The organism is Streptomyces sp. NPDC034099 (assembly GCF_055575415.1).
Map to the genome: position 1 here is coordinate 197696 of NZ_JBVISR010000010.1, position 111122 is coordinate 308817.

The following is a 111122-nucleotide window of genomic DNA, read 5'->3' on the forward strand; positions in this document are numbered from 1 at the left end:
TCCGGGTCCCCGGAGTAGCGGGCGATGCGCAGGCCGTCGGCGGAGAGCACCACGATCATCTCGATGCCCGGGACGCCGTCGTAGAGGTCCCGGAGCATCCAGTCGAACTTGCCTTGCTGCTCGATCACTTGAGGTTCCCCTCGTCGTCTGCCGGGGCGTGGGCCGGCTCACTGCTGCTGGACTGCTGGTGGGCCTGGGTGGTGCCCGGGTGCTGCTTGAGCCCCTCCCAGAAGGCGCCGATGAAGTGGCCCGGCGGCAGGCCGCCCTGGTCCTTGTCCTGCGCGGGTTCCGGCTCGGAGGGCGCCGGGAGGCCGTTGCGGGCGCGCTCGGCGGCCTGGCGGGCCTCGCGTTCGGCGTCCTCGCGCTCCCACGCCGCCTGCTCGGCCAGGCGCTGGCTGAGCGGCATCTTGACCCGGCTGCGGCGCTGCGGGAGTCCGCCCGCCGTCCACTCGGTCACCTCGGGGACGTCGTCCTCCAGGGACACGTTGGCGGGGATCCGGGGGCTGGTGGGACGGCGCTTCTTGGGCTTGCGCTCCGGTCCGGGCAGGGCGTCGGGCCCGGGCGTGGGGATCGAGGTGGCGCCGATGCCGTGGGCGAGGCCGACACCGGGCTCCGTGGTCATCATCTTGCTGGGCACGATGAGGATGGCGCGGACGCCGCCGTACGCGGAGGCGCGCAGCGAGACGTCCATGCCGAACTGGGTGCACAGCCGGCCGACCACGGACAGGCCCAGGCGCGGGTGGTGGGCGAGGTCCTGCACGTCGGTGCCGCGCTTGGCCTGTTCGAGCAGGCCCTCGATGCGGGCGCGGGACTCCTCGCTGAGGCTGACGCCGGCGTCCTCGATCTCGATGCACACACCGCTCTGCACCTCGGTCGCGGTGACGTGCACCTTGGCCGCGGGCGGCGAGTAGCGGGTGGCGTTGTCGAGGAGTTCGGCCGCCGCGTGGATGACCGGTTCGACGGCGGTGCCCTTGATGTTGACCTTGGCGATGGAGGCCAGGTTGATCCGGCGGTACTCCAGGATCCGGGACATGGCGCCGCGCAGCACGCTGTACAGGGCGACCGGCTCGGGCCACTGGCGACCGGGCCGGCCGCCGCCGATCACGGAGATGGAGTCGGCGAGGCGGCCGATCAGCGAGGTGCCGTGGTCGATGCGCAGGAGGTCGTCGAAGACCTCAGGGTTGCGCCCGTGGTCCTCCTCCATCTCGCGCAGTTCCTTCTGCTGCTGGTGGACGATCGCCTGGACACGGCGGGCGATGTCGACGAAGGAGCGCTCGGCGGACTCGCGCATGGCGTCCTCGTGGTCGACGATCTCGCAGACCATGCGGACCAGCTTGCGCTGGGGCTCGCCGAGTTCGGCGTAGGTGGGGTCCACCTCACCCAGGCGGTTCATCATCTCGCGGGGCGTGGCGCCCCGGCGCATGTGGCGCAGGACGGTCGGGATGACCTCGGCGCCGAGGCGGACCATCTCCTCGTGGTGGCCGGCGGCCCGGTGTTCCAGATACGCGGTGTGACGGGCGTGCTCGGCGCGCAGGGTCCGCAGCGCGCGGCCGCGGCGCACCGCTTCGGCGCCCGCGGCGATCACCAGGACGGTGGCGACGGCACCGCACAGGCCGACGGCGAGCCGGGCCGGTTCCGTCACGAGGGCGACGGCGGCCCCGGTGGCCGCGGCCATCAGTATGGCCGGCAGCAACAGTGTTCGCGCGTAGGGAAGTTCACGGCGACCTGGAGGGGAATCAACACTCACCATGTAGGCCCTCTGAAAACGAATCGGCGGGGATGGGGGAGCTTGCGGCGGGGTATGTCTGGGAGTTGTCAGGATCTTCGGCGCATTGGGAACAAGCGCGCGAATACACCTCAACTCGGTGCGCTGCGGGCGAGCTTAGTCCGGGGGGATCATCGCCGTGTCATATTCGGCAAGCACCTGAAACGGCCGCGGGGACTGGAGTATGGTCGGGCCCATTTGCACGCCGAGGAGTCATTCGAACACATGGAGTAATGACTCATGGGCGCTCGAAAATCACTCACCGTGATGAGGGAAAGAGGCGTCGGGGCCTCCGGAACGCGCGACGGCCCGGCGGGACTTCCCGCCGGGCCGTGCTGGGGCGGGGGTCAGCCCACGGACGAGTAGGCGACCACCCCGCGCAGCAGTTCCTCGACCGCCTTGCGCGCGTTCTTCGGGACGGTGGAGCCGTCGCCGGGCGCGGCGGCCGAGATCTGGCCGAGGACGTCGATGACCTGCTTGCACCAGCGCACGAAGTCGCCGGCCGGCATCTCCACCTCGCGCAGCACCTCGTCGAGGCCCTTGCCGGAGGCCCACATGTACGCCGCCCAGGCGAAGCCGAGGTCGGGCTCGCGCTGGCCGACCCCCTCGGTCTGGCTGATCCGGAAGTCCTCCTCCAGGGCGTCCAGGCGCCCCCAGATGCGGACCGTCTCGCCGAGCGCGGCCTTCGCCCTGCCCGAGGGCACCTTCGGCGCCATCGCGTCGTCGGCGACCCGGGACTCGAAGACCAGCGCCGAGACGCAGGCGGCCAGCTCGGCCGGGGACAGTCCCTCCCACACGCCCTCGCGCAGGCACTCGCTGGCGAGCAGGTCCAGCTCGCCGTAGAGCCGGGCCAGGCGCTTGCCGTGCTCGGTGACCTCGTCGCCGCGCAGGTAGTCCAGCTCTGTCAGCAGGGCGACGATCCGGTCGAAGGTGCGGGCGATGGTGTTCGTCCGGCCCTCGATGCGGCGCTCCAGCTGCGAGGTGTCGCGCAGCAGCCGGTGGTAGCGCTCGGCCCAGCGGGCGTGGTCCTCCCGGTCGTCGCAGCCGTGGCAGGGGTGGGCGCGGATCGCCTTGCGCAGCCGGGCGATCTCCCGGTCGTCGGCGGCCTGGGAACGCTTCTTGCGGGCCCGCTCGGGCGGGATGTGGCCGGCCTTGGTGCGCAGCGCGGAGGCCAGGTCGCGGCGGGACTGCGGTGAGCGCGGGTTGAAGGACTTGGGGATCCGCATCCGGTCCAGCGCCTCGACGGGCACCGGGAAGTCGATCGACGCCAGCCGCTTGACCTGCCGCTCGGCCGTCAGCACCAGCGGGCGGGGCCCGTCGTGGTGGTCGAAGCCGCGGTGGCCGTTGGACCGCCCGGCGGGCAGCCCCGGGTCGAGGACCAGGGCGAGGCCCGCGTACTTGCCGGTGGGCACGTGGATGACGTCGCCCGGCTTCAGCTTCTCCAGCGCCACGGCGGCCTCGGCGCGACGCTGGTTGGCGCCCTGCCGGGCCAGCTCCTGCTCGCGGTCCTTCAGCTCGCGGCGCAGCCGGGCGTACTCGTCGAAGTCGCCGAGGTGGCAGGTCATGGAGGCCTTGTAGCCCTCCAGGCCCTCCTCGTTGCGCTGCACCTGACGGGAGATGCCGACGACCGACTTGTCCGCCTGGAACTGCGCGAACGACGTCTCCAGCAGCTCCCGCGAGCGGTGCCGGCCGAACTGCTCGACCAGGTTGACCGCCATGTTGTAGGACGGCTTGAAGCTGGAGCGCAGCGGATACGTGCGGGTGCCGGCCAGTCCCGCGAGGTGCTCGGGGTTCATGCCGCGCTGCCACAGCACCACGGCGTGACCCTCGACATCGATGCCGCGCCGGCCGGCCCGGCCGGTGAGCTGGGTGAACTCGCCGGGGGTGATGTCGGCGTGCTGCTCGCCGTTCCACTTGACGAGCTTCTCGAGGACGACCGAGCGGGCGGGCATGTTGATGCCGAGGGCGAGGGTCTCGGTGGCGAAGACGGCCTTCACGAGGCCGCGCACGAACAGCTCCTCGACGACCTCCTTGAAGGTGGGCAGCATGCCCGCGTGGTGGGCGGCGATGCCCCGCTCCAGTCCCTCCAGCCACTCGTAGTAGCCCAGGACGTGCAGGTCCTCGCGGGGGATGGAGGCGGTGCGCTCCTCGACGAGGGCCCGCACCCGCTCCCGGGCGCCCTCGTCGTTGAGCCTGAGGCCCGCGTACAGGCACTGCTGCACGGCGGCCTCGCAGCCGGCCCGGCTGAAGATGAAGGTGATCGCGGGCAGCAGCCCCTCGGAGTCCAGCCGCTCGATGACCTCGGGCCGGCTGGGCGTCCACACCCGCGAGCGCTGTCTGCGCTCCCGCTCCCGGTCGGCCTCCTTCATGGCGCGGCCGCGCCTGCGGTCCTGGTAGGACGGACGGCTGGCCTCCAGGCGCGCCATGCGCGTGAGGTCGGGGTTGACGGCCTTCCTGTGGCCCTCCGCCTCCTCGAACAGGTCGTACATCCGGCGCCCGGCCAGCACGTGCTGGAACAGCGGCACGGGCCGGTGCTCGGAGACGATCACCTGGGTGTCGCCGCGCACGGTGTCGAGCCAGTCCCCGAACTCCTCCGCGTTCGACACGGTTGCCGAGAGTGACACCAGGGTCACCGACTCGGGGAGGTGGATGATCACCTCCTCCCAGACGGCGCCGCGGAACCGGTCGGAGAGGTAGTGCACCTCGTCCATGACCACGTGACCGAGGCCGAGGAGGGTCTGCGAGCCCGCGTACAGCATGTTCCGCAGGACCTCGGTGGTCATCACGACCACCGGGGCGTCGGAGTTCACGCTGTTGTCGCCGGTGAGCAGGCCCACCCTGTCGCTGCCGTAGCGGCGGCACAGGTCGGCGTACTTCTGGTTCGACAGGGCCTTGATGGGCGTCGTGTAGAAGCACTTCCTGCCCTGCTGGAGGGCGAGGTGGACGGCGAACTCGCCGACGATGGTCTTGCCGGAGCCGGTGGGCGCGGCCACCAGCACGCCCTTGCCCGCCTCGAGCGCCTGACAGGCCTCGATCTGGAAGGGGTCGAGGCCGAAGTCGTACATCTCGCGGAAGGAGGCGAGCGCGGTGGCCTGCTCGGCAGCGCGCTGACGGGCTGCCGCGTACCGCTCGGCCGGTGAGAGATCCTCTGTCATCGTGCTTTCGAGCGTACCGGCCCGCACTGACAACCGGACGATCATTATCGGGATCGGCCGTGTGGGGGTTCCGTGGGGGCGGCGACGCCCGGCCTCGCCGCCCCGGCGGCCCTCAGGTCACGTCGTCGTAGCCGTTGACCCGGTCCTTCGTGGCCTGCTCGGGCAGGGCACGGGCGGTGGTCACGGGCTCGACCTCGCCGATGTCCTCGGGGGTGAGGTCCAGGTCGGAGGCCTCGTCGTCGTCGGGCTCCAGGGCCTCGCGGCGGGCCCTGCGGCGGTCGTTCAGCAGGGAGACGGTGACCGCGGCGAAGTACAGGACCCAGATCGGCCCGGCCAGCATGAGCATGGTCAGGGGGTCCGTGCTCGGCGTGGCGATGGCCGCGAACAGGGTGATTCCCATGATCATCGCGCGCCACCAGCCGAGCATCCGCCTGCCGGTCAGCACGCCGGTGAAGTTGAGCATCACCAGCAGCAGCGGCAGCTCGAAGGAGAGACCGAAGACCAGCACCATGCGCGTGACGAGATCGAGCAGCTCGTCCAGCGGCAGCAGGTTGTCGACGTCGCTCGGGGTGAACTCGATCAGCACCTTCGCGGAGGTGGGCAGCACCGCGTAGGCGAAGTAGGCGCCGATGAGGAACAGCGGGGCGCCGGTGGCGACGAACGCGTAGGCGTACTTCTTCTCGTTCCTGTGCAGGCCCGGGGCGACGAACGCCCACAGCTGGTAGAGCCAGACCGGCGAGGCCAGCACGACACCGGCGGTCAGGGACACCTTCAGCGCCAGGGTGAAGGGGCCGAGCAGACCGTTGATGGTGATCTGCGCGCACGGCTCCGAGCCGGCCTGCGACTGGGCCAGCTCCGCGAACGACTTCTCACAGCCGATGGACTCGAGGATCGGCTCGGTGAGGAGGTTGATGATCTCCTGATAGAAGAAGGCGGCGGCCACCGTGACGACGACGATGGCCAGCAGCGCCTTCGCGAGCCGGTTGCGGAGCTCACGAAGGTGCTCCGCGAGCGGCATCCGCCCCTCGGGATCCTTCTCCTTGTTGCGGGCAGACTTCAGCAACCCACGTTCCCATCTCGTGCGGCGGGCCGGAGGTCACCGGCCCTGCGTCAGCGCTTGGTCGTGTCCGTCGGCTCGGTGACCGGCCGGGAGCTGGTCACGTCGCCGGGGGCGGCCTGGATGGTGCGCTGCGCCGCGGACTGCTCGGGGCTGGGCGGGTCGGCGGGGGCGGCCTCGTCGGACTTGGCCTCGCTCTTCATGGCCTTGGCCTCGCTCTTGAGGATGCGCGCCGACTTGCCGAGCGACCGCGCCATGTCCGGAAGCTTCTTCGCGCCGAACAGCAGGATGATGACGACGAGGATGAGAATGATCTCGGGGGCGCCGAGCCTTCCGAACATAAGTCTTTACCTTCTCACCGAGGCGGCTGGGTGGGGGTGCTGTCCGACCGGCCGGACATACGTCCGATCGATCGTCTTGTGCAGCGATCGTAACGCTCAGGGGTGAACGTGAGGCAATCCCCGTGCGTACTCCCGTCCGCGACCGGGCCTCGTTTTCCTGGCCGCGACCAGCAGCGTACCGCCCGGGGCCGGTGAGGTGACAGGGCGAAGTGTCCCAAAACGTAACTCACACCGGCCCGTCGGGTCACCGGCGCCACTTCCCGTCGGAATCCAGGGTGTTCACAAGGCGTCCACGGCACGGGCGGCGCTCTCGGTCGCGCGCTCCAGGTCCTCCGCGGCCCGGCTGATCCGTCGGGTGGAGTCCGTCACCTGCCGGCCGAGGCGCTGCGCCTCCACGAACACCTTCACGGCGAACACCGCGAGGACGGCAAGACCCAGGAAACCCACGGCAACCGCGAACATCGGCCAGAACATGACGTCGAGACTAGACCGTCGAGTGCAGCCGCAGGGTCCTGACCCCGCCTCCGGTGAGCAGCTCCACGACCCGCTCCCCCGCCGGCTTGCGCACGGCCGACCCGCACTCGGGGCAGGTGAACGAGTAGAAGGTGGTACGGCTCGTGGCACCGATGGCCAGGCGCAGGGCGCTCGCGGCGAGTTCGAAACGGCCCCGGCAGTCCGGGCAGCCCGCCTTGAACACGACCGGTGACACGCGTCTCATGCCGGCGAACGCGGCCGCCGCCGTCATACCCGGGCCGGACGACGGCCCGGACGGTCCCAGGGGGTCGCTCACAGTGCTCGCTCCTGCCTGTCGTGCTGCCCGTCGACCGCCCCGGCGCCCCGGCGCGCCCCGGCCCCGGTGACCGTCTCGGCCCCGCCCGGCGCCCCGGCCGCCTCGATCCCGTCGTACGCGGCCAGCGCCTCGCGGGCGGCCTGCCGGGCGCTGTCGGCGAGCGCGGACGGGGAGACGATCCGGCCGTCGCGGCCGAGCCGCAGCGCCAGCCGCCGCAGGGAGGCGGGGTCGGGGGTGCGCAGGGTGATACGCAGACCGCCGTCGGGAAGTTCATCCGCGCTGTCGTGCGGGTAGTACTCGGCGACCCAGCGGCCGCCCGGGCCGACCTCCACGACGACCTCGGGGTCCTCCGCGGCGGGCTGCACCAGCCCTTCCGACAGGTCCCGCAGCTCCACCTCCGGCGGTGCGGAGGGCTCGTCCAGGATGCGGATCTCGGCGACCCGGTCGAGCCGGAAGGTGCGCCGGGCCTCGGAGCGGCGGCACCACGCCTCCACGTACGTGTGCCCGACGCTGACCAGGCGGATGGGGTCGATCTCGCGCTCGGTGACCTCGTCACGGGCCGGCGAGTAGTAGCGGATCCACAGGCGGCGGCGCTCCGAGATCGCCCGGTCGACGTCGGCGAAGACACCGCCCTCGGACTCGAAGGTGACGGACAGCCGCGAGCTGGCACCGGCGGCATCGCCGGCCGACGTCTCCACCTTCGCGGTCGCCCGCAGCAGCGCCTGCCGGTCGCTCTCCCGCAGCCCCGGCAGGGTCGCCACGGCCCGGGCGGCGACGAGCAGCGCGGTGGCCTCGTCGGCGGCCAGCCGCAGCGGCTCCGCGGCGTCCGCGCCGAGCGCGGCCGGGTTGTGCCACCAGATGCGCTCGCCGTCGGTGTCGATGTCCAGCAGATCGCCGCCCCGGAAGCTGGTCCCGCACATCGGGAGCACGTCGAGGTCGGAGACCAGCTCGTCCTCGGTGATGCCGAAGGCACGCGCCACGTCCTCGACCCGGGCCCCGGGGCGCTCACGCAGATACGTCACCAGGGACAGCATCCGTCGGGTCTGGTCGATGGCGTTCACGGGCCTGACCGGTTTGCCTGCCACTGTGTTGTCCGCTCCCCCTCAGCCCTTGGCCACGGCACGCAGCCGGTCCACCACGTCCGCACGCAGCTCGGCGGGCTCCAGCACCACCACGTCCGGCCCGAACTCCACCAGCCAGGCGTCCAGACCGTGCCCGTACGGAATCTCCAACTCGTCCCAGCCGTCACCGAGTTCCCGCACCCCGGTGGCCTTCGCCCGAAGGGGGTACCCGGCGCCCGCGCGCAGCCGGATCAGCGCGGAACGGTCGGCGCTCTCCCCCGCCCAGCTCGCGACCGTCTCCCGGACGGTGACGACGTCGGGCACCGGTGCGGTGAAGCGCGATCCGCGCGAGCGCACCTTCCCCGTGATCCGCGACAGCCGGAACACCCGCTCGGCACCCCGGTCGCGGTCGAAGCCCGCCAGGTACCAGTGGCCGCGCCAGCACTCCAGCGCCCACGGCTCCACGTGCCGGGGCTCGGGCTGGGCGGCATTCGCCTTGCGGTAGTCGAAGACGACCGGCCGGCGGTCGCGGCAGGCCAGCATCAGCGGCTCGAAGGCCGCCTCGTGCACCGGGATACGGGGCTCCAGCGCGCTGTGCGCCTCGTACGGGTCGACGTCCTCGGGCAGGCCGGCCGCCCGCAGCTTCTGCAGCGCGCCGCTCGCGGCACCGGCGAGCCGGGCCTGCTGCCACACCTTCGCGGCCAGCCCGAGGGCGGCGGCCTCCTCGGCGTCCAGGGTGATGGGCGGCAGCCGGTTGCTGTCCCGTCGGGCCAGGTAGCCGATCTCGCCGTCCAGGCTCTCCACGGTCTCGATGACCAGTCCGAGTTCGCGCAGGTCGTCCTTGTCGCGCTCGAACATGCGGTTGAAGGAGTCGTCGGACCCCGCCTCGAGGTAGGCCTCGACGGACTCGCGCAGCTCACGCTTGCTGAGTGGCCGCCGCGTCCCGAGCAGACACAGCGCCAGGTTCATCAGCCGCTCGGCCTTGGCAATGGCCATCGACGCCCTTCTCCCTATGGTGCTTACGACGGATGACCGTACCGCCCCGCGGTGGCGCGGCAAAAGCCGAGGGCCCACGCCCGGACAGGCATGGACCCCAGGTGACCGGCTCCGATCGCCGGCCGCTCGTACGTCGATCAGACTCCGAGCAGATCGACCACGAAGATCAGCGTCGAGCCGGGCGGGATCGCCGGGGTCGGGCTCTGGTCGCCGTACGCGAGGTGCGCCGGGATGGTCAGCTGGCGGCGGCCGCCGACCTTCATGCCCTGCACACCCTGGTCCCAGCCCGCGATGACGCGGCCGCCACCGAGCGGGAAGCGGAACGGCGTACCGCGGTTCCAGCTGGCGTCGAACTCCTCGCCCGTGCTGAAGGTCACGCCCACATAGTGGACGGTCACGGTCTGACCGGCCTCGGCAACCGGGCCGTCGCCCTCCCAGATGTCCTTGATCTCGAGGTCCGCCGGGGGCTCGCCGCCCGGGAAGTCGACCTCGGGCTTGTCGATGCTCACGTGTTCAGCTCCTGCTTGTCTGCGGAAAGGCAACGGCCCAAGTCTTACATCTCCGGGGCGTCACATCTTCGCGAGGATGTCCACGGAGAAGACCAGCGTGGAGTCCTTCTGGATGCCGCTGCCCTCCGGCGGGCTGTCGCCGTAACCCAGGTCCGGCGGGATGACGATGAGGACGCGGCTGCCGACCTTCTTGCCCGTCAGGCCCTGCGCCCAGCCCTTGACGACCTGCTGCAACGAGAACGACGTCAGCTGCTTCCTGGCGTACGTGGAGTCGAACTCCTTGCCGCCGTCCCACAGCACACCCTCGTACTGCACCAGCACACTGTCCTGCGCCCCGACCTCGGCGCCGTCGCCCTCCAGGACGTACTCGGCGGCGAGCTTCTTCGGCGGGTCGGTCTTCGGCACCTCGATGGAGGGCGCCTTGCCGTCGGTGTTGGTGCCGACCTTCGGCAGGGCGGCGTCGTCCTGCGCGGCCTTCTTGCCGTCGGCGCTGCTCCGGGCGTTGAAGGTGTCCTGGATGTCCACCACGAACACCAGCGTGTCGTCGCCCTTGATACCCGCCTGCTCGTTGCCCTGCTTCCCGTACCCCCAGGTCGGCGGCACCGAGAACTGGACGCGGCTGCCGGTCTTCTTGCCGGTGAGCGCGTACCGCCAGCCGTCGATGATGCTGCCCTGGGCGAGCTGGATGACCAGCGGGGTCTTGCGGTCGTAGGAGTTGTCGAAGACCTTCGCGCTCTGCCAGACCTGACCGAGGTAGTTCGCCGAGATGAAGTCGTTCTCCGCGACGGCCTTGCCGCCGCCCGCGATGACCGTCTTGACCGCGAGGTCCTTGGAGGGCTCGCCACTGCCCTTCGCGACGGTCGGCTTCTCGTCGAACTTCGTCCCCGCCGTGATCGCCGGCAGCGGACCGTCGACGATCTTCGGCGGCGGTGCGGCCGACGAGGCCGACGCGTCGGGCGACGGGCTGTCGCTCGCGTTGCTCGATGAGCCGGAGTCGTCACCGTCACCGCAGGCGGCGAGCGTGACCAGTCCCGCGGGGACGGCGATGAGGAGTGAACGTCGGCGCACGGTGGGGGCCTCGTATCGATATCGGGTCGGTCCTGTTGGCTGGCGTGCGCGCAACTCTACGGCGTGAGAAGGGCACCGCACGGCTAACGTACGGTGCCCGTGTGGCGTTCCGCGCTTTCGCGCGAAGACGCTCCTCTCACCCGTCCGGCCTCATGCCGCCCGGATCACATCCCGGCGATCAGCTTCTCCACCCGGTCGTCCACCGACCGGAACGGGTCCTTGCACAACACGGTGCGCTGCGCCTGGTCGTTCAGCTTGAGGTGGACCCAGTCGACGGTGAAGTCCCGGCGCTGCTCCTGGGCCCGCCGGATGAAGTCGCCGCGCAGCCGGGCCCGAGTGGTCTGCGGCGGAACGGACTTGCCCTCGAAGATCTTCAAGTCGTTGGCGACCCGGGCGGCCTGGCCCTTCTTCTCGAGCAGGTAGTACAGACCACGACGCCGGTGGATGTCGTGGTAGGCGAGGTCTATCTGCGCGACCCGCGGGTGCGACATGGTCATGTTGTGCTTGGCCCGGTACCGCTCCAGCAGCTTGTACTTCATGACCCAGTCGATCTCGGTGCCGATGCGGTCGAGGTCCTCGGCCTCGATCGCGTCCAGCGTGCGGCCCCACAGCTCCAGCACCCGCTCCACGGTGCCCGTGCGGATGCCGCGGCGCTCGCAGAAGTCCACGGCCTTCTCGTAGTACTCCCGCTGCACCTCCAGCGCCGACGCCTCCCGGCCGCTGGCCAGGCGCACCTTGCGGCGCCCGGTGATGTCGTGGCTGACCTCGCGGATCGCCCGGATCGGGTTCTCCAGGGTCAGGTCCCGCATCACCGTGCCCGCCTCGATCATGCGCAGCACCAGGTCGGTGGCGCCGACCTTGAGCAGCATGGTCGTCTCGGACATGTTCGAGTCGCCCACGATGACATGCAGCCGCCGGTAGCGCTCGGCGTCTGCGTGCGGCTCGTCGCGCGTGTTGATGATGGGCCGGGACCGGGTCGTCGCCGAGGAGACGCCCTCCCAGATGTGCTCGGCCCGCTGACTGACGCAGTACACGGCACCGCGCGGCGTCTGCAGCACCTTGCCCGCACCGCACAGCAACTGCCGCGTCACCAGGAACGGAATCAGGATGTCCGCGAGCCGCGAGAACTCCCCGTGCCGGGCCACGAGGTAATTCTCGTGGCAGCCGTAGGAGTTGCCGGCGGAGTCGGTGTTGTTCTTGAAGAGGTAGACGTCGCCCGCGATTCCCTCCTCGTGCAGGCGTCGTTCGGCGTCCACCAGGAGTCCCTCGAGAATGCGCTCGCCCGCCTTGTCGTGGGTGACGAGCTCGATCACGTTGTCACATTCGGGTGTCGCGTATTCCGGATGTGATCCCACGTCGAGATAGAGGCGGGCCCCGTTGCGCAGAAAGACATTGCTGCTGCGGCCCCATGACACGACACGGCGGAAGAGGTACCGCGCCACCTCGTCAGGCGACAGGCGGCGCTGTCCCCTGAACGTGCACGTGACGCCGTACTCGTTCTCCAGCCCGAAAATGCGGCGGTCCATGACTGAACATTACGCCTGATGACCCGAACTGAAACGGGGTTCGACGGCACGGTTTGGATCATTTTCCGATGAAGCCGCAACCACCGCTCCCCGCGCGGGAGCTGCGAGGACCCGCCCGGTGCACGCCAGCACCAGCAGCGAGACGCACCCCGCCGCCCCCGGCACCGCGAAGCCCCACAGCGCCCCACCGTGCTCCACGACGGGCCCCGCCAGGCCGGTACCCACCGAGGCGCCCACGGTGAACGTCGTCACCAGCCACGAGAACGCCTCCGTCACCGTCCCACGCGGCGCGTGCACGTCGACGAGCACGAACGCGCAGGCGATGCACGGCGCGAGGAAGACACCCGCGAGCACCGTGAGCAGCACCATGGCCACCGCGCCCGGCATCAACAGCAACGGCAGGTAGCAGACCGCCAGCAGGGCCACCAGCACCCGCAGCCGCCGCGCCGGCTCACCGGTCCACCGCCGGGCCCCGTAGACCGCTCCCCCGACCAGCGCACCCAGCCCCAGGGCGGCCATCAGCCACCCGTACACGGCGTCACCCCCGTGATCGTCGGCGTACGGCACCGAGGCGACCGTGATGGACCCGAGCGCCATCCCGATGAACAGGAACGCCCCCAGCAGCGCCAACAGCCCGCCCGACCGCAGCGCGCCCAGCCAGTGCGCCTCCCGCGGCGCCGACCGCCACGCCCGCGAGGGCGGCGACACGGCCACGGACAGCGCGCCCAGCACACCGATCCCGTTCAGCACCAGCAGCGCCGCCTGCGGCGACCACAGGGACACGCACACCGTCACCAGCAGCGGCCCGACGGTGAACATGACCTCCTGCGCCACGGCGTCCATCGCGTACGCCGTGTGCACCTGGTCCTCCTCGCCCAGCACACTCGGCCACAGCGCCCGCAGCCCGCCCTCCAGCGGCGGCGTGAACAGCCCGGCCGCCCCCACGGCCCCGTAGGCGAGCACGGCCGTCCCGGTGCCCGCGAAGGCGAACACCGCCATCGCCAGCGCCGACAGCACCGCGGCCGGCAACTGCACCCGCGGCTGCCCGTGCAGGTCCACCAGCCGCCCCAGCACCGGCTGCCCCACGGCGTTGGCGACGCCGTACACCGCGGCCAGCGCCCCCGCGAGGCTGTACGAACCGCCCTCGGCCCGCACGAACAGCACGATCGCGATCGCCGCGGTGGCGTTCGGCAACCGCCCGACCAGCGTGCCGACGAGCAGCCGCACGGCATGCCGCGCCCGGAGGATGTCCAGATACCCGGCAACCACGACCCACCTCCTTGTCCTCACTCCAGCAAGTGTTACGTATAACTCCTGCCGCCATACGTACCATGTCGCCAGTTCAGCAGTCCAGACGAAAGCGCAGGCGAACGGTGGCACGAGGCAGCACCCGCCCCACGAGCCGGGACGTCGCCCAGGCCGCCGGCGTCTCCCAGGCAGCCGTCTCCCTGGTCCTCGGCGACAAATGGCGCGGCCGCGTCTCCGAACCCACCGCCCAGCGCGTCCGCGACGCCGCCCTGGAACTCGGCTACCGCCCCAACCTGGCCGCACGCAACCTGCGCCTCGGCCGCACCCGCACCGTGCTCCTGGTCGTCCCCGCCCTCACCACCGAGTTCTTCGCCGAGGTCTACACCGGCGCCGCACGCGTCGCCGCCGAACACGGCTTCGGCGTGGTCCTCTACCCCTCACCCGAAGGCGTCGGCCCCGCCCGGGACCCCTTCGCCTCCGCACAGGCCGCCCTCGACGGCGTCATCGCCTCCTCCATGGCCGCCGACGCCCTCACCGCCATCCGCGGCGACCAACTCCCCCTCGTCATGCTCGACAGCGACCCCGACGGCAGCCTGGGCGCCGCCACCGTCAACCTCGACATCGCCGACGGCATCCGCCAGGTCACCGAACACCTGCTGTCCCTGGGCCACCGCAGCTTCCTCCACCTCGCGGCCGACATCCCGTCCTGGACCTTCGAGGTACGCGCCCGCGAACTGGCCTCACGGCTCGCCGAAGCCCCCGGCACCGAGCTGCGCACGATCCGGGCACCCATCTCGATCGAGGGCGCCCAGCGGGCCACGGAGGCCGCCCTCGCCGCGCCCGGGCCCCGGCCCACGGCGCTGGTCTGCGACGACGACAAACTCGCGGCCGGCGCCTACAAGGCCGTCCGGCGCGCCGGACTCCGCGTCCCCGACGACCTGTCCGTCACCGGCCTGGACGACCTCGGCCTCGCCACCGCCATCGACCCCGAACTCACCACCGTCCGCCTCGACGCGGAGGCCTTCGGCGAACGGGGCATGCGCGCCCTGCTGGCGGTACTGGAAGGCAGGCCCCCCGAGAAGGGGGACCTGCCGGTCAGCCTGGTGGTACGGGGGTCCACGGCCCCGCCGCGATGAGGTGGTGTGCGGTGAGGTGAGCGCCTACTCCTCGTCCGACCCGGAGTCGGCCTCGTCCGCCGCCTCAGGCGTCTTGCCGACGTCGTCACCCGCACCCGCACCGGTCTCCAGCAGCCGCGACAGCTGGCCGCCCACGATGCGCTTGAACTTGCGCTGCTGCGGACGCGTCCGGTCCAGCACCGCGACCTCCAGCCGCTCCGCCGGAATCTCCCGCTCGGTCCCGTTGGTGTCGCGGGACAGCGCCTGCACCGCCAGCTTCAGCGCCTCGGCCAGCGTCATCCCGTCCCGGTGCCGCTGGTCCAGATACCCGCTGATCTGCTCCGCGTTGCCCCCGACCGCCACCGAACCGTGCTCGTCCACGATCGAACCGTCGTGCGGCAGCCGGTAGATCTGGTCGTTCTCCGGACTGTCACCGACCTCCGCGACGACCAGCTCCACCTCGTACGGCTTCTCGGCCTGACTGGAGAAGATCGTGCCCAGCGTCTGGGCGTACACGTTCGCCAGACCGCGCGCCGTGACGTCGTCCCGGTCATAGGTGTAACCCCGCAGGTCGGCGTAGCGCACCCCGCCGATCCGCAGGTTCTCGTACTCGTTGTACTTGCCGGCGGCCGCGAAGCCGATCCGGTCGTAGATCTCGCTGAACTTGTGCAGCGCACGGGACGGATTCTCACCGACGAACACGATGCCGTCGGCGTACTGCAGCACGACCAGGCTGCGACCGCGCGCGATGCCCTTGCGGGCGTACTCCGCCCGGTCGGCCATCGCCTGCTGAGGAGATACATAGAACGGCGTCGACACCGGTTATCCGTCCCTTCCTGTCGAAATCACTGGACCACCTGACAACGAAGACCCACGCCCGCTACAGCAGCGCGGCCCGCGGACCGTCGGGCTGCTCGAGCCGGGCCCGCAGCACCGAGCCCGCCAGCTCCGCGGCCTCGTCCTCACCGAGCCGACGGAAACCGTCCTCGGTGATCACAGTGATGATCGGATAGATCCGGCGGGCGACATCGGGACCACCGGTCGCCGAGTCGTCGTCAGCCGCGTCGTACAGCGCCTGCACCACGAGCGTCGTGGCCTGCTCCTCGGTCAGGTCGTCACGGAACAGCTTCTTCATCGCACCCCGCGCGAAGACCGAGCCCGAACCCGTGGTCGCGAAGTTCCGCTCCTCGGACCGGCCGCCCGTCACGTCGTACGAGAAGATGCGGCCCCGGCCCCGGTCCACGTCGTACCCGGCGAACAGCGGCACCACGGCCAGCCCCTGCATCGCCATGCCCAGGTTGGACCGGATCATCGTCGACAGACGGTTCGCCTTGCCCTCCAGGGACAGCTGCGCACCCTCGACCTTCTCGAAGTGCTCCAGCTCCAGCTGGAACAGCTTCACCATCTCCACGGCCAGACCGGCCGTACCGGCGATGCCCACCGCCGAGTACTCGTCGGCCGGGAAGACCTTCTCGATGTCCCGCTGGGCGATCATGTTGCCCATGGTGGCCCGCCGGTCACCGGCGAGGACGACGCCCCCGGGGAACGTGACCGCCACGATCGTGGTGCCGTGCGGTGCCTCGATGACGCCCTGCACCGGCGGGAGCTGCCGGTTGCCCGGGAGCATCTCCGGCTGGTGCTCACCGAGGAAGTCCATGAAGGAAGACGATCCAGGCGTCAGGAAGGCAGCTGGTAGACGCCCGGTGCTACGAGTGTTGGCTTCCACGCGATTCCTTCCACGTAAGCGGCAGCCCGCCTTATGGCATCGGGCCGGTCCTTGAACTGCCCCAGCGCAGCGTTGCAGCTGAAGCACAGTACGCCACGGACCCTACCCGTCTCGTGGCAGTGATCCACATGTGCGGCGGGAGCGGCAAGACATATGCAGCAGACGCCGCCTTGGTCGGCGATCAACTTGTCCCGCTCGGCCTCGGTGAGGCCGTAGTGGCGCTTCAGGTGCCCTTCCCGCCCCTGGATGGCCCGGCATGCCTTGCAGCGGGTCGACAGGCCGTCGGAAGCGCTCCCATTACGGTGCCACTCACTGTGCGGCTTGACTTCACCACAGGTCCGGCAGAGCTTGTGCCCCGCTGGAACGTCGACCTTCTCCCGGACAGTCAGCCCCATGGCCTCGCGGCGGCGCCGGTAATGCGCGGCACTGTATTCCGCCACACACTCCCGACACCGCACTTGGAGGCCGTCACCGCGGTTTTTGTCCCGGGCGAACCCGGACACGGGCAGAACGCGCATGCATCCCGTGCACCGCTTCTCGCCCGATTGCCCAACCACCCCAACATCCCCCGTTACCTTCAGTTCGAAGGGAAAGTCGCCACTAGGCCTTTACTGCCCACCCTTTTGCACGAAACTCCGCACGAAATCCTCGGCATTTTCCTCGAGTACGTCGTCGATCTCGTCCAGGACGGAGTCCACGTCGTCGCTCAGCTTTTCCTGGCGTTCCTTGAGGTCCTCCGATGCCTGCGCGTCCTGCGCCTGCTCCTCGACCTCCTCGGTGGAACGCGTGGCCTTCTGCTGCCCGCCGCCGGTGTCCTTGGTCGCCATAACCCTCACCCCGCTCGGTTCGCCCGACACAGTTGCTCGGTCAAGATCAGACCCTACAAGCCCGGTCTGACATCGGCCCCGCGTTTCTCCAACGAACGGGGGCCATCTCGATGGTTCCCGGACCGGGTGGGTTTCCACCCTGTCCGGCGGTCTCCTCCGTGTACCCGCTCGGCCCGCTCACCCGCCGGACAGGACCCTGACCAGGTCGTCCGCGGTGCGGCAGCGGTCCAGGAGCTCCTTGACGTGATTACGCGTTCCGCGAAGCGGTTCCAGGGTTGGGACCCGCTGGAGCGAGTCCCGGCCCGGCAGATCGAAGATCACCGAGTCCCAGGAGGCCGCCGCGACGTCGTCCGCGTACTGCTCCAGGCAGCGCCCCCGGAAGTAGGCCCTGGTGTCCTCCGGCGGCTTCGTACGGGCCCGCTCGACCTCGTTCTCGTCCAGCAGGCGCTTGATGCGGCCGCGGTCCACCAGGCGGTTGTAGAGGCCCTTGTCGGGCCGTACGTCGGCGTACTGGAGGTCGACGAGGTGCAGCCGGGCGGCGTCCCAGTCGACGTTGTCGCGGCGGCGGTAGCCCTCCATGAGCTCCCGCTTGGCGACCCAGTCCAGCTCGCCGGCGAGGCTCATCGGGTCGTTCTCGAGCCGGTTGAGGGTGTCCTCCCAGCGGCCGAGGACGTCCTTGGTCTGGTCGTCGGCGTCGGCGCCGTACCGCTCCTCGACGTATTTGCGGGCCAGCTCGTAGTACTCCATCTGGAGCTGCACGGCGGTCAGTGTGCGGCCGCTGCGCAGCGTGACGAGGTGCTTGAGCGTGGGGTCGTGCGAGACCTGGTGAAGGGTGCGTACGGGCTGGTCCACGGCGAGGTCGACGGCGATGAAGCCGTCCTCGATCATGGACAGGACCAGGGCCGTCGTGCCCAGCTTGAGGTACGTCGAGATCTCGGACAGGTTCGCGTCGCCGATGATGACGTGCAGCCGGCGCCACTTCTCGGCGTCCGCGTGCGGTTCGTCGCGGGTGTTGATGATGGGGCGCTTGAGTGTCGTCTCCAGGCCGACCTCGACCTCGAAGTAGTCGGCGCGCTGGCTGAGCTGGAAGCCGTGTTCGTGGCCGTCCTGGCCGATGCCGACGCGGCCGGCGCCGGTGAAGACCTGGCGGGAGACGAAGAAGGGCGTCAGGTGGCGCACGATGTCCGAGAAAGCGGTTTCCCGCTTCATCAGGTAGTTCTCGTGCGTGCCGTAGGAGGCGCCCTTGTTGTCGGTGTTGTTCTTGTAGAGGTGGATGGGCTGGGCGCCGGGCAGCTGGGCTGCGCGTTCGGCGGCCTCGGCCATGATGCGCTCGCCGGCCTTGTCCCACAGGACGGCGTCGCGGGGGTTGGTGACTTCCGGAGCGCTGTATTCGGGGTGGGCGTGGTCGACGTAGAGCCGTGCTCCGTTGGTGAGGATGACGTTGGCGAGGCCGATGTCCTCGTCGGTGAGCTGGCTGGAGTCGGCGGCCTCGCGGGCGAGGTCGAAGCCTCGCGCGTCCCGGAGCGGGTTCTCCTCCTCGAAGTCCCAGCGGGCCCGGCGGGCCCGGTGCATCGCCGCCGCGTAGGCGTTGACGATCTGGGACGAGGTGAGCATGGCATTGGCGTTGGGGTGGCCGGGGACGGAGATTCCGTACTCCGTCTCGATGCCCATTACTCGCCGTACGGTCATGCGGCCCTCCTTGCCCGGCGGCGCCCGTAGTGGGCGCCGCTCAAGTACCGCTGGCGCTCCGATGCGTGTGCGGTGCCCGTCCCCGCACTGCGCGACTCGGCGGTATGGAAGAGCCTAGAACGCCTTTGCGCTGGCGGGGAGATCATTTGCGTCATTGCCTTGCTCCAGCCGGGGCTCCGGAAAACAGTCGGCTGCGGGTACCCGGTGAGGGCACCCGCAGCCGCCCCGCTTTTACAGGTACTGACCGGTGTTCGCCACCGTGTCGATGGAGCGTCCGGTGTCCGCGCCCTGCTTTCCGGTGACGAGCGTACGGATGTACACGATCCGTTCGCCCTTCTTTCCGGAGATGCGGGCCCAGTCGTCGGGGTTGGTGGTGTTGGGCAGGTCCTCGTTCTCCTTGAACTCGTCCACGCAGGCCTGGAGGAGGTGGGAGACGCGGAGGCCCTTCTGGTTCTTGTCGAGGAAGTCCTTGATCGCCATCTTCTTGGCGCGGCCCACGATGTTCTCGATCATGGCGCCGGAATTGAAGTCCTTGAAATAGAGGACTTCCTTGTCGCCGTTGGCGTAGGTGACTTCCAGGAAGCGGTTCTCCTCGGATTCGGCGTACATCTGTTCCACCGCCGTCTGGATCATGCTCTGGACGGTGGCCGCCTTGTCCTTCTCGTGCTCCGCGAGGTCGTCGGAGTGGAGGGGGAGGCGTTCGGTGAGGTACTTGCCGAAGATGTCCTTGGCCGCTTCGGCGTCCGGACGTTCGATCTTGATCTTCACGTCGAGCCGGCCGGGCCGCAGGATGGCGGGGTCGATCATGTCCTCGCGGTTGGAGGCGCCGATGACGACCACGTTCTGCAGGCCTTCCACGCCGTCGATCTCGGCGAGCAGCTGCGGGACGATGGTGTTCTCCACGTCCGAGCTGACGCCGGAGCCGCGGGTGCGGAAGAGGGATTCCATCTCGTCGAAGAAGACGATGACGGGGGTGCCCTCGCTGGCCTTCTCACGGGCCCGCTGGAAGACCAGGCGGATCTGCCGCTCGGTCTCGCCCACGTATTTGTTGAGGAGCTCGGGGCCCTTGATGTTGAGGAAGAAGCTCTTGCCGGCGGCCTGTCCGGTGACCTCGGCGACCTTCTTGGCCAGCGAGTTGGCGACGGCCTTGGCGATGAGCGTCTTGCCGCATCCGGGGGGCCCGTAGAGCAGGACGCCCTTGGGCGGGCGCAGCTCGTGCTCCCGGAACAGGTCGGGGTAGAGATAGGGGAGCTCGACCGCGTCGCGGATGGCTTCGATCTGTCCGCCGAGGCCACCGATCTGCTCGTAGCCGATGTCGGGGACCTCTTCGAGGACGAGTTCTTCGACCTCGCTCTTGGGGACGACCTCGTAGACATAGCCGGAGCGGGGTTCGAGCAGGAGGGCGTCGCCGGGGCGGATGGTGAGGCCGCGCAGGGGTTCGGCGAGTCGTACCACTCTTTCCTCGTCGGTGTGGCCGAGTACCAGGGCACGCTCGCCGTCCTCAAGGATCTCCTTGAGGGTGACGATGTCGCCGACGCTCTCGTACTCCATGGCCTCGACCACGTTGAGTGCTTCGTTGAGCATCACTTCCTGGCCGCGCCGGAGCTCGTCGAGCTCGACGCTCGGGCTGACGTTCACCCTGAGTTTGCGGCCGCCGGTGAAGATGTCGGCGGTGCCGTCCTCGTTGGCCTGCAGGAAGACACCGAAGCCGGCGGGTGGCTGGGCCAGCCGGTCGACTTCTTCCTTGAGGGCCACGATCTGGTCGCGGGCCTCGCGGAGTGTGCCGGCGAGTCGCTCGTTCTGGGCGGACACGCCGGCCAGGTTGGTCTGCAGTTCGACGATCCGCTCTTCGAGAATTCTCGTGTGTCGCGGAGATTCGGCGAGCTTGCGTCGCAGGACGGCGATCTCCTGCTCAAGGTAGGCCACCTGCCCGGCCGGGTCCTCGGACCCGCGTCCCGGGCGGATGCCGCGGTTCATGTCGTCGTCGTGGGCTGCCACGGTCCTCACCTCCTCCATGGGGAGCTGGACGCTTCCAGACCCTACCTGGGTGGGTGTCGATTGAAACCCCTAGATCACAAAGACGGTCGGGGTGTGTCCGATCTTCACCCTTGCGCTCTCCCTCACGCCAGGGGAATACCCACGGAACGTGGAGGGAACCCCGGCGAGGGTAGGCTCGAAGTGTTCAACACCCGTCAGAGCTGGCCGGATTCCCGAGCGGCTCGGCGCAGGAAACGGCAGGAGAGATGAGCGTGCAGCAGGAGGCCGGAGTCGACGGCGAGGCTCTGGAGGTCTGGATCGACCAGGACCTGTGTACCGGCGACGGCATCTGCGCCCAGTACGCGCCCGAGGTGTTCGAGCTGGACATCGACGGTCTGGCCTATGTGAAGGGCGCGGACGACGAGCTGCTGCAGGCGCCTGGGGCGACAACGCCCGTGCCGCTGACGCTTCTCACGGATGTGGTGGACTCCGCGAAGGAGTGTCCGGGCGAGTGCATCCACGTACGTCGGGTTTCGGACAGGGCAGAGGTGTACGGTCCGGACTCAGAGTGACCAAACTGTGACGTGGCGCGTACGTTCCGTGACCGATGTCTGGTGTGTCACACAGTCGGTCCGGGGGCGCGGGTCACACGGTGCGTGCCTGTGAGGGCGTGTCGCTGACGAACGCGCCGTTCTTCCACTGCCACTTCACGTCATCCGTGACGTCGGGGCAGCAACTGGGCACGTCGGCCGTCGAGTAGCCGAGCAGGGTGGCGCGGACGACGCCGTCGCGCACCGCGAGGTCGGTAGCGGTACGGCGGTCCTTGGGGTCCACGAGGGTGGCGACGACGCGGGGCTTGCCGCTGTGGGTGTCCCGTGTGATGACGTACACGCCGTCGGGGGGTGTGCCCATGGGTGCGTCGCAGTGGACGACGGCCACTGTTTCGGGCCGACCGTCGCCGTCGAGGTCGCCGGAGGCCTTCTTCTGTACGAGGGCCTTGACCGGGCCGCATTCCAGGGGGAAGGCCACGGTGGCCGGATCGGGCGGCGCGATGTGGGCCGGTGCGCTCTTGGGAGCGGGGGCCGCGGGCTTGTCGCCGCTCTGGGCCGCCGTCGCGGCGTCGGGCTGGAGGACCGGGGAGAGGGCGACCACCGCGGCGATGGCCGTGGCGGTGGCGACCCAGTGGATCGGCCGGGTGTGGGTGTGCGAGAGGTCCGGAACGGCGGGGTGCTGCACGAGGAGTGTCTCCTGTGAGGGCTGTGCCGGTGGGGGTGGCCAGCATCGTGCCACACGTCACAGTGCGGGGGAACGGCGGGGTGGGTACTCGTTCCGATTCTCGTGCGGGCGGGTGTCCCGTCGGGTGGTCGCCGTCAACGCGTCGACGCCGTGGTGGAGTTCCGGCGGTGTCCCGGAACTCCACCACGGCGTCGGTACGTTGTACGCGGCACGGGCCGCCTCAGCGGCCGGAGCCGCCGCCGGCGTTGGGGCCGTCGTAGTCCTCGCCGTAGGCGCCCTTGGCGGGGCGGCGGCGGCGCATGGGGGGCTCGACGCCGTCGGCGAGGCGGCGGGCGGTGAGCAGGAAGCCGGTGTGGCCGATCATCCGGTGGTCGGGGCGGACGGCGAGGCCCTCCACGTGCCAGTTGCGGATCATCGTCTCCCAGGAGGTGGGCTCGTTGAAGCAGCCGATCTCGCGGATGGACTCGACGGTCCGGGCGAGCTGGGTGGTGGTCGCGACGTAGCAGCACAGGATGCCGCCGGGCACGAGTGCCTTGGAGACGGCCTCCAGGCATTCCCACGGGGCGAGCATGTCGAGGATGACGCGGTCGACGTCGGCGTCGGACAGGTTGTCCTGGAGGTCGCCGACGGTGAGCTGCCAGGCGGGGTGCGGGCCGCCGAAGTAGCGCTGCACGTTCTGCTGGGCGATCTCGGCGAAGTCCTCGCGGCGCTCGTAGGAGTGCAGCATGCCCTGGTCGCCGATGGCGCGCAGCAGGAAGCTGCTGAGGGAGCCGGAGCCCACGCCGGCCTCCACGACGCGTGCGCCGGGGAAGATGTCGGCGAAGGCGAGGATCTGCCCCGCGTCCTTCGGGTAGACGACGGCTGCGCCGCGGGGCATGGACAGGACGTAGTCGGGGAGCAGGGGGCGCAGCGCGAGGTAGGCGACGTTCCCGGTGGTGCGGACGACGCTGCCCTCGGGAGCACCGATCAGTTCGTCGTGGGGGAAGGAACCCTTGTGGGTGTGGAAGTTCTTCCCGGCCTCGAGCGTGAACGTGTAGTGGCGGCCCTTGGGGTCGGTCAGCTGAACCTGGTCCCCGACCTTGAAGGGCCCGCGCCTGCGGGCGGCACCGGTCGGTTCGGACATGTGACCAGCCTACCGGTCCCGGGCGGGGCCGCCGACCACCGCTTGAGGAGAGCGGTACTCAGGAGGGGCGGGCCATGGCCTTGACGAAGGCGCGTTCCACGTCGGCCGCGGACAGGACGCCGTAGATCTCACCGGTCTCCTCGACGACGAGGTACTCGGTGGCCGGGTTGGCGCGCAGGGCGTCCAGGAGTTCCTCGCCGGACAGCTCGGCGGAGACGCGCATGCCGTCGGTGAGGTCCTGGGCGAGGGTGCTGACGGCCACCCAGGGGCGGCGGTGCTCGGGTACGCCGACGATGGCGGCCTCGCGGACCAGGGAGGCGGGGGTGCCGTCGGCGTCGACGACGACCAGGGCGCGGGCTCCGGAGGCGTTGGCGCGGCGCAGGGCCTCGGAGAGGGGGGTGTCGGCCTGGACGGGGACGGCGCGCCGGGTGAGGGCGCGGGCGCGCAGCTCGGGGAGGTGTTCGCGCAGGCGGGCCATGCGGAGGCTGTTTCCGGCGCCGGTCCAGATGATGGCGGCGAGGATGGCGGCGAGCAGGGCGTCCATGACGGTGTCCATGCCGACGTCGTCCGCGGCGTCGCTGCCGAGTGACTGGGTGAGCAGGGGCAGGCCGATCAGTACGGCGATGGCGAGGGCGCGGCCGACCCAGGCGGCGGCGATCGTGCCGCTCATCGGTTTGCCGGTGATCTTCCAGACGACGGCGCGGAGCATGCGTCCGCCGTCGAGGGGGAGGCCGGGCAGCAGGTTGAAGGCGGCGACGATGAGGTTGGAGACCATCAGGCCGGCCAGCAGCACGCCGGCGACGCTGTCGGGCTCCACGGGGAGCAGGGCGGCGTAGAAGACGCCGGAGAGGACGAGGGAGAGCAGGGGGCCGACGAAGGCCAGCACGAATTCGCGGCCGGGGGTCTCGGCCTCCTTCTCGATCTCGGAGACGCCGCCGAAGAACTGGAGCTGGATGCGGCGGACGGGGAGCTTGAAGCGGAGGGCGGCGACGGTGTGGGCGAGCTCGTGGACGAGGACGGAGGCGTAGAAGGCGACGGCGAAGAAGAGGGAGACCAGGTAGCGGGCGGCGCCCAGCTCGGGCAGTACGCGGTCGAGCTGGCCGCCGAACACCCAGGTGATCAGGGCGGCGACGAGGAACCAGCTGGGGGCGACGTACACGGGCACGCCGAAGGGCCGGCCCATCAGCAGCCCGCCCCCGGGCTCAGGTCGGCGCCGCGGGGGTCGTCCCGGGCCGCCCGTGTGGTCGGTGTGGGCCTCGGTGCGGTGGCGTGGGGGGCCGGTGTGGTGAGCGGCGTGCCGGGGGCCCGCGGCCGGGGCGGGGGGCTCGGGGGGTCCCGGCTCGCGCGCGCCGTCCGACGGCGGCTGCAACCGGGCGTTCGTGTCGTCCTCGCCGCGGGTGTCCGCGTCCGGTTTCCCGGTCGCCGTGTCCGGGGCGGACCGGCCGGGCTCGTCGCGTGCGGCGGGGCTCTCGCCGGGGGTCTCCCCCGGTGTGGCGGGCACGGGCGTCTGCGGTCCCGGCGTCTCGCGTCCCTGTGTCTCGGGTCCCTGTGTCTCGGGCTCCGGCGTCTCGGCGCCTCGCGTCTCGGGTCCCGTGGCCGTCGGGCCGGCGGGTTCGCGTGGTGCGGGGTCGGTGGGGTCGGCGGCCGGGGCCGTGGGATGTGCCTGGGGCTCGGCCGACTCGTCGTTGCCGGACCGCGGCTGCCCGCTCCCGCCGCTCACGTCCACGGTGTCCCCTCGTTCGAAGCGTCTCCCGCCTGCCGGTCGGGAGGGTCTCGTGTCGATGGTATGCGTCCCTTGCCGCCCGTTCCGCTCCGGCACCCCTCTGCTTCCCCTCCGTCACACGGGTCACGCCTGCGGGCTGGGTCGCTGTCGGTGGCCGGCCGTAAGGTCGGTGGCTATGGAGACGAGTACCGAGGATGTCGCGGAGGACGCCGGCGGCCCATCCCGACCGGCGGCGGCAGTGGTGGACCAGGCGGACGCGGTGGTGGAGCCGGCGGTGGAGCCGGCGGCCCCGGCGGCGGGCCCGACGGCCGCGGCCGCCTCGCCCGCGCCGGTGTCGATACCTCCCACCTCGCTCTCGCCCTCCCGGGCCGGCGACTTCATGCAGTGCCCGCTGCTGTACCGGTTCCGGGTCATCGACCGGCTGCCGGAGAAGCCCAGCGAGGCGGCGACCAGGGGCACCCTGGTGCACGCGGTGCTGGAGCGGCTCTTCGACGCCCCGGCGGCCGAGCGCACGGCGCCGAGGGCGAAGGCGCTGGTCCCCGGCCAGTGGAACCGGCTGCGGGAGAGCAGGCCGGAGGTCGGTGAGCTGTTCGCGGACGATCCGCGGGGCGAGCGGCTGGCGCAGTGGCTGACCGAGGCGGAGCGGCTCGTCGAGCGCTGGTTCACCCTGGAGGACCCGAGCCGGCTGGAGCCCGCCGAGCGGGAGCTGTTCGTCGAGGCCGAGCTGGACTCCGGGCTGCGGTTGCGCGGCATCATCGACCGGGTCGACGTGGCCCCCACCGGCGAGGTGCGGATCGTCGACTACAAGACGGGCAAGGCGCCCCGGCCGCAGTACGCCGAGGGCGCGCTGTTCCAGATGAAGTTCTACGCGCTGGTGGTGTGGCGGCTGAAGAAGGTCGTCCCGCGGCGGCTGCAGCTGGTCTATCTCGGCAGCGGCGACGTGCTCACCTACGACCCGGTCCTGGCCGACCTGGAGCGGGTCGAGCGCAAGCTGCTGGCGCTGTGGGAGGCGATCCGGCTGGCGACCGAGACGGGTGACTGGCGGCCGCGTCCCACGAAGCTGTGCGGCTGGTGCGACCACCAGGCGCACTGTCCGGAGTTCGGCGGCACTCCCCCGCCCTACCCGCTGCCGGTGAGGGCGGCCGATCCCGGCGTCGTCGAGCAGGGCAGAATGGGGCCGGACTAGCGAGAAGGAGACTTACGTGGCCATCCGCGTCCTACTGGTCGACGACCAGCCGCTGCTGCGCACGGGCTTCCGGATGATTCTGGAGGCGGAGCAGGACCTCGCGGTCGTCGGCGAGGCCGGAGACGGCCTCCAGGCGCTCGATCAGGTGCGGGCGCTGCAGCCCGATGTGGTGCTGATGGACATCCGCATGCCGCGGATGGACGGAGTGGAGGCGACCCGGCAGATCACCGGGCCCGAGCGGGACGGCCCGGCGAAGGTGCTGGTGCTGACCACGTTCGACCTCGACGAGTACGTGGTCGAGGCGCTGAAGGCGGGCGCCAGCGGTTTCCTGCTCAAGGACGCCCCGGCCAACGAGCTGGTGCAGGCGATCCGTGTGGTGGCGGGCGGCGAGGCGATGCTCGCACCGAGCATCACCCGGCGGCTGCTCGACAAGTACGCCACGCATCTGCCCTCCGGGGACGAGCCGGTGCCGGACACCCTGCACACGCTGACGGACCGTGAGGTCGAGGTGCTGAAGCTGGTGGCCCGCGGGCTGTCCAACGCGGAGATCGCCGCGGACCTGTTCGTCAGCGAGACCACCGTCAAGACCCACGTGGGGCATGTGCTGACCAAGCTGGGCCTGCGGGACCGGGTGCAGGCCGCGGTGTACGCGTACGAGAGCGGTCTGGTGCGTCCCGGCGCGCAGTAGCCGCTCCCGGCGGCATGCGCATGTGCACAACCAGGCGTGCGCACAACCCGAAGGGCGCCTTCCTCCGACCGGAGGAAGGCGCCCTTCGGGCTTGTCCGGTGCCGGCGTCAGCCGCTCACGCCCCGGCCCAGCTCCCACAGCTGGAGCGAGGAGGAGGAGTTGAGGAGGTAGGCCGTGCCGGTGACGTCGTCGCGGGTGGCGACGTACTGCTTGCCCTGCCAGAGCGGGATCAGCGGGACGTCCTTGGCGGTGATGTCCTGGATCTCGGTGAGGCTGTCCACCGCGGAGAGCCGGTCGGCCTCGCCGCGGGAGGCGGGGATCAGGTCGTTGATGATCTGCGAGTTGGCGTACGGGATGTTGAGGGTGTTGCCCTTGTCGAGGAACGGCGCGACGAAGCTGTCGGCGTCCGGGAAGTCGGGGAACCAGCCCATGCCGAAGACGTCGTACTCCCGGTTGCGCTCCGCCTTGTGGAACTTCTCCCAGGGCGTGCCCTTGATGTCGACGTCGAACAGACCGCTGTCGTTCAGCTGCTTCTGGAGGTGCTCGAACTCCGGCTTGGTCGCGGCACCGTAGTGGTCCGTCGTGTAGTGCAGCGTCAGCTTGACCGGCGTGGTGATGTCCGCGTCCTCCAGCATCGCCTTCGCCTTGGCGACGCTGGGGTCGCCGTACTTGTTGAAGAACGAGTTGGAGTGGCCGGTGATGCCGGCCGGAACCATCGAGTACAGCGGTTCGGCCTGGGATCCGTAGACCGCGGAGACGAGTTCGCTGCGGTTGATGAGCTGGGCCATGGCGGTGCGGACGGCCTTGTCCTTGACCGTGGCGGCGTCCGTGTTGAAGGCGAGGTAGCGGATCTCGAGGCCGGCCACCTCGACCAGGCCGACGTCGCCGTCCGTGGCCTTGGACAGGTTCTGAACCTGTTCCGGCGTCATCGCGCGGGTCATCACGTCGATGTCGCCCTTGTCGATGGCGTCGCCCATGGTTTCGGCGTCGGCGAAGGACACGAGTTCGACCTTGTCGTTGTTCACCTTGAGACTCCCCTTGTAAGTGGGGTTCTTGGTGAACACGGCCTTGGTCATCTGGTCGCCCTCGACCTCGGCCTTCATCGTGTACGGTCCCGAGCCGGTCAGCTCGAAGCCGTCGCGCAGCTTGTCCTTCTCGTAGTCCTTCGGGTTGACGATGCCGGCGACCGGCGTCGACAGCTTGAACGGGAAGGTGGCGTCGGCGGTGTTGAGGTGGAAGATGACCTCGCGGTCGCCCTTCGTCTCGACGGTGTCGACCGTGGAGAGGATGGAGGCCACCTCGGTGTCGGCGTTGATCTTCCGGACGCGCTCGATGGAGTACTTCACGTCCTCGGCGGTGACCGGGTCTCCGTTGGCGAATTCCAGGCCGTCCCGCAGGGTGCACGCGTAGCGCTCGTTGCCGGTGTCGGTGAATCCGCACTGCTGGGCGGCCTCGGGCACGGGTTCGCCGTCACCGCGGGGCAGCACCATCAGCGTCTGCGAGGTCTGGCGCATGATGTTCCAGGCGCCGACGTCGTAGGCGTACGCCGGGTCGAAGGGCGCGGTGATCTCTTTCGAGACGCTGAACCCGTCCGTGGTGCCGACGGCGATCGCGTCCCCGTCGCCGCTGCCGCTGTCCGATCCGCCGCAGGCGGCGAGCACCGGCGCGAGCAGGCCGACGACGGCCGGCAGCACCAAAGTCTTGCGGTTCATGCTCGAGTTTCTCCAGAGCTGTCGGTCCGTGTATCCGGCATGCAGGGGTGTCGCGGCGGATCACGGGGGTAGTGGCCGATGTTCTCGCGACGAGATTAGTCCGCGCCCGCACGGGCGCTCGCAGCCACCGGAGTTGAGGGCTCATCACGGAGCGAAACCGGGTGTGGACACACCGAAAACCCGACAGGGGAAGGATTCGTGCAGGCTTTCACCAATCAGGACACAAGGGCTCCTCGACAACGTTCGCCAGGCCGGAAGCAGCACACGTCCGCACCCCTGTCGACCCTTGATGGCGTGGCGAACATCACAGTCTGACTTCAGTCGCTCCTGCCGGAATTCGGCCATCCGAAGCGGCGGAAATGGACTGTGAACATCGCTTGCGTCGCGCCGGGCGGCCCTTCCCGGAATTGCCGCGCCGACGCCGTCCCACGCTTGGTGAACGCCTAGCGCATTTGTGTCATCAGACCGCGCAGAAATGCCAGGTCGACCTCTTCCAGGGAGGCGACCACCGTGCGCCGGACGGCCGGGGTGATGGGCGCGACCGAGGGCACCGCCACGACGTGGCAGCCGGCGGCCTCCGCGGCGGCGACCCCGGTCGCGGTGTCCTCGACGACGGCGCACCGGGCCGGGTCCACGCCGAGTCCGGCCGCGGCCGCCAGGTACGGGTCGGGGTGCGGCTTGGTGCGCGGCACCTCGTCGCCCGCGACGGTGAGGGCGAAGTGCTGGGGGCCGAGCGACTTCAGGACGCGGTCGATGATGCGCCGGTGCGAGGCGGAGACCAGGGCCGTGGGGATCTCGTGCGCGGACAGCTCCGCGAGCAGCCGGGCGGCGCCGGGCATGAGCGGCAGGTCACGGCCGATGCGCTGCTCGAAGCCGTCGTTGAGCAGGACGCTGAGTTCGGCGAGCGTGATGTCGGCGCCGGTGGCCTCGATCAGGAAGCCCGCGCTGCGGGTCATGGGGCCGCCGACCACGACGTGGCGCCAGGAGTCGTCGAGGGTGTGGCCGAGGGAGGCGAAGACCTCCGTCTCGACGTCCCACCAGAAGCCCTCGGTGTCCACCAGGGTGCCGTCCATGTCGAGGAGCACGGCCTGGAGGGCGGAGCCTTCGGCCGTACGGGTTCCGAGCGCGGGGACCGTACTGGTCATCCACGTACCTCCTTGAGGGACGATCAGGCCGGCTCCCACGAAGAGAGCCGGCCTGCGGTGGACCGACCAGTGTACGTCGTGCGGGACGCGAACGCCTGGTGTGGCCGACGGGGCGGGGTACGGAGCGCCTAGCGGGCGTTGAAGTACTTCGCCTCGGGGTGGTGGATGACGATGGCGTCGGTGGACTGCTCGGGGTGGAGCTGGAACTCCTCGGACAGGTGGACGCCGATCCGCTCCGGTTCGAGGAGCGCGGCGATCTTCGCGCGGTCCTCCAGGTCGGGGCAGGCGCCGTAGCCGAGGGAGAAGCGGGCGCCCCGGTACTTCAGCGCGAACATGTCCTCCATCTCGGCCGGGTCCTCCCCGGCGAAGCCGAGTTCGGAGCGCACGCGCGCGTGCCAGTACTCGGCGAGGGCCTCGGCGAGCTGTACGGACAGGCCGTGCAGTTCGAGGTAGTCGCGGTAGGCGTTGGCCTCGAACATCCGGGCCGTCTCCTCGCCGATGCGGGAGCCGACGGTGACGACCTGGAAGCCGACCACGTCGGTCTCGCCGGACTCCTCCGGGCGGAAGAAGTCGGCCAGGCAGAGCCGCCGGCCGCGGCGCTGGCGGGGGAAGGTGAAGCGGGTGCGTTCGTTGCCGTCGTCGTCCAGGACGATCAGGTCGTCGTCCTTGGAGACGCAGGGGAAGTAGCCGTAGACGACGGCCGCCTCCAGCAGGTTCTCCGTCTGGAGCCGGTCGAGCAGGCCGCGCAGCCGCGGCCGGCCCTCGGACTCGACCAGTTCCTCGTACGAGGGCCCCTCGCCGGTGCGGGCCTGCTTGAGGCCCCACTGGCCCTTGAAGAGGGCGCCCTCGTCGAGCCAGGAGGCGTACTCCTTGAGCTGGATGCCCTTGACGACGCGGGTGCCGCGGAAGGGGGGCTCGGGGACCGGGTTGTCGGTGGCGACGTCGGAGCGGACGTGCCCCTCCTCGGGGCGCTCGTCGATCTCCACGGTGGCGGCCCGTACCCGGCGCTGCTTCAGCTCGGGCAGCTTGGCGCCGGGCACGCCGCGCTTGATGCCGATCAGCGCGTCCATCAGGCGCAGGCCCTCGAAGGCGTCGCGGGCGTAGCGGACCTCGCCGTCGTAGACCTCGTGGAGGTCCTGTTCGACGTAGGCCCTGGTGAGGGCCGCGCCGCCGAGGATGACCGGGTAGTCGGCGGCCAGCCCGCGCTGGTTGAGCTCCTCCAGGTTCTCCTTCATGATCACGGTGGACTTGACCAGGAGGCCGGACATGCCGATGACGTCGGCCCGGTGCTCGTCGGCGGCCTCCAGGATCGCGGAGACGGGCTGCTTGATGCCGAGGTTGACGACGGTGTAGCCGTTGTTGGACAGGATGATGTCGACGAGGTTCTTGCCGATGTCGTGGACGTCGCCGCGGACGGTGGCCAACACGATGGTGCCCTTGCCGTCGTCGTCGGTCTTCTCCATGTGCGGCTCCAGGTGGGCCACCGCGGTCTTCATGACCTCGGCGGACTGGAGCACGAACGGCAGCTGCATCTGGCCGGAGCCGAACAGTTCGCCGACGACCTTCATGCCGTCGAGCAGGGTCTCGTTGACGATGTCGAGCGCCGGACGCTCCTGGAGGGCCTCGTCGAGGTCCCGTTCCAGGCCGTTCTTCTCGCCGTCGATGATGCGGCGCTTGAGGCGCTCCTCCAGCGGGAGCGCGGCCAGTTCCTCGGCCTTGGAGGCCTTGAGCGACTTGGCGGTGGCGCCCTCGAAGAGCTGCATCAGCTTCTGCAGGGGGTCGTAGCCCTCGCGGCGGCGGTCGTAGATCAGGTCGAGGGCGGTGGTGACCTGTTCCTCGTCGAAGCGGGCGATCGGCAGGATCTTGCTCGCGTGCACGATGGCCGAGTCCAGGCCCGCCTTGACGCACTCGTCGAGGAAGACGGAGTTGAGCAGGATGCGGGCGGCCGGGTTGAGGCCGAAGGAGATGTTCGACAGGCCGAGGGTGGTCTGCACGTCCGGGTGGCGCCGCTTCAGCTCGCGGATGCCCTCGATGGTGGCCAGGCCGTCCTTGCGGGACTCCTCCTGACCGGTGCAGATGGTGAAGGTCAGGCAGTCGACGAGGATGTCGGACTCGTGGATGCCCCAGTTGCCGGTGAGGTCGTCGATCAGCCGTTCGGCGATCTCGACCTTCTTCTCGGCGGTGCGGGCCTGTCCCTCCTCGTCGATGGTGAGCGCGATCAGCGCGGCGCCGTGCTCCCGGGCCAGCTCGGTGACGCGCGCGAAACGGGACTCGGGTCCCGCGCCGTCCTCGTAGTTGACCGAGTTGATCACCGCGCGGCCGCCGAGCTTCTCCAGGCCGGCCCGGATGACCTCGACCTCGGTGGAGTCCAGCACGATCGGCAGCGTGGAGGCGGTGGCGAACCGTCCGGCCAGCTCCTCCATGTCGGCGACGCCGTCCCGGCCGACGTAGTCGACGCACAGGTCGAGCATGTGCGCGCCTTCGCGGATCTGGTCGCGGGCCATCTCGACGCAGTCGTCCCAGCGGCCGTCCAGCATGGCCTCGCGGAACTTCTTCGAGCCGTTGGCGTTGGTGCGCTCGCCGATGGCCAGGTAGGAGGTGTCCTGGCGGAAGGGCACGGTCTGGTAGAGCGAGGCGGCGCCGGGCTCGGGGCGCGGCCGCCGCTCGGTGGGGGCGGTGCCCCGGACCCGCTCGACGACCTGGCGCAGGTGTTCGGGGGTGGTGCCGCAGCAGCCGCCGATCAGGGACAGGCCGTACTCGCGGACGAAGGTCTCCTGCGCGTCGGCCAGCTCGGGCGCGGTCAGCGGGTAGTGGGCGCCGTCCTTGCCGAGGACGGGCAGACCGGCGTTGGGCATGCAGGACAGCGGGATGCGCGAGTGGCGGGCGAGATAGCGCAGGTGCTCGCTCATCTCGGCCGGGCCGGTGGCGCAGTTCAGGCCGATCATGTCGATGCCGAGGGGTTCCAGCGCGGTGAGCGCGGCGCCGATCTCGGAGCCCAGGAGCATGGTGCCGGTGGTTTCGACGGTCACGGACACGATGACCGGGACGTCCAGACCGAGGGCGTCCAGGGCACGCCGGGCGCCGAGCACGGAGGCCTTGGTCTGGAGCAGGTCCTGTGTGGTCTCCACGAGCAGGGCGTCGGCGCCCCCGGCGACCAGGCCCTCGGCGTTGCGCTGGTAGGCGTCGCGCAGGACGGTGTACGGGGCGTGGCCGAGGGTGGGGAGCTTGGTGCCGGGGCCCATGGAGCCCAGCACCCAGCGCTGCCGGCCGTCCCGGGCGGCGAAGTCGTCGGCGACCTCGCGGGCGACGCGTGCGCCGGCCTCGGACAGCTCGTGGACGCGTTCGGGGATGTCGTACTCGCCGAGGGCGGAGTGGTTGGCGCCGAAGGTGTTGGTCTCGACGCAGTCGACGCCGGCCGCGAAGTACTCCTCGTGCACCGAGCGGACGATGTCGGGCCGGGTGAGGTTCAGGACCTCGTTGCACCCCTCCAGCTGCTGGAAGTCGTCCAGCGTGGGGTTCTGTGCCTGGAGCATGGTGCCCATGGCGCCGTCGGCGACCACCACGCGGGTGGCGAGGGCCTCTCGGAGGGCGGACACGCGGGTGCGGGTGTCGGCGGGCGGGGTGGATGGCGACGAGGCCATGAAGGGGCTCCCTAGGGTGCGACGGCTGTCGGCTTTGCGTCTGCCCGGTGCCGTCCGCGGTGGACGCCTCCGGGAGAACGCACGCCGCCAGGGTAGCCGGGACCGGGGGCCGATGGTCGGGGCGTCCACGAGACGGACGAGGATGGCGGCACGAAGAGCCGCCGAACGGATGAGCGTGCCCGCCCGGAACGCCACCGCGACGGCGGCGGCCCGCGCGGCGCACCCGTCGTACGCGTGTCCGGTGCACGGGTCCGGTCGCGGGCCCGGTGCGGACGTCCGTGGTCACCGTGAGGTGGCCGAAGTGCAACAGTTGCCCGCCGACCATTAGCGGGAGGTCGGCATCGACCGGTAGTGTTCGGCATTGCCGAACGACGTCAGCGACGCCGAGGTCGGCAGTCGAAGGGGACGGAGGCAGTACGTCGATGGCACGGAACATCCAGTCGCTCGAGCGGGCGGCCGCGATGCTGCGCCTGCTCGCGGGCGGCGAGCGGCGGCTCGGTCTGTCGGACATCGCCTCGTCGCTGGGTCTGGCCAAAGGCACCGCGCACGGCATCCTGCGCACCCTCCAGCAGGAGGGCTTCGTCGAGCAGGACGACGCCTCGGGCCGCTACCAGCTGGGCGCCGAGCTGCTGCGCCTGGGCACGACCTACCTGGACGTGCACGAGCTGCGGGCCCGCGCCCTGGTGTGGACGGACGACCTGGCCCGCTCCAGCGGCGAGAGCGTCCACCTCGGGGTCCTGCACCAGCGGGGCGTCCTGATCGTGCACCACGTCTTCCGGCCCGACGACAGCCGGCAGGTCCTGGAGATCGGGGCCATGCAGCCGCTGCACTCCACGGCGCTGGGCAAGGTGCTGTCGGCGTACGACCCGGTCGCGCACAGCGAGGCGCTGGAGGCCGACCGCAAGGCGTTCACGGACCGCACCGTCTGCGAGCCGGACGGCTTCGAGCACGTCCTGGACATCACCCGCGCGCGCGGGTACGCCGCCGACGTCGAGGAGACCTGGGAGGGCATCGCCTCCGTCGCCGCCCCCATCCACGACCGCAGGCGCATGCCGGTCGGCGCGGTCGGCATCACGGGGGCCGTGGAACGGCTGTGCCGGGAGGGCGAGCTGCGGCCCGAGCTGGTCGCGGCGGTCCGGGACTGCGCCCGCGCGGTGTCGCGCGATCTGGGCGCCGGGCGGTTCTAGGGGCGCGCGCGAGCAGGCGCGGACACGCGCGCGGGGGCCGGGGCACCGACGGTGTTCCGGCCCTCGGCGTTCCCACGGACGACATCCCCGCGGGACCGGCCGGCCGGAGATCGATAAGCCGCGACGATCAATAACGATCGTGCTTTCGATAACACAGCTCTTGACGCACGCGTGACGCCGAACGAGACTCGCGTCCATCGGTCGGCATTGTCGAACACCTACCGGCAAAACGCGTTAGAGTGTGACAGTGCCAAGGGCCGCCATCGCTCTCATACCGAGGGCGCCGGAACACCCGGAGGGACCCGGGGGTTCGGCTTCCCCTGGACGAAGGACAAAGGAGTCGCGGGTGTCCAGCTCCGACATCTTCATCGGCGAGACCATCGGTACCGCCATACTCATCCTGCTCGGCGGCGGCGTGTGTGCCGCCGTGACGCTCAAGGCCTCCAAGGCACGCAACGCCGGCTGGGTCGCCATCACCCTCGGGTGGGGCTTCGCCGTCATGACGGCGGCGTACATATCGGGGCCGCTCTCCGGAGCCCACCTGAACCCGGCCGTGACGATCGGTATCGCGATCAAGGACGGCGACTGGAGCAACACGCCGACCTACTTCGCCGGCCAGATCCTCGGCGCCATGATCGGCGCGGTCCTGGTCTGGATCACCTACTACGGCCAGTTCCAGGCCCACCTCACCGACCGGGAGATCGTCGGCGGTCCCGGCGCGCAGGACACGACGGCCAAGTCCGTCGAGGCGCAGGAGAAGGGCGCCGGCCCCGTCCTGGGCGTCTTCTCCACGGGTCCGGAGATCCGGCACACGGTCCAGAACCTCGCCACCGAGATCATCGGCACCTTCGTCCTGCTCCTCGCCATCCTCACCCAGGGCCTCAACGACGAGGGCAACGGCCTCGGCATCCTGGGCGCCCTGATCACCGGGTTCGTGGTGGTCTCCATCGGCCTGTCGCTCGGCGGCCCGACGGGATACGCGATCAACCCGGTCCGCGACCTCGGCCCGCGCATCGTGCACGCCCTGCTGCCGCTGCCCAACAAGGGCGGCTCCGACTGGTCCTACGCCTGGATCCCGGTCGTCGGTCCGCTGATCGGCGGTGCGATCGCCGGAGGTGTCTACAACGTCGCGTTCGCCTGAGCGGGCCCCCGCTCGGCGATCATCGAGCCGCAGACCACGCGCCGTACGCACCGGCCACCCACCACGGAACCCCAGGAGCACACAGTGACCGACGCCCACACCGCAGGGCCCTTCATCGCCGCCATCGACCAGGGCACGACCTCCTCGCGCTGCATCGTCTTCGACCGCGACGGGCGCATCGTCTCCGTCGACCAGAAGGAGCACGAGCAGATCTTCCCCAAGCCGGGCTGGGTCGAGCACGACGCCACCGAGATCTGGACCAACGTCCAGGAGGTCGTCGCCTCAGCCGTCGAGAAGGCCGGCATCACCCGCGACGACATCAAGGCCATCGGCATCACCAACCAGCGCGAGACCACCCTCGTCTGGGACAAGAACACCGGTGAGCCCGTCCACAACGCCATCGTCTGGCAGGACACCCGCACCGACGCCCTGTGCAGGGAACTCGGCCGCAACGTCGGCCAGGACCGCTTCCGCCGCGAGACCGGCCTTCCCCTGGCCTCCTACTTCGCCGGTCCCAAGGCCCGCTGGCTGCTCGACAACGTCGACGGTCTGCGTGAGCGCGCCGAGGCGGGCGACCTGCTCTTCGGCACCATGGACACCTGGGTCATCTGGAACCTCACCGGCGGTGTGAACGGCGGCAAGCACGTCACCGACGTCACCAACGCCTCGCGCACCATGCTGATGAACCTGCACACCATGGCGTGGGACGAGAAGATCGCCGAGTCCATCGGCGTGCCGATGCGGATGCTCCCGGAGATCCGCTCCTCCGCCGAGGTGTACGGCGAGATCAAGGGCGGCCGCCTCGGCGAACTGCTCGGCGGCATCCCGGTCGCCTCCGCGCTCGGCGACCAGCAGGCGGCCCTGTTCGGCCAGACCTGCTTCTCCGAGGGCGAGACCAAGTCGACGTACGGCACCGGCACCTTCATGGTGATGAACACCGGTGACAAGCTCATCAACTCCTACTCGGGCCTGCTGACGACCGTCGGCTACAAGATCGGCGACCAGGACACGGTCTACGCCCTGGAGGGCTCGATCGCCGTCACCGGTTCGCTGGTGCAGTGGATGCGCGACCAGATGGGCCTGATCTCCACCGCCGCCGAGATCGAGACCCTCGCGATGCAGGTCGAGGACAACGGCGGCGCCTACTTCGTGCCGGCCTTCTCCGGTCTGTTCGCCCCGTACTGGCGCTCCGACGCCCGCGGTGTGATCGCCGGCCTGACCCGTTACGTCACCAAGGCGCACCTCGCGCGCGCCGTCCTGGAGGCCACCGCCTGGCAGACCCGTGAGATCGCGGACGCCATGACGAAGGACTCCGGTGTGGAGCTGACCGCCCTCAAGGTCGACGGCGGCATGACCTCCAACAACCTGCTGATGCAGACCCTCGCCGACTTCGTGGACGCCCCCGTGGTGCGCCCGATGGTCGCCGAGACCACCTGCCTCGGCGCCGCCTACGCCGCCGGTCTCGCCGTCGGCTTCTGGAACAGCACCGACGACCTGCGCGCCAACTGGCGGCGGGCCGCCGAGTGGACCCCCCGCATGGACGCGGACACCCGCGACCGTGAGTACAAGAGCTGGCTCAAGGCCGTCGAGCGGACCATGGGCTGGCTCGAGGACGAGGAGTAAGAACCGTCATGACCACTCAGTCCACCCTGCAGTCCGTGCCTGCCCTGGGGACGCACCCGGCCTCCGGCTCGAACCCGAGCCGGGCCGAGACCCGGGAGCAGCTCTCCAAGGCGTCGTACGACCTTCTCGTGATCGGCGGCGGCATCCTGGGCATCTCCACCGCCTGGCACGCCGCGCAGTCCGGTCTCAGGGTGGCCGTGGTCGACGCCGGCGACTTCGCCGGCGCCACCTCCTCCGCCTCCTCCAAGCTGCTCCACGGCGGACTGCGCTACCTGCAGACCGGCGCGGTGAAGCTGGTGGCGGAGAACCACTTCGAACGCCGTGCGGTCTCCCGCCAGGTGGCCCCCCACCTGGCGAACCCGCTCACCTTCTACCTCCCCGTGTACAAGGGCGGGCCGCACGGCGCGGCGAAGCTCGGGGCCGGCGTCTTCGCGTACTCGGCGCTGTCCGCCTTCGGCGACGGCGTCGGCCACCTGCTCTCCCCGGCCAAGGCCGCGCAGGACGTGCCGGAGCTGCGCACCGACAACCTCAAGGCCGTGGCCGTGTACGGCGACGACCAGATGAACGACGCGCGCATGGCCCTGATGACCGTCCGCGCGGCGGTCGAGTCCGGTGCCGTGGTCCTCAACCACGCCGAGGTCACCGGACTGCGCTTCACGGGCGGCCGGGTGACCGGCGCCGAGCTGAAGGACCGGCTGTCGGGCGACGAGTTCGGGGTGAACGCCCGTCTGGTGCTCAACGCCACCGGTCCCTGGGTCGACCACCTGCGCCGCATGGAGGACCCCGCCGCGGCGCCGTCGATCCGTCTCTCCAAGGGCGCGCACCTGGTGCTCAAGCGGACCGCGCCGTGGAAGGCGGCGCTGGCCACCCCGATCGACAAGTACCGGATCACCTTCGCCCTCCCCTGGGAGGACATGCTGCTGCTCGGCACCACCGACGAGGAGTTCGAGGGCGACCCCGCGGACGTCGCGGTCAACGACAAGGACATAGCCCAGATCCTCGACGAGGCCGCGTTCTCCATCCGCGACCAGCAGCTCGACCGGGACCTCATCACGTACTCCTTCGCGGGGCTCCGCGTGCTGCCGGGCGGTCCCGGCGACACCGCGAAGGCCAAGCGCGAGACGGTCGTCACCGAGGGCCGGGGCGGCATGCTGTCCGTCGCGGGCGGCAAGTGGACCACCTTCCGCCACATCGGCCGTACGGTGATGAAGAAGCTGGAGGCGCTGCCGGGCCACCCGCTGGGCGACGACTTCGAGCCGATCGCCTCGCTGCCGAAGAAGCTGCCGCTGCCCGGCGTCGCCAACCCGCGCGCGGTCGCCCACCGGCTGCTGGTGGACGGCTCGGCGCCCGGCCCGCGCATGGCGGCGGACACCGCCAGGCACCTGGCCACGCACTACGGCTCGCTCGCCTTCGACATCGCCCGGCTCGCCAACGAGAGCCCGGAGCTGGCGCGGCGGGTCCACCCGGACGCCCCCGAGATCTGGGCGCAGGTCGTGTGGGCCCGGGACAACGAGTGGGCCGAGACGGCGGACGACGTGCTGCGCCGCCGTACGACGCTGACGATCCGCGGCCTGGCCACGGACGACGTCCGCGCGCAGGTCCAGGACGTGCTCGACAAGAAGTAGGGCCCGCGCTTCGGCGCCGGGCCGCGGGTGTCCGGACCCCGGGGACGGGGCAGTGATCCGTTCACTGCCCCGTGCACAGGGGCTGCGGGCCGCCCCTCGGCACGCCGTAAGGTTGGGGGGTACGCGAGGGCACGTCGGAAGGAGGCGCTGGGTGATCGAGCTCGAGGGGGTTCCCGAGCTGGTCGACCCGGTCATGGTGGCCGCGTTCGAGGGCTGGAACGATGCCGGTGACGCAGCCTCCACCGCGGTCGCGCATCTCGACAGGGAGTGGAAGGGCGAGGTGTTCGCGGCGCTGGACGCCGAGGACTACTACGACTTCCAGGTCAACCGTCCCACGGTGTTCATGGAGGACGGCGTACGCAAGATCACCTGGCCGACGACCAGGCTGTCGGTGGTCCGCGTCGGCGGCGACAAGCCGCGCGACCTCGTCCTCGTCCGTGGCATCGAGCCGTCCATGCGCTGGCGTTCGTTCTGCAACGAGCTGCTCGGTTTCGCCCATGAGCTGGGCGTCGAGCTGGTGGTCGTCCTGGGCGCCCTGCTGGGCGACACGCCGCACACCCGTCCGGTGCCGATCAGCGGGACCACGTCGGACGCCGACCTGGCCCGGCGCATGGACCTGGAGGAGACCAAGTACGAGGGGCCCACGGGCATCGTCGGCATCCTCCAGGAGGCGTGCACGCACGCGGGCGTGCCGGCCGTGTCGCTGTGGGCGGCGGTGCCGCACTACGTGTCGCAGCCGCCGAACCCGAAGGCCACGCTGGCCCTGCTGAACCGGCTGGAGGACCTGATCGGCGTGCGGGTGCCGCTGGGTGAGCTGCCCGAGGACGCGCGTGCCTGGCAGGTGGGCGTGGACCAGCTGGCCGCGGAGGACAGCGAGGTCGCCGAGTACGTGCAGTCGCTGGAGGAGGCCCGGGACACGGCGGAGCTGCCGGAGGCGTCGGGCGAGGCGATCGCGCGGGAGTTCGAGCGGTATCTGCGACGCAGGGACGGGTCCGGGCCGGGGCCCGGGGGGCACGCCACGGCGGACGGGGGCGACGGGCCGACCGGTACGCCGTTCCTGCGGGACAACCCGAGTGGGCGGACTCGGCCGCCGCGGCCGCCGAAGGCGGGCGGGGACGACGAGGAGTCGTCGGAGGACTGATCGAAAGGACCAGGGGCCGCTTCCCGGGAAGCGGCCCCTGGTCCTTTCGTCTCTGTGCCTGCCTACAGGGCCACGCCCAGCAACGCGTCCACCGCGCGGGAGACGACTCCCGGGGCGCCGGTGTCCGTGCCGCCCGACTCCTGCTGGAGGGCGGCCCAGCGGTCGATCGCGTCGAGGGCGGCCGGGGAGTCCAGGTCGTTGGCCAGGGCCTCGCGGATCTCGTCGACCAGGGTTTCGGCGGGCGGGCCGTCGGGGCGGGAGACGGCGGCGCGCCAGCGGTCGAGGCGGGCGAGGGCGTCCTGAAGCACCTGGTCGGTCCACTCCCAGTCGGAGCGGTAGTGGTGGGCGAGCAGCGTGAGCCGGATGGCGGCCGGGTCGACGCCCTCGCGGCGCAGCTGCGACACGAAGACCAGGTTGCCCTTGGACTTGGACATCTTCTCGCCGTCGAGACCGACCATGCCGGCGTGCACGTACGCCTTGGCCATGGGGAACTCGCCGGTGAGGGCCTGGGCGTGCGAGGCGCCCATCTCGTGGTGCGGGAAGGCGAGGTCGGAGCCGCCGCCCTGGACGTCGAAGCCCATGCCGAGGTGGTCGAGGGCGATGGCGACGCACTCGATGTGCCAGCCGGGGCGTCCGCGGCCGAGCGTGCCGCCGTCCCAGCTGGGCTCGCCCTCGCGGGCGGCCATCCACAGCATCGGGTCGAGCGGGTTCTTCTTGCCGGGCCGGTCGGGGTCGCCGCCGCGTTCGGCGGAGAGCAGCCGCATCGCGGCCGCGTCGAGGTGGGAGACGCTGCCGAAGTGCGGGTCGGCCTCGACGGAGAAGTAGACGTCGCCCTCGAGTTCGTAGGCCGCGCCGGCGTCGCGCAGCCGCTCGACGAGCGGGACGATGCCGGGTATGGCCTCGACGGCGCCTATGTAGTGCCGCGGCGGGAGCATCCGCAGCGCCGTCATGTCCTCGCGGAAGAGGGCGGTCTCCTGCTCGGCGAGGGCGGTCCAGTCGACCCCGTCGCGCACGGCCCGCTCCAGGAGCGGGTCGTCCACGTCGGTGACGTTCTGGACGTAGTGGACCTGCCGCTTGGTGTCGAGCCACACGCGCTGCACGAGGTCGAACGCGTTGTAGGTCGCCGCGTGCCCCATGTGGGTGGCGTCGTACGGCGTGATGCCGCAGACGTAGATACGGGCGACGGGACCGGGGTCGAGGGTGACGAGGCCGCCGGTCGCGGTGTCGTGGATCCTCAGGTCGCGGCCCTGACCAGGCAGGGCGGGGACCTCGGAAGCGGGCCAGGCATGCATGTCATGAGCCTAACCGGACGGATGTTCCGTACACGAACCGGACCGGGCGGATGGCCGGTAAGGCGCTCTTGCGCGGCACCGGCCGATGTGCGGGCGGGGCGCCTACACCGGCGGCCAGGGGATGGCCGGCCACTCGCCGCTCGGTTCGGGGTGCTTCCCGGAGGCCAGCAGGGCGTCGACCCGCGCGCGCGTGGCGTCGAGTTCGGCGGGGGTGATGAGCGCCGCGAGCCGGATGGCCAGGGTGCCGCCGTCCTTCAGTGCCTTGCTGAGGGCGTCGAGGACCGCCAGGGCCTCCCCGGTGAGCGGGTCGCCCGCCCAGCCCCACAGGAGGGTGCGGAGCTTGTTCTCGGCGTTGAAGGTGACCCCGTGGTCGATGCCGTACAGCCGCTCCCCCGCCGCGGGCAGCAGGTGGCCGCCCTTGCGGTCGGCGTTGTTGATCACGGCGTCGAGTACGGCGAGCCGCCGCAGCCGTTCGTCGTCGGCGTGGACGAGCAGCGCGGTGCGGCCCTCGCCGACCTCGGCGAGGGCGATCCCCTTCCAGCCGGGGCCGGGTTCCTCCTCGTCCACCAGGGCGAGCAGTTCCGTCTCCGGCACGGTCTCGATCCACAGCTGGACCATGCCCTCGCCGTACGGGCCGTCGCGCAGCACGGTGGGCGGGACCAGGCCCCAGCCGGTGGCCTCGGAGACCTCGTAGGCGGCGACCTCGCGCTGGGCGAGGGTGCCGTCGGGGAAGTCCCACAGCGGGCGCTCACCGGCGACCGGCTTGTAGACGCAGGCCGCCTCGCGTCCCTCGTGCGTCACCGTGCAGTACAGGGCCGCGTTGGAGGCGTCACGGATGCGTCCGAGCACGGTCAGTTCGCCCAGGGCGAGCAGGTCGGCCGCCGCCGCGTCGGTGGTCACGCTCCGCGGCGGTATCCGTTCTGGCGCGGACATACGTGTCCTTCCGGGTCGAGCGGGAGGCTGCACAGCGGGCACGGCGGCCGCCCGGCGTTGACGACGTCGAGGGCGCGCTTGGCGAAGGCCCTGGCCTGCGCGCCGGTGAGGCGGACCCGGAGCATCGGCGGGCCGTTCTCCTCGTCCTGGAGGAGTCGTTCCTCGGCCTCGGCCAGGTCCTCCTCGGACTCGGCGTCCAGCTCCACGAGGGCCTGCGCCTCGACGATCATGCGCTGGTCCTCGCCGTCCCAGGCGAGCGCCATGGTGCCGACCCGGAACTCCTCCTCGACGGGGGTGTCCAGCGGCGCCGTGTCGGCGGGCCCGGTGGGTGCGGTGGCGGGGACGACGGTGCTGCCGCCGCTGCGCCGTACGACTTCGTCCAGGAGCTCGTCCATGCGCTCGGCGAGGGCGGCGACCTGGGTCTTCTCCAGGGCCACGCTGGTCACCCGGGAGCCTGCGGTGGCCTGGAGGAAGAACGTACGGCGCCCGGGCAGCCCGACCGTACCGGCCACGAAACGTTCCGGTTGGTCGTAGAGGAACACCTGACGGGACACGTCCTGTCTCCATGGGAGTCGGGGAAAGCGGAAGATCGGGATCGGGGACACTGCCGCGACCGGTTCACCCTACTGCGGCGGACGATCACGGTGCGCCCGCACCACCCCCGACCGGGGCTTCGTCACCGGAGGGTTCCTCGCGCGGGGCCAGGGAGGCGAAGTCGCCGGTGTCGCCGAGGCGGACGAGGAACGGGCGCAGCCGGGTGTAGCGGATCGCGGTGACGGAGCAGGGTTCGACGGAGATCCGCTGGAAGAGGTCGAGGTGGAGGCCGAGTGCCTCGGCGACGAGGGACTTGATGATGTCGCCGTGGGAGCACATGAGGTAGACGGCGTCGGGGCCGTGGTCGCGCTCCACGCGCGCGTTCCACTCGCGTACCGCCTCGGCGGCGCGGGTCTGCATGGCGCGCATCGACTCGCCGCCGGGGAAGGCCGCGGCGGAGGGGTGCGCCTGCACCACCTCCATCAGGGGCTCGTCCTTCAGTTCGGCGAGCTTGCGGCCCGACCAGTCGCCGTAGTGGCACTCCCCGATCCGTTCGTCGGTGTGGGCCCGCAGCCCGGGCCGGGCGTCGAGCAGCGGCCGGAGGGTCTCCTGGCAGCGCTGCAGGGGGCTGGTGACGATCTCGGAGAGCGGCAGGCCGGCGAGCCGCCCGGGGAGCGCGGCGGCCTGTGCGGCGCCGCGTTCGTCGAGGGCGACGCCGGGCGTCCAGCCGGCGAGCAGTCCCTCGGTGTTGGCGGTGGAACGTCCGTGCCTAACCAGGATCAGCGTGGGCATGCGGCCAGGGTAGGCGTACGGCGCGGAACAAGGGCGCCGGGGCGAGGGGAGAATGGGTTCGGTGATCGTCGACTGCGCCATCTACCGGGACGGGCACCGCACGGACGGGCCCGAGGACTTCTCCGACGCGCTCGGTGAGGCGCGGGGAGCGGGCGGGTTCGTCTGGATCGGCTTGCACGAGCCGACGGAGAAGGAGTTCGAGCTGGTCAGCCAGGAGTTCGGGCTGCATCCGCTGGCGGTGGAGGACGCCCTCAAGGCGCATCAGCGGCCCAAGCTGGAGGTGTACGACGACTCGCTCTTCGCGGTCCTCAAGCCGGTGGTGTACGAGCCGGACAGCGACGCCGTCTCCACCGGCGAGCTGATGATCTTCCTGGGCGACGCCTTCGCGGTCGTCGTCCGGCACGGCGAGGGCTCGCCGCTGAAGGCCGTACGGCGGCGCCTGGAGCACGAGCCTGAACTGCTCGGCAAGGGTCCCACCGCGGTGCTGTACGCGATCGCGGACGCCACCGTCGACCACTACCTGGACGTGGCGGTCGAGCTCCAGACCGACCTGGAGGAGCTGGAGGCGGAGGTCTTCTCGCCGGACGGCGGCGGTTCCCGGCACACCGCGTCGCGGATCTACACCTTCAAACGGCAGGTGCTGGAGTTCCGGCGGGCGACCGGGCCGCTCGCGCCGCCGCTGGCCCGGCTGGCGGGGACGGAGGCGTACGGCGGCGGCGTGCCGTTCGTGAACGACAAGGCGCGGCCGTTCTTCCGGGACGTGAGCGACCACCTCACGCGCGTGAACGAGTCGGTGGAGAGCCTGGACCGGCTGGTGTCGGACATCCTGTCGGCGCACCTGGCGCAGACGAGCGTCCGGCAGAACGACGACATGCGCAAGATCTCCGCGTGGGCGGCCATGGCGGCGATCCCCACAATGATCGCGGGGATCTACGGCATGAACTTCGACCACATGCCGGAGCTGCACTGGGTGTGGGGCTATCCGGCGGTGATCGTACTGATGGCCGTCCTGGAGGTGCTGCTGTACCGGCAGTTCAAGCGCCGGGGCTGGCTGTAGGGGCCGGTGCGGCTCCTCGGGCGGCCTCGGGGGCCGCGGTCGCGGTTCCGCCGAGCGCGTCGCGCCGTTCGGGTGCCCTCAGTGTCACCATGCGGCGCCAGCCGGCCAGCCGCTCGGCGGCGTACATCGCGTGGATCCCCGCCGCGAGCAGCGCCGACCTGGCACGGGACCAGCCGAGGATGCGCCCCATACGGGCCATCACGGCGAGGCTGACGTCGCGGTGCACGCGGATCTCGGCGTGCGCGCACTCGCGCAGGGTGCGCCGGATGTACGGACCGTGCCCGGCGGCGGCGTAGCGCAGCAGTTCCTCGTGGGAGTAGGCGAGGTGGTTGTCCTCGTCGGCCGAGATCATCCCGACCGCCCGGCCCAGGTCGGGGTGGTCCGCGAAGTACTTGAGGAGCATCGCCATCTGCTCGGCCGCGCGCTGCTCGGTGACCCTGCTGTGGGCGAGGTAGGTGATGACGTCGCGCACCGTGAGGGGCTGGTCGGCCTTGAGCTTCTCGTGGGCGAGGCCGATGCCGTGCCGCTCCAGGAGCATCGTGTAGTCGGTCTCGGGCGGTACCTCGACGGGTTCGAGGCCGCGCTTCTTCAGCAGGGCGTTGAAGATCCGGCCGTGCTTGTCCTCGTCCGCGCCGTGCCGGGTGATCTTGGGGGCGAGGGCGCGCTCGCTCTCCGGCACGAGCGCCGCGATGCGCGCGTTCTCCCAGCCGCCCTGGGACTCGCCACTGGCAGCGATGGAGCAGAAGAGACGGAACGACTCGTCGTTGTCGAGGATCTCCTGGAAAAGGCTCTTGGCCGAAAGCATCGGGGCACCTCTCTGCCGCTGCGTGGTCCGCAGGTTCCGCACACTCCGCGATGCACGAGTCAAGTGCGGGAGAGGGGGCGCGGCAACAGGTGCGGCGGACAACTCCGCCGAACGAAGGACACCGGGCACGCGTGGAGGCGTAACCCCGCGCGCGTGGGCGCGTTGTTCTCCGTGACGGCCGTGGCGGGGAAGACCCCCCGAGCCCCCACCACGGCCGCAGAAACTTTCCCCCTCGGTACTACGCCAGTCCGGCGCGCTCCAGGGCCTCGGTGCCCGCGCGGAGGGCGGCGAGCCGCTCGTCCAGGGTGAAGCCCGCGGGGGCGAGGGTCAGGGTGGTGACGCCGGCCGCGGCGTAGGCCTTCATCCGGTCCGCGATGCGGTCGACGGAGCCGAGCAGGGTCGTCTGGTCGATCAGCTCGTGCGGTACGGCCTCGGCGGCGCCCTGCTTGTCGCCGGACAGGTACTTCTCCTGGATTTCGGCGGCTTCCCGCTCGTAGCCCATGCGCCGGGCGAGCTGGTTGTAGAAGTTCTGCTTGCGGCTGCCCATGCCGCCGACGTAGAGCGCGGTGTACGGCCGGAAGGTGTCCGCGAGGGCGGTGACGTCCTTGTCGTCGCCGAGGGCGAGCGGCAGGGTCGGGCAGATGTCGAACCCGTCGAGCGTCCTGCCGGCCTTCTCGCGTCCGGCGCGCAGGTGCTTGACGGCGGTCTCCTCCAGGTGGTCGGCGGAGGGGAAGATGAGCAGGGCGCCGTCGGCGATCTCGCCGGTCTGCTCCAGGTTCTTCGGGCCGATCGCGGCGATGTACAGCGGGATGTGCTCGCGCTGCGGGTGCACGGTCAGCTTGATCGGCTTGCCGGGACCGCCGGGCAGCGGCAGCGTCCAGTGCTGTCCCTCGTAGGACAGCCGTTCCCGGGTCATCGCCTTGCGGACGATCTCGACGTACTCGCGGGTGCGGGCGAGCGGCTTGTCGAACGTGACGCCGTACCAGCCCTCGGAGACCTGCGGTCCCGACACGCCGAGGCCGAGGCGGAAGCGGCCCTGGGACAGGGAGTCCAGGGTGGCGGCGGTCATCGCGGTCATCGCGGGCTGGCGGGCCGGGATCTGGAAGATGGCCGAGCCCACGTCGATGCGCTCGGTCTGGGCGGCGACCCAGGTCAGCACGGTGGCCGCGTCGGAGCCGTAGGCCTCGGCGGCCCAGCACACGGCGTATCCGAGCCGGTCGGCCTCCTGGGCGACGGCCAGGTTGTCCGCGTCCATTCCGGCACCCCAGTAGCCGAGGTTGATCCCGAGCTGCATGGCCGATTCCCCTTACCGATCAGTAACGTGGCTGGTGCCCCGACCTTAGCGCGCGGGAATCGGTTGTCCACAGGCCCCCACAGCGCAAGCCGTGGCCAGTAATGTCGGCGTTCATGGAGCAGAGGCATCTCGGCCGCACCGGCCTGCGCGTGTCCCGCATCGGTCTCGGCACCCTGACCTGGGGCCGGGACACGGACGAGCATGACGCCGCGGACCTCTTGAAGACCTTCTGGGAAGCGGGCGGGACGCTCGTCGACACCGCGGACGTCTACGGCGACGGCGAGTCGGAGTATCTGCTCGGCCGCCTCATGGAGGGCCTGGTTCCGCGCCGGGACCTGGTGATCTCGACGAAGGCCGGCAGCGTTCCGGATCCCGACCGCCGGTTCGACGGTTCGCGCGCCCATCTGCTGTCCGCGCTGGACGCCTCTCTCTCCCGCCTGGGCACGGACCACGTCGACGTGTGGCACCTGCACGCCTTCGACCCGCACACTCCGCTGGAGGAGACGCTGCACGCCCTGGACGTGGCGGTCAGCAGCGGCCGGGCGCGCTATGCGGGGGTCTCCAACTTCTGCGGCTGGCAGCTGGCCAAGGCGGCGACCTGGCAGCTGGCGGCGCCCGGTGTCCGCAACCGGTTGGCGAGCACCCAGATGGAGTACTCGCTGCTCCAGCGGGGCGTCGAGCGGGAGGTGCTGCCGGCCGCCCTGGACCTGGGCGTCGGGCTGCTGCCCTCGTCCCCGCTGGGCCGCGGGGTGCTCACCGGCAAGTACCGCAAGGACGCGACGCCGCCGGACTCGCGGGGCGCCTCGGACCATCTGGCCCCGTTCGTCGAGCCGTACCTGGACGAAACGGCCGGGCACATCGTGGACGCGGTGGCGACGGCCGCGGACGGGCTCGCGGTGACGCCGCTCCAGGTGGCGCTGGCCTGGGTCCGCGACCGGCCCGGGGTGGTCGCCCCGATCATCGGCCCGCGCAACGCGCAGCAGCTCACGGCGGCCTTGTCAGTGGAGACCCTTAGTCTTCCTGACGAGATCTGCCGGGCGCTCGACGACGTGTCGGCGCCCGTGCACCGCTATCCCGATCACGACTGGAGCACGCTGTGAGCACGGAGCCCGAGCCCGCCACCGAGGACACCACGGACGCCGTGGACACCGGGCCGGAGACCCCGGGCACCGCGGAGTCGGCCGGGCCCGCCTCCGGCCCGCAGCCGGGTGAGCCCGCCGGGGACGGGGGCGAGGCGGCCGCGCAGGTCTCCGAGACCGAGGCCGAGCTGGCCGCGCAGCGGATCGAGCGGGAGCGGATCGAGCGGCGCAAGTCGGAGAAGCAGGGGCCGATCGACGCGGGCGGCAAGCTCAGCGGCACGGCGGCCGACCTGCTCGCCGCCGTACGCGCCGTGGAGAGCGGTGAGAAGCCGGCGGCCACGGTCTTCGGTGCCCCCGAGCCCGCACGCCGCCCCGCGCCGGAGCCGGTGCGCCCGCCCCGGCCGGCACCCGCCGAGCGGGCCACCGCACCCGCGGGCCCGGTACCGGAGACCGTGCAGTCGGTTGCGCGTGTGCTGGCGGAGGGCGGCGCCCCCGAAGCGCTCGCGCCGCAGACCACCGCGCTCCTCGGTGAGGGCGCGCAGGACGCGCTGCGCGCGGACCCCTGGCAGTTGCTCCGGGTCGGCGGGGTGCGGCCGGAGCAGGCCGACGGGTTCGCCCGCGCGCTGCTCGGCGCGGAGTGCGGCCCGGACGACGAGCGGCGCGGCCGTGCCGTCACGGTGTGGCTGCTGGAGCAGGCGGCTCTGGCCGGGCACACCGCGCTGGAGCTGCCACGGCTCACCGCCACGCTGGCCCAGCGGGGCGTGCCGGATCCCGACGCGGCCGTGCAGAGCACGCTCGCCGAGGGCGTGGCACTCGCCTTCCAGGACGCCCTGGACGAGCCGGGCGCCCGTCCGCAGCGCACGGCGAGCGGTGCGGAGGGCACGGACGGAGCGGACCCGGAGGGCGAGGAGCGCCCCGTCCGGGTGCTGATCGGCCTGGAGCGGTACGCGCTCGCGGAGGAGAGCCTCGCCGACGGGCTGGCCCGGCTGGTGAACTCGGCGCCCAAGCAGGACGGCTCCGCGGCGGACTGGGAGCAGGCGGCCGCCTCCGCGCAGGGCTCGGCGGGCGAACTGATCCGTGCCGTCGCGGCCCACGGGCTGGTCCTGCACACCGGTGGCGAGGCGTCCCTGGCCGAGCCCGCCGCCCTGCTGCACGCGGCGCACGCCCTGGGCCTGCGGGCCTGGGCCGCCACGCCCGGCCCGCTCGGCCGCGACCGCTTCGCCGCCCTGCTGGGCGCTCCGTCGGCCGAGCCGTCCTCCTCGGGACCGGCCGCTCCCGCCGCGGTCACCGTGGCGGGGCTGCTGACCGGCGCCGAGGGACCGGGGCGGGACGCCGACGGGGCGCTGGACCTCGACCTGCTCGTCGTGCTCGACGCGCCGCAGCTCGACGTCGAGGCGGGCGCCCTGCTCGCGGAGTCGCTGCCGGACGGGGCCCGGCTGGTGCTGGCCGGGGACCCGGCGGTGCTCTGGTCCGTGGGCCCGGGGCGGGTCTTCGCGGACCTGCTGGCGGCGCGGGTCTGCCCCCAGATCGCCTCGCGGCGCCCGGACCCCGGTCCGCTCGGCGAGCTGGTCTCCGGCATCGGCGTCGGCGAGCTGAGCCAGGTGGAGGCGCCCGGCAAGGAGGTCGTGATCGTGCCGGTGCGGGACGCGGGCGAGGCCGTGCACCGCACCGTCCAGCTGGTGGCGGACTCGGTGCCGCGCGCGATCGGCGTCCCGGCCGAGGAGACCCAGGTGATCACGCCGGGCCACGGCGGTGCCGTGGGCACGCGGGCGCTCAACGCGGCGCTGAAGGAACGCCTCAACCCCGGCCCCGGCCGCTTCGGCGGTTTCGACCCCGGCGACCGGGTCGTCCACACTCCCGCGCCGGGCCGGGTACTGCCGGGCCGGGTGGTCACGGCCGACGCCGACGGTCTGCACCTGTCGTGCGCGGGCGAGACCGTGGTCGTGCCCAAGGACCGGGTGGAGGGGTCCGTACGGCACGGCTGGGCGCTGACCGCCCACCAGGCGCTGGGCGGCCGCTGGCCCGCGGTGGTCGTGGTGCTGCCCGGCGACGCCGTACCGGCCCTGAGCCGCCCCTGGATCTACACGGCCTTCGGCCGGGCGGCCCGGCACCTGTCCGTGGTGCACGGCGTGGAGCAGGCCCTCCCCCGCGCGGTGGCCGAGATCCCGGCCAAGCCCCGCACGACCCGCCTGCCGACCCTGCTGGCCCCCCAGATCCCGGTCACCGACTGACGGGAATCACGCCGCGCTCCTCCGTCACCCGCCCGACCGCCCGGGGTCCCGCCCCGACCCGCCTGCGGGTGCGCCGCGACCGCCGGCCGGGCCCGGGCATCCCCTCGCGCCCGGCCCGGGCGTCTCCGGCGGACACGGCGGTGGCCGGCGGCAGCCGAGGTTTGCCTTGACCGCCGTCATCCAGCCGTCGGAGCGGTCGGCGTGCCGTGGCCCGCGCTGCTCAGCGGTCGGCCTCCAGCCTCGCCGGTTCGCCGTCCTCGTCCAGATCCGTGTCCAGGTCGGTGTCGAGGTCCTCGTCCAGCTCCACCAGGTCGGCGTCGCCCTCCTCGTCGTCGCCGTCGTCGAAGTCCTCGTCGAAGACCGCGCTGACGTCGAAGCGGCAGACCACCCGCTGCGGGTCGACCTGCTCGAACGGGGCCTCCAGCCACTCCCCGGGTTCGGCGCTCTCGTCCGCGGCCGTCACCCAGAGCGTGGAGTCGCCCTCCTCGAGACCGAACTCCTTGTGCCGGGAGGCGATCTCGTCCGGCTCGAACTCGCCGAACAGCAGGCCGAGCGCGCCGTGCACCGTGCCCGAGGTCTCCAGGCCCGGCCCCTCCCCGTCCGCCGCCTCGACCCGCCGGGCCTGGGCCATCAGCCGCTGCGGCTCGGCCACGGCGTAGTCGCGGCGGATCAGGACGCTCAGCGCACTGGGTTCCTCGGGGCCCGTGTACGGCGGCAGCGTGTCCTCGCCGGGGATCTCGAAGGGCGTGACCTCGTCGTACCGGTCGTAGAGCAGTTCGTCGTACGCCTCCGCGGCCGCGGCCAGCTCGTTGAACGCGTCGTAGACGGCCGGGTCTTCCTCTCCCGACCGGCGTTCGACCGCGGCCAGGTGGCGGTCGAGCCCGGTCTTGACCGCCTCGGCGGCGGCGCGTACCTCGGCAGCGGTGGGCTGCGCAGCATCAGACATAGTGCAGACGCTATCCGTACCGGGCCCCAGCCCGCACAATAGATTCGATGCCGGAATACGAATTTGTCGATGTGTACCTACCGCGCGGGGTCACCCGCAAGGAGGCGGCACGTCAGCTGACGGACCATGCCGAGTACGGACACTGGGAGTTGTACCGCCTGACCCTGCTGCGCGACGGCAGCCGCAAGGTGCGGTTGCGGCGGCGGATCATCCGCCAGGTTCGCGCCACCTGGTGACGGAGGCGGACGCGGAGCGGGCCCCGCCGATGCGGAGCCCGCTGCGTGCGCCGGTGCGCCCGTCTCACGCCGAGGCGCGCGCCTTGCGGTAGAGCACCGTGCCCGCGAGCAGCGCGCCGGCGCCCACCGGCAGGGCGAGACCCAGCGGCAGGTCGCTTCCGGTCTCGGCGAGCACCGCGTCGCCGGCGGGCTGGGCGGCGGTCTGGGTGTCCGGCTGGTTGCCCTCAGTGGAGTCGCCCGGCGTCTCACCCTCCGGTCCGGCCGGCTCGTCCGGAGAGTCCGGCTTGTCGGGGTTGTCCGGCTTCTCCGGGGGCGTCTCGTGGTCGCCGGGCGGCGTGGAGTGGCCCCCGCCCCCGTTGGCGCAGTCGTTGCCGGTGGCCGGGTTGAGGAGACCGACGACGTCGATGCTGTTGCCGCACACGTTCACCGGTACGTCGATCGGCACCTCGACGTGGTTGCCGGAGCCGACGCCCGGCGAGTCCGCGGCGTGACCGCCCGCGTGGGAGCCGCCGTGCGAGCCTCCGTGCGACCCGTCGTGGCTCCCGGAGTTGCCGGAGTCGCCGTATCCGCCCGAGTCGCCGTGCCCTCCGGAGGCACCGCCGCTCTTGTTGGCGCACGAGTTGCCCATCGCCGGGTTGAGGACGCCGACCACGTCCACCGTGTTGCCGCAGACGTTCACCGGCACGTGCACCGGGGCCTGCACCGTGTTGCCGGAGAGTACGCCGGGCGAACCCGAACTCGAGCCGTGCGCACTCGAGTCCGCGTGGGCGGCACCGCCCGCGGCGGCGATCACGCCGGTGGCCGCCGCCATCGTCATCAGGCCCTTGCGGGTGACCTGTCGCATTTCCTGAATCCCTGCCTTGTCTGGTCCCGTGGTACCGAGAATGCCGAGAGTGCCGGAACTCCGGCGTCGCCGTCATTACCCCGCCTCGAATGTCCCCCGAAAGGCCGTCGGCCCCGGAGCGCATGGCGTGCACTCCGGGGCCGGCGGAATCAGACCCTCACGGGGCGAGGCACAGCGTCACTTGTTGATGCAGACGTTGCCGAAGGCGGGGTTCAGCAGACCGATCACGGAGATCGTGTTGCCGCAGACGTTCACCGGCACGTGCACGGGCACCTGAACGACGTTGCCGGAAAGGACGCCGGGCGAGTGCACGGCGGCACCCTGGGCACCGGAGTCGGCGACGGCCATGCCCGCGCCCGCGAGAACCAGACCACCGGTGGCTGCCGCGGCGGCGACGACCTTCTTGAGCATTGTTCCTCCTAGTTGGCAAACGCGATCTCAAATTTGCCGATCGCATCACCTGTAACGAGGAGGGAGTAATGAGGCTACGAGCTTATGAGCGGATTCACTCGTCCCGGTCGCCTCCCGTACGCACGGACGAATTCAGGACGCGTCGATGAAGCGGTCGAGCACCCGCACGCCGAACTGGAGTCCCTCCACCGGCACTCGCTCGTCCACGCCGTGGAACATGCCCGCGAAGTCCAGCTCCGGCGGCAGCTTGAGCGGCGCGAAGCCGAAGCCGCGGATGCCGAGTTCGTCGAAGGACTTGGCGTCCGTACCGCCCGAGAGCATGTAGGGGACCGCCTTGGCTGCCGGGTCCTCGGCCACCAGGGCGGACTGCATCGCGTCGACCAGCGCGCCGTCGAACGTCGTCTCGACGGCCTTGTTGGCGTGCACGTCCTCGCGCCGCACGTGCGGTCCGAGGATCCGGTCGACGTCGGCGAGGAACTCCTCCTCGTAGCCGGGCAGGAAGCGCCCGTCCACGTGCGCGGTGGCCTCACCGGGAATGACGTTGACCTTGTAACCCGCTCCCAGCTGGGTCGGGTTGGCGGTGTTGCTCAGGGTGGCGCCGATGAGCTTGGCGATGCCGCCGAGCCTGGCGAGCGTGCCCTCCATGTCCTCCGGGTCCAGCTCGGTGCCGAGCGCGTCGCCCAGCTCGTCGAGGAAGGCCCGGGTCGTCTTGGTGACGCGGACGGGGAACTTGTGCCGGCCCAGACGCGCGACGGCCTCCGACAGCTCGGTGATGGCGTTGTCGCGGTGGATCATCGACCCGTGCCCCGCGGTGCCGGCCACGGTCAGCTTCATCCAGTGGATGCCCTTCTCGGCCGTCTGGATCAGGTACAGGCGGCGCTGCTCGCTCACGGTGAAGGAGAAGCCGCCCACCTCGCTGATCGCCTCGGTGACGCCCTCGAAGAGGTCGGGGTGGTGGTCGACGAGGTGACGGGCGCCGTAGGTGCCGCCGGCCTCCTCGTCGGCGAGGAACGCCAGCACGATGTCCCGCGGGGGCTTGCGCCCGCTGCGCAGCCGGTCGCGGACGACCGCGAGCGTCATCGCGTCCATGTCCTTCATGTCGACGGCGCCGCGCCCCCACACGCAGCCGTCGGCGATCTCCCCGGAGAAGGGGTGGTGGGTCCAGTCGTCCGCGTTGGCCGGGACGACGTCGGTGTGGCCGTGGATGAGGAGCGCGGGCCGGGACGGGTCCTCGCCCTCGATCCGGGCCACCGTGGAGGCGCGTCCGGGGTGTGACTCGAAGATCTTCGGTTCGAGTCCCACCTCGGCGAGCTTCTCGGCGACGTACTCGGCGGCCTTCCGCTCGCCCGGCCCCGAGTGGTCGCCGTAGTTGCTGGTGTCGATCCGGATCAGCTCGCGGCAGAGGTCGACGACCTCGTCCTCGCCGGTGACGCTCCTGGCCGTGCCCGAGTCGCTCACGTGGTTCCTCCCGCTGTCACTGCCGATGTCAGTGCCGATGTCACTGCTGGTGGGTCCCCCTCATCCTCCTCCCTGGGCCGTCCGGGCCCAAGGAGGGGGTGATCGGCCACCCCGGAAAGCCTGGTAATGTTTACGTCGTCGCCGCAGGGAGAAACCCGCGCGACAGACACCTTGTCCGGGTGGCGGAATGGCAGACGCGCTAGCTTGAGGTGCTAGTGCCCTTTATCGGGCGTGGGGGTTCAAGTCCCCCCTCGGACACCAGCTGAAACCCCTGCTGAGCAGGGGTTTTCTGCTTTTCGTCTCCTGCTTTCGTCTCCCGCTCCTCCTCTACAGTGGGCGCCATGACCACCCCTCTCTGCCCCTGCGGGCGGTCCGAGCCGTACGAGCGGTGCTGCGGGCGTTTCCACGCGGGGGCCGCCGCCCCGACCGCCGAGGCCCTGATGCGCTCGCGCTACAGCGCCTTCGTGCGCCTGGACGCGGGCTACCTCCTGCGCACCTGGCACCCCCGCACGCGGCCCGCGCGCCTCGACCTCGACCCCGGCACGCGGTGGACCGGTCTGGAGATCCTGGACACGGCCGACGGCTCCGCCTTCCACGCCACCGGGACCGTGACGTTCCGGGCGTCCTACCGCGGCGGCTCGCTGCACGAGCGGAGCCGCTTCGAGCGCGTGGACGGGGCGTGGGTGTACGTGGACGGGGAGTTCCTCGACTGACACCTCCCCCGGTGCCCTACGGCGCCAGGATGTCCAGCTCCTGGAGCGCGCCCTCCGTGATCTCCCGGGTCAGCCGCTCCGCGCGCTCCGCGTCCCGGGCGCGGACCGCTTCGGCGACCTGGACGTGCAGGGTGACGGCGGCCGGGTCGGGGTCCTCGAACATCACGTCGTGGTGGGTGCGGCCGGCCAGGACCTCGGCGACGACGCCGCCGAGGCGGGCGAACATCTCGTTGCCGGAGGCGGTGAGGACGACGCGGTGGAAGGCCACGTCGTGGAAGAGGTACTCCTCCAGCCGGTGGCCGCGTGAGTTGGCGACCATGCCGAGCGCGCACTCGGTCAGCTCGGCGCACTGCTCCGCCGTGGCGTGCCGGGCGGCCAGGCCCGCGGCGACCGGTTCGACGGCCGACCTGAGCACGGTCAGGGAGCGCAGCTGCCGGGGGCGTTCGGAGCCGGCCAGGCGCCAGCGGATGACCTGCGGGTCGTAGACGTTCCACTCGCACTCGGGCAGGACCGTGACGCCGACGCGGCGGCGCGACTCGACGAGGTGCATGGACTCCAGCACCCGGACCGCCTCCCGCATCACGGAGCGCGACACCTCGAAGCGCTGAGCGAGTTCGTCCGTGCGCAGCACACTGCCCGCGGGGTATGCGCCCGCTGTGATCGCGGGGCCGAGGGTGTCCAGTACGCGGCCGTGCAGCCCCCGGCCCGGTGTGCTCATGCACTCAGCGTACGGGGCGCGTCACCGGAATAAAAAGTCAGACTTATATGTCACAGACTCTTGAAGTCGTCGTACCTAATGCGTTTCAGTTGCGTCGACATCAGGTGTCGACGAAGACAGCAGACAGCGAGAGTGCGATGCAGCAACTGCACACCCCCCACGTGGTCGTGGTCATGGGCGTCGCGGGCACCGGGAAGACCACCATCGGTCCCCTGCTCGCGGCCCGGCTCGGCGTTCCCTACGCCGAGGGCGACGACTTCCACCCACCGGCCAACATCGCCAAGATGACGGCCGGCACCCCGCTCACCGACGAGGACCGCTGGCCCTGGCTGGACGCCATCGGCGGCTGGGCGCACGGGCGTGCCGGGCTCGGTGGGGTGGTGAGCAGTTCGGCGCTGAAGCGGTCGTACCGCGACCGGCTGCGGGCCGCCGCTCCCGGTGTCGTCTTCGTGCACCTCACGGGCAGCCGTGAGCTGATCGAGGACCGGATGTCGCACCGGCAGGGCCACTTCATGCCGACGGCCCTGCTCGACTCCCAGTTCGCCACGCTCCAGCCGCTGCAGCCGGACGAGGCGGGAGTCGCGGTGGACGTGGCCGGCACCCCCGAGGAGATCACCGAACGGGCGGTCGACGCCCTGAAGGACCTCCCCGAGCCGGTCCGGTAACCGCCGCACCCCCACCCCCCACCTCCCCCGGGGTCGTGCCGCCTTCCGCGCGCACGGCCCCGCACTCCCCCGAATCCCCATCACCGCAAGGGAACCACCGTGACCAGACTCAGCGTCGAGATGCTGGCAGCGGACCCCGTCGAGCCGATCACCTCGGCGGGCCACGCCCAGCTGGGCATCGCCGTGCTCCTGGGCATCGCCGTCATCGTCCTGCTCATCACCAAGTTCAAGCTGCATGCCTTCCTGTCGCTGACCATCGGGTCACTGGCGCTCGGCGCGTTCGCCGGTGCGCCGCTGGACAAGGTCATCACCAGCTTCACCGCCGGGCTCGGCTCCACCGTCGCGGGTGTCGGCGTGCTGATCGCCCTCGGCGCGATCCTCGGCAAGATGCTCGCCGACTCCGGCGGCGCCGACCAGATCGTGGACACCATCCTGGCGAAGGCCACGCCCCGTTCGATGCCGTGGACGATGGTGCTGATCGCCTCGGTCATCGGACTGCCGCTGTTCTTCGAGGTCGGCATCGTCCTGCTGATCCCGGTCGTCCTCATGGTCGCCAAGCGCGGCAACTACTCGCTGATGCGGATCGGCATCCCGGCCCTGGCCGGTCTGTCGGTGATGCACGGTCTGGTCCCGCCGCACCCCGGCCCGCTGGTCGCCATCGACGCGGTGGGCGCCAACCTCGGTGTGACCCTGGCGCTGGGCGTGCTGATCGCGATCCCGACGGTGATCATCGCCGGTCCGGTCTTCTCGAAGTACGCGGCCCGCTGGGTGGACGTCCAGGCCCCCGACCGCATGATCCCGCAGCGCGCCTCGGAGCAGCTGGACAAGCGCCCCGGTTTCGGCGCCACCCTGTCCACGATCCTGCTGCCCGTCGTGCTGATGCTGCTGAAGGCGCTCGTCGACATCATCGTCGACGACCCCGAGAATGTGGTGCAGCGCACCTTCGACGTCATCGGGAACCCGCTGATCGCCCTGCTGGTCTCCGTGATCGTCGGCATCTTCACGCTGCTGCGGCCCGCCGGGTTCGGCAAGGACCGGCTCTCCGGCCTGGTCGAGAAGGGTCTGGCGCCCATCGCCGGCATCCTCCTGATCGTCGGCGCGGGCGGCGGCTTCAAGCAGACGCTGATCGACTCCGGCGTGGGGCAGATGGTCCTGGACATCTCCAAGGACTGGTCGATCCCGGCGCTGCTGCTCGCCTGGCTGATCGCGGTGGTGATCCGGCTGGCGACCGGTTCGGCGACGGTGGCGACCGTCTCGGCGGCCGGTCTGGTCGCGCCGCTCGCGGCCGACATGTCGACCACGCACGCCGCCCTGCTGGTCCTGGCCATCGGTGCCGGCTCGCTGTTCTTCAGCCACGTCAACGACGCCGGCTTCTGGCTGGTGAAGGAGTACTTCGGGCTGAACGTCGGCCAGACCATCAAGACCTGGTCCGTGATGGAGACGATCATCTCGGTGGTCGCCGGGGCCCTGGTGCTGCTGTTGTCCCTGGTCATATAGCCGCACCACGCACCGACCAGAAGGAACGGGAGTACGACGATGACGGCCCACCCCCTCTTCGACATCGGCGGGCGCACCGCCCTGGTGACCGGCTCCAGCCGGGGCATCGGGCTGGCGCTGGCCCGGGGCCTCGCGGAGGCCGGCTGCCGGGTGATCCTGAACGGACGCGACGGCGACCGCCTCGCCGAGGCCGCCGCCGGACTGCCCGGCGAGGTCCACACGGCGGTGTTCGACGTGACCGACGGTCCGTCCGTGACCGCCGGGATCGCGGAGGTCGAGGAGCGGGTGGGCCCGCTCGACATCCTGGTCAACAACGCCGGGATGCAGCTGCGGGCGCCCCTGCTCCAGTTCGCGGACGCCGACTGGCACCGCATCCTGGACACGAATCTGACCAGCGCCTTCCTGGTGGGCCGGGAGGCGGCGCGCCGGATGACGGAACGCGGCCACGGCAAGATCGTGAACATCTGCTCGCTGCAGAGCGAGGTGGTCCGCCCGGGTATCGCGCCCTACGCGGCCACCAAGGGCGCGCTGAAGATGCTCACCAAGGGCATGTGCGCCGACTGGGGCCCGCACGGCGTCCAGGTCAACGGCCTCGGCCCCGGCTACATCGAGACCGAGCTGACCCGGCCGCTCGTCGAGGACGAGGAGTTCAGCGCCTGGGTGCGCGGCCGCACTCCGGCCGGCCGGTGGGGCCGTACGGAGGACCTGGTGGGCGGGCTGCTGTTCCTCGCCTCGCCCGCCGCGGACTTCGTCGGCGGCCAGATCCTGTACGTCGACGGCGGAATGACGAGCGTCCTGTGAGCACCGCGGAGGGCGCCGGAGCAGCTGTCGCGCCGGGCTGTGTGATCCACGGCGCGGGCGACCTGCGGGTCGAGGACGTGCCCGTCCCCCGCCCGGGGCCGGGTGAGGCGCTGGTCGCCGTGCGCTACGGCGGCGTCTGCGGCTCCGACCTGCACTACTGGCGGCACGGCGGCGTCGGCGACTTCCGCCTGCGGGAGCCGATGCTGCTCGGGCACGAGGTGGTCGGCACGGTCGTGGCGTACGGCTCCCCGGACACACGCGGTCCGGTGGCCGGTACGTCCGTCGCGGTGCATCCGGCGACCCCGTGCGGGGTGTGCCCGGAGTGCGTGGACGGGCGGCGCAATGTCTGCCGGGACACCCGGTACCTGGGCAGCGCGGCCCGTTTCCCGCACGTCCAGGGCGGTTTCGCGGGGCGGATCGTCGTCCCCGCCGGGCAGTTGCGCACCCTCCCGGCCGGTCTGGACCCGCGCCGGGGCGCGCTCGCCGAGCCGCTGTCCGTCGCGCTGCACGCCGTACGCCGGGCCGGGGAGCTGGCGGGGCGTCACGTGCTGGTCACGGGGGCCGGGCCGATCGGCTGCCTGGTGGTCGCGGCGGCGAAGGCGGCGGGCGCGGCACACGTGACGGTGACGGACCTGCTGCCCGCGGCCCTGGAGTACGCGCGGGCCGCCGGTGCCGACACCCTCGTACGGGCGGACGACCCGGACGACCCGGGTTGGCCGGTGGACGTGGACGCGGCGGTCGAGGCCTCCGGGGTGGCCGCGGGGCTCGGCACCTGTGTGCGGCTGGTGCGGCGCGGCGGCGTGGTCGTCCAGCTCGGCATGCTGCCCCCGGGGCAGAGTCCCTTCGCCGGGAACCTGCTGGTGAGCCGTGAGATCGAGCTGCGCGGGGCGTTCCGTTTCGACGGCGAGTTCGACGACGCGCTGCGCCTGCTCGCGGCCGAGCCCGCGTTCGACGCGCTGGTCAGCGCGGTGGTGCCGGTGCGGGACGCGGCGTCGGCGTTCGAGCTGGCCGCGGACCGCGGCCGGTCCTGCAAGGTGCTGCTGGACTTCGGCGCGGCCCCGGCCGCCTGAGCGGGGGTGGGGGTGGAGACCGGACGCGCCGCGCCCCGGCCCGCCCCTCCCCCCTTCCCGGCCCGGTGTCAGGAGGAGGCGGCCTTGTCCAGCTGGAACGCCTCGTTGCCCTGGCCGATGCGGGCGTGCCGCTCGGGGGCGCGGGAGCGCAGGATCAGGCCCTGCACCACTCCGGCGACCGCGGCGAGGCCGATGATGCCGGGCAGCGCCCAGCTGAGGGCGGAGCCGGGTCCCGCGCCGACGAGGACGTCGAAGTCCTTGACCGTGTAGCCGGCGATCACCAGCAGGGCGAGGCCCGCGACGGTGGAGGTGGCCAGGCGTACGCCCTGGGCCCCGGCGGCCCCGCGCCGGACGAAGAAGGCGACGACGGAGAACGAGGCGGCGGCCATCAGCACGATCACGCCCAGGGCCCCGATGTTGCCGCCCCAGGTGAACAGGTGCAGCACGGGCTCCGTAGGGTCTCCGTGGGGCTTGTCGTCGGCGATCGCGAAGCCGATGACGACGACCGCGGACACGGCGGTCTGGAGCAGCGAGCCGGTGCCGGGCGCGCCGCTGGTGCCGCTGGTCCGTCCGAAGGCGGCGGGCAGCAGGCCCTCGCGGCCCATGGCGAAGGCGTAGCGGGCGACGACGTTGTGGAAGCTGAGCAGGGCGGCGAACATGCCGGTGACGAACAGGACGTGGAGCACGTCGGTGAAGGTGTCGCCGAGCCGTGACTCGGTCAGGAAGAACAGCAGTCCGGCGCTCTGTTCCTGCGCGGTGCCGACGATCCTGTCGGGGCCGGTGGCCACGGTCAGGGCCCAGCTGCTGAGCGCGAAGAAGACGGCGACCCCGCCGACCGCCAGGAACATGACACGCGGGACCAGCACGTGCGGCCGGCTGGTCTCCTCGGCGTACACCGGCGCCTGCTCGAAACCGAGGAAGGCGGCGATGCAGAAGCAGAGCGCGGTGCCGACCCCGGCGCCGGTCAGCGTGTCCGGATCGAAGGCGTGCAGCGACAGCCCCTGGGCCCCGGGGTCGGCGACGGCGGCGATGTCGAACACCACCACGAGCACGACCTCGATGAGCAGCAGGACGCCCAGTACGCGCGCGTTGACGTCGATCTTCAGCCAGCCCAGCGTGCCGACCGCGAGGACCGCCAGCAGGGCCGGGATCCACCAGGCCACGTCGAGGTCGGCGTAGGTGGACAGCAGGCCGGAGACCTCGAAGCCGAAGATGCCGTAGATGCCGACCTGGAGGGCGTTGTAGGCGACCAGCGCGACCAGGGCGGCGCCCGCGCCGGCGGTGCCGCCGAGTCCGCGGGAGATGTAGGCGTAGAAGGCGCCCGCGTTGTGGACGTGCCGGCTCATCTCGGCGTACCCGATGCTGAAGAGGATCAGCACCACGCCCAGCACCACGAAGAGCAGTGGCTGTCCGACGATGCCCATGACCGCGAAGGTGGTGGGCATCACGCCCGCGACCACCATCAGCGGGGCGGTCGCGGCGAGCACGGACAGGAGCAGCCCACCCGTGCCCAGCCGGTCGGCGCGCAGCGCGCGCTCCTCGCCCTTGAAGGTGCTGACGGCGCCACCGCTCGCGGTTCTGCTCGTGCTCGAACTGCCCGTGGTCATCGCAGGACGTCCTTCTCTCGTGTGGGTGGTGTGCGTCGGGTCTTCCGGGCGGTCAGGCCGTACCGAGCGCGCCGGCCCGGGCGGCCCGGAAGGCGGGGAACGGCTCGCGGTCCGGGTACGACCACGGGGCCGGGGTGGCGTGCTCGCCGATGCGGTGGAACAGGGCGGCGGCCTCGGCGCCGCGGCCCTCGCAGGACTTGGCGTGGGCGAGGAAGTTGAGGTCGATCAGCCGGCGCGGGTGGCCGTCCTGCTCCCACTCCAGCCACCAGTCGAAGGCCGCCTTCATCACCAGCCGGGCGCGCCGGCCGGCCCAGTGCCCCGAGGCGGCCGGGTCGGGGGACGCGTGCCCGGCGGCGGCCAGCACGCGGTAGCGCTCGGCGTGCGCGACGACCGGGAGGATGGCCAGCGGGGAGTCGGCGGGGGCCTGCTCGGCGGCCCAGTTGGCGAAGTCGTACACCTCGTGCAGCGGGTCGGGGCCGCCGTCGCCGCCGCGCTCGGCGAGCCGGGCCGCCATCAGGTGGTGGGCGTGGTGGTGGTCGGCGTACCGTCCGCGCACCTCGTCGAAGACCCGGACGACGTCCTCGTCCGGGCCCAGGGAGCGCTCCAGCATGAGGAGGCCGAGCCAGGGCGTGGGATCGTCCGGCACCAGGGCGGCCGCGTCCCGGCACGCCTCGCGGACCCGGGCGGGCTCCTCCCTGCCCCGCAGGGCCCGGTGGACCAGGGCGACGGCGAGCAGCACCGAGGCGTCGGCGGAGTCGGGTTCGGCCAGCAGCCACTCGCGGGCCCAGGGGGCGCAGTGGGGCTCCTCGGCGAGCACCGCCACCCGGTGTCCCCGGCGGTCCCAGTCGTCACCCGTGTGGACCAGCAGGGAGCGCACGGACTGCCAGCGTCCCTGAGCCAACGCACCGCGTACGGCGATCAGTTCGGCGTCGTCGAGGGCCTCGTCGAGGGTCTGGGCCGCGCGTTTGCGGCCGCGGCCGAGGGGAGGCGGGGGTGGGGACACCGCGGGAAACTTCCTCACGCGACGCGGTAGGTCGTCGTAGCCGGATTTCCATGACCGGATTGCCATGAACTGATCACGCACAGCAAACCGGCAGCCAACGCTTGACGTCAAGGGGAATCAGTCCGTTACACGCGTCAACAGGAGTTACTCCAGGGGAAGTTGATGCCGACCGCCACGCCTCCCCCACCCCGAATGCGTCACTCGCCCGGCGTCCGGTACCCACCCGCACTAGAGTCGTCCCCGACGCCCCGTGACCCGACCGACGATCGAGGTGCGCAGCGTGTCGGTTCTCGTTCTGGTTCTCGCCGTGTGCGCCGCGTGCTGTCTGGGTCTCGGTTTCGTCCTCCAGCAGAACGCGGCCGAGCGCGCCCCGCTGGGCGACTTCCTCTCGCCCCGCCTCCTGCTCGACCTCGTGCGGGTGCCGCGCTGGCTGGCCGGCATGGGACTGATGGTGGCCGGCATGGTGCTGGGGGCGCTCGCGCTGGGCGGCGGTGAACTGACCCTCGTCGAACCCCTCCTGGCGACGAACCTCCTGTTCGCCCTCGCCCTCTCCCGCATCCAGACCCGGCAGCCGCTGGGCCGCCAGGGCTGGGCCGGGCTCGCGCTGCTCGCGGGCGGGGTGACCGCGTTCATCCTGGCGGGCGAGCCGCGCGGGGGCAGCGCGGTGACCGATCCGCTGCGGCACTGGCTGATCGTCGGGGTGATGCTGGGCCTCGCCCTCCTGCTCACGCTGTGCGCCGGGCGCCTGCGGCTGACCTGGGGCCCGACGCTGCTGGCCCTGGCCGCCGGTCTGCTGTACGGGGTGCAGGACGCGCTGACCCGGGTGAGCGGCCGGCGCTTCTCGGCGGGCGGCCTCGCGGACCTGCTGACGGGCTGGCAGCCGTACGCCGTGGTGGTGCTGGGCATCACCGGTCTGGTTCTGGTCCAGAGCGCCTTCGAGACGGCGCCCCTGCGCCGGTCGCTGCCCGCGCTGACGGCGGCCCAGCCGCTCGCGGGCATCGCCTGCGGGGTCGGTTTCCTCGGCGACCGGCTGCACACCGACGCCGGAGCGCTCGCGTGGCAGGCGGGCGCCCTCGCGGCGGTCGTGGCGGGCATCGTCCTGCTGGGCCTGCACCCGGCGATGCCGCAGGGGACGGGCACGGGCGAGAGCGGGCGCGAACCGGCGCTGGAGCGGCGCTGAGGCCAGCGGCGTCTGCTGCTTGGATGGGCGGATGAGTTCTGCTGACGAGATCCTAGACGTCGTCGACGAGAACGACCGCGTCGTCGGGCGGGCCCGGCGGGGCGACGCGTACACCCGGGGGCTGCGGCACCGATGCGTGTTCGTGTGGGCCCGCGACCCGGAGGGCCGGGTCTTCGTCCACCGCCGTACGGCTTCGAAGCTGGTGTTCCCTTCGCTGTACGACATGTTCGTCGGCGGGGTGGTGGGCGCGGGCGAGTCCTACGACGACGCGGCGCTGCGGGAGGCGGAGGAGGAACTGGGGGTGAGCGGGCTGCCGCGGCCGGAGTACCTGTTCAAGTTCCTGTACGACGACGGCGCCGGACGGACCTGGTGGTCGGCGGTGTACGAGGTGCGGGTGGCGGGACCGGTGTCTCCCCAGGCGGAGGAGGTGGCGTGGCACGGGTTCCTCTCCGAGGGGGAGCTGGAGGGGCGGCTCGGGGAGGGTGAGTGGGAGTTCGTGCCGGACGGGGTGGCGGCGTACGCGCGGCTGCGGGCTCGGCGGGGTTTCGGTGGACCGGCGTCGGTGCGGTGACCCGGCGTGGGTGCGGGGCGGGGGGGGGGACGCGGGCCGGGTGCCTCCCCCGCTCTCGGCTTCTCCCCCACGCTCGGCTGCGCTCGCGCGGGGGGACCCCCATGAGCGGGAGGTACCCCCACCGCCCACCCGTGCCGCCTGGGGGTACCTCCCAGGCCGTTCAGGCACTGGGGGAGGCACGACTGCCCGCAGGTGGGGGGCGGGGCGGCTGCCCGCAGCGGCGGCGGGACTGCCGGATATGGTCCCTGGGTGAGTGAATTCGTGCGGAACGTTCGGCTGTGGTTCGTGCCCGGGGAGGTGCGGCGGGAGGGGGGTACGCCCGACTACCGGTTCTCGCTGGCCAATGAGCGTACGTTCCTGGCCTGGCTGCGTACCGCCCTCGCGCTGATCGGCGGCGGGTTCGCCGTGGACCAGTTCCTGCCCGACCTGCGCTGGGGCTGGCGGGTCGGGCTCGCGCTCGCGCTGCTCGCCGCCGGTGTGCTGTGCTCGCTGCGGGCCGTGAACCACTGGGCGCGCTGCGAACGCGCCATGCGCCGGGGCGAGGACCTCCCCGTCTCGCGCTTCCCGGCGCTGCTCAGCCTGGTCGTCGCCGTGGTCGCCGTGGTGATGGTCGTCGTGGTCCTCGTCGGCTGGGAGGGCTGAGCGTGGGCGGCGCCGACCCGGCACCCGCGGACCGCGACCCCGGGCTCCAGCCCGAGCGCACCCGGCTCGCCTGGCGCCGCACCACGCTGTCCGGCACCGTCGTCGCCGTACTCGCCGCGAAGACCGCGCTGCACGGCGGTGCGACGGCCGTCCCGGTGCTCGCCGCCGTCCTGTGCTGCGCCCTCTGGCTGGCCTTCCTGCGGATCGCCCACGGCCGTATCGCCACCCTCGCCGCGGCGAACAGGCCGCGCGCCCTCACTCCGGCGCACGCCGCCGCCGCGGCCCTGTGCACGCTGGCCCTCGCCGTCTGCGGGGCGTTCCTGGTGTTCTGAGGCGGGGAAGCCCCTTGGGACCGGCCGTAACGCCGATCACGTTCCGCCCGCCCACTGGACGGCATACCGACCGGTCGGCATCATGTGTCGGGTACTGTTCACCCGTCCCAGGGAGAGACGATGAGCCCCGACCACCCGCCCGGACTCGATCTCGACCGGTTGCGCGTCCTGCTCGACCGCGAGCGGCCGGGCCTGGTCACCGGCCCGCTGTCCGGCCGGCTGATCGAGGGCGGACGGTCGAACCTCACCTACGCCGTCTCGGACGGCACCGACCGCTGGGTCGTGCGACGCCCGCCGCTCGGCCACGTGCTGGCCACCGCGCACGACATGCGGCGCGAGCACCGTGTCATCGACGCGCTGTACCCGACCGACGTGCCCGTGCCGCGCCCGGTGCTGCTGTGCGAGGACGAGGAGGTGCTGGGGGCGCCCTTCTACGTGATGGAGTTCGTGGACGGCACCCCGTTCCGCACCGCCGAGCAGCTCGCCCCCCTCGGGCCCGAGCGCACCCGCGCCGCCGTGCTGAACCTGGTCGACACCCTGGTCGGACTGCACGCCGTGGACCCCGCCGAGGTGGGCCTCGCGGACTTCGGCCGCCCGGAGGGCTTCCTGGACCGCCAGCTGCGCCGCTGGGCCAAGCAGCTCGACGCCTCCCGCAACCGCGACCTGGCCGGTATCGACGAGCTGCACGCCACCCTCGGCCGGGAGCTGCCCCGCTCCCCCGCCCCGACGGTCGTGCACGGCGACTACCGCCTCGACAACGTCCTGATCGGCGGCGAGGACGACGAGATCCGGGCGATCCTCGACTGGGAGATGTCCACGCTCGGCGATCCGCTGACCGATCTGGGCCTGCTGGTGATGTACAGCAGCCCGCTCGGCATGCCCGACTCCCCCGTCTCCACCACCGCCCAGGCCCCCGGCCACCCCGCCCCCGCCGAGCTGATCGAGCGGTACGCCGCCCGCTCGGGACGCGACGTCTCCACGGTCGCCTGGTACACGGCGTTCGCCTGGTTCAAGCTCGCCGTGATCCTGGAGGGCATCCACTACCGCTACACGCTGGGCCAGACGGTCGGCCGCGGCTTCGACCGCATCGGCGACCTCGTCCCCGTCTTCATCGAGCACGGCCTGACCACCCTTCAGAAGGGCTGACCCCGCCATGGACTTCGCGTACGACGCACGCACCGAGGAACTCCGCGCCAAGCTGCTCGCCTTCATGGACGAGTACGTCTACCCGGCCGAACAGGTCGCCCACGAGCAGCGCGCCCGGCTCGCCTCCCCGTGGGACACCCCGCAGGTCGTGGAGGACCTCAAGGCCGAGGCCCGCCGCCAGGGCCTGTGGAACCTGTTCCTGCCCGACGCCGAGCACGGCGCCGGTCTCACCAACCTCCAGTACGCCCCGCTCGCCGAGATCACCGGCCGCAGCCCGCAGCTGGCGCCGACCGCGACGAACTGCGCGGCGCCGGACACCGGGAACATGGAGGTGCTGGCCCAGTTCGCCGACGAGGCGCAGCAGAAGCAGTGGCTGGAGCCGCTGCTCGCCGGGGAGATCCGCTCCGCGTTCGCGATGACCGAGCCGGACGTGGCCTCCTCGGACGCCACGAACATCACCACGCACATCGAGCGCGACGGCGACGAGTACGTCGTCACGGGCCGCAAGTGGTACATCTCCGGGGCGATGAACCCGGACTGCCGGATCTTCATCGTGATGGGCAAGACCGACCCGGACGGCGAGGACATCCGCCGCCAGCAGTCGATGGTGCTGGTCCCGCGCGACACGCCCGGCGTGACCGTGAACCGGGCGATGCAGGTCTTCGGCTACGAGGACCACTACCACGGCGGCCACGCCGAGGTGACGTTCGACCACGCGCGCGTGCCGGTGTCGAACCTGATCGGCGAGGAGGGCGGCGGCTTCGCCATCGCCCAGGCCCGGCTCGGTCCCGGCCGGATCCACCACTGCATGCGGCTGATCGGCATGGCCGAGCGCGCCATCGAGCTGATGTGCCGCCGCGCGGTGTCCCGCGACGCCTTCGGCAAGGCGCTGGCCCAGCAGGGCGTGGTCCACAACTGGATCGCGGACGCCCGGGTCACCGTCGAGCAGCTGCGGCTGCTGGTGCTGAAGACCGCCTGGCTGATGGACACCGTCGGCAACCGGGGCGCGCACACCGAGATCCAGGCCATCAAGATCGCCACGCCCCGCGCGGTGGTCGGCATCATCGACCGGGCGATCCAGCTGCACGGCGCGGGCGGCGTGAGCCAGGACTTCCCGCTGGCCGAGCTGTACGCGGGGGCGCGGACGCTGATGATCGCCGACGGTCCCGACGAGGTCCACCAGCGCTCGCTGGCCCGCCGGGAGATCAAGAAGTACCTCTGAACGGACGAAGGCGCGCCCCCGGGGGCTCCGGGGGCGCGCCTCACGGTCGTGTCACGGGCGCAGGGCCCGCAGCAGCAGGTCGGCCAGGTGGTCGGCGACCTCCTGCGGGCTGAGCGGCCCGTTCGGCCGGTACCAGGTGGACAGGTGGTGGATGGATCCGAAGTGGTAGTCCACCACCAGGTCGGCCGGGGTCTCCTTGGTGAAGACGCCGGTCCGCTGGCCCTCCTCGATGAGGGCGCGGAAGCGCTCGTGGTAGCGCCGGCGCTCGGCGCGCACCTGTTTGTTCTTCTCCGGGCTGAGCTGGTGCATGGAGCGGAAGAAGATCGACGCGTCGTCGAGGTTGTCGATGGTCGTGACGACGACGTCGGCCGCCGCGTCCCGCACCCGCTTCTCGATGGGCGCGTCCGCGTCCGCGAAGGCGTCCAGGCGTTCCTGCTGGAGGCGCAGCACGCGCGCGTACACCTCGTGCAGCAGGTCGTCCTTGGAGCCGAAGTAGTGGTAGAGCGCACCCTTGGTGACGCCTGCCGCCTCGACGATCTCCTGTACCGAGGTGCGGTCGTAGCCCTGCTCGGCGAAGAGCCGGGTGGCGGCGGCCAGGAGCCGCTGCGGCACCGGAGTGCCGTCCCCGTCCGTGGTCCTGGGCACTGCCGTCACCTGCCTTTCCGTTTTCACTGTCCGTTCACTGCTGCGTCCTGTTACTGCCGGAACGCAGTTCCCGACGGAGGATCTTCCCACTCGCCGTCTTCGGCAAGTCGGGCAGGATCTCCACCTGGCGCGGGTACTTGTAGGCGGCCAGTCTCTCCTCGCAGTACGCGACCAGTGAGTCCGGGTCCGCTCCGGCGCCGGGGCGGAGGCTGATGTACGCCTTGACGGTCTCCCCGCGGTACCCGTCGGGCACGCCGACGACGGCGGCCTCGCGCACCGCGGGGTGGGTGTAGAGCACGTCCTCCACCTCGCGCGGCCAGACCTTGAAGCCGGAGGCGTTGATCATGTCCTTCTTGCGGTCGACGACGTAGAGCCAGCCCCGGACGTCCATGAAGCCGATGTCCCCGGTGCGCAGTTCGCCGCCGGGGAAGGTCTCGGCGGTGGCGTCCGGGCGGCGCCAGTAGCCGGGGACGACCTGGGGGCCGCTGACGACGATCTCGCCCTGCTCCCCGAAGGGCACCTCCGCCCCCTGGTCGTCGACGATCCGCACGACGGTCTCGGGGCCGGGCACGCCGACCGCCAGGGTCCCCGACACGGGGTCCACCGGGGCCTCCAGGTGCGGCGGCACGGAGGCGCAGGGCGCGGTGCACTCGGTGAGTCCGTAGCCGTTGCGGATGTACGGGCCGAAGCCCGCGCGGAACTTCTCCACCAGGGCGGGCGGCAGCGGGGCGCCGCCCGAGGAGATGTTCGCGAAGGACGCGAAGTGCTCCCGGGTGACCGAGGGGTGGGCGGCGAGCGCCATGAAGGCCGTGGACGGGCCGACCGTGTAGTGCGGCCGGTGCTCGGCGAACGCGTCCAGGACGACGCCCGCCTCGAAGCGGTACGCCAGGACGAGCGTGCCCACGCTGTTCAGGCAGGCGCCGAACTCGCAGACCATGCCGGTGATGTGGAAGAGCGGGGCCAGCGCGAAGTAGACCGGCGCCTCGGGCAGACCGAGCCCGGTGCGCTGCCGCTCGGCGTTGTACATGATGTTGCGGTGGGTGTTGGTGGCGCCCTTGGGTGTGCCGCTGGTGCCCGAGGTGTAGCTGATGAGCGCGGTGTCGCCGGGCTCCGGGTCGCGGCCCTCGGGTGCCCGGTGACCGGCACGGGCCACCCGGGCGAGGTCGTCGGCGTCGGGGGCGTGCGGCAGCCGCTCGAACGTCAGCACGCGCGCGTCCCGGCGGGTCTGGAAGTCCAGCTCGCACCCGGTGAGCACGATCCGCACCGGCGAGTCGGCCGCCGTCTCGCGCAGGTACGACTCCCAGGCGCGGTCGGAGCAGATCAGCGCGGCCACCTCGCCGTCCCGCAGGACGTGGCCGACCTCCCCCGACTTGTACATCGGGTTGACGGGCACGACGACCGCGCCCGCCTTCCAGGCGCCCAGGACGGCGAGCACGAAGTGCGGGGAGTTCTGCAGCAGGACCGCGACCCGGTCGCCCCGCTCCAGACCGCGCGCGGCGAGGTGCCCGGCGACGGAGTCGCTCAGTTCGTCCACCTCGCGGTAGGTGAGGCGGCCGTCGAAGTAGGCGAGGAAGACGCGGTCGGGGGCCTCGGCGGCCGCCCGGCGCAGGGCGTGCACGAGGGAGGCGTCGGGGTCGAGCGGGGCCTTCTGCGCCTCGGTCAGCAGGCCGAGCCAGGGCTTGGCCGCGTAGGGGGAGCCGGTCACCGGGCCGTCGCCTCCTCCCACTGCCGCTGGAGCCGGTTCATCCCGTGCAGCCAGCGGTCGGGTTCGGTGGCCCGCGCCTGGTAGTACTCCGCCACCTCGGGGTGCGGCAGGATCAGGAAGCGGTCCTCCTCGATGCCTTTGAAGAGGGCGTCCGCGACGTCCTGCGGTTCGATCGCGGTGGGCTGGAGGACCAGTTCGCCCGCGCTGCCGCTCGCGGTGAGCATGTCGGTGCGCACCCCCTGCGGACAGATGGCGTGGACCTTGACGCCGCGGTGGCGGTAGGTCAGGGACAGCCACTCGGCGAAGGCGTACGCGCCGTGCTTGGTGACGCTGTAGGGGGCGGCGCCGATCATGGTGAGCAGCCCGGCGGCCGAGACGGTGGAGACGAAGCGGCCGCTGCCGCGCTCCAGCCAGTCGGGGAGCAGTTCGTGGGCCGCCCGCACGTGGGCCATGACGTTGACGTCCCAGGCGAGCGCCCAGACGGCCTCCTCGGCGGCCTCCGTACCGCCGCAGCCGACGCCCGCGTTGGCGCAGTACACGTCGACGGTGCCGCCCAGCGCCTCGCGGGCCTCGGTGACGATCACGGAGGCGTCGCCGGGGACGGCGATGCCGCCGATCTCGTCGGCGACGGCCTTCGCCCGGCCGGCGTCCAGGTCGTTGACGACGACCCGTGCCCCCTCGGCGGCGAAACGCCGGGCCAGCGCGGCCCCGATGCCGCCTCCCGCCCCGGTGACGACGACTCCGGCGTCCTGCACGGCTTCCACCATCGGCCTCCTTCGGCACGACTGCGACACGACTGCGACGCGGCTGCGGCTGGGCTGCGGGCCCGCTGCGGCACCCGCGCGGCGACTCCGCCGCAGCGCCAGACTAACCAGTCGGTATGTTCGACGGAAGAGGTGAACCGCGGTCTACTCCATTCCCTGCGGCCCGGGCGCGGGTTAGCGTGCGTGCGCATGACACCCGCCGCGATCACGGAGGTCACCGCATGACGCTGTCCAGACGGAACCTGCTCGCCACGACGGCCGCGGTGGCGGCCGGCACCACCGCCGCCGCGTCGGCGGGCACGGCGCAGGCCGCGCCCGCGGGGCACGGGGGCCGCCGGCTGCGCACCGGTTTCGAGCGCCTCGCCGACGGCGGCTACGCCCCGCTGAGGGGGCAGAAGGTCGGCATCGTCACCAATCCGACCGGCATCACCCGGGACGTACGCCACATCGTCGACGTCATGCACGCCGACGACCGCGTGGACCTGACCGCCGTCTTCGGCCCCGAGCACGGCTTCCGCGGTACGGCGCAGGCGGGCGGCTCCGAGGGGCGCTACGACGACCCCGCGACCGGGCTGCCGGTCTACGACACGTACCTGAAGAGCGGGCAGCCGCTCGCGGACGTGTTCACGGCGTCCGGCGTGGACACCGTCGTCTTCGACATCCAGGACGTGGGCGCGCGCTTCTACACGTACATCTGGACCCTGTTCGACTGCATGGAGGCGGCCTCGCTCGCGGGGAAGCGGTTCGTGGTCCTGGACCGGCCGAACCCGGTGACCGGACGGGCGGCCCTCGGGCCGGTCCTGCACAAGGAGTTCGCGACCTTCGTCGGCCGGCAGCCGATCGCGCAGGCGCACGGCATGACGGTCGCCGAGCTGGCGCTGCTGTTCAACGGCGAGTTCCTGACGTCGCCGGTGCCGCTGGAGACGGTGACGATGACGGGCTGGAAGCGCGCGGAGTTCTACGACGCCTCCGGGCTGCCCTGGGTGCCGCCGAGCCCGAACATGCCGACGCCGGAGTGTGCGCTGGTGTACTCCGGGACCTGTCTGTTCGAGGGCACGAACCTCTCCGAGGGCCGCGGCACCACCCGCCCGTTCGAGCTGCTGGGCGCGGAGGGTGTCGACGGGGGCTGGGCCGCCGCGGCGAACGACCTCGGCCTGCCGGGTGTGCGGTTCAGGGAGGCGTACTTCGCGCCCACGTTCTCCAAGTTCCAGGGGAAGACCGTCGGTGGTGTGCAGCTCCATGTGCACGACCGGGCCGCCTTCGACCCGGTGCGCACCGGAATCGCCCTCCTGGTGACCGCCAAGCGGACCTGGGACGGCTTCGCCTGGCGGCCGGACCACTGGATCGACAAGCTCACCGGGTCCACGCGGGTGCGCACGATGATCGACGCGGGCGCGGACACCGACGAGGTGGTGGGCGGCTGGGAGTCGGAACTGGCGGCGTTCGCAAGGACACGCCGCCAGTACCTGCTCTACAGGTGACCGGGGTGCCGGCCGGTCACCGGTGGGACGTGAACTCCACGACCTGCTGGTAGGTCGGCCGGTTCTGCCAGCTGATGCCGCCGTGCTTGATGCCGCCGAGGGTGCGGTGGATCACCGAGTCGGCGCACCACTGGTCTCCGGCGGAACAGTTGTCGTCGCCGGGATAGACCTGGGCGGCCGTGCGGCCCGCCGCCTCCTTGAGGGTGCTCACCAGGGTGTCCCGGCAGGCGGCGAGGTCGCCGTCGCCGCAGTACGGGTGTGCCAGCGGGCCCTTGACGGACTCGCCGAGCACGGACCGGACGTCCTTGTCGACATAGCTCCACCAGCCGTACTGGAAGGCGCTGCCTGCGTGGGCGCCGGTCGGGCCGTGGGCGGCGGACGGGGACTCGTCGACGGGCAGGTTGCGGGTGAAGGCGGTGTACAGGTCGGTGCCCAGGCCGGGTTCGAACTCGGCCTTCACCAGCAGCGGCCACCAGGCGTCCAGGGTGCGGATCGCGTCGGCGTGGGCGTACTTTCTGGCACCGGCCGAGGTCTCCGTGCGCAGGCCGCCCGCGGACCGCCACGCCTTGAGCCGGTCCACGGCCGTCTTCGCCGCGGGATCGGTGACCGGCGCGGACTCGACCACCTTCAGCAGGTCGGGCAGGACGTCCTCGGCCCGCAGGTCGGCGAGGGCCGCCTCGGCCATGGCCTTGACCAGCGCGGTGCGGGTGACGCCGCCTTCGGCGACCAGCTTCTTCACCCGGTCGTCGAGGAGGTTGCCGCGGTGGACGGAGCCGTTGCCCCAGGAGGCGGCCGGGTAGTCCTTGGCCTGCTTGTTGTTCCAGGAGACGTAGTAGTCCTGGTCGACCGACTGCGGATGGGCGGACGCGCCGGTGTACCGGGCGGTGTTGCCGGCCGGGTCCCAGCCCTGCCACTCGTACGCCTGCCGGGCCCAGACCGGGAATTCGGCGTCGACGCCGTTCGCCCGTACCGGGTTGTCGCCGCTGTTGTAGTACGCGGTGTGCTCGGAGTCGGCGTAGAACCAGTTGAAGGTGTAGTTGATGTGCTGGACGGCACCCTGGAAGCGCTGCGGGCTGTTGAGGTAGTCGGGGTCGTTCAGCATCTGGAAGCCGATGATGGAGTCGGCCTCGTGCAGGTAGGAGGAGCGCAGGGTGGTGTAGGCGACCTTCTTGCCGCCGACGGTGGCGCGGGACTCGACGGGGCCGTACTTGGTGCGCCAGACGCGCATCGTGTAGGAGCCGGCCGCGGTGGAGTCGGCGACCGTCGGCTTCCAGGCGTTGTGCCGCTCGACCTTCTCCATGGGCGTGCAGGTGCCGCGGTAGAGGTAGTGGTAGTCGTCCTGGCACAGCTCGACCGCGTAGGTGTCGATGATGTCCTGGCCGGAGGTGGTGGCGCTCCAGGCGTAGTCCTGGCCGCGGCCGAGTTCGACGTACATGCTCAGGCCCGCGAAGGAGGCGCCGCGGGCGCTGATGCCGGGGCCCTGGATCTCCTGGAGCATGAGCAGCTGCGGGGCGAAGTAGCCGGTCTGGGGTCCGAAGACGGCGACCGGGTGCCCGCTCGCGGTGTGCTCGCCGCTGACGACGAGGGCGTTGGACATGCCGCGCCGCGCCGAGGTCACGGCCGCGTCCGCCGCCTCGGTGGAGGCGCCGGTCGCGCTCGCGGCGCCGGCGCTGCCGGTACGGTCGTACACCAGCGGTTCCGCCTCGACCGACCCGGCGTCGGGCAGGGCGCGGCCCTGCGGGTCGGCCGGGGTGGGCAGGTACGGGAAGCTGCCGTCCTGCTGGGTGAGAACGGCCTCGGGGTCGTTGCGCTGGCGGAAGGACTCCCAGACCTCGGTGCCCTCGGCGACGCCGTACTTCTCCTGGGCGGCGAGGAGGGAGAGCGCGTTGTTGACCTCACCGCCGCCGCCCGCGCCGAAGAGGGAGCCGATGACGGAGGCCAGCGCGATCAGGTCGGAGCGCTTGAAGTGCTCGATGGTGCCGGCGTTGGTGATGGCGTCCTTGTGGCCGGTCAGGACGTACTCGCCGGGGAAGTAGCGGCCCTTGTCGGAGGCGTCGATGTAGGCGTTGACGCCGGCGATGTAGGCGTCCACGTCGGCGAGGGCCAGGTCGCCGCGTTCACCGGCCTTGGCGGCGGCGCTCTCGATCTGCGCCTCCAGGTCGTCCTCGGTGTAGGGGGCGCTGCGCCAGAACTGCTGCTCCAGGCCCTGGTTGGCGGGGGCGCCGCCGGCGAAGGGGGTCAACTGGCCGCGTCCCACGTGCCGGAAGAGGTCCATCAGCCACAGCCGGTCCTGCGCCGCGGCGTATCCGGCGCCGAACTCGGTGCCGTAGCGGGTGGTGCCGGTGATGTGCGGCACGCCGGTCTTCTTGTCGCGGACGATGGTGACGTCGTCGCGCCCCGCGGGGCGGACGGTGGAGGCGGCCTGGCCGTCGGGGACGCCGAAGGAGGCGTCGTTGAAGAAGGTGTTGATCTTGTCGTTGGTGAGGCCGGAGTAGCCGGTGGCCAGGTTCGCGTAGGGGCCGAGCTGGTCCTCGGCGTGCGCGGGCTGGGTGCCGAACGCCTGGTTGAGGAGGATCTGGGCGAGGGTGGCGTTGCCGTTCTGGCCGGGCGGCAGGATGTCGGAACACTGCCCGCCGCAGTGGTCGTTGGCGGCGGCCCGGGCGGCCGTGACCTCGGCGGTCGTGTCCCCGGCGGCCATCGCCGGGGAAAGGGGTGACAAAACTCCGGCAATGAGCGCGCATACGGAGGCGGCCTTCAGGAACCCGTGGAAGCCGCGGGGAGTTCTCAGTCTGTCGAGGGCGTTGCGTGGGGTGCGCCGTGGCATGGCAGCTCCTCCCGACGGGGGTGTGGCGGGACGTTACCGCCGGTATCCCCGAGTGGGAAGATGAACATGCGTCACTTTTTGGGAGCGGGTGGATCGGCTTATGGGGGGCATCGGAAATCGGATGGAGCCGAATCGGTTGTCGATACGTCTATTCGGCGACGTCCGTACGACGACGCCGAAGTGACCGAAGTACAGGTGCAGGTGTGACGGAGGTGCAAGGCGATGGCCGGTTTCCGAAGTCTGGCGAGACAGGTTCGCGATCCACGGTGCGACCTGGCGCTGCGGCGCTATTCACTGCGCAAGTGCCTTGAGCGTTTCGCCCCTTATGGGCACAGGGCGACCTGGGACCATCTCTGCTCCCGGGCCGGGTTCGGTCCCGAGGACCGCTCCCCCGACCCAGCGCGGCTCGTGGCCGCACTGGAGGAGCTGGAGGAGGCGCGTTCGGTGTGGCTGGCCTACGAGGTCGAGTTCGCCGAGCGGCGCAGGAAGGAGAAGCACGACGGGCTGCGCAGGCCGGGCAGCGTGGACGACTGGCACCGGCTGACCTGGGGCGGGTTCGGGGTGGCCTGGTGCGACGACCCCCGGGTCCATCCCGACGGACCGCTGGCGGAGGTGCTGCGCCGGCTGATCTCGGCGCTGGAGCGTGAACCGGGCTCGGTGTGCCCGGTGTGCGACGGAGAGCGCCTCGTCTGGCAGTACGACCTGGACCACGAGCCCTCGACGGGGCCGGTCTGCACGGACTGCGGCATCCTGGTGCCGCGGCCCGTCCTCACGCCCGACGCGCGCGCGGACGCCCGGCGGGGACGGTTGCTGATGTCGGCGTAGCCGGCCGCGGGGGTGTGCCCGGGGATGCCGCACCCCCGGTGGCCGGTACGGCGCCGGGCCCGGCGGGCGTTGTCAGTGGCGCCCGGCACCATGAGGGGATGGTGCAGCTGTGTGTGAACGGGGCACGGGGGAGCGCCGACGGTCCGGTGGTGCCGCTGTCGCCGGAGGCGGTCGCCGACTCGGTGGCCGCGGCGGTCGCCGCCGGGGCCACGGACGTCCACGTCCACCCGAAGACACCGTGCGGGCGGGACACGTTGTCGCCGCGCGTGCTCGCGGCGACGCTGGAGGCGATCAGGGCGCGCGTCCCGGCGTCGGTGCCGGTCGGCGTGACGACGGGCGCCTGGGCCGAACCCGATCCCGCGGCCCGGGTGGCGCGGATACGGAGCTGGACGGTGCTGCCCGGCCACGCCTCGGTCAACTGGCACGAGCCGGGCGCCGAGGAGACGGCCGCCGCCCTGATGGAGCGCGGGGTGGGAGTGGAGGCGGGCGTCTGGTCCGGCACGGACGGGGCGGCCCGGTTCCTGCGCTCACCGCTCGGGCCGAAGGTGCTGCGCGTGCTGGCTGAGGTCACGGACACCGACCCAGCGACCGCGCGGGGCTCGGCGCGCGCCCTGCTGACCGCCCTCGGCCCGGCCCACGGCCGCCCGGTCCTGCTGCACGGCGAGGACGGCGGCGCCTGGCCGGTGCTGCGCCTGGCCGGCCGGCTGGGCCTGGCGACCCGGATCGGCCTGGAGGACACCCTGTTCCTGCCGGACGGCGGCCGGGCCGACTCCAACGCCGCCCTGGTCACCGCGGGACTGAGGGAGTGGGCCTCGGCGCGCCGGGACGACCGCTGACGGCCGGGCCCGGGTCACCGGACCGTCAGTCGTCGCAGCACTGCGCTTCCCGGCCCCGAGCGCGGCTCGGCCGCCCGCCGCCGGCGGTGGCGGCGGATGAGGTGGATGCGGCGGAGGTGGAGGGGCCACGGCGCTCCACGAGCAGGCGCGAGCCGGCGCGGTGTTCACCGAAGGCGTCGTCGGGGTTGGACAGGACGCAGGTCTCCAGGGACAGGCAGCCGCAGCCGATGCAGTCGGTGAGGTGGTCGCGCAGCCGGTTGAGCTGTTTGATCCGCTCGTCCAGTTCGGAGCGCCAGGACCGGGAGAGCCGGGCCCAGTCCTCCTCGGTGGGGGTGCGCCCCTCCGGCAGCTCGGCGAGCGCCTCGCGGATCGTGGCCAGCGGGATGCCGACCCGTTGCGCGGCGCGGACGAAGGCGACCCGGCGCAGCGCGTCACGGCTGAAGCGGCGCTGGTTGCCCGAGGTCCGGCGACTGCTGATCAGGCCCTTGGACTCGTAGAAGTGCAGGGCGGAGACGGCGGCGCCGCTGCGTGCGGCGAGCTGGCCGACCGTGAGCTCTTGGATCTTCTCGGGAATCTGAGGCACTCCTCAGACCCTACCGATCCGCTCACCCGCACGGACGGGTCAGGTCCGTTGACAGACCCCGCGCGGGCGACCATGCTAAGCAGTCGCTTAGAGTCGAGCGCACAGGTCGAGCGAGCAGAGAGGCCGGAACATGGCAGAGCCGAGGATCTTCGCGTCCGCCGACGAGGTGAAGGCGGCGGTGGGCGAGCAGTTGGGATACACCGACTGGCTGGAGGTCGACCAGAAGCGGATCGACCTGTTCGCGGAGGCGACCGGGGACCACCAGTGGATCCACGTGGACCCGGAGCGGGCCGCCGCCGGACCGTTCGGCACCACCATCGCGCACGGCTATCTGACCCTGTCGCTGCTTCCCCTCTTCGGACCGCAGCTGATCAGCGTCGAGGGCGTGAAGATGGGCGTCAACTACGGCACCAACAAGGTCCGTTTCCCCTCCCCCGTCCCGGTCGGCTCGCGGCTGCGCGCCACGGGGACGATCACGGGGGTCGAGGACGTCAACGGCGGCATCCAGGTGAGCGTCGCCTTCACCGTGGAGCGCGAGGGCGGCGACAAGCCGGTGTGCGTCGCCGAGTCCGTCTCGCGCTACTACGTCTAGGCCGCGCCGGAGCGGTCCCGGGCCCCCACCATCCTGAGCACGAGGTCGGCGTAGAGCGCGCCGACCTCGTCGGGCGTGCGGGGGCCGTTCACGTTGAACCAGCGGGCCACGTCGATGCAGAGCGACAGCACCGCGAGGGTCGTGCCCTTGACGTCCGGCACGTCGAACTCGCCCGTCGCCACGCCGTCCTCGATGATGCCGCGCACCGCGGCGTCGCACTGCCGGCGGAGCGTGAGGATCTCCTCCCGGGCCTCGGGACCGAGCGCGTCCAGCTCGTACTGCACGACCCGCGCGGTCGTGCGCCGTCCGGCGTGCCAGCGGACGAAGGAGCTCACGGCGTCGGCGAGCCGTTCGGTCGCACCGCCCTCGCCCTGGGCCGCGGAGCGCAGGATGGCCACGGCGCGGGTGTGGCCGATGCGGCTGATGCGGTGGAGCAGCTCTTCCTTGGTCTTGTAGTGGATGTAGAGCGCGGCCGGGCTCATGCCGGCCCGCCCGGCGATGTCGCGGGTCGTGGTCGCGTGGTACCCGCGTTCGGCGAACGCCTCCACGGCCGCGACCAGAAGCCGCCGGGCCGCGTCAGGCGTGACCTCTTCCCACGGCTCGATGTCGCCGCCCGTCGTCTCGGCCGCCGTACTCATCGCTTGTTCGCCCCTCTCGGTGACAGGAGCACCACCATACCGCCGAAGCTGAGCGGTCGCTTAGGGGCGCTGTCCGGCGGGGGTGCCGCCCGGCTTCTGGAAGGGGTCGTGCTCGACCAGGATCTTGTCCAGCCGGGCCTGGTCCACCCGGCTCACTATCTGGCCGACCTCCTGACGGTCCCGGATGATCTTGGCCAGGGTGAAGGCCGAGGTGACGAGGTACAGGACGGCGATCGCGAGGAAGGCCCGCACCCAGGCGTCGGCCTCCAGCTGGTAGATGCCGATGGCGGTGGCGGCCATGGCCACCGAGAACGAGGCGACGGCCTGCCCGTAGAAGGCCGCGGTGTTCTGCTGCTTGACCGGTGTGTCACTCATGGGAAGAAGGATCGGCGGATGTGGCACCCGCCACATCCGCCGAGATACTCAGGCCGCGTACTCAGAACGCCGAAACCCCGGTCAGCGCCCGCCCGATGACCAGCTTCTGGATCTGGCTGGTGCCCTCGTAGAGGGTCATCACGCGGGCGTCGCGCAGCAGCTTGCCGGCCGGGTACTCGTCGATGTAGCCGTAGCCGCCGAAGACCTGGAGGGCGTTGTTGGCGGCGCGCACGGCGGCCTCCGAGGCGAAGAGCTTGGCCTTGGACGACTCGACGGTGAAGGGCTGCCCGCGGTCGATCAGGTCGGCGACCCGCCAGGTCAGCAGCCGGGCCGCGTCCACGTCGAGGGCGATGTCGCTGATCAGCTCCTGGACCAGCTGGTGGTGGGCGATGGTCTTGCCGAACTGCTCCCGCTCCCCCGCGTACTTCACGGCCGCGTCCAGCGCGGCCTGGGCTATGCCGACGCAGCCGGCCGCGACCGACATCCGCCCCTTGGCGAGGGCCGACATGGCCACCGAGAAGCCCTTGCCCTCCGGCGCGAGCATCGCGGAGGCGGGCACGCGGACGTCCTCCAGGACCAGTTCGGCCGTGGCCTGGCCGCGCAGCCCGAGCTTGCCGTGGATGGTGCGCCGGGTCAGACCGGGGGTGTCGGTGGGCACCAGGAAGGCGGAGACGCCCTTGTGGCCGGGAGCGTCGGTGGAGCGGGCGAAGAGCAGGACGACATCGGCCCACGTGCCGTTGGTGATGAACATCTTGGTGCCGTTGACGACGTATTCGTCGCCGTCACGGACCGCGCGCGTGGCGAGGTTCCCGGCATCCGACCCGGTGCCGGGCTCGGTGAGGCCGAAGCAGCCGACGTACTCTCCGGAGGTGAGCCCCGGCAGCCAGCGCCGCTTCTGCTCCTCGTCCCCCCAGGTGGCGATCGTCTTGGCGACCAGGCCGAGGGAGACGGAGACGATCCCGCGCACGGAGCTGTCGCCGCGCCCCAGCTCCTCCGTGACCAGGCAGTACGCGAGGTGGTCGCCCCCGGACCCGCCGTACTCCTCGTCGATCGTGAGTCCGAGGAAGCCGACCCCGCCGAGCTTCTTCACGATCGACCGGTCCACCTCCTCGGCGCGGTCCCACTCGACGACATGGGGGGCGATCTCGCGCTCCACGAAGTCCCGGGCGAGCTGCCGTACGGCGGTCTGCTCCTCGCTGAGCTCCAGGTTCATGCCGAGTCACCCCACAGGAAAGAAATCTTGAAAGCCGTACATTTAAATTAGCACTGCTAGTTTCGGCTCGCAGCCCTACTATGTGCGCCATGGCCCGACCGCGCAAGCCCCTGCTCAGCACCGACCGGATCGTCGAGACGGCCCGCGCGCTGGTGGACGCGGAGGGCCTCGCGGCCGTCTCCACGCGCCGGCTGGCCGCGGAACTGGGGGTCAGCGGGCCCTCGCTCTACAACCACTTCCGCACCAAGGACGAGATCCTCGAGGCCGTCGCCGACTCGGTGAGCGCCCAGGTCGACCTGTCGATGTTCGAGGACGGCCGGGAGTGGCGGACCGCGCTGCACGACTGGGCCGTCTCCTACCGGAAGGCCCTGCGCGACCACCCCAACATCGTCCCGGTACTGGCCCACGGTCCCGGCCGCCGCCCGGCCGCGCTGCACCTCGCGGACGCCGTCTACGGCGCGATGGTCCGGGCGGGCTGGCCCCCGGCCCAGGCCACGTCCATCGGCGCGCTGATGCGGTACTTCATCATGGGCTCGGCGCTCGGTTCCTTCGCCGGCGGCTTCGTGGACGACGCGGGCGCCTACGACCCCGCCGACTACCCGCACCTCCAGCAGGCCCACCTCCTGGCCGAGCAGCAGGAGAAGATCGACGAGCGGGCCTTCGAGACCGGCCTGACGGCGTTGCTGGACGGGCTGGCGCAGCAGTACGCACAGGTCGCGCAGGAGGCCTGAGAAGGGCTCCCAGAACACTTCGGCGCCCACCGAACGGTGCCTGGCGCATCCTGGGACACATGACCGAGAAGGAAGCGGAGGCACCCGGCCTGGCACGGCTGGCCGGACTGCTCGCCGACGAGACGCGCGCCGCCTGTCTGCTGGCGCTGCTGGACGGGCGGGCGTGGACCGCCGGTGAGCTGGCCCGGCACGCCGGGGTCGCCGCGTCGACGCTCAGCGAGCACCTGGGCAAGCTCGTCACGGGCGGGCTGCTCACCGAGGAACGGCAGGGGCGGCACCGGTATGTGCGGCTGGCCGACGACCGGGTCGCGCAGCTCGTGGAGGACCTGGCCGCGCAGGTCGCTCCCGAGGCGGCGGCCCGGCGTCCGCGCACGCTGCGGGCGTCGAGCGCCGGGTCGGCGATGGCCCGGGGGCGCACCTGCTACGACCATCTCGCCGGGCGGCTCGGCATCGCGGTGACCGACGCGCTGACCGGGCTCGGACTGCTGCGCCAGGACACCGGCTTCGCGCTCACGGACGCGGGGCTCGGCTGGTTCGACGCCGCCGGGATCCCGCTGCGGCCGACCGGTCGCCGGCCGCTGGCCCGGGCCTGCCTCGACTGGACGGAACGCCGTCCCCATCTCGCGGGCGTGGCGGGCGCGGCCCTGTGCCGGCACGCCCTGGACACGGGCTGGTGCGTGCGCATCGGCTCGGAGCGGGCGGTGAAGGTGACGCCGGCGGGTGAGGACGCGCTGTCCGAGCTGCTCCGGATCGACCCGGTGTCGCTGCGCTGAGGGTGCCGGTCTCCCCGTCCGAAATCCGCCGGTCGTCCCGGCCTTCCCCTCCTAGCCTCGGGAGCATGATGCGTACCAGCCCGTCCCGCCGTCCGGACCTGCTCGCGGCCGGCGCGGCCACCGTCACCGTCGTGCTGTGGGCGTCCGCGTTCGTCTCGATCCGCAGTGCGGGCGAGGCGTACTCGCCGGGCGCGCTGGCCCTCGGGCGGCTGCTGTCGGGCGCGTTGGCCCTCGGCGTGATCTGTCTGCTGCGCCGGGAGGGCGTGCCGCCGCGCTCCGCGTGGCGCGGGATCGCGATATCGGGGGTGCTGTGGTTCGGCTTCTACATGGTCGTCCTGAACTGGGGCGAACAGCGGGTGGACGCCGGTACGGCCGCCCTCGTGGTCAACATCGGCCCGATCCTCATCGCGCTGCTGGGCGCCCGGCTGCTGGGCGACGCGCTGCCGCCGCGGCTGCTGGCGGGGATGGCGGTGTCGTTCGCCGGTGCGGTGACGGTGGGCCTGTCGATGTCGGGCGAGGGCGGTTCCTCGCTGTTCGGGGTGGTGCTGTGCCTGCTGGCCGCGGTGGCGTACGCGGGCGGGGTGGTCGCGCAGAAGCCCGCGCTGGCGCACGCGAGCGCCCTTCAGGTGACGACGTTCGGCTGCCTGGTCGGGGCGGTGCTGTGCCTGCCGTTCGCGGGGCAGCTCGTGCGAGACGCGGCCGGCGCGCCCGTGTCCGCGACGCTCAACATGGTCTACCTGGGCGTGTTCCCGACGGCGCTGGCGTTCACGACGTGGGCGTACGCCCTGGCCCGTACGACCGCCGGCCGGATGGGCGCGACCACGTATGCGGTGCCCGCGCTGGTGGTGCTGATGTCGTGGCTGGCCCTGGGCGAGGTGCCGGGGCTCCTCACCCTGGCGGGCGGCGCGCTCTGCCTGGCGGGCGTGGCGGTGTCCCGCTCCCGCAGGCGCCGCACGCCCACACCCCCGGAACGCACCGAGCCCGCCCCGGAGCCGCGGCGCGAGGACACGGAGCGGGTCTAGTACCCCGGGTCCCCGCACCCCCGGCACGCCGCGACGGGCGGATGCCGGGCGGGTCGGACGGGGCGGGCTAGAAGACCACCAGGGCCCGCCCGCCCTTGCCCGCGAGCATGTTCTCGAAGGCCGCCGGGATGCCGTCCAGGGCGATGCGTTCGGTGACCAGGGCGCCGAGGTCGAGGCGGCCGGCGCGGACGTGTTCGGCGAGGACCGGGAGGTCGCGGGCGGGGTCGGCGTTGCCGTAGACGCAGCCGGACAGGGTGCGGCCCCAGTGGAAGATCTCCAGGGCGTTGAAGGTGACCTGCTGGTCCTTGCCGCCGATGCCGACGACCGTGGTGCGGCCGCCCCGCCGAGTGGACTCCCAGGCCGTGCGGATGGTGACCGCGCGGCCCACGCACTCCACGGCGACGTCGACGCCCTGCTTGCCGGTGAGGGCGCGGATCTCGCGGGCGGTGGTGTCGGAGGCGAGGAGGTAGTCGGTGGCGCCCGCGGCACGGGCCAGCTCCTCCTTCTCGGGGGACACGTCGACCGCGACGATCTTCGACGCGCCCGCGATCCGGGCCGCCTGGAGGGTGGCGAGGCCCACTCCCCCGACGCCGAAGACCGCGACCGTCTCGCCCTCGCGGACCTTCGCCGAGTGATGGACGGCGCCGTAGCCGGTGAGGACGGCGCAGCCGAGGAGCGCCGCCTCGGTGAGGGGGATGCCCTCGGGGGCGGGCAGGACGCAGCCCGCGGCCACCACCGTCTCCTCGGCGAACGCGGCGACGTTCAGGCCGGGGTGCAGGTCGGTGCCGTCGTCGGCGCGGCGGGCGTGCACGTCGGCGGCGCCGGCCAGGGCGTTGGCGCACAGCCAGACCTCGCCGAGCGAGCAGGCGTGGCAGGCGCCGCAGGACGGGGCCCAGTTGAGGACGACCGCGTCGCCGGGCGCGACGTGGGTGACGCCCTCGCCGACGGCGACGACGGTGCCGGCGCCCTCGTGGCCGAGGACGGCGGGCAGCGGCACGCGCATGGTGCCGTTGGACAGGGACAGGTCGGAGTGGCAGACCCCGGCGGCGGCGAGCCGCACCCGGACCCGGCCGGGGCCGGGCTCGGGCAGCTCGATCCCGGTGACCTCCAGGGGGGCGCCTACGGCGGGTACGACGGCGGCACGGACTGCGGTACGGACGGCCATGAGGTGGGGCTCCCCTGCGGGCTAGAACTGGAGGGACTTGGTCTGGAGGTACTCGGCCAGGCCGTGCGCGCCCAGTTCGCGGCCCACGCCGGACTGCTTGTAGCCGCCGAAGGGCGCCAGCGGGTTGAACCGGCCGCCGTTGATGTCGACCTGCCCGGTGTCCATCCGGCGGGCGAAGGCGACCGCCTCGGCCTCCTCCCCGGCCCAGACGGCACCGGCGAGGCCGTAGACCGTGCCGTTGGCGATCCGCAGGGCGTCGTCCTCGTCCTCGTAGCGCAGGACGGACAGGACCGGCCCGAAGATCTCCTCCTGGGCGACGGTCATCTCCTCGGTCACGTCGGCGAAGACCGTCGGGCTGACGAAGTACCCCTGCTCGCGCGGGGCTTCGGGGCCGCCCGCGACCAGGCGCGCGCCCTCGGCGACGCCCTTCTCGATGTAACCGCGCACCCGGTCCCGCTGCTTGGCATTGACGACGGGGCCGATCCGGTCGCCGTACTTCGCGGCGGCCTCGGCGGCGAGCGACACCGCCTCGTCGTACTGGTCGCGGTGGACCAGCATGCGGGTCCAGGCGCTGCACGTCTGGCCGGAGTTGGACATGACGTTGGCGACGCCGACGTTGACGGCCTTGGCCAGGTCGGCGCTCGGGAGGATCACGTTGGCGGACTTGCCGCCGAGTTCGAGGGCGACCTTCTTGACGGCGGCGCCGGCGGTGGCGCCGATCCGGCGGCCGACGGCGGTGGAGCCGGTGAAGGAGACCAGGTCCACGCCGGGGTGCTCGGCGAGCGCCTGTCCGGCGACCGGGCCGAGGCCGGTGACCAGGTTGAAGACGCCCGCCGGGACACCCGCCTCGTGCACCGCCTCGGCGAAGAGCTGCGCGGTGAGCGGGGTGTCCTCGGCGGGCTTGAGCACGAGGGTGCAGCCGGCCGCGAGCGCCGGGGCGACCTTGGCGACGATCTGGTGGAGCGGGTAGTTCCAGGGGGTGATGGCGCCGACCACGCCGACCGGCTCGTGGTGGACCACGGAGTTGCCGACCTTCTCCTCGAAGGCGTGGGTCGCCGCCAGCTCGGCGTAGGACCCGGCGACCGCGATCGGTGCGCTGGCGTGCACCGCCTGGGAGAACTTCAGCGGGGAGCCCAGTTCGGCGGTGACCGTCTCGGCGATCTCGTCCTTGCGGGCCACCAGGACGTCCCGCAGGGCGGCCAGGCGCGCGGCCCGTTCGGCGGGCGGGGTGGCGGCCCAGCCCGGCAGGGCGGCGCGGGCGGCCCGTACGGCGCTGTCGACGTCCAGGGCGTTGCCGGCGGGGACGTGGCCGATCACCTGCTCGTCGGCCGGGTTCACGACCTCGATCGTGTCCCGGCCGTCGGCGGGGCGCCAGGCTCCGTCGATGTACATGCCGTCGTGTGCCTTCATCGCGTTCCTTCCGGGCGGGCCTCGTCGTCCGATCCCAAACTAGCGCCGTTAGTTTTACGGCACCAGGGGCTCTCACGATGGTGGCGCGGCTCACCCTCCCGGACAGCGCGGGCCGGGCGGAATCACTCCTCCAGGTCGGGCAGCCGTGCCGGGGCGGGGCAGATGCGGTCGCCGTGCTGGTCGAAGACGAACAGGTGGGCGAGATCGACGAGGAGGGGCACCTGCATGCCGTGCCGCAGGTCGATGTCGGGGGTGGTCCGGACGATGAGGTCGCCGGGGAGACGGCCGTCGGGCGGGGCGACGGCGGGTTCGGGCTCCTCCGGTTCGTCCATGACGACCACCGGCCCGGCGCGCAGGGCCCCCGCCCGTTCCCGCAGCCGGTCCAGGACCGTGCCGTCGCGGCGGCGGCGCCGGGCCGGGCGGGTGACAGGGCGCGGGGCCTCCAGGTCGGGCACGACGGCCGGCTGCGAACCGGTGTTGAAGTGCACGAGGATCTCGTGCCCCTGGAACTCGACGTGCTCCACCAGCCCGGTGAGCAGCACCTCGCCGGGGCGGGCGGCGGAGGGCTTCGCGATCCGGACGGCCTCCGAGCGCAGGCCCACGATCACCTCGCGGCCCTGCTGGACGCGGAGCAACTGGTGGTCCAGCGAGAGCGGTTCGGGCAGGCGCAGGAACTGCTTGCCCAGGCTGATGGTCATCGCCCCGTCGAGCGGCGCGCGCACGAGGCCGCGCAGCAGGTTGATGCGCGGGGTGCCGATGAATGCGGCGACGAAGACGTTGCGGGGCAGGGCGTAGACGGCGCGCGGGGTGTCCACCTGCTGGAGGACCCCGCCGCGCAGGACGGCGACCCGGTCGCCCAGCGACATGGCCTCGGACTGGTCGTGGGTGACGTAGATCGTGGTGACGCCCAGTTCCCGGGTCAGCCGGGTGATCTCGGCGCGCAGGTGGTTGCGGAGCTTGGCGTCGAGGTTGGACAGCGGCTCGTCCATCAGGAAGGCGGTGGGGTGGCGGGCGATGGCCCGGCCCATCGCGACCCGCTGGCGTTCACCGCCGGAGAGCTGCGCGGGGAGCCGGTCGAGGAGGTCCTCGATGCCCAGCATGCGGGCGGTGGCGTCCACGCGGGGACGCGGATCGGTCTGCGGGTCCTCGACGCGCAGCGGGAAGCCGATGTTCCCGCGGGTGGTCATGTTGGGGTACAGGGCGAAGTTCTGGAAGACCATCGCCATGCGCCGTTCGGAGGGGAGCAGGTCGTTGGCGTACGCGCCGTCCAGCGTCAGCTCGCCCTCGGTGATCTCCTCCAGTCCGGCGATCATGCGCAGCACGGTCGACTTGCCGCAGCCGGAGGGGCCGAGCAGGACGAGGAACTCGCCCGGCGCGATGTCCAGCGACAGCCGGTCCACCACGCGGACGCCTCGCGCGTAGGTCTTGCTCACGTCGTGCAGGGAGATGGCGCGTGTCATGGAGGTGCCCCCGGGGGCTCACTGGGCTCTGGTGCTCCGCGGTCGGACGCCCTCGTGCGGGTCGTACGGGGCGTGTGAGTCACGGAAGTTAACGGACCGTGCCCGGCCGGGGGAAGACGCCGGACCACAACTCGGCGCGAACGTCCATCTGGTGAGAAAGCGGACGCCCGGATTCAGGGCGCGCCGCGTCTCATACGGTGATCGAGTCGGGCCGTCGTGCGGTCAGCCGTCCGCGTCGCCGCCCCGGCCGCGGTTGCCGCCGGAGCGGCCCGAGGCGCGCACCAGTTCGCCCGCCGCGAGGGTCGCGCGCGTCACCGCGCGCGTCCAGGGCGGGCCGCCGCGGGACGCCCACATGACGCAGGCGCAGCCGCCCACGACGACGAGGAGGACCACGGACAACAGGAGGAGGATCATGCTCATCCCTTCGTTTCCCGGCACCGTCGCCTGCCGTCGGCCCGGTCCGGGACATCCTGCCCCGCCGCCGGACGCCCTTGGCCGGCCGCACCCGCGGACGGGGCCCGCAGGGCGACGCCCGAGGAGAGCAGGAGCAGCGCGCCCAGCATCACGAACGGCGCGGCCACCCCCGCGACGCCCGCGATCAGGCCCGCGGCGGCGGGTGCGGCGACCTGGCCGAGGCGGTTGCCGGTCAGGCGCAGGGCGAGGGCCGTGGAGCGCGCCTCGTCGGGGGCCGCCTGCACGACCGTGGTCATGGACAGCGGCTGGCCGACGCCCAGGCAGAAGCCCAGGACGGCCAGCATCAGCGCGAGCGCCCAGACCGGCACCGGCAGCGCGACCCCGGCGCACAGCAGGGCGGCCAGCAGACACGTGACCGTGAGCAGCACCGTGCGGCCGAGCAGCCGCAGCAGGGGCGTCAGCACGAGCCGGCAGGCGATCGTGGCGGCGGCCCGCAGGCTGAGCAGTACGCCGATCACGGCCGGGGAGATCCCCCGGTGCTCGCCGACCACCGGCAGGTAGGCGGTGAGGATGTCGGTCGCGGAGAGCACGGAGAGGCTGATCAGGATGCCCGCGGGCACGCCCCGGGCGCGCAGGATGCTCCCCACGGGGACGCGCGCCCCCCGTTCCGCACCGGACTCGGCGGCTCCGGGGTGCTCTATGCGCCACAGGGAGGTGAAGGCGACCGCCGCGCCCGCGCCCGCCACCATCAGGGCCAGCGCGCTGCTGCCGCCCATGTCGGGGCCCCCGATCAGCGCGCCCGCGGCGATGGGGCCGACGAGCTGGCCGAGCGAGGCGCCGATGGTGAAGTGGCCGAAGTTGCGGTCCTGTTCGTGCGGCGCGGACTGGCGGGCGACCAGTGACTGGGCGCCGATGACGAAGCAGAGGTGCCCGAGGCCCATGACGCCGCTCCACAGCGCCATCGTCCACAGGGACCCGGCGACGCCGCTCAGCGCGCAGCCCCCGGCGATGAGCACCACCCCGACGGGCAGCAGCGGCGCGCAGCGGCCGTGGTCGGTGCGGCGGCCCAGCGGAACGGCGGCGAACAGCGGCAGCAGGGCGTACACCCCGGCGATGACGCCGACGGCCCGTTCGTCGGCGCCCAGCGCGAGGGCCCGGTAGGAGACGGCGGGCCGGGCCATCGACACCGCCCCCTGCGCGAAGCCGAAGGCGATGACGAGGCGGAGCAGCCAGCCGCGGTTCCCACCGGGCGCCATGATCGTGTCCCTTCCCGAGGATCTCCGACGGTCAGATGATGCCGAACAGGATGCCCGCCGCGAGAATCACCAGGCTCGTCAGGACGGCCCACTTCACCACGAACCGCGTGTGGTCGCCGAATTCGACCTTGGCCATGCCGACCAGGACGTACACGGCCGGGACGAGCGGGCTGGACATGTGCAGCGGCTGGCCGACGATCGAGGCGCGGGCGATCTCCAGGGTCGACACGCCGTGCGCCTGACCGGCCTCCGCGAGCACCGGCAGGACGCCGAAGTAGAAGCCGTCGTTCGACATGAAGTAGGTGAGCGGCAGGCTCAGCAGACCGGTGACCAGGCCCATGTGCGGGCCCATGCCGTCGGGGATGGTGTCCACGAGCCAGTTGGCCATGTGGTCGACCATGCCGGTGCCGGTGAGGACGCCGGTGAAGACGGCGGCGGCGAAGACCATGCCGGAGACGTTCAGGACGTTGTCGGCGTGGGCGGCGATACGGGCCTTCTGGTCGGGGATGTGCGGGAAGTTGACCGTGAGGGCGAGCGCGGCGCCGATCAGGAAGAGCACCGGGATCGGCAGCAGCTCCATGATCATGGCGGTGAGCAGCGCGACCGTGAGCAGCGCGTTGAACCAGTACAGCTTGGGACGCAGCGTGGGCCGGTTGGGGTCGAGGCCCTTGAAGTCGTCGTCGGTCTCCTCACCCTGACCGTCGGAACCGGCCGAGCCGGCCGAGCCGCCCGCCCCGCCGTCGGCGCTGCCGCCACCGGCACGCGCACCGGACGCACCGGCACCCGCACCGACCAGCACCGTCTCGCTCTCCGGCACCGACTGGGACTCCCGGCCCAGCGCCTCGTCCAGCGACAGCGTGCCCAGCCGCCGGCGCTCGCGCAGACCGAGCACGTACGCGAGGACGACGACCGCGACGAGGCCGACGGCCAGAGCCGGGATCATCGGGACGAAGATGTCGGTGGCGTCGACCTTCAGCGCGGTGGCGGCGCGGGCGGTGGGGCCGCCCCAGGGCAGTGTGTTCATCACACCGTTGGCCATCGCGGCGACGCCGGTCATCACGACCAGACTCATCTTGAGCCGCTTGTACAGCGGATACATCGCCGAGACCGTGATCATGAAGGTGGTGGAGCCGTCGCCGTCCAGCGAGACGATCGCGGCGAGCAGCGCCGTGCCGACGACGATGCGCATCGGGTCGGCCTTGCAGAACTTCAGGATGGCCCGGACGATCGGGTCGAAGAGCCCGACGTCGATCATCACCCCGAAGTAGACGATCGCGAACATGAGCATCGCCGCGGTGGGGGCGAGGCTGGACACGCCGTCGATGACGTAGTCACCGAGATGGGCGCCCTTGCCGACGAGCACGCAGAACAGCGCGGGAATCAGCACGAGCGCCGCGATCGGCGACATCTTCTTCATCATGATCAGGACCAGGAAGGTCGCGATCATGGCGAAGCCGAGGATGGTCAGCATGAGTGAGTACCTAACGTTCGCCCTTGAACATCCCACCGGGGCAGGCGGTGCGAGCGACGTTAGGTGGCGCGAGGGAGCGTTAACAAGACGTTGACATGCGAGCAATAAGCGCAGAACTCCAGGTCACAGCTCTGCGCCGGTCAGTGGCGTGAGCGAGACGGGTACGCCGTTGAGGACGGCGTTGCCCGAGAGCGGGTCGAGCGTGCCGCCGTCGAGGAGCTGGTTGACGTTGGCGCCGGGATCGGCGGCGGCGTGCGTCTGGCGGGTGCCGGGCCGGTCGTGGCCCCAGCCGTGCGGGATGCTGACCACGCCGGGCCGGACGCTGTCGGTGACCTCGGCGGGGACGGTCACCGCTCCCCCGGGTCCCGTCACGCGCACCGGTTGCGCGGCGCGCACCCCCAGCCGTGCGGCGTCCTCGGGATGCACGTGCAGGGTGCAGCGGTTGGAGCCGCCGGTCAGGGCGGGGACGTTGTGCATCCAGCTGTTGTTGGAGCGCAGGTGGCGGCGGCCGACCAGGACGAGCCCGGCGGGGCGTTCGGCGAGGGCCCGCACGAGGCGCGGCAGGTCGGCGGCGATCGGGCCCGGCAGCAGCTCCACCTTGCCGCTGCGGGTCTTCAGCGGCTGCGGCAGGCGCGGGCGCAGTGGGCCGAGGTCGATGCCGTGCGGGTGGGCGAGGAGGCGTTCGAGGGTCAGTCCGTCCGGTCGGGCGCCGAAGCCGTCGCCGTAGGGGCCGAGGCGCAGCATCAGGTCGAGGCGTCGCTCGGGACCGTTCTCGCCGGTCAGTTGCGCGGTGAGTGCGCCGGGGTCGCGGCCGTGCACGGGTGAGTGCGGCTCCCGTACGGCCTTGGCGAGGGTCTGCTCGATCACCAGGGCGTCGACGGCGCCGGGGTCGGTGCCGTGCGCGCCGGTGACGGCCAGGGTGAGCCGGGCGAGGATCTCCGTCTCGGCCATCCTGCCGGGCTCCAGCGGGACGGCGGGGCGGGTGTAGCGGACCTGGTTGCGCACGGCGAGGGTGTTGAAGGCGAAGTCGTGGTGCGGGCTCTGGGCCGGCGGGGGCGGCGGCAGGACGACGTGGGCGTGCCGCGAGGTCTCGTTGAGGTAGGGGTCGACGCTCACCATGAAGTCGAGGGAGCCCAGTGCCTTGTCGAGCCGGTCGCCGTCGGGCGCGGACAGGACCGGGTTGGCGGCGACGGTGAGCAGCGCGCGGACCGGTTCACCGGTGCCGGTGGCGGTGTCGATCTCCTCGGCGAGGGCGGACAGCGGCAGCTCGCCCTTCGCCTCGGGGTGTCCGCTCACCCGGGAGTGCCAGCGGCCGAGCGCGAACCCGCGGCCGGGTCCGGCCGGACGCGGGGTCCGGTCGGTGGCGGCCTGCGGGAAGAGCGCGCCGCCGGGCCGGTCGAGGTTGCCGGTGAGGATGTTGAGGACGTCCACGAGCCAGCTGGCGAGGGTGCCGTGCGGGACGGTGCAGCTGCCGATGCGGCCGTAGACGGCGGCGGTGGGGGCGGCGGCGAGTTCCCGGGCGAGGGCGCGCGTCACGTCCGGTGCCACGTCGCAGGCGGCGGCAACGGACTCGGGGGTGAAGTCGCGCACGGCGTCCCGGACTTCGCCGACTCCCTCGACGTGCGGGGCGAGTGCGCCGAGGTCGGCGAGGTCCTCCTCGTACAGCACGTGGGCCACCGCGGCCAGCAGCAGCGCGTCGGTGCCGGGGCGGATCGCCACGTGCCGGTCGGCGAGCTTCGCGGTGCGGGTGCGGCGCGGGTCGATGACCGTGAGGGTGCCGCCGCGGGCCTTCAGGGCCTTGAGCCGGCCGGGGAAGTCGGGGGCGGTGCACAGACTGCCGTTGGACTCCAGCGGGTTGGCGCCGATCAGGAGCAGGTGGTCGGTGCGGTCGAGGTCGGGCACCGGGATGGCGTTCGCGTCGCCGAAGAGCAGTCCGCTGGAGACGTGCTTGGGCATCTGGTCGAGGGTGGACGCGGTGAAGAGGCTGCGGCTGCCGAGGGCGCCGAGCAGGACGTTCGGGTAGAGGGCGCCGGCCACGGTGTGGACGTTGGGGTTGCCGAGGACCACGCCGACGGAGTGCGGTCCGTACCGCTCGACGAGGGGCCGGACGCCGGCGGCGACCGCGTCGAACGCCTCCTCCCAGGTGGCCTCGCACAGGGCGCCGTCCCTGCGCACCAGAGGCCCGCGCAGCCGGTCGGGGTCGGAGTCGACGGCCCCGAAGGAGGCCCCCTTGGGGCAGATGAAGCCGCGGCTGAAGACGTCGTCCCGGTCGCCGCGGGCGGCGGTGACCGTGGTGCCGTCGACGGTGAGGGCCAGGCCGCAGGTGGCCTCGCACAGGGGGCAGATACGCAGGGCGGTGCGGGGCACGGGTCCTCCCGGAAGGCGGCGGTCCGCTCTAGGCTGCGGTCCGCTCTAGGCGGCGGTGACGCTCTCTGCCCGGCGAGCATACCGACCGGTAGGCATGTTGGGGAGGGGTCGGGCGGACGGCGGCAGGGGCGTGCGGGCGGTCCTGCCGCTCCGCCGCGTCAGTCGAGCACGCGACCGAGATAGGCCCGCAGCAGCTCCCGGGCCTCCTCGATGATCTTCTCGTCCCCGTCCGGTGCGACCCGGAAGGCGAGTTGTACGAGGGTGTCGGCGGTCTCCACGGCGACGAGGAAGACGCGGCGCAGGTCGTCGTCGGGGCGGCGGCCCAGGTAGCCGGAGAGCAGTTCGGTGAGCCGCTCGGCGACGCGGTGGTTGGGGACGGCGTGGCGGTCGCCGACCGGTATCTGGTTGCCGAAGTCGATCAGGGAGAAGCCGGGCGCGGTCCGCTTCATCGCCAGGTACTCGTCGAGCACGGCGTCCAGCGCACCGCGCCAGCCGCCGTCGCCCGCCTCCGTCAGCCGTTCGGTCACGCGCTCCGCGTAGCGCTCCAGGTTGCGCTGGGCCAGGGCGTCGGCCATCTGCCGCTTGTTGCCGAAGAAGCGGTACACGGACCCGATCGGGACGTCCGCGCGCTGCGCCACGGCCCGGGTGCTCAGGGCGTCGTAGCCCACCTCGTCGAGGAGGTCGGCGCAGGCGTCGAGGATCCGGGTCAGCCGTTCGGCGCTGCGCCGCTGCACGGGGGCACGGCGGAGCGGGGTCGCGTGGGACACGGTCCTCATGATGCCCTCCCGGCCCGGACGGGTGAACCGTGACCTCCGGTACCGCCGAGGGCACCGCCCGGCCCCGGCACCCCGGTGCGCACGGCGGCCCCGCTCACCGGTCAGCCGCCGGTTCGGTGACCGTCAGCCCCTCGATCTCCTCCGGCCGCGTCGCCCCGGTCGGCTCGGCGTCCGACGCCGTGATGTCCGCCGTGCTCTCGACGGGCTCGCCGTCGACGGCCCAGACGGTGTCGTCGTCGGCGTACAGGCGGACCGTGACCTGGTGTGTGCCGCGCGGGACCAGGCCGGCGGGGATGCGGTAGTGGGGGCCGCGCAGGCGGGTGAGGAGGTCGCCGTCGAGGAAGAGGTGGGCGACGCCGCGGCCGGCCACCGCCTTCGCCTCCGTGCCGTCCGGCGAGAACCGGAAGTCGCGGACGGTCAGGCGGACGTCCCAGCTGTCGTCGGCCTCGGGCTGCACCTCGATCCCGATCTCCGGGGCGTGCTCGGCGTCCACCTCGCGGTAGCGCCGGCCCTCCTCGTCGGTGGCGTCGATCAGCTTGCCCACCGGCGTGGCCGAATCACCGGCCTCCGGTTCCGCCACGTCACCGGAGCCGCAGCCCGCCGATCCCGTCAACAGCAGGACACAGACCGCGAGCACGGCGAGCACTCCCCGCGTCCACGACATGACGCGAGACTAGAACACGGGTCCGACACTCCGGATCCCCCGGGGGTCTGGTTCCGGTCATCCTCACGGCGTACGCCCGAGAAGGCGCGGAGCGGGGAAGTCCTCCTGTGCCCCCTTGCGCACGGGAAACCGCAATCCTACGGTGTGCCATAGGAATCGGACGGGAACGGGTTGCGAGGGAGCGATCGATGAGCGGGGACGCGCGGAAGACCGCGGAGGGGCTGGCCTATCTGTCCGGTTTCGGCAACGAGCACAGCTCGGAGGCCGTGGCCGGAGCGCTGCCCGAGGGCCGGAACTCGCCGCAGCGGGCGCCGCTGGGCCTGTACGCGGAGCAGCTGAGCGGCACGGCCTTCACCGAACCGAGGGCACACAACCGGCGCTCCTGGCTGTACCGGATCCGCCCTTCGGCCGCGCACCCGGCGTTCACCCGCGGCGGCAACGGCGCGATCCGCACGGCACCCTTCAACCAGGCCGTGCCCGACCCGAACCGGCTGCGCTGGAACCCGCTGCCCCACCCCGGTCCCGCCACGGACTTCGTCGCGGGGCTGTGGACGCTCGGCGGCAACGGCGACGCGACCCAGCGCACCGGCATGGCCGTGCACCTCTACCACGCGACGGCCTCCATGGAGCGCGTCTTCAGCGACGCGGACGGCGAGCTGCTGATCGTCCCGGAACGCGGCGGACTGCTGCTGCGCACCGAGTTCGGGCTGCTGCACGCCGAGCCGGGCCATGTGGCGCTGGTCCCGCGCGGGGTCCGCTTCCGCGTGGAGCTGCTGGACGAGGACGCCCGCGGTTACGTCTGCGAGAACTACGGCGCCCCCTTCCAGCTCCCCGACCTGGGCCCGATCGGCGCCAACGGCCTCGCCAACGCCCGGGACTTCCGCGCACCGGTCGCCGCCTACGAGGACGACGAGAGCACGGCGGGTCCCGTGGAGGTGGTCAACAAGTTCTGCGGCAACCTCTGGACCGCCGAGTACGACCACTCCCCGCTGGACGTCGTCGCCTGGCACGGCAACCACGTGCCGTACGTCTACGACCTGCGCCGCTTCAACGTCCTCGGCACCATCTCGTACGACCACCCGGACCCGTCGATCTTCACGGTGCTCACCTCCCCGTCGGACACGCCGGGCCTGGCGGGCGTGGACTTCGTGGTCTTCGCGCCGCGCTGGCTGGTGGGCGAGGACACCTTCCGGCCGCCGTACTTCCACCGGAACGTGATGAGCGAGTACATGGGCCTGATCGAGGGCGCCTACGACGCCAAAGCGGAAGGATTCGTGCCGGGCGGCGGCTCGCTGCACAACATGATGTCCGCGCACGGCCCGGACCGGGAGACCTTCGACCGGGCGAGCGCCGCCGAGCTGAAGCCGCAGCGGATCGACGACGGACTGGCGTTCATGTTCGAGACCCGGTGGCCGGTGACCCTCACCCCGCAGGCGGCCCGCGCCGAGCACCTGCAACCCCGCTACGACGACGTCTGGCAGGGCCTGGAGCGGCACTTCCGCCCCTTGCACTGAGGATTCCCCTACCGGTACGGATGGCCCGTGACCTCCTTCGCCCCGGACTCCATCGTCCTGAACCGCAAGCTGCCGCTCTGGTACCAGGTGTCGCAGTCGCTGCGCGCCTCGATACTCGGCCGCTCGCCCCGGGACCCGCTGCGCCTGCCCACCGAGGAGCAGTTGGCCGGGCACTACGGGGTGAGCGTGCTGACCATGCGGCAGGCGCTGAAGGAGCTGGAGGACGAGGGGCTGATCACCCGCCACCGCCGGCGGGGCACGTTCATCGAGCCGCACGCCCGGCGGGGCGCCCCGGTGCGGCTGCTCGGCTCGGTGGACGCGATCGTGGCGCAGCAGTCCGGCATGAAGGCGGAACTGCTGGACCACGGCACCGCCGCCGTGCCCCCCGAACTCGCCGAGTTCTTCCCGGAGGTGGTGGAGGTGGCGACGTACCACCGGCTGCGCTGCGACGAGAAGACGGGCGAGCCGACCAACCACGCCCGCAACTACGTCCGTCCCGAACTGGCCGGGCGCATCGACGTGGACGACCTCGCCCGGTGGCCGATGACCAAGGTGCTGCGGGACGTGGTGGGCATGGACATCAGCCGGATCACGGACACCGTGGAGGCCCGGCTGGCGGACCCGGAGACGGCGCGGCTGCTCGAAGTCCCGCTGCTCAGCCCGATCCTGCACTACACGGGCATCACCTACGACACCTCGGGACGGGTCCTCGACGTGGCCGTCATCCACTACCGGGGCGACCGCTTCTCCTTCACGGTCACCCTGGATGCCACGTGAGGCCGTGGCGCCCCGTCGTACGATGCCCGGCGTGACGCACGACGACGCCCCGCCGCTGGCGGACCTCATGCCGTGGTCCGTCGCACCGCCGCGGCTCGGCCGGGGGTGGCCGACGGCTCCCGACGCGGCGTCCCTCAAGGCCCGCTGGGACACCCTGCTGAAGGCCGAGGGACCCGACCGGGCGGCCCTGTTCGAGCCGACCCGCTCACGCACGCCGCACTCGGCGGTCGGGCGGCTGCCGGGCGGCGCCGGGGGCACCGAGCGGCTGGCGCGCGCCGCGGGGCCCTGTCCCGAGCCGGTCCGGGTGCTGCGGGCGCCGTTCGACGAGCAGTGGCTCATCCCCGACCACCGGCTGATCGACGCGGCCCGTCCGGAGCTGTGGCGGGTGGCGGACGAGCGGCAGGTGTTCGTCGTGGAGGTGCCCGACGCCGCCGGAGGGCCGCTGCTCCTCGCGACCTCGCTGCTGCCGCTGTTCGGCCCGGCCCGCGTCCGCCCCCTGCACCGGCGCCCCGGCGGCGCGGAGCCCAACCTCGCCCCGGGCCTCCTGGACCACCTGACCGCCCGCCTCGGCCTGCGCCCCGGCCCGCTGGACGTGCTCGCCTGGTCGGTGGCGGCCGTGCGGCCCGGCTCGCTGGTCCCGCTCACCGCGGACCCCGCGCTGTGGGAACACGGGGTCGAACTGGGCCGGCGCGCCCTGTGGCTGATGCGCCGCGACGGGGAGCGCCCCAAGCTGCCCGGCGGCCGCCGCCCGTACGTCCGCGCCCCGCTGCCCCCGCGCCCGCTGACCCTGCGCTACGACCGGGACGAGGAGGCCCTGTTCCTGGACGAGGGCCGCGTCTCCCCCGTGCCGCCCGGCGCCTGGGACTTCGAGGCGGGCGGGGCGCGGGTGCTGGAGCAGTGGTTCGCGGCCCGCACGGCCGAGGGCGAGCCGGGCACGCTCAGCGCGATCCGTCCGGCCGGCTGGCCGCAGACGTGGACGTCCGAACTGCTGGAACTGATCACGGTGCTGGCGCTGCTCGCCGAGGTACGGGACCGGTGCCGCGAGTTGGCGGTCACGGACCGGATCGGCGCGGACGAACTGCGCGAGGCGGGCGTCCTGCCGGTGCCGGCGTCGGCCCGCCGGCCGGCCTCCGTCCTGGACGACCGGGAGGAGGGGCCGGAGGGACAGCTGGCGCTGCTGTGACCTCCGGCGGAGCCGGGGCACCCGCTCAGGCGAACCCGTCGAGGACCCGCGTCAGCGCCCGCTCGAAGACGCCCTCCAGGTCGATCGGCCCCGCGTCCTCGGTGAAGGACGCCGCCAGCCTCGGGTAGGCGCCGCTCGCGACCTGCCGGCCGAGGTAGGCGATGCGCGCCGCGTTCTCCTGCTCCTGGGACCAGGGCAGCGAGCGGGCGCGCTCGACGGTGGCGATCTCGTTGCCGACGTACGTGGTCACCACGCCGTTCACCATCGCGACCAGCTCCATCTTGGTGCCGTAGGGCGCCTCGAAGGGGTCGAGGCAGGCCAGGCAGTGCTCCAGGTAGCGCAGGGCGTTGGGGCTGAAGCCGTAGACGGGGGACATCAGGCGGGGCAGCCAGGTGTGCCGGTGCATCAGGGCGCGGGTCTGGTGAGCGACCCGGATCATGTCCGCGCGCCAGTCGCCGCTCGGTTCCCACAGCTCGTGCTCGCCGCTGACCGCGTCCATCATCAGCTCGTACAGGTCCTCCTTGCGGGGGACGTAGTTGTAGAGCGACATGGTGCCGCAGCCCAGCTCACCGGCGACGCGGCGCATCGAGACCGCGTCCAGGCCCTCGGCGTCGGCGATCCGCACCGCGGCGGCGGCGATGTCGGCGCGGGAGTACGCCGGTCTCGGCCCCCGCCCGGTGCGCTCGGGACGCGACCAGATCACTTCGGGTACGGCCGCTCGGCCCGCCATCGTGCATCACCTCGGCCACCATCCTAGTTACGTACACCGTACGTAGTGCGCTATGGTCGACGCATGACTACTACGTACGCTGTACTTAGTGAAGGTCTGGAGAAGCGCTTCGGCACCGTGCGCGCGCTGCGCGGCCTGGATCTCGCGGTGGCCGAGGGCACGGTCTGCGGACTGCTCGGGCCGAACGGGGCGGGCAAGACCACGGCGGTCCGGCTGCTGACGACGCTGCTGCGGCCGGACGCGGGGTCGGCCCGGGTCGCCGGACACGACCTGGTGCGCGAGGCCGCCGCGGTCCGTCGCCGGATCGGGGTGACCGGGCAGTACGCGTCGGTCGACGGGGACCTCACCGGACGGCAGAACCTGCGGCTGTTCGCCCGGCTGCACCGGGTGCGGGACGCGGCGGCGCGGGCCGACGAACTGCTCGACCGCTTCGGCCTGGCCGACGCCGCCGACCGGCCCGCCTCCACCCTGTCCGGCGGCATGCGGCGCCGCCTCGACCTGGCCGCGAGCCTCGTGCGCCGCCCCGACGTGCTGTTCCTGGACGAACCGACCACCGGTCTCGACCCGGCCAGCCGCAACCGCATCTGGGAGGCCGTGCGCGCCCTGAAGGCGGACGGCACCACCGTGCTGCTCACCACGCAGTACCTGGAGGAGGCCGACCGTCTGGCCGACGACATCGCCCTGGTGGACCGGGGCCGGGTGGCGCACACCGGTTCTCCGGCGGAGCTCAAGGCACTGGTGGGGGCGTACGCGGAGGCGGTCGTCACGGACGCGGGCGCCCTGGGGCGGGCGGCGGCGGTCCTGGACCGGCTGACCGGTGCCGAGCCGGCGCTGGACCACGAGCGGCGCACCGTCGGCGCCGTCAGTACCGATCCGACGCTGACCCTGCCCCGCCTGGTGCGCGAACTCGACGCGGCGGGCGTGCCCCTGGCGGACGCGAGCCTGCGGCCGCCGACCCTCGACGACGTCTTCCTCCGCCTGACCGACGGCGACGACAGCAACGACGGCAAGGAGCTGGTGGCATGAGCACGGTGACCACGGAGCCGTACGGCTCGGCGTACGGCCTGGCGCACGACGGGGCGGCCATGCTGGGCCGCCAGTTGCGGCGGGTCCGGAACAACCCGGGTCTGCTGATCCTCACCCAGACCATGCCGATCACGATGCTGCTGTTCTTCGGCTACGTCTTGGGCAGCGCGCTGGCGATGCCGGGCGAGGAGTACCGGGCCTTCCTGGTGCCGGGCCTGCTGGTCGCCACGGCGGCGAACGGCATCATGACCGGCATGTTCCAGGCCGCCCAGGACATCCACCGGGGCGTGACGGACCGCCTGCGGACGCTGCCGGTGAGCCGGGCCGCCGTGCCGCTCGGGCAGTCGGTCGCCGACGTGCTCGTGACGGCCGCCGGGACGGTGCCGCTGCTGCTCGTCGGGCTCGCGGTGGGCTGGCGGGTGGAGGGCGGCGCGCTCGGCGCGGTGGGCGCGCTGGGGCTGTTGCTGCTGTTCCGGTTCGCGACGACGTGGATCGGGATCTTCCTGGGGCTGCTCACCCGCAGCGAGGAGGCCGCCGGTCAACTGGGCGGCGCGACCTTCATCCTTCCGCTGCTGTCCAACGCGTACATCCCGACCGAGGGACTGCCGAGCTGGCTGCGCACGGTCGCGGAGTGGAACCCGATCAGCGCGGTGACCACGGCGCTGCGGGACCTCTTCGGCAACGCGCCCGTGCCGGACGGGGCCGCCTGGCCGGTGACGCATCCGGTCGCCGGGTCGCTGGCCTGGTGCGCGGTGCTGCTCGCGGTGTTCGTCCCGCTCGCCGTGCGCCGGTACGCGCACGGGGGTCGCTGAACGAGCCGGGGCGCGTCACCGCCGGTGGGGAGACGACGGGACGCGCACGCCGAAGCGGGGAACGGGAACGTGCCACACGCGTACGGGTCGGACGTACGGAGTCGGGTGCACCGGGAACGACCCGCGCTCGGGAGCACACCGGGGTGCCACTGCGTGCCGTGGGGATGACGGCCGAGTGCCGCGGCGCCGCGCCGGGAGGTGTGACCTCCGGAGCGCGGGCCTCAGTTGCCGCCGAACAGCGAGCGCCGCAGTCGGCGCAGCGGCGCGAACAGCGAGACCCGGCGCACCCTGGCGCCCCTGTTGCTGCGCTTGTGCGCGGGCTCACGCGCGGTCAGCTCACGCATCAGCGACGTCGCCTCCACGGTCTCCCGCGGCGGGAGGGCGGGCCCTCCGAGTACCGCGAGATGACGGTCGAGGCGCGAGCTGGTCGCGCTGCTCCCGCAGGTGATGGCAGGGACCCTTGCCCTGCTGCGCACTGTTATCTGTTCCATGTCACTCCCCACCCGTACGAGTCCACCCGGCCCGGGCAGGGTAACCCTATCGCCCCGGTACGGCATGCGTGTATCGCGGTCACAGGATTCACCTTCCCCGTAAGGGGGTTGACGATTACTCTCCGAATCCGACAGATTCCAGGGCGAGTTGGACGACCGGCTCACTCGTCGGCAGGTCCGACCCCCCGCCGGGCTCGACCGTCACCGCGAGTGACGACGCGGAGCGGCCGAGTCCGGAGGCGATCAGGGGCGTGTCGCCGTCGAAGAGCCCGAGGGAGCGCGGCTCGGCGCCGGGGCGCACCAGCCACAGTTGGCGTACGCGGTCGCCCGGCGGCTCGCCGTACCCGCTGAGGGTCACCACCGCGCGCCCCTCGGAGGCGGAGGCGACCACCGCGACACCGCGGCCGCGGCCGTCCGCACCGCGCGTCGCACGGGCATCCGGAGCGGCGAGAACGTGGGCGATCTCACGTGTCAGGTCACGTGCGGTGTCCAGCTCGTCCCGGGTCTGCTGGGCCCGCACGGCGAAGAGCGAGGCGACCACGAGCGCCGCGGCGGCCGTCACCGTGGCGAACGGCCCGAGCAGGGGGCGGGGCCGGGCCCCGCGGGAGCGCCCGGCCGCGGACCGGCCGCACGACACCTGGGCCGGCGGTCGCAGGGCGGGCCCGCCGGAGGGCGCGGGCTCCTGCGCGGTGGTGCGTACGGCGGCCAGCACCCGCTCGCGCAGGGCGTGCGGCGCCGGGGCGGCCGTGGACCAGGCCAGCCGGACGGCGTCCTCGGACAGCGTCCGCACCTCGGCGGCGCAGCGGCCGCAGCCCGCCAGGTGCCGTTCGAAGCGGACCCGTTCGGCCCCCTCCAGGGCATCCAGGGCGTAGGGGGCGGCGAGTGAGTGGAGGGTGCCGCGGCGGCGGCCCGGCAGCCGGACGAAGGGGCTCACGCGGCGCCTCCCAGGCAGTCGCGCAGGCGGCCCAGCCCGTCCCGCATCCTGGTCTTGACCGTCCCCAGCGGAAGGCGGAGGCGCTCGGCCACCTCCCGGTAGGTGTAGCCGTCGTAGTAGGCGAGGGTGACCGACTGGCGCTGCAGTGCGGTCAGGCGGCCGAGACAGCGCCGCACCCGCTCGCGTTCGAGCACCGCCTCGACCTCCTCCGAGACCTGGTCGAAGGCGGGGTGGTGGGCGCGGCGGGCCTCGCGCCGTTCGCGCTCCCCGGCGGCGCGGGCGCTGCGCACCCGGTCGACGGCGCGGCGGTGGGCGACGGTGAGGACCCACGCCAGGGCGCTTCCCCGGCGCGGGTCGAACCGCGCCGCGGACCGCCAGAGTTCGAGCAGTACCTCCTGCGCCACCTCCTCCGACTGGGCGGGGTCGCGCACCACGCGCAGCACGAGTCCGAACACCGGGCCCGACACCAGCCCGTACAGCTCCTCGAAGGCCTCCTGGTCGCCGTCCGCCACGAGCACCAGCAGCTCGTCCGCCTCCACCCCGGTCCCCCTCTCCGCGGGCCGCGTCCGGCCCGTCGACGTCGCCGCCGGGCGCGACGGCACGCCCTCCGCAGGGGTTACGGACGGGCGGCCCGAAAACGCCAGTCCCGGGGCGGGATCGGCGCCCAGGGAGGCGGTATCCGCACCGGGCCGGACTGCTTTGTGAAGGGTCGGGACGGAGACGGAGTGGAAGACCCCGACGGGCGGGGCCTCCCACTCCTCTTCTCCTTCCGCTTCCGCTTCGGGTCAGGCGGCGCCGTTGAGGACCGGCAGGTAGCCGCCGGACTGACCGGCCGCGGTGGGGTGGTACGACTCGCCGATGTTCAGCCAGTTGACGCTGTGCAGCCAGGGGCTGCCCGAGCACAGCTCGTGGCCGGTGAAGGTGGTGCGGACGTCGCCGAAGGTGAAGCCGTGGGCGGCGACGCGCTGGGCGATGACGGTGTTGAGGTGGTCGGAGGCCTTGTTGATCGCCGACCGCTTGGTCTCGGACAGGCCGAGGCAGGTGGTGCCGAGCTTGTAGAAGCGCGGGTAGCCGATGACGACGACGTGGGCGTTCGGGGCCTTGTCGCCGATGGCCGAGTAGACGCCGTCGAGCTTGCCGGGCAGCGTCGAGTCGACGTACGCCTCCGCGGTGGCGATCCGCGACAGGCAGGAGCTGTCGGACTGGAGCACACACGTCGTCATGGCGTCGGCGAACCCGGCGTCGTTGCCGCCGATGCTGATCGAGACGAGGCCGGTGCTGGAGCTGAGCGGGCCGAGCTGTCCGGCGAGAACATCACCCGTACGGGCGCCGGAACAGGCGGTGAAGTCGAACGTGGAGGGTGAGTGGGCGGCCGCCCACAGGTAGGGGTGGGACTTGGTGCTGCGCTTGCAGTCGCCGCTCGAGCTGATGTAGCTGCCCGCTCCGACCCCGGAGGAGTAGGAGTCGCCGAGGGCCACATAGCCGTCGGCTGCGGTGGGTTGGGCCGCCTGAGCGGTCGCCGCCCCGGTGAGGGCGGTGCCGGCGGCGAGGAGGAGTGAACTCAGGAAGCCGACAAGTCGGGAACGTCTCATGGAACCTCCCTTAGCAGGATTGCTGCCACAACCGTGGTAGCGGCTACGCGCGTTGACTGGAAGTGTCCATGCCAACGATTGGCTGACACTCGTTCAAGTTCGGACGAAAATCGGGCGTTTGAACGGCCGTCGGGACGCGATGCCTCGGGCCGTCCGTGCCGCGCCCGGTGCCCGGGAAAGCGGGTGCACGCGGCGGTCGGGTGGCGGATCATGGCGGCATGTCCGTGAACCCGCACGAAGTCCTGCCGATCCGGCTCAACGTGGACGACAGCGACTCCCCGTCCGACGTCGTGGACGCGCTGTTCCTCGGCCGTTTCGCCACGGGTGAGCAGCCGTACTCGCACGCCGCGAACATCGACCGCGTACGGTCCGGTGCCACGCTGCTGCCGTCCGGCGCCCGCGTGCTGCGGATCGCCCGCGACGACGACCGCAGCGCGACGCTGGCGGAGGGCGACGGCTGGACGCTGCTGATCTCGCGCTGGAACCGGGGCGCCGACGTCACGGTGACGGCGACCAGCGCCGACCTCGCCGAGAAGGTGCTCGGCGAGGCGACGGACGGGGCGGCGGACGAGCCCGAGCCGCAGCCGGAGAACGTGACGATGGGCTTCTGGTACGTCTCCCCGCGGCGCGGCCCGCACCGCACCACCCGCCAGATCGCCGCGGGCACCTGGGACGAGGTCCGGGCCAACTACACGGCGCCGGTCGCGGCGGCGATGGACGGCCTGATGAAGACGACGCCGGAGGACATCGCGGGCCGGCTGCTGCTCCTGCACGGGCCGCCGGGCACCGGCAAGACCTCGGCGCTGCGCACGCTGGCCCGTTCCTGGCGGGACTGGTGCCAGGTGGACTGCGTACTGGACCCGGAGCGGCTCTTCTCCGACGTCGGCTATCTGATGGACATCGCCATCGGCGAGGAGGACGCGGCGGGCAAGGGCCGCTGGCGGCTGCTGCTGCTGGAGGACTGCGACGAACTGATCCGCGGCGAGGCCAAGCACACGGCGGGCCAGGCGCTCTCCCGCCTGCTGAACCTGACCGACGGCCTCCTCGGCCAGGGCCGCAACGTCCTGGTGGGCGTCACGACCAACGAGGACCTGGAACGGCTGCACCCCGCCGTCGTCCGCCCCGGCCGCTGCCTGGCCCGCATCGAGGTCGGCCCGCTGACCCGGCGGGAGGCGGTGGACTGGCTCGGCACCGAGGAGGGCGTCCCCCGTGAGGGCGCCACCCTGGCGGAGCTGTACGCCCTGCGCCGGGGCACCTCGCCGACCGCGCTGCCGGAACCGCGGACGGACACGGAGGCCGGGCTGTATCTGTAGCCCGCGGCCACGGTCCCGGTGCTTTGATGAGGGTATGACCCTGTTCGTCGGCACGTCGGGCTGGCAGTACCGGGACTGGCGGGAGGCCCTCTACCCGCCCGGTCTGCCGGTCCGGCTCTGGCTGGAGCACTACGCGGCCGCCTTCGCGACGGTCGAGATCAACAACGCCTTCTACCGCCTGCCCACCCGGGAGACCTTCGCGGCGTGGCGCGAGCGGGTGCCGCCGGACTTCACGGTCGCGGTCAAGGCGAGCCGCTACCTGACGCACATCAAACGCCTGCGCGACCCGGCGGAACCGGTCGACCGCCTGATGACCCACGCGGCCGGCCTGGGCGACCGCCTCGGCCCGGTCCTGCTGCAACTGCCGCCGACCCTGCGCGCCGACCCGGACCTGCTGGACACCTGCCTGGCCTGCTTCCCGCCCGGCACCCGGGTCGCGGTGGAACCCCGGCACGCGTCCTGGTGGACGCCCGAGGTCCGCGAGGTCCTCGTCTCCCGGCGCGCGGCCCTGTGCTGGGCGGACGTCCGTGCCCGCCCGGTCACCCCGCTCTGGCGCACCACCGACTGGGGCTACGTCCGCTTCCACGAGGGCCGAGCCGCCCCCTGGCCGCACTACGGCCGCCGCTCCCTGGCCACGTGGCTCGACCGCATCACCACCACCTGGCCGCACCCGAGCGACGTCTACACCTACTTCAACAACGACCCGAACGCGGCAGCGGTCCGAGACGCCGCGACGTTCGCACGACTGGCCCGCACCTCACCGCTGACGGTCACACGCACCCCGTCAGGTGCGCGGGGCTGAGACATGTGCGGCTCCGCCACGCGGGCGCGACAAGCCACAACGAGCCCGCAGCCGGCGAACAACCCCACCCCGAAGGGCGCTCACCCATAAACCGCCCGCAGAGCATCCCGCACCGCGGCAAGCGCGTCCCCCTCACCGAGTCCGAGCCGCCGAGCCCGCTCGGCATACCCCCGCGCCGCCACGGCAACCTCCCGCTCAGCCGCAGAGCCCGCGGCAGCGACGAACGTTCCGTTGCGCCCCCGCGTCTCGATCACCCCGTCCGCCTCCAGCGCCCGGTACGCCTTGGCGACCGTGTTCGCGGCGAGCCCCAGGGACTCGGCGAGTCCACGCACGGTGGGCAGCCGGTACCCGACCGGCAGCGCTCCCGACCGCGCCTGCTCGGAGATCTGCGCGCGCACCTGCTCGTAGGGCGGCGTGCCGTCGTCGATATGGATCTTCAAGGTCACCCGGCGATTGTCCCGTATCCCCGCGAAAATGAGAGGCGCCCGACCGTCCGGCCGCCGTAGCGTGCGCCCCCATGACCGTTCTTGTACGCGACCTGCGTTCCGACGACCCGGCCGATGTCGCGGTCTTCGCCCGGGTCCGCCATCGGGCCCTGCCGTTCATCCTGTGGACGCCGGAGGCCGTCGTGCACCGGCTCGTCCACACCCACCCGGACGCCCGGAGCCGGTCCCTGGTCGCGGAGGAGGACGGGGAGGTGATCGGCACGGCGCAGATCGGGCTGGTGCACGACAGCCCGGAGCCCGGTCAGGCCTTCCTGAACGTCTACGTCGATCCGGCGCGGGGCCGGCGCGGAGCCGGCGGCCTGCTGGTGCGTACGGCCGAGGAGTACCTGACCGGCGAGGGCGCGACGAAGCTGTACTCCTGGGTGCTGGACGGACCCGCCAACCTCGCCTTCGCCGAGCGGCACGGCTACGCACGCAGGCGCGCCGCGCACTTCCTCCGGCTGGACCTGGCGAACGCCGCGCTCCCGCCCCGGTGGGCCCCTCCCCCGGGTGTCGAGCTGCGCACCGCCGCCGACTACGCGGACGACCCCCGGCCCCTGTTCGAGCTGGACGCGGAGACGGTGGCGGACGAACCCAGCGACGTCGACGTCGAGTTCAGCGACTACGAGGCCTGGCTCGCGGAGACCTGGCGGCACCCGCTGCTCCACCGGGAACTGACCACGGTCGTGGTCGCCGACGGCCGCCCGGCCGCCTTCAGCGTCGCCTACACCGACGGCACCCGGTACGCGACCGCGATGACGGGCACGGTCCGCGCGCACCGCGGCCGGGGCCTGGCCAAGCTCGCCAAGACCGACTCCCTGCACCGGGCCCGCGCGGCCGGGTACACCGAGGCGCTCACCGGCAACGACACCGACAACGGCCCGATGCTCGCCATCAACAAGTGGCTCGGGTACGAGATCTGCGCGACGGAGGTGCGCCATGTCCGCGAAATCGGCTGAGCCTGCGACCGAGGTGAGCATCGCGCTCGTCAAGGCGGGCCGTACGAAGATCCGGTACCCGGCCACGCTGCTGCACGACGACGGCGTCCGCCTCGCCGTCCGCGCCCCCTGGGCCGGTGACGGCGTGCGCGACTTCGGCTTCGTGCGCTTCGAGGCCGGGGACGTCTTCACCGAGTACTACTGGCGCGACCGGTGGTACGCGGTGAAGGAGGTCAGGAGCGCGGCCGGTGTGCTGAAGGGCTGGTACTGCGACGTCACCCGCCCCGCCGTCCTGAGCGGCACGGAACTGGTCGTCGAGGACCTCGACCTGGACCTGTGGCGCTCCGCCGACGGCACGGACGTACGACGCCTGGACGAGGACGAGTTCGCCGAGAGCGGGCTGGCGGACCGAGACCCCGGGGCCGCTGCCGCCGCGGTGGCCGCGCTGGACGAACTGGAGCGGCTGGCCCGCGGGGACGGCTTCACCGGTCTGCTGGAATAGCGCGCCGCGCGGCTCACCCGTACGTCGCCACCACCGCGTACCGCTCGTCCGTCACCTCCCTGCCCCACAGCGAGGGATCGTCCGACAGCCGCTCGACCCGCGCCTGCCCGGCGAGCGGGTCGAGCAGGGCGGTGAGCCGGTCGGCGGGTATGCCGACCGGGGCGACGCTCCCCCACACGCCCTCGACCAGGACCAGCCGCCCCCGGGGGCGCAGCAACTGCCGCCAGTGGCGCAGGGCCCGGCCGGGATCGGGCAGCGTCCACAGGACGTGCCGGACCAGCACGGCGTCGAAGCGCTGCTCGCCCACGGGCGGTGCCGCGGCGTCACCGGTGAGGAACACCGCGTCACGGCCGGCGAGTTTGGTCCTGGCCAGCTCCACCATGGCCGGGGAGAGGTCGACGCCGGTGACGCGGTGCCCCTGCTCGGCCGCGAGGAGTGACAAGCTGCCGGTGCCGCAGCCCAGGTCGAGGACGTCGCCGGGCCGATGGGGCAGCCAGGAGGCCAACCGGGCGGCCCAGGCCCGGCGTACGTCCGCGTCGCGCAGGCCGTGGTCCGGTTCGTCGTCGAAGGAGGCGGCCAGCGCGTCCCAGTCGGCACCCGGCGCGGTCGATTCGTCACTGTTCCCACTCATGCGCCCAGGGTGACACCCGCCACTGACAACGGAGTCCGGGCGCGGGAACGTGACAACCGCCACTGACAGGGATGCATCGATGAGTGAGTCTCGGGGAAGGGGTCTACCTCCGTGAGAACGCGGAACCCGGTGGATCCGTAAGGAGGCAGCCATGCGCCGTCTGACCGTGCAGAAGCCCCTGAAGAAGACCGACGCCCGCCGAGTCCGCGAGGAGATCGACGAGCGCCCCTCGGGGCGCCCGGAGGTCCGCGAGGACATCGCGCGAACCTGGTGGCCGGAGAGCTGACGGCAGGCCGGGCATGAGACGCCTCAGAGCAGCCGCTTGCGGTAGTGGACGCGGTCGTAGGGCCCGTCCACTCTGCGTTCCACGACGTCGTACCCGTACCTCGGGTAGATCTCCTGGTTCTCCCACATCATCGCGTTCGTGTAGAGCCTGACCTCGGGCAGGCCCAGCGCACGCGCGTGCGCGTCCACGAACCGCAGCAGTCGCCGCCCCACTCCCCTGCCGTGCGCGTCGGGGTGGACGGCGATGCTGTCGAGGAAGAGATGGTCCGCGTGCGCCTCCAGGACGACGAGGCCCACGGGGCCCGCCCGGCCCGTGCCGGGCTCGTCGGTGACGAACACCTTCCCCGCCGCCACGTTCGCCGCGTGGTCCGCCTCCATGGGCTGCGGCACCATCCCGATGCGCTCGATGTAGGGGCGGTACGCGGCGTCGGTCACGGCCTTCACCGCCGGCACGTCCGAGCTGACGGCCGGCCGGATGCGCTGTCGTTCCATACCGCGAACGGTAGCTACCTCAGCCCAGCCTGAGCACTCCCTTAACGCGACCATAAGGATCTCCGTCACCCGCCTCCAGCAGGCGGTTCCGCGGTCTTCTGGGGCTAGCTTGCTGATCAACCCCACGGGTTCCGGCCCGAGTTCCCGCATCCCCAGTGACCGTTTCGAGGAGTTCCCCATGCCCGCACCGTCCGCGTCCCGCAGGGTCGCAGCCGTCGCCGTCGCCGGTCTCGCGCCGCTCGCCCTGACCACGTTGGCCGCCGCCCCCGCCGCGGCGCACGGCTCGATGGGCGACCCGGTCAGCCGGGTGTCGCAGTGCCACGCGGAAGGGCCCGAGAACCCGAGGTCGGCGGCGTGCAGGGCGGCGGTCGCGGCGGGCGGCACGCAGGCGCTCTACGACTGGAACGGCATCCGCATCGGCAACGCCGACGGCAAGCACCGGGAGCTGATCCCGGACGGCAAGCTGTGCAGCGCCAACGACCCGGCCTTCAAAGGCATGGACCTGGCCCGCGCCGACTGGCCCGCGACCGGCGTGTCCAGCGGCTCGTACACCTTCAAGTACCGCGTGACGGCCCCGCACAAGGGCACCTTCAAGGTGTACATCACCAAGCCCGGCTACGACCCGTCGCAGCCGCTCGGCTGGGGCGACCTGGACCTGTCCGCACCGGTGGCGACCTCCACCGACCCGGTCGCCTCGGGCGGCTTCTACACGTTCTCCGGCACGCTGCCCGAGCGGTCCGGCAAGCACCTGCTGTACGCGGTGTGGCAGCGCTCGGACAGCCCGGAGGCGTTCTACTCCTGCTCGGACGTCTCCTTCGGAGGCGACGGCGGCAGCGGCAGCGGCAGCGGCAGCGGCAGCGACGGTGCGGCCACCGGTGACGACACCGCGTCCGGCGACACCGCCGGTGGCACCGCGCCCGCGCCGGAGGCCTCCGTGCCGTCCGAGGAGCAGCTGGCGGCCGCGGCCGACAAGTCGACGATCGAGCACCACGGCCACGGCGACCAGGACGCGGAGACGACCACGGACCCGGCGGACGCCCCGGCCTCCCCTGCCGCCCCGGACGAGGCCCCCGGCAACGCCGCCGAACCCAACCGGGTCGAGGCCGCCGGCGGGGGCACCGAGAACCTCGCCGAGACCGGCGGGGACAGCAGCACGCCGTACCTCGCCGTCGGCGGTGCCGCCGCCCTGGCGCTCGGCGCGGCCGTCCTGTTCGCGTCGGTCCGCCGGCGCGCGACGGCCGGTGGCCGGCACGGCCACTGACCCGGAGCACGGGGGACGCGGGGGAACGCGGGGCCCGTCCGGCGGCTCAGGCCGGGCGGGCCCCGCGTGAGGCGGGCCGGGGTGCCGGGTCGCCGGTCAGCCGAAGACCGAGGCGCAGGTGGTCGGCGTGGCGTGCGCCGGGTCCAGGGCGTTGGTCACCTCGTGGAAGGCGATCCGGTCGGACAGCCCGATCGCCAGGTGCTCGGAGAGGTCGAGCGGGCACAGGTCCTGCAGCAGGACGTTGCGCACGCCGGGGCCGTCGAGGAACTGGCTGCGGTACGGCGTGACCACCTCGTCGTACTTCGTGGCGAGCACGGTGTAGCGCACGCCGGGCACGGTGTCGCCGCCCGCGTTGAGCCTGGTGAGGACGTCCGAGCCGACGACCTGGTCGGCGAGGGCGGGGGTGTGCTCGTTCAGCAGGTCCCCGACGCCGGGGAAGTACGGCAGCAGGTGGGTGAGGCCGGACAGCGTGGTGCCGTGGTTGCTGGGCGCGATGCCGACCAGGGCGTTCACCTTGGCGGCTCCGCCGAGGAACTTGAGGTAGTAGCGGGGCATCATGCCGCCCTGCGAGTGGCCGACGAGGTCGGTCTCGGCGGCGCCGGTCGCCGCGAGCACCTTGTCGACGTGGGCGGCCAGTTGTGCCGCCGACTCCTCGACCGGGCCGAGTCCGTGGAAGAGCGGGACGCCGGGCAGTTGGCCGTAGTCGAGGGAGAAGACGCAGTAGCCGCGGTTCTGGAGGTAGGGCGCGAGGCCCAGCCAGTTGTCGACGGAGTTCCCGAAGGTGCCGTGGACCAGGACGACGGGGCGGGGGTGGGCGGCGGAGGGCTTGCAGGTGTAGTCGTTCCAGCCGGAGCCGGGGCGGGCGCCCGTGGCGGTGGCGGTGGCGGCGGGGAACAGGGCGACCGCGGCGGTCAGCAGCAGGGCGGTCAGGGGTCTGAGCGCGCGTCTCCAGGGCAGCATCGGGTGATCTCCTTGCGGGGCAGGGGAGTTTCGATGACAGGACGCCCTGTGATCCGGATCACGGGATGCTGTTCACTCGTCAAGTTACGAGCGGGTAGTGCACGTGTGAAGTTACGCGTCAGTAAAAACTTCCAGCGCTAACCGGCCGTCACCAGCTGGGCCGCATCGGTCCGCCCGGCGCCACGCGCAGCAGGCCGTCGCGCAGCGCACGCACGCCGTCCTCGCCGAGCACCTCGGCCCACGCACCCACGGCCTCGGCGGCCGCCGCCTCCGCGGCCCGCGTACAGGCCCACCCCGCCTCCGTCATCACGACGAGCCGGGCGCGCGCGTCGGCGGGGTGCGGCCGGCGCTCGGCGTACCCCTTGCGGACCAGTTCGTCGACGAGCTGGCTGGCGGCCTGCTTGGTCATCCCGAGGTGCACGGCCAGGTCGGTGACCGTCGCGCCGTCCGGGGCGAGCCGGGCGAAGGCGAAACCGTGCGCGGGCCGCACATCCCCGAAGCCGCGGGCGACGACACCCTCGTGGATGCGCTGCGTGAGTCCGCCGGCCGCGGCGAGCAGGGCGGCGGTCAGGGCCATGGCGTCGGAGTTCTGCACGGGGGCATTGAAACACCCTTGACAGATTGGTCAAGCAGCTTGACCATAAAGGCTCCGAGATAGTCAAGCCACTTGACCATATGCCCAGAGGAGCCCCGTCATGCCCGTCGTCCGCTCGTCCGAAGGCGTCACCCACGAGATCCACGGCGCCCGTTTCGTCTCGTACGCCAACCCCCGCGTCGGCAGCGAGGAGCTGTGCGCCTGGCGGGGCGAGATCCCGGCGGGGACGAAGGCGCCCGCGCACACCGTCGACCGGGAGGAGATCTTCCACCTGCTCACCGGCGAGCTGCTGATCACCCTCGACGACCGCACCGAGCGTGTCACCGCGGGCGACACCGTGATCATCAACCCCGGGACGACCCTCGCCGTCGAGAACCCCACCGACCGGACCGCGACCTCCTGGGTCACCACCTCGGTCGGCCTGACGGCGGAGCTGGCCGACGGCACCCGCCTCACTCCCCCGTGGGCCAACTGACCCGCGGGGGCCTCACGCCGCCAGCGACCCCGGCATCACCGCCCTCGGCCCGAATTTCGCCCGCGCGCGGTCCGCGACCTCCTCGATCCGGCGGACCTTCTCGTCCACGGGGTCGAAGGTGAGCTGGTGGGAGGCCTGTTCGGCGGGTGCGAGCCCCTCGGCGCGCAGGGCGACCGTACGGACCCGGGCGCGCTGGAGGCCGAGCGCCTCGTACAGGTCGTACGCGGTCCGGCT

The 111122-nt window shown here is 72.1% G+C and carries 109 protein-coding genes and 1 tRNA gene (2 of these 110 running past the window's edge); 44 read left to right on the forward strand and 66 right to left on the reverse strand.

Annotation, left to right across the window (positions count from 1 at the left end; translation table 11 throughout):
• The 13 genes from ACZ56V_RS27360 to ACZ56V_RS27420 all read right to left on the reverse strand — a co-directional run.
• A protein-coding gene (locus tag ACZ56V_RS27360; protein ID WP_167308645.1) for a roadblock/LC7 domain-containing protein crosses the window boundary here: on the reverse strand, positions 1-98 show its start. It extends 280 nt beyond the left edge of the window; the window shows 98 of its 378 coding nt (coding positions 1-98); its start codon is at positions 96-98; its stop codon lies off the left edge, out of view.
• Positions 99-124: 26 nt separating this feature from the next.
• On the reverse strand, positions 125-1750 hold the full coding sequence (locus ACZ56V_RS27365) for a sensor histidine kinase (RefSeq protein ID WP_467381997.1): 1626 nt from the start codon (positions 1748-1750) through the stop codon (positions 125-127).
• A gap of 362 nt (positions 1751-2112) precedes the next feature.
• The gene (locus tag ACZ56V_RS27370; RefSeq protein ID WP_468945876.1) at positions 2113-4965 is read right to left on the reverse strand and encodes a DEAD/DEAH box helicase; all 2853 of its coding nucleotides are present in this window, start codon (positions 4963-4965) and stop codon (positions 2113-2115) included.
• 67 nt (positions 4966-5032) lie between these two features.
• Complete coding sequence (gene tatC, locus ACZ56V_RS27375) at positions 5033-5983, reverse strand: twin-arginine translocase subunit TatC (protein WP_356368935.1); 951 nt, start codon at positions 5981-5983, stop codon at positions 5033-5035.
• A gap of 47 nt (positions 5984-6030) precedes the next feature.
• Positions 6031-6318: a Sec-independent protein translocase subunit TatA gene (gene tatA / locus ACZ56V_RS27380; protein ID WP_127894301.1), complete on the reverse strand. Its 288-nt coding sequence runs from the start codon at positions 6316-6318 to the stop codon at positions 6031-6033.
• A gap of 279 nt (positions 6319-6597) precedes the next feature.
• Positions 6598-6792, reverse strand: coding sequence for a hypothetical protein (locus ACZ56V_RS27385; RefSeq protein WP_059299654.1), 195 nt, complete (start codon positions 6790-6792; stop codon positions 6598-6600).
• Between the two features lie 10 nt (positions 6793-6802).
• Positions 6803-7108 (reverse strand): hypothetical protein, encoded by a 306-nt coding sequence (locus ACZ56V_RS27390; RefSeq protein WP_398917332.1) that lies wholly within the window; start codon positions 7106-7108, stop codon positions 6803-6805.
• Positions 7105-8193 carry a helix-turn-helix transcriptional regulator gene (locus ACZ56V_RS27395; protein ID WP_398917334.1) on the reverse strand — a complete coding sequence of 363 codons (1089 nt, stop codon included), beginning with the start codon at positions 8191-8193 and terminating at the stop codon, positions 7105-7107. Before ACZ56V_RS27395 ends, ACZ56V_RS27390 begins: the two co-directional genes overlap by 4 nt.
• Positions 8194-8211: 18 nt before the next feature.
• The gene (locus ACZ56V_RS27400) at positions 8212-9165 is read right to left on the reverse strand and encodes a helix-turn-helix transcriptional regulator (protein ID WP_104633845.1); all 954 of its coding nucleotides are present in this window, start codon (positions 9163-9165) and stop codon (positions 8212-8214) included.
• Positions 9166-9302: 137 nt separating this feature from the next.
• Positions 9303-9674: an FKBP-type peptidyl-prolyl cis-trans isomerase gene (locus ACZ56V_RS27405; protein WP_064727030.1), complete on the reverse strand. Its 372-nt coding sequence runs from the start codon at positions 9672-9674 to the stop codon at positions 9303-9305.
• 60 nt (positions 9675-9734) lie between these two features.
• Complete coding sequence (locus tag ACZ56V_RS27410) at positions 9735-10742, reverse strand: FKBP-type peptidyl-prolyl cis-trans isomerase (protein ID WP_468945883.1); 1008 nt, start codon at positions 10740-10742, stop codon at positions 9735-9737.
• A 164-nt stretch (positions 10743-10906) separates the two neighbouring features.
• Complete coding sequence (pafA, locus tag ACZ56V_RS27415; RefSeq protein WP_052837743.1) at positions 10907-12268, reverse strand: Pup--protein ligase; 1362 nt, start codon at positions 12266-12268, stop codon at positions 10907-10909.
• Between the two features lie 9 nt (positions 12269-12277).
• A complete protein-coding gene (locus ACZ56V_RS27420; RefSeq protein WP_398917340.1) occupies positions 12278-13537 on the reverse strand; it encodes an MFS transporter in 1260 nt (419 codons plus the stop codon).
• 104 nt (positions 13538-13641) lie between these two features.
• Between ACZ56V_RS27420 and ACZ56V_RS27425 the strand changes: the two genes are divergently transcribed.
• Positions 13642-14652 (forward strand): LacI family DNA-binding transcriptional regulator, encoded by a 1011-nt coding sequence (locus ACZ56V_RS27425; protein WP_468945887.1) that lies wholly within the window; start codon positions 13642-13644, stop codon positions 14650-14652.
• A gap of 24 nt (positions 14653-14676) precedes the next feature.
• On the opposite strand, the gene prcA is transcribed toward ACZ56V_RS27425, so the two are convergent.
• The 6 genes from prcA to arc form a co-directional block, all read right to left on the reverse strand.
• Positions 14677-15450 (reverse strand): proteasome subunit alpha, encoded by a 774-nt coding sequence (gene prcA, locus ACZ56V_RS27430; protein WP_467382008.1) that lies wholly within the window; start codon positions 15448-15450, stop codon positions 14677-14679.
• A 61-nt stretch (positions 15451-15511) separates the two neighbouring features.
• Positions 15512-16357, reverse strand: a complete 846-nt coding sequence (gene prcB / locus ACZ56V_RS27435) for a proteasome subunit beta (RefSeq protein WP_356368912.1) — start codon at positions 16355-16357, stop codon at positions 15512-15514.
• Positions 16309-16875, reverse strand: a complete 567-nt coding sequence (locus ACZ56V_RS27440; RefSeq protein ID WP_468945890.1) for an endonuclease VII domain-containing protein — start codon at positions 16873-16875, stop codon at positions 16309-16311. The genes prcB and ACZ56V_RS27440 overlap by 49 nt, the downstream gene beginning before the upstream one ends.
• A gap of 90 nt (positions 16876-16965) precedes the next feature.
• Positions 16966-17184 carry a ubiquitin-like protein Pup gene (locus ACZ56V_RS27445; protein ID WP_016325855.1) on the reverse strand — a complete coding sequence of 73 codons (219 nt, stop codon included), beginning with the start codon at positions 17182-17184 and terminating at the stop codon, positions 16966-16968.
• 177 nt (positions 17185-17361) lie between these two features.
• Positions 17362-18873 carry a depupylase/deamidase Dop gene (gene dop / locus ACZ56V_RS27450; RefSeq protein ID WP_338119079.1) on the reverse strand — a complete coding sequence of 504 codons (1512 nt, stop codon included), beginning with the start codon at positions 18871-18873 and terminating at the stop codon, positions 17362-17364.
• A 231-nt stretch (positions 18874-19104) separates the two neighbouring features.
• Positions 19105-20871 carry a proteasome ATPase gene (arc, locus tag ACZ56V_RS27455; RefSeq protein WP_030190765.1) on the reverse strand — a complete coding sequence of 589 codons (1767 nt, stop codon included), beginning with the start codon at positions 20869-20871 and terminating at the stop codon, positions 19105-19107.
• A gap of 245 nt (positions 20872-21116) precedes the next feature.
• Here arc and ACZ56V_RS27460 point away from each other — a divergent pair, with 245 nt between their 5' ends.
• Entirely contained in the window at positions 21117-21422 is a 306-nt protein-coding gene (locus ACZ56V_RS27460) for a ferredoxin (protein WP_052837735.1), read from the forward strand.
• Positions 21423-21495: 73 nt separating this feature from the next.
• Here ACZ56V_RS27460 and ACZ56V_RS27465 read toward each other — a convergent pair whose 3' ends face one another.
• The 3 genes from ACZ56V_RS27465 to ACZ56V_RS27475 form a co-directional block, all read right to left on the reverse strand.
• Complete coding sequence (locus ACZ56V_RS27465) at positions 21496-22086, reverse strand: hypothetical protein (RefSeq protein ID WP_398917349.1); 591 nt, start codon at positions 22084-22086, stop codon at positions 21496-21498.
• Positions 22087-22306: 220 nt separating this feature from the next.
• Positions 22307-23209: a tRNA (adenine-N1)-methyltransferase gene (locus ACZ56V_RS27470; protein WP_030190757.1), complete on the reverse strand. Its 903-nt coding sequence runs from the start codon at positions 23207-23209 to the stop codon at positions 22307-22309.
• Between the two features lie 58 nt (positions 23210-23267).
• Positions 23268-24935, reverse strand: coding sequence for a site-2 protease family protein (locus tag ACZ56V_RS27475; RefSeq protein WP_468945897.1), 1668 nt, complete (start codon positions 24933-24935; stop codon positions 23268-23270).
• A 172-nt stretch (positions 24936-25107) separates the two neighbouring features.
• Between ACZ56V_RS27475 and ACZ56V_RS27480 the strand changes: the two genes are divergently transcribed.
• Together ACZ56V_RS27480 and ACZ56V_RS27485 are read left to right on the forward strand one after the other, a co-directional pair.
• A complete protein-coding gene (locus tag ACZ56V_RS27480; protein WP_468945900.1) occupies positions 25108-26118 on the forward strand; it encodes a RecB family exonuclease in 1011 nt (336 codons plus the stop codon).
• Between the two features lie 16 nt (positions 26119-26134).
• Positions 26135-26806 carry a response regulator gene (locus ACZ56V_RS27485; protein WP_007447882.1) on the forward strand — a complete coding sequence of 224 codons (672 nt, stop codon included), beginning with the start codon at positions 26135-26137 and terminating at the stop codon, positions 26804-26806.
• Positions 26807-26913: 107 nt separating this feature from the next.
• Here the strand turns inward: ACZ56V_RS27485 and ACZ56V_RS27490 are convergent, their stop codons facing one another.
• The 3 genes from ACZ56V_RS27490 to metH all read right to left on the reverse strand — a co-directional run bounded on the left by ACZ56V_RS27490 (position 26914) and on the right by metH (position 33304).
• Positions 26914-28518, reverse strand: coding sequence for an ABC transporter substrate-binding protein (locus ACZ56V_RS27490; RefSeq protein ID WP_398917354.1), 1605 nt, complete (start codon positions 28516-28518; stop codon positions 26914-26916).
• 443 nt (positions 28519-28961) lie between these two features.
• Complete coding sequence (locus tag ACZ56V_RS27495; protein ID WP_398917356.1) at positions 28962-29663, reverse strand: HAD family hydrolase; 702 nt, start codon at positions 29661-29663, stop codon at positions 28962-28964.
• A 128-nt stretch (positions 29664-29791) separates the two neighbouring features.
• Positions 29792-33304, reverse strand: a complete 3513-nt coding sequence (metH, locus tag ACZ56V_RS27500; RefSeq protein WP_468945904.1) for a methionine synthase — start codon at positions 33302-33304, stop codon at positions 29792-29794.
• A 422-nt stretch (positions 33305-33726) separates the two neighbouring features.
• On the opposite strand from metH, the gene ACZ56V_RS27505 reads away from it, so the two are divergent.
• From ACZ56V_RS27505 to parJ, 5 genes are all read left to right on the forward strand, one after another.
• Entirely contained in the window at positions 33727-34491 is a 765-nt protein-coding gene (locus ACZ56V_RS27505; protein ID WP_356368881.1) for an IclR family transcriptional regulator, read from the forward strand.
• Between the two features lie 346 nt (positions 34492-34837).
• Positions 34838-35632: an MIP/aquaporin family protein gene (locus tag ACZ56V_RS27510; RefSeq protein ID WP_104633861.1), complete on the forward strand. Its 795-nt coding sequence runs from the start codon at positions 34838-34840 to the stop codon at positions 35630-35632.
• Positions 35633-35716: 84 nt separating this feature from the next.
• Positions 35717-37255 carry a glycerol kinase GlpK gene (gene glpK, locus ACZ56V_RS27515; protein WP_467382021.1) on the forward strand — a complete coding sequence of 513 codons (1539 nt, stop codon included), beginning with the start codon at positions 35717-35719 and terminating at the stop codon, positions 37253-37255.
• Between the two features lie 8 nt (positions 37256-37263).
• Positions 37264-38880, forward strand: a complete 1617-nt coding sequence (locus ACZ56V_RS27520; protein WP_398916701.1) for a glycerol-3-phosphate dehydrogenase/oxidase — start codon at positions 37264-37266, stop codon at positions 38878-38880.
• Positions 38881-39031: 151 nt separating this feature from the next.
• Complete coding sequence (parJ, locus tag ACZ56V_RS27525; RefSeq protein WP_356368871.1) at positions 39032-40021, forward strand: filament polymerization regulator ParJ; 990 nt, start codon at positions 39032-39034, stop codon at positions 40019-40021.
• 62 nt (positions 40022-40083) lie between these two features.
• On the opposite strand, the gene mshC is transcribed toward parJ, so the two are convergent.
• From mshC to ACZ56V_RS27545, 4 genes are all read right to left on the reverse strand, one after another.
• Positions 40084-41313, reverse strand: a complete 1230-nt coding sequence (gene mshC / locus ACZ56V_RS27530; protein ID WP_356372777.1) for a cysteine--1-D-myo-inosityl 2-amino-2-deoxy-alpha-D-glucopyranoside ligase — start codon at positions 41311-41313, stop codon at positions 40084-40086.
• Positions 41314-41415: 102 nt separating this feature from the next.
• Positions 41416-42246, reverse strand: a complete 831-nt coding sequence (locus tag ACZ56V_RS27535; RefSeq protein ID WP_468945911.1) for an SCO1664 family protein — start codon at positions 42244-42246, stop codon at positions 41416-41418.
• Positions 42210-42800: a DUF3090 domain-containing protein gene (locus ACZ56V_RS27540; protein ID WP_007447870.1), complete on the reverse strand. Its 591-nt coding sequence runs from the start codon at positions 42798-42800 to the stop codon at positions 42210-42212. The genes ACZ56V_RS27535 and ACZ56V_RS27540 overlap by 37 nt, the downstream gene beginning before the upstream one ends.
• An 85-nt stretch (positions 42801-42885) precedes the next feature.
• Entirely contained in the window at positions 42886-43572 is a 687-nt protein-coding gene (locus ACZ56V_RS27545) for a histidine phosphatase family protein (protein ID WP_076973595.1), read from the reverse strand.
• Positions 43573-43633: 61 nt separating this feature from the next.
• On the opposite strand from ACZ56V_RS27545, the gene corA reads away from it, so the two are divergent.
• Entirely contained in the window at positions 43634-44629 is a 996-nt protein-coding gene (gene corA, locus ACZ56V_RS27550; RefSeq protein WP_398916695.1) for a magnesium/cobalt transporter CorA, read from the forward strand.
• On the opposite strand, the gene ACZ56V_RS27555 is transcribed toward corA, so the two are convergent.
• The gene (locus ACZ56V_RS27555; protein ID WP_467382026.1) at positions 44607-45434 is read right to left on the reverse strand and encodes a ferritin-like domain-containing protein; all 828 of its coding nucleotides are present in this window, start codon (positions 45432-45434) and stop codon (positions 44607-44609) included. The two genes, corA and ACZ56V_RS27555, sit on opposite strands and share 23 nt — an antisense overlap.
• Positions 45435-45672: 238 nt before the next feature.
• Positions 45673-46728, reverse strand: coding sequence for an LLM class F420-dependent oxidoreductase (locus ACZ56V_RS27560; RefSeq protein ID WP_398916690.1), 1056 nt, complete (start codon positions 46726-46728; stop codon positions 45673-45675).
• A 113-nt stretch (positions 46729-46841) separates the two neighbouring features.
• Here ACZ56V_RS27560 and ACZ56V_RS27565 point away from each other — a divergent pair, with 113 nt between their 5' ends.
• Both ACZ56V_RS27565 and ACZ56V_RS27570 read left to right on the forward strand, forming a co-directional pair.
• A complete protein-coding gene (locus ACZ56V_RS27565) occupies positions 46842-47828 on the forward strand; it encodes an aldo/keto reductase (protein ID WP_468945916.1) in 987 nt (328 codons plus the stop codon).
• On the forward strand, positions 47825-50038 hold the full coding sequence (locus ACZ56V_RS27570) for a helix-hairpin-helix domain-containing protein (RefSeq protein ID WP_468945919.1): 2214 nt from the start codon (positions 47825-47827) through the stop codon (positions 50036-50038). The genes ACZ56V_RS27565 and ACZ56V_RS27570 overlap by 4 nt, the downstream gene beginning before the upstream one ends.
• 220 nt (positions 50039-50258) lie before the next feature.
• Here ACZ56V_RS27570 and ACZ56V_RS27575 read toward each other — a convergent pair whose 3' ends face one another.
• On the reverse strand, positions 50259-50984 hold the full coding sequence (locus ACZ56V_RS27575; RefSeq protein WP_468945921.1) for a hypothetical protein: 726 nt from the start codon (positions 50982-50984) through the stop codon (positions 50259-50261).
• Positions 50985-51031: 47 nt separating this feature from the next.
• Between ACZ56V_RS27575 and ACZ56V_RS27580 the strand changes: the two genes are divergently transcribed.
• Positions 51032-51220, forward strand: a complete 189-nt coding sequence (locus ACZ56V_RS27580; protein WP_003977152.1) for a DUF5703 family protein — start codon at positions 51032-51034, stop codon at positions 51218-51220.
• 64 nt (positions 51221-51284) lie between these two features.
• Here the strand turns inward: ACZ56V_RS27580 and ACZ56V_RS27585 are convergent, their stop codons facing one another.
• The 3 genes from ACZ56V_RS27585 to ACZ56V_RS27595 form a co-directional block, all read right to left on the reverse strand.
• The gene (locus tag ACZ56V_RS27585; protein ID WP_468945924.1) at positions 51285-52064 is read right to left on the reverse strand and encodes a chaplin; all 780 of its coding nucleotides are present in this window, start codon (positions 52062-52064) and stop codon (positions 51285-51287) included.
• Positions 52065-52241: 177 nt separating this feature from the next.
• Positions 52242-52475: a chaplin ChpH gene (chpH, locus tag ACZ56V_RS27590; RefSeq protein WP_003977150.1), complete on the reverse strand. Its 234-nt coding sequence runs from the start codon at positions 52473-52475 to the stop codon at positions 52242-52244.
• Between the two features lie 132 nt (positions 52476-52607).
• Entirely contained in the window at positions 52608-53933 is a 1326-nt protein-coding gene (locus tag ACZ56V_RS27595; RefSeq protein WP_104634652.1) for a M20/M25/M40 family metallo-hydrolase, read from the reverse strand.
• A gap of 173 nt (positions 53934-54106) precedes the next feature.
• Here ACZ56V_RS27595 and ACZ56V_RS27600 point away from each other — a divergent pair.
• Together ACZ56V_RS27600 and ACZ56V_RS27605 are read left to right on the forward strand one after the other, a co-directional pair.
• A tRNA-Leu gene (locus ACZ56V_RS27600) sits at positions 54107-54194 on the forward strand.
• 80 nt (positions 54195-54274) lie between these two features.
• A complete protein-coding gene (locus tag ACZ56V_RS27605) occupies positions 54275-54646 on the forward strand; it encodes a YchJ family protein (protein ID WP_398916683.1) in 372 nt (123 codons plus the stop codon).
• Positions 54647-54662: 16 nt separating this feature from the next.
• Here ACZ56V_RS27605 and ACZ56V_RS27610 read toward each other — a convergent pair whose 3' ends face one another.
• The gene (locus ACZ56V_RS27610; protein ID WP_398916681.1) at positions 54663-55364 is read right to left on the reverse strand and encodes a FadR/GntR family transcriptional regulator; all 702 of its coding nucleotides are present in this window, start codon (positions 55362-55364) and stop codon (positions 54663-54665) included.
• A gap of 137 nt (positions 55365-55501) precedes the next feature.
• Between ACZ56V_RS27610 and ACZ56V_RS27615 the strand changes: the two genes are divergently transcribed.
• The 4 genes from ACZ56V_RS27615 to ACZ56V_RS27630 all read left to right on the forward strand — a co-directional run bounded on the left by ACZ56V_RS27615 (position 55502) and on the right by ACZ56V_RS27630 (position 59397).
• Positions 55502-56029, forward strand: a complete 528-nt coding sequence (locus ACZ56V_RS27615) for a gluconokinase (protein WP_104634654.1) — start codon at positions 55502-55504, stop codon at positions 56027-56029.
• Between the two features lie 99 nt (positions 56030-56128).
• Positions 56129-57526 (forward strand): GntP family permease, encoded by a 1398-nt coding sequence (locus tag ACZ56V_RS27620; RefSeq protein WP_398916677.1) that lies wholly within the window; start codon positions 56129-56131, stop codon positions 57524-57526.
• Between the two features lie 39 nt (positions 57527-57565).
• On the forward strand, positions 57566-58327 hold the full coding sequence (locus ACZ56V_RS27625) for an SDR family oxidoreductase (protein ID WP_356365584.1): 762 nt from the start codon (positions 57566-57568) through the stop codon (positions 58325-58327).
• A complete protein-coding gene (locus ACZ56V_RS27630) occupies positions 58324-59397 on the forward strand; it encodes an L-idonate 5-dehydrogenase (RefSeq protein ID WP_467382039.1) in 1074 nt (357 codons plus the stop codon). The genes ACZ56V_RS27625 and ACZ56V_RS27630 overlap by 4 nt, the downstream gene beginning before the upstream one ends.
• Before the next feature lie 68 nt (positions 59398-59465).
• On the opposite strand, the gene ACZ56V_RS27635 is transcribed toward ACZ56V_RS27630, so the two are convergent.
• On the reverse strand, positions 59466-61004 hold the full coding sequence (locus tag ACZ56V_RS27635; RefSeq protein ID WP_467382040.1) for an APC family permease: 1539 nt from the start codon (positions 61002-61004) through the stop codon (positions 59466-59468).
• 52 nt (positions 61005-61056) lie between these two features.
• A complete protein-coding gene (locus ACZ56V_RS27640; protein ID WP_468945932.1) occupies positions 61057-62007 on the reverse strand; it encodes a hypothetical protein in 951 nt (316 codons plus the stop codon).
• 280 nt (positions 62008-62287) lie between these two features.
• Between ACZ56V_RS27640 and ACZ56V_RS27645 the strand changes: the two genes are divergently transcribed.
• The 6 genes from ACZ56V_RS27645 to ACZ56V_RS27670 all read left to right on the forward strand — a co-directional run bounded on the left by ACZ56V_RS27645 (position 62288) and on the right by ACZ56V_RS27670 (position 67100).
• Positions 62288-63187 carry a DMT family transporter gene (locus ACZ56V_RS27645; protein ID WP_468945934.1) on the forward strand — a complete coding sequence of 300 codons (900 nt, stop codon included), beginning with the start codon at positions 62288-62290 and terminating at the stop codon, positions 63185-63187.
• A gap of 31 nt (positions 63188-63218) precedes the next feature.
• On the forward strand, positions 63219-63758 hold the full coding sequence (locus tag ACZ56V_RS27650) for an NUDIX hydrolase (protein WP_398916667.1): 540 nt from the start codon (positions 63219-63221) through the stop codon (positions 63756-63758).
• Positions 63759-64007: 249 nt separating this feature from the next.
• Positions 64008-64400, forward strand: a complete 393-nt coding sequence (locus ACZ56V_RS27655; protein ID WP_398916665.1) for a YidH family protein — start codon at positions 64008-64010, stop codon at positions 64398-64400.
• A 2-nt stretch (positions 64401-64402) separates the two neighbouring features.
• On the forward strand, positions 64403-64732 hold the full coding sequence (locus ACZ56V_RS27660) for a DUF202 domain-containing protein (RefSeq protein WP_398916663.1): 330 nt from the start codon (positions 64403-64405) through the stop codon (positions 64730-64732).
• A gap of 120 nt (positions 64733-64852) precedes the next feature.
• Positions 64853-65878, forward strand: a complete 1026-nt coding sequence (locus tag ACZ56V_RS27665) for a phosphotransferase family protein (protein WP_468945938.1) — start codon at positions 64853-64855, stop codon at positions 65876-65878.
• Positions 65879-65885: 7 nt separating this feature from the next.
• Complete coding sequence (locus tag ACZ56V_RS27670) at positions 65886-67100, forward strand: acyl-CoA dehydrogenase family protein (protein ID WP_398916658.1); 1215 nt, start codon at positions 65886-65888, stop codon at positions 67098-67100.
• 51 nt (positions 67101-67151) lie between these two features.
• On the opposite strand, the gene ACZ56V_RS27675 is transcribed toward ACZ56V_RS27670, so the two are convergent.
• The 3 genes from ACZ56V_RS27675 to ACZ56V_RS27685 are packed head-to-tail and all read right to left on the reverse strand — an operon-like array spanning position 67152 to position 70217.
• On the reverse strand, positions 67152-67745 hold the full coding sequence (locus tag ACZ56V_RS27675) for a TetR/AcrR family transcriptional regulator (protein ID WP_104634664.1): 594 nt from the start codon (positions 67743-67745) through the stop codon (positions 67152-67154).
• 34 nt (positions 67746-67779) lie between these two features.
• On the reverse strand, positions 67780-69450 hold the full coding sequence (locus ACZ56V_RS27680; RefSeq protein WP_398916655.1) for a class I adenylate-forming enzyme family protein: 1671 nt from the start codon (positions 69448-69450) through the stop codon (positions 67780-67782).
• Complete coding sequence (locus tag ACZ56V_RS27685; protein ID WP_356365565.1) at positions 69447-70217, reverse strand: SDR family oxidoreductase; 771 nt, start codon at positions 70215-70217, stop codon at positions 69447-69449. The genes ACZ56V_RS27680 and ACZ56V_RS27685 overlap by 4 nt, the downstream gene beginning before the upstream one ends.
• Before the next feature lie 218 nt (positions 70218-70435).
• Between ACZ56V_RS27685 and ACZ56V_RS27690 the strand changes: the two genes are divergently transcribed.
• Positions 70436-71695, forward strand: a complete 1260-nt coding sequence (locus tag ACZ56V_RS27690) for an exo-beta-N-acetylmuramidase NamZ family protein (protein ID WP_398916651.1) — start codon at positions 70436-70438, stop codon at positions 71693-71695.
• A gap of 16 nt (positions 71696-71711) precedes the next feature.
• On the opposite strand, the gene ACZ56V_RS27695 is transcribed toward ACZ56V_RS27690, so the two are convergent.
• Complete coding sequence (locus ACZ56V_RS27695) at positions 71712-74519, reverse strand: penicillin acylase family protein (protein WP_468945945.1); 2808 nt, start codon at positions 74517-74519, stop codon at positions 71712-71714.
• Between the two features lie 222 nt (positions 74520-74741).
• Between ACZ56V_RS27695 and ACZ56V_RS27700 the strand changes: the two genes are divergently transcribed.
• A complete protein-coding gene (locus ACZ56V_RS27700; protein ID WP_356365559.1) occupies positions 74742-75344 on the forward strand; it encodes a hypothetical protein in 603 nt (200 codons plus the stop codon).
• Between the two features lie 98 nt (positions 75345-75442).
• Positions 75443-76180, forward strand: a complete 738-nt coding sequence (locus ACZ56V_RS27705; RefSeq protein WP_468945949.1) for a 3-keto-5-aminohexanoate cleavage protein — start codon at positions 75443-75445, stop codon at positions 76178-76180.
• Between the two features lie 25 nt (positions 76181-76205).
• Here ACZ56V_RS27705 and soxR read toward each other — a convergent pair whose 3' ends face one another.
• Positions 76206-76763: a redox-sensitive transcriptional activator SoxR gene (gene soxR / locus ACZ56V_RS27710; protein ID WP_398916643.1), complete on the reverse strand. Its 558-nt coding sequence runs from the start codon at positions 76761-76763 to the stop codon at positions 76206-76208.
• A gap of 130 nt (positions 76764-76893) precedes the next feature.
• Here soxR and ACZ56V_RS27715 point away from each other — a divergent pair, with 130 nt between their 5' ends.
• Entirely contained in the window at positions 76894-77355 is a 462-nt protein-coding gene (locus ACZ56V_RS27715; RefSeq protein ID WP_468945953.1) for a MaoC family dehydratase, read from the forward strand.
• Here ACZ56V_RS27715 and ACZ56V_RS27720 read toward each other — a convergent pair.
• The 3 genes from ACZ56V_RS27720 to ACZ56V_RS27730 all read right to left on the reverse strand — a co-directional run bounded on the left by ACZ56V_RS27720 (position 77352) and on the right by ACZ56V_RS27730 (position 79581).
• On the reverse strand, positions 77352-77993 hold the full coding sequence (locus tag ACZ56V_RS27720; RefSeq protein WP_104634671.1) for a TetR/AcrR family transcriptional regulator: 642 nt from the start codon (positions 77991-77993) through the stop codon (positions 77352-77354). The two genes, ACZ56V_RS27715 and ACZ56V_RS27720, sit on opposite strands and share 4 nt — an antisense overlap.
• 60 nt (positions 77994-78053) lie before the next feature.
• Entirely contained in the window at positions 78054-78368 is a 315-nt protein-coding gene (locus tag ACZ56V_RS27725) for a YiaA/YiaB family inner membrane protein (RefSeq protein ID WP_356365551.1), read from the reverse strand.
• Between the two features lie 61 nt (positions 78369-78429).
• Positions 78430-79581, reverse strand: coding sequence for an acyl-CoA dehydrogenase family protein (locus ACZ56V_RS27730; protein WP_467384222.1), 1152 nt, complete (start codon positions 79579-79581; stop codon positions 78430-78432).
• Positions 79582-79670: 89 nt separating this feature from the next.
• Here ACZ56V_RS27730 and ACZ56V_RS27735 point away from each other — a divergent pair, with 89 nt between their 5' ends.
• From ACZ56V_RS27735 to ACZ56V_RS27745, 3 genes are all read left to right on the forward strand, one after another.
• Positions 79671-80312: a TetR/AcrR family transcriptional regulator gene (locus ACZ56V_RS27735; protein ID WP_467384223.1), complete on the forward strand. Its 642-nt coding sequence runs from the start codon at positions 79671-79673 to the stop codon at positions 80310-80312.
• Between the two features lie 59 nt (positions 80313-80371).
• Positions 80372-81085 (forward strand): ArsR/SmtB family transcription factor, encoded by a 714-nt coding sequence (locus ACZ56V_RS27740; RefSeq protein WP_398916633.1) that lies wholly within the window; start codon positions 80372-80374, stop codon positions 81083-81085.
• 68 nt (positions 81086-81153) lie between these two features.
• Positions 81154-82107 (forward strand): DMT family transporter, encoded by a 954-nt coding sequence (locus tag ACZ56V_RS27745; protein ID WP_467384293.1) that lies wholly within the window; start codon positions 81154-81156, stop codon positions 82105-82107.
• A 67-nt stretch (positions 82108-82174) separates the two neighbouring features.
• On the opposite strand, the gene ACZ56V_RS27750 is transcribed toward ACZ56V_RS27745, so the two are convergent.
• The 9 genes from ACZ56V_RS27750 to ACZ56V_RS27790 form a co-directional block, all read right to left on the reverse strand.
• Positions 82175-83272 (reverse strand): zinc-binding dehydrogenase, encoded by a 1098-nt coding sequence (locus tag ACZ56V_RS27750; protein WP_468945959.1) that lies wholly within the window; start codon positions 83270-83272, stop codon positions 82175-82177.
• A gap of 21 nt (positions 83273-83293) precedes the next feature.
• Positions 83294-84682, reverse strand: coding sequence for an aldehyde dehydrogenase family protein (locus ACZ56V_RS27755; RefSeq protein WP_468945960.1), 1389 nt, complete (start codon positions 84680-84682; stop codon positions 83294-83296).
• A gap of 122 nt (positions 84683-84804) precedes the next feature.
• Positions 84805-86142 (reverse strand): ABC transporter ATP-binding protein, encoded by a 1338-nt coding sequence (locus ACZ56V_RS27760; protein WP_398916627.1) that lies wholly within the window; start codon positions 86140-86142, stop codon positions 84805-84807.
• A 222-nt stretch (positions 86143-86364) separates the two neighbouring features.
• On the reverse strand, positions 86365-86562 hold the full coding sequence (locus ACZ56V_RS27765; protein WP_468945963.1) for a hypothetical protein: 198 nt from the start codon (positions 86560-86562) through the stop codon (positions 86365-86367).
• The gene (locus ACZ56V_RS27770; RefSeq protein ID WP_467384228.1) at positions 86559-87812 is read right to left on the reverse strand and encodes an MFS transporter; all 1254 of its coding nucleotides are present in this window, start codon (positions 87810-87812) and stop codon (positions 86559-86561) included. Before ACZ56V_RS27770 ends, ACZ56V_RS27765 begins: the two co-directional genes overlap by 4 nt.
• A gap of 31 nt (positions 87813-87843) precedes the next feature.
• Entirely contained in the window at positions 87844-89283 is a 1440-nt protein-coding gene (locus tag ACZ56V_RS27775) for a CitMHS family transporter (protein WP_468945968.1), read from the reverse strand.
• Positions 89284-89406: 123 nt separating this feature from the next.
• On the reverse strand, positions 89407-91650 hold the full coding sequence (locus ACZ56V_RS27780) for a molybdopterin-dependent oxidoreductase (RefSeq protein ID WP_467384230.1): 2244 nt from the start codon (positions 91648-91650) through the stop codon (positions 89407-89409).
• A 158-nt stretch (positions 91651-91808) separates the two neighbouring features.
• Positions 91809-92426, reverse strand: coding sequence for a TetR/AcrR family transcriptional regulator (locus ACZ56V_RS27785; RefSeq protein ID WP_398916619.1), 618 nt, complete (start codon positions 92424-92426; stop codon positions 91809-91811).
• Positions 92427-92520: 94 nt separating this feature from the next.
• Positions 92521-93090: a hypothetical protein gene (locus ACZ56V_RS27790; protein WP_468945972.1), complete on the reverse strand. Its 570-nt coding sequence runs from the start codon at positions 93088-93090 to the stop codon at positions 92521-92523.
• Positions 93091-93278: 188 nt separating this feature from the next.
• On the opposite strand from ACZ56V_RS27790, the gene hmgA reads away from it, so the two are divergent.
• From hmgA to ACZ56V_RS27805, 3 genes are read left to right on the forward strand one after another with little or no spacing between them, the layout of a single operon-like run.
• On the forward strand, positions 93279-94604 hold the full coding sequence (gene hmgA, locus ACZ56V_RS27795) for a homogentisate 1,2-dioxygenase (protein ID WP_398916615.1): 1326 nt from the start codon (positions 93279-93281) through the stop codon (positions 94602-94604).
• Positions 94605-94631: 27 nt separating this feature from the next.
• Positions 94632-95381, forward strand: a complete 750-nt coding sequence (locus tag ACZ56V_RS27800) for a GntR family transcriptional regulator (RefSeq protein ID WP_398916613.1) — start codon at positions 94632-94634, stop codon at positions 95379-95381.
• 22 nt (positions 95382-95403) lie between these two features.
• Entirely contained in the window at positions 95404-96564 is a 1161-nt protein-coding gene (locus ACZ56V_RS27805; protein ID WP_468945977.1) for a type ISP restriction/modification enzyme, read from the forward strand.
• A 25-nt stretch (positions 96565-96589) separates the two neighbouring features.
• Here the strand turns inward: ACZ56V_RS27805 and ACZ56V_RS27810 are convergent, their stop codons facing one another.
• Positions 96590-97294: a TetR/AcrR family transcriptional regulator C-terminal domain-containing protein gene (locus ACZ56V_RS27810; RefSeq protein WP_398916609.1), complete on the reverse strand. Its 705-nt coding sequence runs from the start codon at positions 97292-97294 to the stop codon at positions 96590-96592.
• A 63-nt stretch (positions 97295-97357) separates the two neighbouring features.
• Between ACZ56V_RS27810 and ACZ56V_RS27815 the strand changes: the two genes are divergently transcribed.
• Positions 97358-98320, forward strand: coding sequence for an ATP-binding cassette domain-containing protein (locus tag ACZ56V_RS27815; protein WP_398916607.1), 963 nt, complete (start codon positions 97358-97360; stop codon positions 98318-98320).
• A complete protein-coding gene (locus ACZ56V_RS27820) occupies positions 98317-99132 on the forward strand; it encodes an ABC transporter permease (RefSeq protein ID WP_468945981.1) in 816 nt (271 codons plus the stop codon). The genes ACZ56V_RS27815 and ACZ56V_RS27820 overlap by 4 nt, the downstream gene beginning before the upstream one ends.
• Before the next feature lie 221 nt (positions 99133-99353).
• Here the strand turns inward: ACZ56V_RS27820 and ACZ56V_RS27825 are convergent, their stop codons facing one another.
• The 4 genes from ACZ56V_RS27825 to ACZ56V_RS27840 form a co-directional block, all read right to left on the reverse strand.
• A complete protein-coding gene (locus tag ACZ56V_RS27825; RefSeq protein WP_003977105.1) occupies positions 99354-99623 on the reverse strand; it encodes a hypothetical protein in 270 nt (89 codons plus the stop codon).
• 115 nt (positions 99624-99738) lie between these two features.
• Positions 99739-100557 carry an anti-sigma factor gene (locus ACZ56V_RS27830; protein ID WP_468945984.1) on the reverse strand — a complete coding sequence of 273 codons (819 nt, stop codon included), beginning with the start codon at positions 100555-100557 and terminating at the stop codon, positions 99739-99741.
• Positions 100554-101159 carry an ECF RNA polymerase sigma factor SigK gene (gene sigK, locus ACZ56V_RS27835; RefSeq protein ID WP_468945987.1) on the reverse strand — a complete coding sequence of 202 codons (606 nt, stop codon included), beginning with the start codon at positions 101157-101159 and terminating at the stop codon, positions 100554-100556. Before sigK ends, ACZ56V_RS27830 begins: the two co-directional genes overlap by 4 nt.
• Before the next feature lie 183 nt (positions 101160-101342).
• The gene (locus tag ACZ56V_RS27840; RefSeq protein WP_356365515.1) at positions 101343-102149 is read right to left on the reverse strand and encodes an SGNH family lipase; all 807 of its coding nucleotides are present in this window, start codon (positions 102147-102149) and stop codon (positions 101343-101345) included.
• A gap of 218 nt (positions 102150-102367) precedes the next feature.
• On the opposite strand from ACZ56V_RS27840, the gene ACZ56V_RS27845 reads away from it, so the two are divergent.
• Complete coding sequence (locus tag ACZ56V_RS27845) at positions 102368-103462, forward strand: DUF5925 domain-containing protein (protein WP_467384241.1); 1095 nt, start codon at positions 102368-102370, stop codon at positions 103460-103462.
• 34 nt (positions 103463-103496) lie between these two features.
• Positions 103497-104264: a DUF72 domain-containing protein gene (locus ACZ56V_RS27850; RefSeq protein ID WP_468945991.1), complete on the forward strand. Its 768-nt coding sequence runs from the start codon at positions 103497-103499 to the stop codon at positions 104262-104264.
• 80 nt (positions 104265-104344) lie between these two features.
• Here ACZ56V_RS27850 and ACZ56V_RS27855 read toward each other — a convergent pair whose 3' ends face one another.
• The gene (locus ACZ56V_RS27855; RefSeq protein ID WP_398916599.1) at positions 104345-104710 is read right to left on the reverse strand and encodes a GntR family transcriptional regulator; all 366 of its coding nucleotides are present in this window, start codon (positions 104708-104710) and stop codon (positions 104345-104347) included.
• Positions 104711-104781: 71 nt separating this feature from the next.
• On the opposite strand from ACZ56V_RS27855, the gene ACZ56V_RS27860 reads away from it, so the two are divergent.
• Together ACZ56V_RS27860 and ACZ56V_RS27865 are read left to right on the forward strand one after the other, a co-directional pair.
• The gene (locus ACZ56V_RS27860) at positions 104782-105708 is read left to right on the forward strand and encodes a GNAT family N-acetyltransferase (RefSeq protein ID WP_398916597.1); all 927 of its coding nucleotides are present in this window, start codon (positions 104782-104784) and stop codon (positions 105706-105708) included.
• Positions 105689-106189, forward strand: a complete 501-nt coding sequence (locus ACZ56V_RS27865; protein WP_398916595.1) for a DUF402 domain-containing protein — start codon at positions 105689-105691, stop codon at positions 106187-106189. The genes ACZ56V_RS27860 and ACZ56V_RS27865 overlap by 20 nt, the downstream gene beginning before the upstream one ends.
• Positions 106190-106202: 13 nt before the next feature.
• Here the strand turns inward: ACZ56V_RS27865 and ACZ56V_RS27870 are convergent, their stop codons facing one another.
• Positions 106203-106820 (reverse strand): class I SAM-dependent methyltransferase, encoded by a 618-nt coding sequence (locus ACZ56V_RS27870; RefSeq protein ID WP_398916594.1) that lies wholly within the window; start codon positions 106818-106820, stop codon positions 106203-106205.
• Positions 106821-106971: 151 nt separating this feature from the next.
• Between ACZ56V_RS27870 and ACZ56V_RS27875 the strand changes: the two genes are divergently transcribed.
• A complete protein-coding gene (locus tag ACZ56V_RS27875) occupies positions 106972-107106 on the forward strand; it encodes a hypothetical protein (RefSeq protein WP_104636291.1) in 135 nt (44 codons plus the stop codon).
• Positions 107107-107129: 23 nt separating this feature from the next.
• Here the strand turns inward: ACZ56V_RS27875 and ACZ56V_RS27880 are convergent, their stop codons facing one another.
• Positions 107130-107597: a GNAT family N-acetyltransferase gene (locus ACZ56V_RS27880; protein WP_468945998.1), complete on the reverse strand. Its 468-nt coding sequence runs from the start codon at positions 107595-107597 to the stop codon at positions 107130-107132.
• 178 nt (positions 107598-107775) lie between these two features.
• Here ACZ56V_RS27880 and ACZ56V_RS27885 point away from each other — a divergent pair, with 178 nt between their 5' ends.
• Complete coding sequence (locus tag ACZ56V_RS27885) at positions 107776-108858, forward strand: lytic polysaccharide monooxygenase auxiliary activity family 9 protein (protein WP_468946001.1); 1083 nt, start codon at positions 107776-107778, stop codon at positions 108856-108858.
• 96 nt (positions 108859-108954) lie between these two features.
• On the opposite strand, the gene ACZ56V_RS27890 is transcribed toward ACZ56V_RS27885, so the two are convergent.
• Both ACZ56V_RS27890 and ACZ56V_RS27895 read right to left on the reverse strand, forming a co-directional pair.
• The gene (locus tag ACZ56V_RS27890; RefSeq protein ID WP_467384250.1) at positions 108955-109818 is read right to left on the reverse strand and encodes an esterase/lipase family protein; all 864 of its coding nucleotides are present in this window, start codon (positions 109816-109818) and stop codon (positions 108955-108957) included.
• 148 nt (positions 109819-109966) lie between these two features.
• Positions 109967-110413 (reverse strand): MarR family winged helix-turn-helix transcriptional regulator, encoded by a 447-nt coding sequence (locus ACZ56V_RS27895; RefSeq protein WP_356365493.1) that lies wholly within the window; start codon positions 110411-110413, stop codon positions 109967-109969.
• A gap of 100 nt (positions 110414-110513) precedes the next feature.
• Between ACZ56V_RS27895 and ACZ56V_RS27900 the strand changes: the two genes are divergently transcribed.
• Positions 110514-110888, forward strand: coding sequence for a cupin domain-containing protein (locus ACZ56V_RS27900; protein WP_468946006.1), 375 nt, complete (start codon positions 110514-110516; stop codon positions 110886-110888).
• Between the two features lie 12 nt (positions 110889-110900).
• Here the strand turns inward: ACZ56V_RS27900 and ACZ56V_RS27905 are convergent, their stop codons facing one another.
• On the reverse strand, positions 110901-111122 hold the 3' portion of the coding sequence (locus tag ACZ56V_RS27905) for a DNA polymerase Y family protein (protein ID WP_468946009.1). 747 nt of this gene lie beyond the right edge of the window; only the last 222 of its 969 coding nucleotides appear in the window; its start codon lies beyond the right edge, outside the window; it ends in the stop codon at positions 110901-110903.

What these genes read in the sequence shown, in the direction of transcription:
- ACZ56V_RS27585 (WP_468945924.1), bottom strand. Translation starts at nt 52,064, where the DNA reads ATGCGACAGGTCACCCGCAAGGGCCTGATGACGATGGCGGCGGCCACC.
- ACZ56V_RS27845 (WP_467384241.1), top strand. Translation starts at nt 102,368, where the DNA reads ATGTCCGTGAACCCGCACGAAGTCCTGCCGATCCGGCTCAACGTGGAC.
- ACZ56V_RS27605 (WP_398916683.1), top strand. Translation starts at nt 54,275, where the DNA reads ATGACCACCCCTCTCTGCCCCTGCGGGCGGTCCGAGCCGTACGAGCGG.
- ACZ56V_RS27765 (WP_468945963.1), bottom strand. Translation starts at nt 86,562, where the DNA reads ATGAGCATGATCCTCCTCCTGTTGTCCGTGGTCCTCCTCGTCGTCGTG.
- ACZ56V_RS27495 (WP_398917356.1), bottom strand. Translation starts at nt 29,663, where the DNA reads ATGACCAGTACGGTCCCCGCGCTCGGAACCCGTACGGCCGAAGGCTCC.
- ACZ56V_RS27810 (WP_398916609.1), bottom strand. Translation starts at nt 97,294, where the DNA reads ATGGCGGGCCGAGCGGCCGTACCCGAAGTGATCTGGTCGCGTCCCGAG.
- ACZ56V_RS27460 (WP_052837735.1), top strand. Translation starts at nt 21,117, where the DNA reads ATGAGCGTGCAGCAGGAGGCCGGAGTCGACGGCGAGGCTCTGGAGGTC.
- ACZ56V_RS27615 (WP_104634654.1), top strand. Translation starts at nt 55,502, where the DNA reads ATGCAGCAACTGCACACCCCCCACGTGGTCGTGGTCATGGGCGTCGCG.
- ACZ56V_RS27760 (WP_398916627.1), bottom strand. Translation starts at nt 86,142, where the DNA reads ATGACACGCGCCATCTCCCTGCACGACGTGAGCAAGACCTACGCGCGA.
- ACZ56V_RS27480 (WP_468945900.1), top strand. Translation starts at nt 25,108, where the DNA reads ATGGAGACGAGTACCGAGGATGTCGCGGAGGACGCCGGCGGCCCATCC.
- ACZ56V_RS27625 (WP_356365584.1), top strand. Translation starts at nt 57,566, where the DNA reads ATGACGGCCCACCCCCTCTTCGACATCGGCGGGCGCACCGCCCTGGTG.
- ACZ56V_RS27740 (WP_398916633.1), top strand. Translation starts at nt 80,372, where the DNA reads ATGACCGAGAAGGAAGCGGAGGCACCCGGCCTGGCACGGCTGGCCGGA.
- ACZ56V_RS27520 (WP_398916701.1), top strand. Translation starts at nt 37,264, where the DNA reads ATGACCACTCAGTCCACCCTGCAGTCCGTGCCTGCCCTGGGGACGCAC.
- ACZ56V_RS27565 (WP_468945916.1), top strand. Translation starts at nt 46,842, where the DNA reads ATGGAGCAGAGGCATCTCGGCCGCACCGGCCTGCGCGTGTCCCGCATC.
- ACZ56V_RS27860 (WP_398916597.1), top strand. Translation starts at nt 104,782, where the DNA reads ATGACCGTTCTTGTACGCGACCTGCGTTCCGACGACCCGGCCGATGTC.
- ACZ56V_RS27385 (WP_059299654.1), bottom strand. Translation starts at nt 6,792, where the DNA reads ATGTTCTGGCCGATGTTCGCGGTTGCCGTGGGTTTCCTGGGTCTTGCC.
- ACZ56V_RS27580 (WP_003977152.1), top strand. Translation starts at nt 51,032, where the DNA reads ATGCCGGAATACGAATTTGTCGATGTGTACCTACCGCGCGGGGTCACC.
- ACZ56V_RS27745 (WP_467384293.1), top strand. Translation starts at nt 81,154, where the DNA reads ATGCGTACCAGCCCGTCCCGCCGTCCGGACCTGCTCGCGGCCGGCGCG.
- ACZ56V_RS27880 (WP_468945998.1), bottom strand. Translation starts at nt 107,597, where the DNA reads ATGGAACGACAGCGCATCCGGCCGGCCGTCAGCTCGGACGTGCCGGCG.
- ACZ56V_RS27755 (WP_468945960.1), bottom strand. Translation starts at nt 84,682, where the DNA reads ATGAAGGCACACGACGGCATGTACATCGACGGAGCCTGGCGCCCCGCC.
- ACZ56V_RS27865 (WP_398916595.1), top strand. Translation starts at nt 105,689, where the DNA reads ATGTCCGCGAAATCGGCTGAGCCTGCGACCGAGGTGAGCATCGCGCTC.
- ACZ56V_RS27840 (WP_356365515.1), bottom strand. Translation starts at nt 102,149, where the DNA reads ATGAGACGTTCCCGACTTGTCGGCTTCCTGAGTTCACTCCTCCTCGCC.
- ACZ56V_RS27610 (WP_398916681.1), bottom strand. Translation starts at nt 55,364, where the DNA reads ATGAGCACACCGGGCCGGGGGCTGCACGGCCGCGTACTGGACACCCTC.
- ACZ56V_RS27815 (WP_398916607.1), top strand. Translation starts at nt 97,358, where the DNA reads ATGACTACTACGTACGCTGTACTTAGTGAAGGTCTGGAGAAGCGCTTC.
- ACZ56V_RS27735 (WP_467384223.1), top strand. Translation starts at nt 79,671, where the DNA reads ATGGCCCGACCGCGCAAGCCCCTGCTCAGCACCGACCGGATCGTCGAG.
- ACZ56V_RS27715 (WP_468945953.1), top strand. Translation starts at nt 76,894, where the DNA reads ATGGCAGAGCCGAGGATCTTCGCGTCCGCCGACGAGGTGAAGGCGGCG.
- ACZ56V_RS27730 (WP_467384222.1), bottom strand. Translation starts at nt 79,581, where the DNA reads ATGAACCTGGAGCTCAGCGAGGAGCAGACCGCCGTACGGCAGCTCGCC.
- metH (WP_468945904.1), bottom strand. Translation starts at nt 33,304, where the DNA reads ATGGCCTCGTCGCCATCCACCCCGCCCGCCGACACCCGCACCCGCGTG.
- ACZ56V_RS27635 (WP_467382040.1), bottom strand. Translation starts at nt 61,004, where the DNA reads ATGACCACGGGCAGTTCGAGCACGAGCAGAACCGCGAGCGGTGGCGCC.
- ACZ56V_RS27705 (WP_468945949.1), top strand. Translation starts at nt 75,443, where the DNA reads ATGGTGCAGCTGTGTGTGAACGGGGCACGGGGGAGCGCCGACGGTCCG.
- ACZ56V_RS27850 (WP_468945991.1), top strand. Translation starts at nt 103,497, where the DNA reads ATGACCCTGTTCGTCGGCACGTCGGGCTGGCAGTACCGGGACTGGCGG.
- ACZ56V_RS27870 (WP_398916594.1), bottom strand. Translation starts at nt 106,820, where the DNA reads ATGAGTGGGAACAGTGACGAATCGACCGCGCCGGGTGCCGACTGGGAC.
- ACZ56V_RS27400 (WP_104633845.1), bottom strand. Translation starts at nt 9,165, where the DNA reads ATGGCCATTGCCAAGGCCGAGCGGCTGATGAACCTGGCGCTGTGTCTG.
- ACZ56V_RS27665 (WP_468945938.1), top strand. Translation starts at nt 64,853, where the DNA reads ATGAGCCCCGACCACCCGCCCGGACTCGATCTCGACCGGTTGCGCGTC.
- ACZ56V_RS27750 (WP_468945959.1), bottom strand. Translation starts at nt 83,272, where the DNA reads ATGGCCGTCCGTACCGCAGTCCGTGCCGCCGTCGTACCCGCCGTAGGC.
- tatA (WP_127894301.1), bottom strand. Translation starts at nt 6,318, where the DNA reads ATGTTCGGAAGGCTCGGCGCCCCCGAGATCATTCTCATCCTCGTCGTC.
- ACZ56V_RS27545 (WP_076973595.1), bottom strand. Translation starts at nt 43,572, where the DNA reads ATGCCCACGCTGATCCTGGTTAGGCACGGACGTTCCACCGCCAACACC.
- pafA (WP_052837743.1), bottom strand. Translation starts at nt 12,268, where the DNA reads ATGGACCGCCGCATTTTCGGGCTGGAGAACGAGTACGGCGTCACGTGC.
- ACZ56V_RS27725 (WP_356365551.1), bottom strand. Translation starts at nt 78,368, where the DNA reads ATGAGTGACACACCGGTCAAGCAGCAGAACACCGCGGCCTTCTACGGG.
- ACZ56V_RS27775 (WP_468945968.1), bottom strand. Translation starts at nt 89,283, where the DNA reads ATGCTGACCATCCTCGGCTTCGCCATGATCGCGACCTTCCTGGTCCTG.
- ACZ56V_RS27805 (WP_468945977.1), top strand. Translation starts at nt 95,404, where the DNA reads ATGCCCGGCGTGACGCACGACGACGCCCCGCCGCTGGCGGACCTCATG.
- ACZ56V_RS27445 (WP_016325855.1), bottom strand. Translation starts at nt 17,184, where the DNA reads ATGGCGACCAAGGACACCGGCGGCGGGCAGCAGAAGGCCACGCGTTCC.
- dop (WP_338119079.1), bottom strand. Translation starts at nt 18,873, where the DNA reads ATGACCGTACGGCGAGTAATGGGCATCGAGACGGAGTACGGAATCTCC.
- ACZ56V_RS27825 (WP_003977105.1), bottom strand. Translation starts at nt 99,623, where the DNA reads ATGGAACAGATAACAGTGCGCAGCAGGGCAAGGGTCCCTGCCATCACC.
- ACZ56V_RS27770 (WP_467384228.1), bottom strand. Translation starts at nt 87,812, where the DNA reads ATGGCGCCCGGTGGGAACCGCGGCTGGCTGCTCCGCCTCGTCATCGCC.
- chpH (WP_003977150.1), bottom strand. Translation starts at nt 52,475, where the DNA reads ATGCTCAAGAAGGTCGTCGCCGCCGCGGCAGCCACCGGTGGTCTGGTT.
- ACZ56V_RS27575 (WP_468945921.1), bottom strand. Translation starts at nt 50,984, where the DNA reads ATGTCTGATGCTGCGCAGCCCACCGCTGCCGAGGTACGCGCCGCCGCC.
- ACZ56V_RS27690 (WP_398916651.1), top strand. Translation starts at nt 70,436, where the DNA reads ATGACGCTGTCCAGACGGAACCTGCTCGCCACGACGGCCGCGGTGGCG.
- ACZ56V_RS27365 (WP_467381997.1), bottom strand. Translation starts at nt 1,750, where the DNA reads ATGGTGAGTGTTGATTCCCCTCCAGGTCGCCGTGAACTTCCCTACGCG.
- mshC (WP_356372777.1), bottom strand. Translation starts at nt 41,313, where the DNA reads ATGCATGCCTGGCCCGCTTCCGAGGTCCCCGCCCTGCCTGGTCAGGGC.
- ACZ56V_RS27700 (WP_356365559.1), top strand. Translation starts at nt 74,742, where the DNA reads ATGGCCGGTTTCCGAAGTCTGGCGAGACAGGTTCGCGATCCACGGTGC.
- ACZ56V_RS27720 (WP_104634671.1), bottom strand. Translation starts at nt 77,993, where the DNA reads ATGAGTACGGCGGCCGAGACGACGGGCGGCGACATCGAGCCGTGGGAA.
- ACZ56V_RS27470 (WP_030190757.1), bottom strand. Translation starts at nt 23,209, where the DNA reads ATGTCCGAACCGACCGGTGCCGCCCGCAGGCGCGGGCCCTTCAAGGTC.
- ACZ56V_RS27695 (WP_468945945.1), bottom strand. Translation starts at nt 74,519, where the DNA reads ATGCCACGGCGCACCCCACGCAACGCCCTCGACAGACTGAGAACTCCC.
- ACZ56V_RS27555 (WP_467382026.1), bottom strand. Translation starts at nt 45,434, where the DNA reads ATGCTTTCGGCCAAGAGCCTTTTCCAGGAGATCCTCGACAACGACGAG.
- ACZ56V_RS27670 (WP_398916658.1), top strand. Translation starts at nt 65,886, where the DNA reads ATGGACTTCGCGTACGACGCACGCACCGAGGAACTCCGCGCCAAGCTG.
- ACZ56V_RS27790 (WP_468945972.1), bottom strand. Translation starts at nt 93,090, where the DNA reads ATGTCGTGGACGCGGGGAGTGCTCGCCGTGCTCGCGGTCTGTGTCCTG.
- ACZ56V_RS27885 (WP_468946001.1), top strand. Translation starts at nt 107,776, where the DNA reads ATGCCCGCACCGTCCGCGTCCCGCAGGGTCGCAGCCGTCGCCGTCGCC.
- ACZ56V_RS27785 (WP_398916619.1), bottom strand. Translation starts at nt 92,426, where the DNA reads ATGAGGACCGTGTCCCACGCGACCCCGCTCCGCCGTGCCCCCGTGCAG.
- ACZ56V_RS27490 (WP_398917354.1), bottom strand. Translation starts at nt 28,518, where the DNA reads ATGAACCGCAAGACTTTGGTGCTGCCGGCCGTCGTCGGCCTGCTCGCG.
- ACZ56V_RS27440 (WP_468945890.1), bottom strand. Translation starts at nt 16,875, where the DNA reads ATGCGCGTTCTGCCCGTGTCCGGGTTCGCCCGGGACAAAAACCGCGGT.
- ACZ56V_RS27890 (WP_467384250.1), bottom strand. Translation starts at nt 109,818, where the DNA reads ATGCTGCCCTGGAGACGCGCGCTCAGACCCCTGACCGCCCTGCTGCTG.
- ACZ56V_RS27875 (WP_104636291.1), top strand. Translation starts at nt 106,972, where the DNA reads ATGCGCCGTCTGACCGTGCAGAAGCCCCTGAAGAAGACCGACGCCCGC.
- ACZ56V_RS27900 (WP_468946006.1), top strand. Translation starts at nt 110,514, where the DNA reads ATGCCCGTCGTCCGCTCGTCCGAAGGCGTCACCCACGAGATCCACGGC.
- ACZ56V_RS27820 (WP_468945981.1), top strand. Translation starts at nt 98,317, where the DNA reads ATGAGCACGGTGACCACGGAGCCGTACGGCTCGGCGTACGGCCTGGCG.
- ACZ56V_RS27370 (WP_468945876.1), bottom strand. Translation starts at nt 4,965, where the DNA reads ATGATCGTCCGGTTGTCAGTGCGGGCCGGTACGCTCGAAAGCACGATG.
- ACZ56V_RS27685 (WP_356365565.1), bottom strand. Translation starts at nt 70,217, where the DNA reads ATGGTGGAAGCCGTGCAGGACGCCGGAGTCGTCGTCACCGGGGCGGGA.
- hmgA (WP_398916615.1), top strand. Translation starts at nt 93,279, where the DNA reads ATGAGCGGGGACGCGCGGAAGACCGCGGAGGGGCTGGCCTATCTGTCC.
- ACZ56V_RS27535 (WP_468945911.1), bottom strand. Translation starts at nt 42,246, where the DNA reads ATGTCCGCGCCAGAACGGATACCGCCGCGGAGCGTGACCACCGACGCG.
- ACZ56V_RS27560 (WP_398916690.1), bottom strand. Translation starts at nt 46,728, where the DNA reads ATGCAGCTCGGGATCAACCTCGGCTACTGGGGTGCCGGAATGGACGCG.
- ACZ56V_RS27505 (WP_356368881.1), top strand. Translation starts at nt 33,727, where the DNA reads ATGGCACGGAACATCCAGTCGCTCGAGCGGGCGGCCGCGATGCTGCGC.
- ACZ56V_RS27650 (WP_398916667.1), top strand. Translation starts at nt 63,219, where the DNA reads ATGAGTTCTGCTGACGAGATCCTAGACGTCGTCGACGAGAACGACCGC.